This is a genomic window from Synechococcus sp. YX-04-1 (assembly GCF_030546365.1).
GTDB lineage: Bacteria > Cyanobacteriota > Cyanobacteriia > PCC-6307 > Cyanobiaceae > Parasynechococcus.
Genome location: NZ_JAUONZ010000004.1, coordinates 110,643 through 220,236, shown reverse-complemented (window position 1 = coordinate 220,236; position 109,594 = coordinate 110,643). Strand labels below are relative to the sequence as shown.

The window sequence follows — 109,594 nt, the reverse complement described above, 5'->3', positions numbered from 1 at the left end:
GTGGTGAATACAGTTCGTTGTGAGTATTCAGAGAATGCTCAGCAGTTGTCTGAACGGAAAGCAAAGATGAGTGCAAACGGGCTGACGTTTCAGGCGCAGCCCCGATACAAGTATTTTCAGGCGCCAGATGCGATGGCTCAAGCCATTCACCAAGAGCTGTATGCAGCTTGGGAGAGGAACCTTTCGCTTCTTGAGCCCGCCGCTTTATTCACCACGCAGGTGTCTGAATCCGGGGATCTTTTGCTCAACGGTTCGCTGCTTGTTGCGGGGTGGAGCAAGCGTTTTCAGCGAATCTCGTATTGAAGCCACCGGCAATCGATGCCGCCGTTGCTTACAGGAATCCGCCGTGATGCTTTGAGCCGAAGCGCCCCGGTGAGTTTGGGATTGCCACTGAGCAGCCACAGCTGCCAACCGGAGGCTTCCTGGCGTACGAATTGCCCCAGGGCGCTGTAGAGCGCATCGAGTTCCTGTTCGTCGCCGATGCGCTGGCCGTAGGGCGGGTTGCAGACCAACACCCCTGGGCCTTCAGGTAGGGCTTCGGCTTCAAATGAGCCGGTGCAGATGCGGATGACTCCACTCAGTCCGGCGGCTTCCACATTGGCGCGGGCCTGATCGGCAATGCTGGGATCCGCTTCGATCCCCAGCAGTAGGGGAAGGCTGAGGTCTCCCCTGCGCCGTTGCCGGGCGCGATCCACTTCCTTGTCCCAGAGGTCGGGTTGGAAATCGGCCCAGCCTTCGAGGGCAAAGCGGCGCTCCAATCCTGGGGCCTGCTGCAAGGCGGCCAAGGCCGCTTCGATCAACAGCACTCCGGATCCGCAGCAAGGGTCCACGAGGGGCTGGCTTCCATCCCAGCCCGTCAGGCGGATCAGACCAGCGGCCAGATTTTCCTTCAACGGTGCAGCTCCCATGGCTGCCCTGTAGCCACGGCGGTGCAGGCTGCCGCCACTGCCATCGAGGCTCAGTTGTGCTTCCCCACGGCCGAGGTGGAGATGCAGGGAGAGGTCGGGGTCATCGAGATCGATGGAGGAACGCTCCCCCCAGAGATCCCGTTGGGCATCCACAAGGGCGTTTTTGACCTGCAACGCCGTGAAATGGCTGTGGTTCAGCCCCGGTGCCGTTCCGGTCACATCCACCCGGAAGGTCATCGATGGATGCAGCCAGCGTTCCCAGTCGAGCGCTTGGCGGATGCCGTCGTAGAGGTCGTCTCGGCCTTGGCAGGGGAAGCGCGCCACCTGCCGCAAAAGACGGAAGGGCAGTCGAGCTTGAAGGTGCAGCCGGTACAGGCAGGCCATGTCCGCTTCGAAGCTGACGGCACGCCTGCCAGGCTTCACGTCATGGGCCCCAAGGCCGCTGAGTTCTTCGCCGCCAGCTGCCTCCAGGCCTTGGGGCACAACGGCAACAGCGGATAGCCGGTTTGTTCGACCCAAGGGCGTTGTGCTCCAGGCCACCACTCCTGTCAGAATGACAGGGTCCGGCTTCGTCGGACTAGGTGATCCACACCAGTGTTTCGGACAGCGGTTCGATTCCGCTCAGCTCCATTCCCCCTTCCGGGGCTGCAATGGTTTCGACGGGGCATGAGGAGGGTGACTGAAGCCTGCTCGGTGAGAGCAAACCCGTAACTGCGAACAACATCGTTCGTTTCTCCCGTCAAGCAGCCCCTGTTGCTGCCTGACCCTTAGGGGAGATGGGGTGAAGTCAGCCTTATCACCCAAATGACTCATGGGGGCTGGAAGGCCCCCTCAACTATTCCAAGACAAGGGTTCTCGCTGACCTGGAATTGTGCTGACTGCTAATCAGGACAAATTTATGGGTACTTTGGCCGCGGCGAAAGGGTCTGAGATCAGTGTTTTGGATTCCGCGATCCGGAGGCTGGATCAGAAGGATTTCCGTGTTCGCTTGAGGTCAGCCCTTGATGAGGTGGATCTGGATTCACGCAGCTCTAAAGCTCTCAAGCGTGCCCTTCTTCGTCGGGGGCTTCTCTGATGCCGAAGAGGATCGAAGTTGTTGATCGAGTTCAAGTCGCTCACTCCAAGCTCTTGGAGGGCTTTAGCTGTACTGCGGTCGTGGCGTACCTGGCGGAGACCAAGGGGGTTAGCCGCAGAACAGCACAACGAACTGTTCAACAGGCTTATGCCCTGATCAGGGAGGACATCGATAAGGCGAACGTCCAACGCAGTGACCTTGTGGCCCAGGCAATTCACTTACTTATGGAGAGTGCACGTCTCGGCTTGGCACAGAACAACCCTGGTGCGGTTGTCGGTGCAGTGGCTCAACTCGACAAGCTCTGCGGGCTGTCACTTGCTCGCCAATAAGCCCATAACCAGGCGCCAGGCACCATCCACCATGAGATTTGGCATGTGCATGTGGTCGCAGATGTCATCGCCTGCAGCCGAGATAGAGCTGAATCTGGCTTCCGTACTCTCTTTAAATGAACAAAAGATCTCAATTGCAATGTTTTTGCTTTTGAGCTATCTATACGTATTGTTGCATCTTATGCCTTGAGACGTTTTAACAAAAGAATCGCTATTTGGGTTACGGAGAAGGTGGGAACGATGTGGTGTGCTTATGCATTTTGCTTGTTAGCTTTGATCTCACTACCTGAAGCGCTGGCTTCAGAAGATCCTTTGAAGATAGTGGCGTGGACAGCACAGACGTTTCTTCAGCTTGTACTGCTGCCGATTATTATCGTTGGTCAAAACATTCAAAGTGAGATTGCTGAACGGCAGGCGGATACGGACAGCAACACATTGATCGCGATCAGGCAACTTGCAGAAGAAATCCACGAAGTGACTTACAAATCAAAGGGGTTTTAGCTTTTGCGCACCTACAGCTGGGTGCCACCACGCCAGTGCCTCAAACCCGTAGGCGAATGCTTCGCTACAACGCTATTGAGGCGTGGGACAAGATGCTCAGAACAGGCTGGAGGCGGTGCTCACCACCCGTGCGTTGACCCCATCTGGGGGTAGTTGATGAAGGACATGCAGCCGTTTAGTAGCTGGGCAGAGGGCTGATTTGGAAGCAGCTCTCAGCTCTGTCGACTGGTCTGGGAGTGAAGCCGCTTCCAGATTTTTTGTTGCGTAAGGAGAGGCATAAAAAAGCCCGGTCATCACACCCGGCCCATGCGCAGATGAACCTGTCTATCGGCTGACGTTTCCTGCGCAAGGGGGCAGCAATATCCATCCCTCAACTGGGGCCGACCAGCCAGCAAATATACCTCGATTTAGTGATGCGGTGAGGCTGCCTCCCCAGCGACCGTGAATGCAGAGAGAACAAGACCACTACGCGTTATCGCTGTTTCGCCGCTATCTGGACGCCACTAACCGTGGCCGCCTGCAAATGGATTGCTGACGCCTGATGACCGTTCACCAGTTTCTGGACCTAATCGCCAAGGCTTCGATCATCACTGTGAATGTGGGTGGGCCGCTGAAGGACATCGCTTATAAGGCTAGGCAGCCAGCTGATCCTCAAGATCAGAAAGCTCGATTTCTAACTGCTTGATTTTGCTCAAAAGGTTTTCATTGTGCAGGCAGGTTCTGTCTCCTGAAGGAAGGCACTCCACTCGATAAAGCATGAGTCGATTGATATCGATCTCTTCTTTTAGAAAATCACGGTAAGAGCCCACAACATATAAGGCTAGGTCCCGAGATTGTGGCAAGTTCATTTGGTATTTGCATCATCAAAATCGTTAAATGTTCGGGATTCAGCATCAGCAAGCTTCTTATCCAATGCCTCTACTTTTCTTACAAGGGGCCCATAAAGCTCTTTGGCGCTTGGGCCTGTGGGAAGAAACACCTCCCGATATAGCATCAGTTGAATTATCTCGTTCTCGGCTGATCTGGAGTCATTCATGGCACATAAAAGCGTAGAGGGAAAACAAGGATGCGTGAATTTCAGTCGTACTGGGCGTAATCTCGTGATGGTCTGCGAAGCTCGCGTTCCTCTTTTTCATGCTGAATTCTCTGCAAGCGGAGATATGCAGTTGCGCAAAGATAGCATTCACAGGGAATGCCACAATCTTCAAGCTGCCGTAATGCAACTTGAGCCTGATAATGCTCAGACCAAGAATATGAAGTCACCGCGATTGGGGCGGAGGACATTTTGACTTTGCACGAATTTCAAAAAACCTTTTGTGCTAGTCGGACAATGTGCTGAACTCAACAACATAAACTGTGGCTGTAGTTACATGTCCTGAGCGGCGAAGCTGATCAAGTTGACGCCCTACAGGGTGGCTACGACGGTAACCGCTATGAGCTATCAGGCGAGTATTGGCGGATTTTTAAATGACCTCTGGGCGTGGTCCCCATGCCGGATCGTCTTCACCACTGATGTACGGAACTTTCGTCAGAGAGGTGGTGTGCGTGACATGGGAAATCACCAACTCCTTGGAAGATGTGAGGGGACTCCGCTGGGGACCTGAATAATCACGCCACCGAATCAATCGAGCGCCAGCTACCTACCCTGAATTTGTGGCCGCGACGCACGGTTGGTGTCTTGGCCCACGAGAATAGACATGGATACCAGTACCAGTCCTGATGGCACCCACCAAAAAAGAGATCCTCGCGGCATCCGCAGGCTGGGTAGCCGTCACCTTGAACGTGGTTCCGGGGCTAGGTGCTGGGTACTTGTACCAGCGCCGCTGGAAGGCTTATTGGATTACATCTGTTCTGGCAACAACCTGGTTCGTACTTGGTGCAGTGCTTGGACAAGAAGCAGATGGTGCTGAGGAAATCCAAAACCAGTTGATTGGCTTGCTAGGGCTAGTCGCTCTCGCGGCTGGAACAGCGGTTGAAGCCGGGCTTGCGGCGAAGAAATCTCGCGAACAGAGTTGAGATGTGTAGAGGCAAGAAAACTCTCAACGGAACCTCAGAACAAAAACGAATAACGCTCTTATGAATGGAGGGTCCAAAGCAACGAGGGACCCAGGCGACGCTCACGCCTGGGTTTTTTCTTGCCTGCCAACAGCAGGGAACACTCAAGGCAGTCACGTCGGACCGATGCCTCAAGACACCCGCATTGCTCTGTTCCTGATGGGGGAGCTGGTGGCAGCACTACGTGCCAATGACCCTGATGCCTTCAAGTGCTGGCTGTCTGGAGGGGGCCAAGACCTAGGGGAGCCAGTGGTGGAGGAGTTGCTGCTGGATTGACACTTGGGAGCAAGCCTGTCGCTCCTTGATGCAACCCACTCGAAGCTTGAGCAGCCTTGCTCGATGGAATTGAAAATATCTAATTTTACAGCTTTGAATCGATAATTATTCTTTAAAAAGATGGTACGGATATAGCGCTTTTGCTGCAAGCATCAAGACAACTGCTTACCGTGAAAATGGTTAATAAATAGCAACGATGAATTCCAAATCAATCGCATCTCTTCTCTTGGTGAGTTCGCTTGGTTTTTTCTCCGCAAGCTGCAGTGGCAATAATGGTGATTTTTCAAACTCAGTAAACAAAGAAGCCAGCATTGTCAATGCCAGCCAGGAGAAAGAGCGGGCTGAAAAACCATCTCCAATAGTTGTTACAGAAGAAAATTTTCCACAGGCATATACAAATATGCGCTTTGACGCAATCATTAGGCAAGCCGGGGGGATCAATAAATTCAAAGAAATGGGCAAAGCGCCAAGCGACCCGTCTAAGCAATTTGTTGTACGCATGAATCGAGACACCCATTACTCAACGGGCGTTTTTGACATGGAAGGGGGTGTATACCTGACAATACCTGAAACAGATAAATATATCTCAATACAAATCGTGGATGAGAATCATGAAACCCAGCCAATGATATACGGCCCTGGCAAGCATAAGCTAACAGCCAAGACGAAATATGCTTTTATTGCCGTAAGATCCTTGGATGACGAAGCGCGTAAGAACCTTGAAGCCGAAGCAAATAGTTCAGATGATTTCAATGTTAAAGAGTGGGATGAGAAGTCCTTCAGCGAGGTGGCAGCCGCCGGAAATAAAATTTTTACCGATGGGTATGATCAATCAAAGGCATTCAGCAACAAAGAAAGCGGGCAAACCCCTTACTGGAACTTCGTAGGCGCTGCCGGAGGATGGGGAGGCGCAATGGTTGTGGACAACATTTATCAGACAAGTAAATACATGAGTAATGAAGGGTGTTATGAGATGAATTTTGTAGACCCACAGGCGAGAGATTTTTGGTCTGCCACTGTCTACAATGGTGACGGCTACATGTTTAATGATGTTGCCAATATATCGAGCGAAATGAATCCCGAGATGAACCCTGATGGAACCTATACTCTTAGGTTTGGTTGCGATGGCCAGCCCAATAATATTCCTATTCGCGAAGGAAATGAAACAGGTAAATTCAATGTGCTAATGAGGCATTATGGGCCTAGCGATATGGTAAGCAATAAGCAGAAAGGCTACAATCCAGTAGAGGGTATTGAGAAGATTAAGTGAGATGATTTGACTCGCCTTGATTGTGCATTGGCTGGTCTTCCCTCAATAAAACATTCACCCCGCCAGCAATGGCGGGGTTTTTATTGCTTGAACAGAGCGGGGAACACTCAAGCCAGGCATATCTGGCCCCATGACTCTCGACATCAGCACTGCCACACGATGGTGGGCTGCAACCCTAAGCACAAGCGGCCCAGCAGGGCCAGTATCTGAAGAAGCGCCGCAAGCTCTGGGGCCGATGTGCCAGAAGAACGTGAGCTAGTGGCTTCTCAGCTCTTTCCGCATAGACTCAGTTGTCTGGCATAAGTCAATTGAATTCTGGAACCATACGGCGGCTCATTATTACTCTTGCTACTGGGTATCTAACTGTATTTGGCGTAAGACAGATCCCTTATGAATTTGCCAATGAATGGCTTGTGCTTGTGCCAGCATTGATTCTTGTCTATGCGTTAACTGTCTGGGTAGAGGGCAAGATATTCAAGGACGAATCATTCGTGGTTCCTGTGAGTAAACCTGTCAAAAAGAAAGCCGAACCCTCAATCAAAGGATTTAAGTAAAGAGCTAGTCCGCAGGCCAGTGTTTCCTCTCGGCTGATCTGGAGTCATTCACAGCAAATAACAGCGTAGATGGCAAAAGAAGGATGCATTAATTTCAGTCATACTGGACGTAATCTCGGGAAGGTCTACGAAGCTCACGTTCCTCCTTTTCATGCTGAATTCTCTGCAAGCGGAGATACGCATTGGCGCAAAGAGGGCATTCACATGGAATGCCAAAATCTTCAAGCTGCCTCAGTGCAGCTTGGGCCTGATAATGCTCAGGCCAAGAGTATGAAGTCACCGCAATTGGGGCGGAGTACAAGATGACTTTGCATGAATTTCAAAAAACCTTCTGTGCCAGCAGGTCAATGTTGGGAACTCAACAACACAAGCTGTGCATGTAGTTACATCTCAAGAGCGGCGAAGCGGAACAAGTTGCCGCCACCGTACTGGTGACTGCTGTTTCTGCATGTGCTGTTGATGCTTGTTCAGTGACGCGGCGAGCCCATCGACTGGCTTCTCCCAAGTAAATAAAGGAATTTCCAATTGACACGACTGGTGGTGACCGCTCGTATGGCCATGTGGGGCCCACTATCAAACGTCTGTTTCCACCCTCATCGCTGCCGGCACGCCCATGCGACTCAAGCAATTCGGCGAGGAGTTGATGTTTTTACCCTTTCAGCGACGCTCGGCCGCAGTTCGACGGGAACCATATCTCCCTACGTTCTTGCTCAGCCTGGTGAGAGTTCATCTCTCGAATTGGGTTGACGGCCCGTTCTGATAAAAATCCATTTACGCCGCCATCCGGTGTTCCATGGGTGTGAAGTCCCATCCGATTGGTGTCTGATTCTGATTCAGTGTGCTGTGCTCTTCGAATAGATCTTCAATTTCTTTGCAGGCTGCACTGTATGCACTCCAACCCATCATTCTGCGTGGATTTGCACGACCACGCTTGTCAATTGCCTGATCAACCGTGACTCCTTCTGTTTCTGCCTGTTCAAAGGCGCTCAGCAGTGGAATTTGTGCAGCTAGAACCTTGATATCGAATCCTTGAAGTAATTCTGTGGCTTGTTCAGCTGCAGCCTCTTTGCGTGCATCCACTTTGACAAGCAGTGCCGCATAGGGAACTTTGTATTGCCTCAGCATTTGTGACATCTCGACTGTCAATTCGATTGATCTGCTCTGCGTGGTCGTGGGTAGCAGAATGAAATCAGCCCCCTCCACTAAGTTTTTTATTTCTTCTTCGTTGCTGCTGGCCTGCCCATCTGTGATCACAATCTCTGCTGATCGAGTCGCTTTGGCTGCCGCTTCAATGGGTACAACGGTACAAGGCAAGAGCCCTCTGGCGCCATAAGCAGTCGCTGAGCGGTTGCGGTCGGCATCAACCAGGACCACGCGTTTTTGCTGTTGGCTCCAGCATGCTGCTATGTGAACGCTGCTACATGTTTTGGCGACGCCACCCTTCTGGCCAAAAACAGTGATGAACATCAGGCAACGGCTAAAGGCTTCTTTTCAGGATCGCGTTCTTTCCCGGTAAGGCAATACGTGGTTTGTCGTATTCATGGCGATGACAGCGTTGGTTGGCTGCAGTTCTCTCACCCATCTCCGGGCAGAGTGATCCACCGTGCATGAAAAGCAGATCACTCGAGCCAAGTCCACCACCTCTCTGGGGACGAGTCTCTGCTTATGTCATAGCTCTCATGGCATTGGCTTTTCCATACCCGATGGGAGTTCAGTCAACGATTTCAGTGTCTTTGCGGACAAGCCAGTCGTTTTCATCCGCGAACTTCTTATCGATTCGGCGCCGAGTCTCGATGAGGTGGCGGCGTTGTGCCCACAACTCACCAACGAACTTGGCGAGTCGTTCCCTGTGATCTCCAGTCTGCATGGGCACCAAGGGATTCTGCTCCGTGATTTCTGGATTTCCAGAGGTCATCTAAATCAGGATGCTTGAACTCAACCCTTAGCCAGATCTTTTGTCGTGGACCATTTCCTAAAAAGAAACCCCGGAGGTGTCTCCGAGGCCTTTCATCCATTCGGTTGATCCCCATCACCCGGCCGGACTGGACAAAACTAGCCTCGTTGGACTCAAAAGTGCCAGCAAATGCGTAATCCGCACATAGTGCGGTGAAGTTCTGTGCCGATCCTTAAGACACCAGATGTGGGGCTAGGCAGCCGCTATGAGCTAAGCCATATTGATATTTCCCCCATCACCCGGCCCGATGTGCATGTCACAGCGGGTTTTTTTATGCCTTGAAGCACTAGCAGTAGTGCTTTTGAGGGTTTTGAAGCTTGTCGTTGCGTGTGGCGCACTTGATCTGTGGACAACGCGAGCCAAAAAGAACCCCCGCTGTATTTCATCTGCCATGGCGGTGCACTGGTGCCTTCATCCTTCGCGCATGCGAGGGGATGGCTGAGGGGCTTACCCCTTTTTTGTTGCATTAGCTGCTGGGGCATAAAAAAGCCGGGTCGTCACACCCGGCTCTATGCGCAGATAAGCCTGTCTATCGGCTGACCGACCACAGGCAAGAGGGCGGCAATCCCAATCGCTCCAGGAAGCCAGCTCACCAGTCGTAGAGCTTGGGTTGATTGGCCGGAGAGAGCTGCGCGACCTCAATGAACAAGAAGAGGACAGAAATCAGCGCACGTAGCGGGCATAGCTGGGGAGTCTTTTTAATCGAATCTGAGTGGAGTAACCCGTCGGCGTGATGATGTTGACCACCTCAGGAGCAGGGCAATTCAGCATGTAACCGCTTTTGGTCAGCTTGTCCCAAGATTGTTTGAGTAATTCAGTGTCCATAAATCCTCGATAACACAAGTTGTCAGGATTTCGCCAGTGCTTCCTGACCATTTCTAGTGGTTGTCAATATGTGCCACTTGATGCAATTTGGGACTTACGGAGTTATTAGCTTGTTGGTCATGCCTGATTGATAGTTATGGCTTTTGACGAACTTGACCGGACGACGCGGTATATCAGGGATGCCAAGTCTCGTGCCCTAGAGGTACTCAATCAAAGCTCTCCAAAACTCACAGCACTTGAGAAGGCGATGTGGGTGAAGTTGAAGCGGGGTGAACGCCCCTGCAAGAGCAGCAATGGCTAGTGGGGCTTGTCCCAATTGGGGAATCAGGCTTGTTCAAGAGCATGATCATGCCCAGTGACATGGGCTCAGCGTTGATTTGATCCAGGGGAAGAAGTACTGGCGGCTCTGAAGTGCACCCGCCAGTGGCTTCTCTGCAGCTTGTTCCTTGGACCTACCGTTATCGAGCTTGTCGATCGCTGCTGTCTGTCAGTGCCTCTAGGCGAGCTGGAGCTTGTTAATACACCAAGGATTGCAGTTGTTTTTTAGACCGTCTGCATGCCAAACAATTCCTCAGCTTTCACGAAGCGCCAGCAATGCCCGGGCTTCAGCCGCCCTTGCAATACCTGACCCTTTCCGGAGACAACGGGGGGTCCCAGCCAGGCCTAGGGGCCATCACGCAGACCGCTGTAGGGATGGTCTGAATCAACAAGCAGAACGCGATGACCAGGAGCGCGAAGCCTGTGCCCGGGGCGTGGATGTTGGCTTGGAACCAGGGTTTGTTTGCCATGCCATCAGTTTGGCGTTGAGCGTTTTGACAAACAAACCTTTCGGCTTAGTTGTTGATTTTGCTTAGACAGGCGGACCCAGCAGTTGCCGCTGACATGGGTCCGCGTCCCGGCCGGAGCCCTCCAGAGCGGGACACATCTTGAATAAGACAGTGACTTCAACCGATTCAGCCTAAATCGATACCGGTCTGGGGTTTTTGTCACAAGCAGAAAGAAGACGGTCTGGCGTTCATTTCACCAGCCCATGTCTGATCGTCCTCAGCAGCACTTGAACTGATTCGGTTTGCAAGGTTGGTCTCGCCATGATTTGCCATCTGTCACGGGTTGTCCTTTGGGCTTCATTCGAGCATTCACTCAACATTGGTGAGATGGGGAGCGAACATCAGCTGAGCTTGGCTTCTTGCTGAAAGCTCGGTTTATTGGGGCAGCAGCTGAAGCAACGTGGTCCGCACTCTGAAAGATCAATGGTTCGCTTTGGCGGTCGGAGCCACGGCACTTGCCGCATTGTGCTGGCTTGAGTTGATTGCCTACTGATCAGGATTCTTTAGATCAGATGTCGAGATCTGTTTCCGCGGCTTCGTTGATTGCTGTTGGACTCCTGTTTGCTTGTTCTCCAGTTGCTCGGTCTGACGAATGGGTGACGTGCAAGCGTGATGCCTCCACTGGCCAGCTTCTTTGGCTGCGCGGTAAGTCAACTGAGCCTCTGAAGAACGCTGAATACCGGCCTGGGGCAAGCAACCCGGATCTGGGCACTTGCTTGGTTGGCAATGACCAGCTTCGTCAAGCTCACGGTTTGAGGTTTTGATCACCGCATAGGTGATCAGGCAGGGCAGAAGCGCTTTCCCTCCACGGCAAATGACCTCAGGGCAACTGGCCATCCCGATGCGGCTTAGACGCAGCTTGAAGAGCACAGCACTTTTGAAGCGCCTGCAGGCCTGCAGGCCGAACCGCGCGGAAGCGTAGGCTCGGCCTGCGTCTGACGAGTCTCGCTTTTGGTCATTCGTCTGATGCTCGCTCTCGCCTTGTTGGCTTCCTGGGCGTCCCCAGCCCGAGCGATTTCGCTTTCAGCACGCACGGATCGGTTGATCGACCGGCTTCAGCAGCTTGGTGTTGTGATAGACCGTCTCGAGCGTTGTGGCCCCGGGGCCGAACGAGCCGCTTACAACATGGGCGTGAACCGTCTCTGCTTGTCGCAGGGGCTTCGCGATGAGCCAGGGCTTCAGCTGGATGTTTTGACCCATGAGGCCATCCATGTGGTTCAAGACTGTCTGGATGGTTTGGAGACGCCGTCGTCGTCCACGATCAGCTTGATGCTGCAGGCGCAGGGTGGCTTCAGTCCCTCCCAGGTTGATCGGTTTTTGGCTCACCATCTCGACCATTCAACAGCGGGCCACGTACTGAGGGTGACCCAGGCGCTCGGGCCGCTGCAGCGCCAGCGCGAAGTCGAGGCCTATGCGCTGCAGAGCCAGATCGGCATGGTCGAATCCTTGTTGGCTCGACATTGCTGAAGTCGCTTGAGGGATGAGGCTCGCCTTGAGATCTTGATCTGCTTGACATCGCTAGCCTTGATTGATTCGTAGGAACAATCTCGGGTGAAGAACCAGTGGATTGCGATGCTTTTGTGGGCTCCAGTGGTGTTGCTGCAGGCGCCCTCATCATTTGCGCAATCCTTGTTTGATCGTCCCCCAACTCGGGTGATGATTCACAACCCTGAATCAACCGAAGGCCTGCGCAATCGCACCACGATCACTGTTGTGGTTCCTCCGGATGCTGGTAATGCCTTGGGCGCGATTGTTCTGCGGCAGTTGCCCAATCTTGATCAGTGGGACTGGGGCCGCCTGGAGCCTCGTGTCTATCTCGGTGATTATTCCCTTCGCGGCAAAGGAACAAGCGGATTGGCTTCTGCTGATGTCTCAGAGTCCGAAGAGGTTTTGACTATCCAGCTCAATCCAGCGGTTCAGCCGGGGCAAACCGTGAATGTTGTATTCCGTGGTTTTAATCCTCAGTCCAGTATTTATCAATGGTCAACGGAACTTATGGCGGATGGAGAGGATCCCGTCCGTTATCTCGGTCCCACGCTGCGTTTGAACGTTTACGAGCAGGATCCTTACCGGTAGCTGTTGGTTCCTAAAGCAGATTTGGGTAGGCATTGAAGAGTCCCCAGATCACCAGTGCGGTAATCGATGCAAATATCACGGCAGTCCATGCCGCAAGATCAGCGTTGTTGCTGGACCCCTGCAGAAGCTGAAGAAGGCGTGCCATCAGAAGGAATGCAAGCCCTTCGGTTCTGGCTCAAGTTGCCGGCAAATTCCAGCCTTGTTTGCGAGTCCTCATACACCGAAAAACGTACTCAGATTTAAATCGTTTCGCTTCAGCAGCACGAAGGTTGTTCCTGCATTGCCGCGGCAGATCCGTAGCTGTTCATCCAGCACGGTGATGTCGAGCCATGCCGGCGTGCTCTGCTGAACTTTTCGCATCCAACTCAACTGTTGGCGGTTCGGTAGGGAGGGGCCGACCCAGCCTCCCTGGCGAAAGCACACCATGACCCGCTTGCTGTCGGCGACCTGCAGCTCGGCCTGCACACGGATACCCCCAAGAGCACTCAAGGGGCCGCGCAAGCGCAGCAGATTGCATCCACGTCCGTGATCTGGATCCAGGATCTGAAGGTTCTCCAGCCTGGCGTTCGGTTTTAACCATGGTTGCTGGGAACTGCTCCAGTTCAACTCCCAGACCCCACGCAGCAAGCCTGCTGAGTTGGTGAGGTCGGCGGGCTGCTCCTGTTCCACCTGTTCGATCAGCGTCTGCAGGCCTGCATCGTTTGGCTTCTGCCGCAGCAGTTTCACCAGTTGGTCGCGGTGATGCCCCAAGGGTCTAGTGGTATTCGCCGGGGTGCTGAATCTTGGTGACGCTCACGCCTGAAGAACTCTTGCCGGAGAAGCGCAGCAGTTCATCGCCGGAGACTTCGTAACCCAACTTCTGGGCAATCAGGGCCGCAGCATCGGCACTCACGGCCTTCAGCACCTGCTCTCGAAGAGAAGGGTCTCTGGAGATGTGAGCAAAAAATTGCCGGAGTTGGTCCGTGCTCATGTCGCTGGAGATGACGTGCCGATTCTGACCCGTCTGCTCTTGCCTCTTGCCTGTTGACTGGTTCATAGATCAAGTCCGATGGGATGACGCAACTGGCGGTGTCTGGCGCCTCCGGCAAAACCGGATGGCGCGTGGTGGTGGAGGCGCTCAAGCGTGGTCAATCAGTTCGAGCCATCGTTCGACCTGCGTCAGTGCTCCCCCCTGCCCTGGCCCAGGCCGAGCAGGATGGGCGCTTGGACGTCTGTCGCCTGGAGCTGGACACGGCGGAAGCGTTGCTCCATGCGCTTCAGGGCTGCACCGCCTTGGTGATCGCCACGGGTGCTCGACCTTCGATCAACCTTGCGGGTCCCTTGCAGGTGGATGCCTGGGGAGTTCAGGCGCAGGTGCAGGCCTGCCGCTCTTTGGGGCTGCAGCGTGTTCTGCTGGTGAGTTCCCTCTGCGCAGGCCGTTGGCTGCATCCCCTCAACCTGTTTGGCCTGATCCTGGTCTGGAAGCGGGTGGGTGAACGCTGTCTCGAGCGAAGCGGGCTGGATTGGACCGTGATCCGGCCTGGAGGTCTCAGTGAAGACGACAACCGCAGCACCACCGAGGGCGTACTGGTGACCGACGCTGATCAACAGCAGAGCAACAGCATTCCGCGGCGTCTTGTGGCGCAGGTTTGCCTGGATGCTCTTGAGCAGCCGAGGGCCTGTGGTCGCATTCTTGAAATCACCAGCTCCCCTGGGCAGCCCCAGCAGCCGCTTGCCCAGTGGTTGGATCAGAACGCTTGATCTTGGATGGATTCAATCCCAGGCCCATGTGTTGATGGGCCGGCCTGTGCTGGTGAGGAAGCGTTCGCTGTCGGGGCGAATTAAATCAATCGTTTTCTGTTTGAGTTCGTCGCTCCAGTTGGGTGCCGCCACGTTTTTTCGTCCTTTCGACCCCGCTGGATTCATCAGCGGCAGTTGTCCCTTCTCCAGCAACTGGGAGCAATCCGGCGTGGCGCCGATGAAGCTCAGGATCCGCCGCAGGCTTGATTGCGGCTGCGTGCTGAGTTCTTCGGTGGTGATGCTCAGGATCAACTCCTGCGGAAACCAGCTCCGATAGCGCTGCCATTGCTTGTGATACATCGAGGCGTCCACCACGCGTTGTCTCAAGCGAGGTGAGTGCAGCAGCTGATCAAACGGCGGGCAGTCCTTGATGCGGCCCTGCCAGTGACGCCAGTGGGATTCAATCCGTCGCAGCGGATGGCGCACCAGATAGATCAATGGAATGGGGCCGAGGTGGTGGTGGATCAGCTCCGGGGTTCTGGCGTAGGAGCCATAGGACGACGAGTACATCGTGCTGGCTTCCCCCCGCAGGGGCCGCCGCGGATCGGCTTCAAACTGATTCGCGTACCACTCCCAACCACGCAGATAGTGCCGGCCGAAAAATTTCGGCTCCATCGACTGGCTGATCTGGATCTCTGGATGGCGCCGTAAAGCCGTGGCAAGGCTTGTTGTGGCCGACTTGGCGGCTCCGATGATGATGAATGTGGGCAGCTGGGTGCGGTAGATCGCTGCGATCTGGTCGTGCTGCCCCTGCAGGCTTCGGTTGATCTGCTGCCGGCAACGCCAGGCTCTCAGCCAGCTCGAACGTTCAGCGCCCGAAGCCATGGGACCGTAGCCAGTTCGACAGCTTCAAGCCTGTGCTGTGGAGTGGATTGATTGCCGGGAGGGGCGCGTTCTGGATCAAGTGGTCGACAGAGACATCGTTATAGAAAAGGCGCACATCGTCGCCATAGATTTGCATTGTTTTATTGATCAGAGCTTCGTTGTTGAAGTAACTCTGCAGGCCGCCACGGTCACTTCGCCGTACGTTTTTCTGCGGTAAAGACTCCATCACATTGATGCCGCGTCTGGCGAGAATGTCGCGCAATTCAGCCCAGTGTTCGTTGATCTGTTCAACGCGTCCTACGAACTTCGGCACGATCTGATTGCCGATGCAAAGCAATTGGCTCTGGGGGAGAACGTGAACGTCGTAGTGTTTGAACGGTGTCTCGATCAAGACATCGAGAAAGGCCTCAAAAGACATGCCGTGGGTGACGCCCATGTTCTGCATCGGCAGAGGTGGAGTCTCGATCTCGATCACTTTGTTGTTGTACGCCGCGATCAATCGGTCGAAAGGGTTGCGCACGAAACTGAAACTGAAATGACTTCGCCGGTATTTGCGTGCCCGACGCAGGGTGATCAGCTCCGTTTCCTGATTGGTTTCATGTTGCCAAAACTTATCGGATGTTGTTTTTGTGCCTTTGGGGGGCATTTCGCTGAGCAGCCGGCACAGGGCTGCTTTGATTGAGGAATTCGCCGCCTTGGGAACCCGCCCATAGAGCAGGTTGTGGCGTTTCATCCGGATGAAGTGATGCGGTTGGGCCATGGATTACGGGCTTTTGGCGAAATTTTTTTCGAGGAATTTGCGAAACAGCTTCCACTCGCTGCGTTTAAAAAGGGGTCGCGCCTGGATCGCCAGTTCAAGCCCGCGTTCATTCAGGCCCGGATTGGTGGTTTTGTTCAGGTTGGGGTTGTCGGTGTTGGCTTCCATCTGCTGCCTGAGCCTGTCAGCTTGCTTGGGCAGGGCATGCTTCAGCACGTTCCATAAAAAGGTGCTGGGAGCTTCGGGGTCGCTGGCTTGTTCATAGTCAACGCATACCACCTTCAGATCGCGTTTGCTGGCCAGCTCCAAGAGGGATTGTTCCAGTGATTGGGGATCGGTACGGGAGAAATCGGCCGTTTGCCGGAACGTGTCGTAGTGGCTGGTTTCAGGCGTGTGACGCCCTTCCTTGAGCAGCTGGGTGTGGCAAGAGCGCACGAAGGCCTCATGGCTTCTGCTGGCAAAGAGGATGGTCCAAGTGATCGAACGGTGCTCGAGGCTGTCTTCCAGACCAGTGATCAAGCGTTTGGTGCGTGACTTGGCGTAGCGATACAAGCCTGTCTTGCGTTCCTTGTTTGGTGTTTTTCGGCGGGGTGGATCCGCAAGGCCGCTGCGCAGCGTTCCGAAGATGGCTTCGAACGACAGAACGATGGTGTGGATGGTTTCCGGATGCTCCCCCGCCAGTTCCATCAGGGTGGTTCTGGTTTCTGATGTCAGGCGTTGGGGCGTTTTGCGATCCAATCGGCCCCACTGCAGGTGACGCCACAACTCTCCGCAACGCTTTTTGAAGGTGTTCGGCCCGAGGTACAACACACCCTGTTTCAGCAGTAGCTCGCGGTTGGTCTGCAGGTTTCGCTGGATATAAGTGCTGCCTGTTTTGTGCAGCCCGCAATGCAAAACGATCCTGCTCGGTTTGAGCTGACTCACGCGACCTGCTTTTTCGGGCTGGATTCGACACAGCTTTCAAGGCGTTCAAGCGCTAGCCAGGCGCCTTCCCCGTTGTTCTTGTGGCCCTGCCAGATTTCGGGGATGAAGCTTGCCTTGGGGGAGAGCTGCTCCATCAGGGCAAACAGCTGCACCCAGTCGATCTCACCATCGTGGATCTGCAGGCCTTCGCCATCAACGCCTTTGGCATCGGCCAGATGCAGGTGTGCCGTGAAGGGAAGGATCGCCTTGAGGAAGCCGCTGAAGGAGGCGTTGAGGTGCGTGCAGGCGAGCTTGGAATGGGACGCATCCAGGCAGACGCGCATGCCGGTTTCCTCGCAGAATTCCTGGATGAAGGCGGTGTCGACAAACAGATTGTGATAGCGCTGACCGCCGAAATGCCAGGGGAAGGGGGGCATGGTCTGGGGAATGATCTCCACCTCGCCTGCGGTGTTGATCTGCTCAAGGCTGTTGATCAGGCGTTGACGCAGCGGTTGCAACTCCGGACGCTCGAGATGATGGTGCTCGGAGAATCCTCCGACGTTCGTCACCAGCAGTACGGGATCGGGGCAGTCGAAACGTCGGCGCAGGTCACGCGAGATGTCGACCACGCGCTGGAGTTCCTCAATCGAATGGAGCCGGTAGTGGTCATCAGCGCTGCAGAGATCGAGGGTGTGATCGCCGGCAAAGAGTTCGGGGGCATGCACCACCAGGCCGAGCTGCTGTTTTCTCGGCAGTACTTGATCGAGGTCGACCTCTAGATCCTTGTAGCTGAGATGGATTTCAACGAGGTCGAGATTGCTGGTGACGGCAAAGCTCTCAATGTCGTGATAGCGGACCGGCAGCCCAAAACGATGGAGGAACCGATAGTTGCGCGGGGTGGCAGCCGGGGTCTCGAGGTCTGAGGGGAAGAAAAAGTCGCCGGCGGCTTTGCTCACCGGCAGGGTCTTGCCGATGAGGTCGTCCAGACGGTTGGGCTGCAGTCCTTGCCCCGGGCTCTGGATGCCAACCATCGCCGCGGTGATCTCCGTACCGGCGGGGACGTCGCAGGTGGCGACGAGGCTTTTGGCCAGCACTTCGCGGTTCATCATTTCGCCCTGGCTGATGCTGCGTTCGCCGCTGCTGCCCATCGACTCCTCAACACGGCGAATGCCGTGGATCATCTGGGCAAATTCATCGGGCAGCAGGCTCACCTTGTGGTCGTTGCCCTCCATGGAGCGATCGAGGGTGATGTGTTTCTCGATCACCACGGCGCCCAGGGCGGCGGCGGCAATGGGCACTTCGATTCCCCGTTCATGGCCGGAATAGCCCACGGGCGCCTCGGCCAGGTCGCGCAGCCGCTCGAGGTAGCGCAGGTTGACGTCCTTGAAAGGGGTGGGATAGGTGGAATTGCAGTGGAGCAGCACGTAGCCGGCCCCTTCGTTCTGGAGATGGCGAATGCCGGAGCGGATCTCCACTTCCGAGGCCATGCCGGTGGAGCAGATCAGGGGTTTGCCGGTGGCGGCCAGGCTGGAGAGCAGGGCGTGGTTGGTGAAATCGGCCGATGCCACCTTGAAGCCTTCCATCCCCCAGCGGTTGAGCTTGTCGAGGCTGGCTTCATCCCAAGGGGTGCAGAGCGGCACCAGACCTTTACTGGCCGCATGGTCAAAGCAGCGGAACAACTCGTCGTCGCTGAGCTGAAAGCGCTCGAGCAGATCGAGGGTGTATTGGGTGCCCAGATCGGAGGCCATGTCATTGCTGTCGCCCGCATTGCGGTACAGCCGGCTCATGTCCCGCATCTGGAACTTGGCGCAGTCCGCCCCTGCGGCGTGGGCCGCATCGATCAGGTGGAGAGCGGTGTTGAGATCGCCGTTGTGGTTGTTGCCGATCTCGGCGATCAGGAAGCACGGGGCGTCATCGCCGATGCGGTGGGAGCCGATTTGGAGCCCGTCGGTCGCACGACGGGCCACAGCGACGATGCGGCCATGGCTGTCCAGCAGTGGCAGCGCAATGATCCGTGAATTGAGCAGGGCGCTCAGGTCACTGGCGCTGGTGCCTTCGGCAGCCGAGCGGCAGTTGGCATTCATGGCGGCGGTGACCGGCCGATTCAGGTCGATCTCGCCGCAACCGGCAATCCAGCGGCGGAAGTCGCCGTCGGTGAGAACGCCCTGGAGGATGCCGCTTTCCGAGACAACGAAGATCAGGCGCGACTGGTTGGCCGTGATCTTGCTGAGCGCCGAAAGGATGCTGTCTTCCGCGAAGACAACGAACTGGGTGAAATTTCGCTCAATCAGGATGCCTCTCACCGTTCTGTTCGGCCGCCTGGGTTGAGTCCGTCGTTGAACCTACTTCAGATCTCTGTAGGACATCAGCAGTGCGATCTGCCGTAGCAGAGGGTTTGCCTGGCGGACGGCCCAATATCGGCGGGCGACGCCGCGGTGGAGCGGGCGCATTAGGGCCGCCTGGCAGAGCAGCTCTCGGGCACTTCTCCAATCGCCACTGGCAATGGCGGCTTCTGCTCCCAAGCGGAGTTGGTTGAAGCTGGACTGGGCATTGCCCGGATAGCCGATGCTGCTGGGGAGTGGCTGCGGCTTCTGGTGTTTTTGTTCATTCAGGGCTTTGAGAAGGGCGGCAGGGCTGAACCGTTCCCCGTAGCCCATCCACTCCAGCCAGCCTGGATCTGGGGATAGTCTCTCGGCATCAAGGGCATCCAGGTTGGGGATGTCCTCGAGGGAGCGCCACACGCCGCTGCCGGCATAAACATGACCTCCATAGTTCGGCTGTAGGCCCAGATCGCTGATGGCAATCGCCCGGCAGCCGAAGTCGAGGGCGTCGAAGAAGGCGGTTGAGGAAAGGGTTGCCAGCAGCCGGGCCTGCTTCAACAGCACCGGCAAGGGGCGATAGTCCAGACGCAGATTGGCTGGAGGCACCCCCAGGGTCTGCTTCAGCGTTGTGCTGATGTGCGTGTCGACGTCATGAAACGTGGCATCGCCGGGCGCGATGCGGGGTTTGATCAGCACCTCCCAGTTGGGAGAGCGGTTGGCCAGATCGCTGAGCAGGCGCACGAGCCGGGCCCGTTCGCTGGTCGTTGCAGGCATGATCACTTGCTCGGCAAACACCAGGCGTCGTGGGCGTTCATTCACGGGAAGCACATTCGTGTCGGGAGCGTTGCGCCGCAAACCAGTAAGCACGGTGCGCTGTTGTGCAAAAGGGGTTCCAGCCACCAGCTGCTCCAGGGCGTCCTGATCGCGCGGGCCGCTGAGGCAGATCAGGTCGTAGCCCAGCCGCCAGCTCACCCCCTCGATGAAGTGCTCCAGCACCACGCCATTGAAACCACAGAACAGCAGGGGGCGCTGCAGATCCCGTTGCAGGGCCAGACGGATGTCATTGAGCTTGCTGCCCGTCAGGAACACGCCGATGGCGTCAAAGCTCCGCAGCTGCCGATCGCGGAGCAGCCGAGCCAGGCTCTGGTGGCGCAGGGTGGCCCGCTGGGCCAGGCGTTGCAGCAATGCCTGGGGTGTTCCATCCCGTGGAATCACGTTGATGCTCCACTCCACGTTCAGCGCAGTTGGGGCGCTGCAGAGGGCTTCACAGGCCAGCAGTTGGCTGTCACTGTCGGCGATCAACAGCAGCTTCAGCGTGGGTCTGGTCGGAGTCGCTGTCATCGCTCCCCCTGGCGGGTCTTCGCATGCAGGGCTTCGATCAGGCGCTCCGGCCCGTCGGCGATGTCAGCCCCGATGCCATTAAGCCAGGCCTGGTTCACCTTGGGCAGTTCAGTGATGGCATCGAGATGGGGGATGCTGCGCAGGCGATGCATGGCACCACAGCCGAAGAACCCCGTTGTGCTCTGTTCATCGTGGATGCCGTAGTCGCCCACGACGATCGGGATGCGTCCCCAGGCCATTGCTGCCAGGCTCCAGGGCGAGCTCACCGTCAGGCAGGCGGTACAGGATCCCAGCAGCGGCAGCAGCTGTCCTGGGGCTGCTTCCACAAGGTTGTCCGCTGGGGGGACGTCGCTGGGCATCAGCGCCGTCGAGCTCCAGCCGTGATCGCGTTGCAGCATCACGGTCCAGTTCGGTCGCTGCCGCGCCCAGTTGTAGAGAACGCGGAGTAGTTGATCACGGGCTCCGATGTGGGTGGGGATCCGCTCCTGGATCAAGGCCAGGAGCAGGGGCTGCTTGGCGGGGGTACAGGGCGCGGCCTGGGGGAACCAGAAGCCGGTGCTGATCACGGTCGGCACTGCGAGGCTGGCGGGCCAGTTGAAGGTGAGGGATTGAAGCTGCCTGAGCTGGTGTTCGCCGCTCACCAGCAGCACATCACAGTCCAGGCGCAGACTGAGATCACGAATCAGGGCATCCCCCACCAGTGGCACCAGGGGACCGCTGAATAGTGTCGCTGCGGGCAGACCGCGGGCGCTGCAAAGCCCTCGATATCTCTCGATGAAGTACCGAACCTGTTCTGGGTTCTGCAGGAACAGGCCGATTGCTGACACCTGGTCCAACAGGGGGTGTACAGCCAGTTGTTCAAGGTCGATGCTCAGCTGTGGTGCCGGTGTGGCAAGGGGCTGGTGTCCCTGGAGTGGTGGCCCCGCGGTGATGCAGCGCTGACCATGCTGTTCCAGCGCATCGGCCATCAGCAAGCAGGCGGAACGCTCCAGGCCTCCGTCGCTGAACAGCAGCAGGGTCATCGTTCCCGCAACAGTTTTGAAAGCCAGCCGAATCCCACCACGCCATCGCGCATGCTGCGCAGCATGCGGCGGGTGCGGTGACGTTTGCGCTGGCTGGATCGGGCTCCACCACTGCTCAACATCCGCCGCCCCCCGTTGCTCAGCGCGGCTTTCTGCCAGGCACTGCTGCCCCAGCTCAGGGGGCCATGGTTGGCGGCACCGAGAGGTGCGGCTGGGTTGTTCAGTCGGTCCACCAACGCCGTGATGAAGCGATCCTCACCGTCGCGCTGCAAACCTTGCTGCTCGAGCCAATGAGCGTCATGGACCACCTCGAAGGGGTTGGCCTTGATCGCTGCGAAGTTGGCGATGGCTCCTGAACTGGCGAAAAAGTGGTTGCCGAGGGTTTCGGTGACCCCCAGATCGCCCACAATTCGGGTGCTGATGCCCATCGCCATGGATTCCATGGCGGCCGTTGACGAGACGGTGATGGCGCAACCGCACTGGCGCAGCAGTCGGGTGGCGGGCTTGAAACTCAGCCGGAGATTTGGCTGGTCGCGGGTCATCTTGTCGATCACGCTTGCCATCTCCCCATGGCGCCGATGCAGGGTGCTCTCGATGCTCGACGTTCGCGGTTTGAAGATCACGGGGTGATCGGGCCAGGCCTCCGCCAGCTCTTTGATCTGATCACAGAGGAACCTGCGCTGCAGTGGATGCACCGGAATTGAAGGTTGTTCGAAGAACACGATTGAGGGGTTCTCCGGAGCTGACGAGCGCGGTTTGGTCTGCCAAAGAATCGGCAGACCCGTCACCATTGCATTGCTGCTATCGAGGCCTAAGGCTTTGCGGCCACGGCCATACAGCGCCAGATCATCAGCACTGTTGAGGCAGAGCAGGTCGGCGCCCGATCGATCCATCATTCCTTCGAGGCCGAAGCGAAACAGGATCCCCGGGTAAGCGCTGATCAGGCGTGGGCGTTGGTCTTGATCGGCCCAAATGGTTTTCAGCTGCAGCAGCGCATCACGGCTGCGTTGGCCATCCAGACCCAGAATCAGGGCGTCGACATTCCCCACCATGGCGCCACAGAGCTGGCGCAGATCGTTCCAGTTGTGCTTTTCGATGCGGGTCTTGGGGTCGATCCGCCGAATTTCCAGGCGCTGCCGCCGGGAGAGGGCCCGGTTGTTCAGCTCCAGCAGCAGCAGTGTGGTCTCCGCGCCTTCCCGCCGGCAGGCCGCCAGCATGGTCATCGCCAGCTTGCCGAAGGAGTCGAAGCAGGCGACTGCGCTGACCCTGCGGCCGATGAGGCGCTTGGATTCTGCGGGCGCCATCGACTCCGAAACCTTGCTGGGCAAAATTACTCGCCTTTCTGGGCCGCGATGCTGCGGCAGAGGGCCAGATCCTCCGGCGTGTCGATTTCTGGCCCTACGTCGTGCAGCACCACTGGGCTGGTTGGCGGGCAGAAGCGGCTGCCACAGCTCCTGAAGGCCGTGACGCCCATGGCGTAGATCGCGCCGGTTTCCAGAAAAGCCGGTTCCAGGTCCTGACGGCGTTGGCGTGGCAACTCAGGGTTGTGGTTAATGCCTCGCCCATCGGCCCGCCAGAGGAAGCCGTGCCAGGGGCTGACAGAGAAGCTGCTGTTGCAGCCTTTTTGCTTCAGTGCGGCCAGCACCGTATCGATCTGGACCCCGGTGGTGAAGGGGGAGGTGCATTGCAAGAACACCAGCTCAGCTTCGAGGGGGCCCTGCTCTTCCAGCATGTCGAGGGCATGCAGCAGCGCCGATTCCGAACTGGCCTTGTCGTCGGCGATGGCTGCTGGGCGACGAATCACGATGGCGCCTTCGGCTTCGGCGGCGGCCGCGATGGCGTCATCGTCAGTGCTCACCACCACTCGGCCCACGCCGTTGCTGGCTTGAGCGGCACGGATGCTGCGGCAGACCAGGGGCACATTGCCCACTGTTTGCAGGTTTTTGCCTGGAATGCCTTTTGAGCCACCGCGGGCGGGGATCAGGGCCAGCGCGCCACGGGGGACTGCCATCGGTGAGGATTCAGTGCGACCTGTCTTACCCGATGACCAGGCCTGCTGCTCTGAGGCTCGGGGTTCCGACCCGGGGGATGCTGACGCACCGCACACTGGCGCAGCTGCTGGCACCGGACCGTTTGGTGCCGGGTCGCCGCCGCGATGTGGACGTGCTGTTGGCGTGGGGGAGGCGACCCAGTGCGCTGCGGGTGGAGCGCCTAGCTCAACGGTGGGATCTGCCGGTGTGGCATCTCGAGGACGGTCTGCTGCGCTCGTTGGTTAAGGGCAGGGAGCATCCACCGCTTGCTTTGTTGGTGGATGAGCTGGGGGTGCATTTCGATGCAACGGTCCCCAGCCGGATGGAGCAGCTGATCGCAGCGCCGATCACAGCGGCTCAGGCCAACAGGGCTCGCGCGTTGCAAAGGCTCTGGTGCGATCAGCGGCTTAGCAAAGTGAACCCCCCGCTGGAGGCGGAGGCACCGCAGGAGCCCTACGTGCTGGTGGTGGATCAATCCGCTGGGGATCGATCGATCGCGCTTGGCTTGGCCGATGCCAGCTGTTTTCAGCGGATGCTTCAGGCTGCCTTGGAAGACCATCCCGAGTGCACGGTGGTGCTGAAGGTGCATCCGGATGTGATCTCTGGCCGGGCCAGGGGCCATTTCAGCGCGAAAAACCTGGATCACCCCCGCGTTCGCTTCAGTGCGGACGGCTGCCATCCGGCTCGGCTGCTTGAGCGGGCCCGGGCGGTGTATGTGGTCACGTCCCAGATGGGTTTTGAAGCTTTGCTTTGGGGCCGCCCGGTGCACTGTTTCGGGATGCCGTTCTATGGCGGCTGGGGGCTGACCCACGACCAATGCGAGGCCCCGATTCGGCGACGCCAGGGCGCCAGCCTCGAGGCTTTGGTGCATGCCGCCCTTGTCGGGGCCTGCCGCTGCATCGACCCCCACCGGCATCAGGCCTGCAGCATTGAAGTCTTGATGGATGCGATCGGCTTGCAGCGGCGCCTTCAGGCGCAACAGCCCCGGAGGTGTGTGGCCTTCGGCTTTACCCCCTGGAAACAGCGCAATCTGCGCCGCTTTTTAGCGGGCAGTCAGCTGCGGTTTCGCGCCCCATGGCAGTGGATTCCGCGAGGTGCTGATGCTGTGGTGGTTTGGGGGCGCCGCGCCAAACCGCGTCTGATTGAGGCCGCGGCGCGCCGGCAACTGCCGGTGCTGCAGGTGGAGGACGGTTTCCTGCGTTCGGTCGGACTCGGGGCTGATCTGGTGGATCCGGTGTCCTGGGTGGTGGATCAGCAGGGCGTCTATTACGACGCCACCAGGCCCAGCGATCTGGAAACGCTCCTGGGGACGCAGCAGTGGACGTCGGCTCAATGCCAGAGGGCAGCGGCGTTGCGTCAGCGGTTGGTGCAAGAGGCGATCACCAAATACAACCTCCAGGCGGAAGCTTGGATTCGTCCTGCTGGACAGCGCCGGGTGGTGATGGTGATCGGTCAGGTGGAAAGCGATGCCTCGATCCGCTATGGCGCCCCTGGCCTGCGAACCAACAGGGCATTGTTGGAAGCGGTGCGGGCGGCGGAGCCTGAGGCCTACCTGGTGTACAAACCGCATCCTGATGTTGTGGCAGGTCTCTGCCGTGCCGGCGCCGGCGAGGACGCCGCCGCTCAGCTCTGCGATGAAGTGCTGCCGCAAGGGTCGATCCAGCAGCTGTTTACCCAGATCGATGCCCTGCACGTGCTCACATCCCTGGCAGGGTTTGAGGCGTTGTTGCGTGGCATTGAGGTGCATTGCTGGGGCCTGCCGTTCTATGCCGGCTGGGGCCTGACCCACGACCGCGAGCGTTGCGACCGTCGTCAGCGGCAGCTGTCGCTGGATGAGCTGGTCCATGCCGCCCTGATCGACTATCCCCGTTACGTCAGCCGCGATAGCGGCTGGTTCATCACCGCTGAGCAGGCCATCGACGAGCTGGTGGCTTGGCGTGCCGCTCCTCCACAGCGCCGCACGCTTGTGCAGGCCCTGTTCCGCCACTGGGGACGGCTTCGCCGCCGTTGAGCCGTGCCAGGATTTTGTTCATTCATGGGCGGATCGCAGTTTGGGCAGGGGACGGGCGCCAGCTCTCGTACAGGTACGAATCGAGGGGCCGGTGCTGCTTTTGATGGGCCCCATCGGTCTGTTCTTCGCTCGTTTCAGCCGCTACCTGCAGGGTTGTGGCATCCCGGTCACCAAGGTGGCGTTCCCCCTGCGGGAATTTGGCTTCCCTGCCGAAGTTTGTGTGCCGTACAGCAAGGGGATGGACTCCTGGCGTCCCTTCCTTCGTCGGCTGATTGAGGAACGGGGGATTCGCCACATCTTTATGTATGGCGACTTCATCATTCCCCACCGAATCGCCATTGAAGAAGCTCGCAACTTCGGGGTTGAGGCCTGGGTGTTTGAGCTGGGTTATCTGCGCCCGAACTATGTGACTCTTGAGCGGGATCGGGTCAATGCCCGCTCCAACCTCAACAAGCCAGCGGCTTTTTATCAGGAACTGCCCCCCTGCGACCAGCTGCCCCAGAACATCGTGCTGGATCCAGGTTGGCGATGGCGCAAGGCCTGGAAGGCACCGACCTTCATTCAGCACGCCTTCACCCGCTACCCGATCATCGAGGGTGAGCACAAACTTCAGCCCTCGCCAGGGTTTCTCTGGTGCCAAGTGCGTGGCACCTGGCGCTACTGGCTCTACCGCTGGCAGGAAAAAGCGGTGAAGCAGCGGTTGCTCGAACACTGCTCGTTCTTTTTGGCGGTTCTGCAGGTTTCCAGTGATTCCCAGATTCAGATGGGGTCGCCTTACCGGGGCATGCACGACTTCATCGAAGACGTGATTCGATCCTTCGCTGGCCATGCTCACGCCTCCGACCATCTGGCTTTCAAACACCATCCACGGGATCGGGGCTACAACAACTACGCCTCGTTGATCCTGCTGCTCGCCAAGCAATACGGCGTCACTGGCCGGGTGCATTACTTCCACGACGGCCCCCTCAGCCGCTATCTGCGCACCTGCCGTGGGGTGATCACTGTGAACAGCACCGTCGGGCTGCAGGCCTTGTTCCATGCGGTTCCCACTAAGACGATGGGGGACACCTTCTACAACCTGGCAGGACTGACGGACCAAAAACCCCTCGACGGGTTTTGGTGCGATCCCCAGCCCAGCGATCGAGCCCTCTTCTATCGCTTCTACAACCATCTGGTGCTCACCACGCAGGTGAATGGCAATTTCGATGGGGATTTCCCTTTTCGCACCACCTTCCCGATCGGTCCGGAAGCCCGTCAGCTCCCCCCCAGCCCCAGGCTGCCGATAAAGCCATCCGGCAGGCTTCGCAATCCCGTGCTGCTGTTGGGGCGGCTGATGGCCCGGTTGGGCTGGGCCGGTCTGGGTTTCACCCTGTACGGCCTGCAGCTGCCCGCGATCTTGCTTCAGCGACCTGATTGGGCCGCCGCCTTGATGACCATGGCTTCCTCCGTGGCTTTGCGGGCCCTGGGCATTCAGGTGGTGGTGGATGACAGCCAACCCTCGGAACCGGCTGGCATGCCGCTGGTTCACATCTTTAATCACCGAAGCCCCTGTGATGGTCTGGTGATCCAGGGAGTTTTGCGCATGCCTGGGCTGACCACGGCGCAATTGCACCTGCGTTGGGTGCTGCCGGGTTACGCCGCCGCCGCGCGCAATGCCGGCTCCGCGGTGCTGGATCACCGTCAGCCCCAGTCCCGCCTGGCCGGAATGATGAGTGCCTCCACCCTTCTGCGTGACCACGGCGAAATCATGATTGCCCCCAACGGTTCGCTGGTGACACCAATCGAGGAGCGGGTGTCTCCGAGTGCCTGGATGTTGGCCCAGCACTATGGCGGCCGTGTGGTGCCGTGGTTCTTCAGTTACGACGGATTGGAGGGGGCTGTCGGTGCGCGCTATAAACCTCTACCGCTGTTGTTGGGTCGTTTGACGGCACCATTGGGCACGATTCACTGCCGCCGGGGTCGTGCGGACGACCTCCACCTTCCCGTTGATCCCCGAGACCGTGAGGGATTCAGCGCTGCTGTTCAGCGGTACTACCGGATGCAGAGAGCACCAGGCTGATGTTGTGACCGCCGAAGCCGAAGGCGTTCTTGAGCATCAACCGTTCGGAGCCTGAGGTCGATAGTGCGACGGGTCCCTGGTTGGTCACGGCGAGCTCCACCTCGGGGTCGAGGGGGTCGGAATTGATGCTGTGGGGCAGCGCTCCATGCCGCAAGGCCTGCACCCCAAGAATCGCCTCTACAGCTCCAGCGGCTCCCAGTAGATGGCCGAGCTGGCCCTTGGGGGCGAAGACGGGGATGTGATCGGCGGCAGCACCCAAACTGCGGCGCAATGCCCTTGCTTCGGCAAGGTCGCCCAGGCTGGTGCCGGTGGCGTGAGCCTGAACGGCGCAGAGATCACCAGGTTCCACCCCGGCCCGTCGCAGGGCATCCTCGATTGCCAGGCTGGCCTGGGTGCCCTGGGGTTCCGGGGCAACGATGTGATGTCCGTCGCTGCTGCTGCCGCAGGAGAGTTGCCAGCCCAGGGCGGCACCGCTGGGGGTGTCTTCCTCCCGCATCATCGCCAGAACTCCGGCTCCCTCCGAGAGCACGAACCCGTCCCGGTCTTTGCCGTACGGCCGGGAAGCCTGCTCAGGGGCATCGTTGCGGCAGGAGAGGGCTCGCATGGCAGAGAAGCCCACGAGGCCCAACCGGTTCACCGGCGCTTCGGTTCCGCCGGCCAAGACAAGATCGACACGCCCATCATTGAGCAGCATTTGGGCCAGCATCATGGCTTCGGCTCCTGATGCGCAGGCCGAGACAGGGGTGTGTGCACCCCCATGCAGTCCCAGATCGATGGCAACTTGGCCAGCGGCCGCGTCGGGGATCAGCATCGGCACGGTAAGGGGGTTGACCCGCGTTGGTCCTCCGGCGGTCAGCTGGTTGTGCTGTTCATGCATCGTGTGGAGTCCGCCGATGCCGGTGCCGAGTACCACGGCCACCCGGGCTGGATTAATGCCGCCCGTGACCGCGGAGGCCATGGCCCAGGCTTCCCGGGCGGCCAGTACCCCGAGTTGAGCGCAGCGATCGGAGCGCCGCAGCAGTAGAGGTTCTAGGGATGAGATGGCGGCATCGGGAACACAACCCGCAATGCGCACCGATAGATCTTCGCTCCAGGCTGACCTGAGGGCGCTGATGCCGGAACGGCCCGATAGCACCCCTTCCCAGGTGGAGGAGGCGTTAGAGCCAAGAGGGGATATGGAGCCCCAGCCCACGATTGAAACCCGCTGGGCGCAACGTTGCCGAACAGCCACGGTTAAGCGGTTTTGGAACTGGGCAGATCGATGTCAAGTGATTCCAGATGGCTCTGGATGTCACCCACAGTCTTGAACTGCAGCAGCTGCTCCTCCTGGATGCGAATGCCAAAGCAGGTGTCGGCTTCGATCAGAATTTCGTAGAACCCGAGAGAATCGATTCCGATGTCTTCCATCAGGCGGGCGTCGGGGGTGATCGTCGCAGGATCGGCGCCGGAAATGCGATGCAGGATTTCGACAAGGCGCTCCTCCAGCTGTTGCTTATTGGGAGTTCCCTCGGCCAACACCTACATCCTTTTAATCCAGCTAAAGTACCAGTGATACCTCGTTTACTTCTCGCCCCGGTACCAGCTGAACTGCTGGTAGACGGGTTGGTGGTCAACGTCGATAAAGAAGGCGAGACGATCCTTCGGCAGCCGTGAGAGGTCAGCGGCCATCAGAATTTCTGTGATCTGATTGAAATCCCGCGCCAGGGAGAGGTCGCAGACTTTGGCTTCCATCAGGTTGAAGTACTGGCGCAACAGCACAGGCAGACGGAAGTCGTCGTTGTGCTCCTGTCGAATCGCCACCTCAAGGGCCTGAACGTTGCCGATCGGGTGGGTGTTGTCGTCCGGCTGGATGTTGTTGATCGGGTGACGCGGGGACGGCAAGGCGGGGCTCGTTCTGCGGTAAGGAGGCCGCATCAATGCACTGAGGAAGGCCCTGTTGACGGCATCGCTATAGGCGAAGTGGTTGTAAGAGACCAATCCGTGCAAGATGCTGAATCCCGAGCGAGCCGCGATCAGGAGTCCTCCGCGGAACAGGGCCATCAAGGAGTGCGGTTGACGCTGAAAGCGTGGGGCCAGGGCGACCCGACCAATTTCCACGTGTGGGGTTTGCTCCGCCAGCATCGCTTTAATGCCGGGATAGACGTGCTCCAGGTAGGACTGCTGGCTGCCGGGGAGATCCTCGGCTGAAGTGAACTGGGGAATGAATTGCAACCGTGCGGATCCGGCCAGTGCACCACTGCTGGGTTCCAGAAGAATCAGATGGTCGTAAGCCTCGTCGCGGCCGTCTAGGTCGCGGGTGTTGCCCGAGCCGGAGAGCTGTTGACGGTAGGTGGATTCCCGTAGGGTTCCAACCGCATCAGCCACCTCCTCAAATCTTGAGCCGGGGATCAGATGCAGCTCAAGACCGTCGAGGCGGAACAACAGGCTGCCAGCTCTGTTGGCTTCACTCCATCCGTGAGGAAGCAGAACGTCATGCTGCGCTGTTGGTCCGGTCTGCGTCATGGGCCATATGCCTGGACCGCATTATGCGGGAAGATTGGCGTCCATTTGGCTGCTGTCTCAGTTCCATCCATGGTTGTGCCCTCAAGGACCGGTCTTTCCGCAGCTGTTGCTGCAGCGGTGGTGCTCTCGGCTCCTGTGTTGTCGGCCGGTGGTCTGAAAGCTGAAGAGCGGATCAACTGGCTGAAGACGCCTGCGGCGGCGGCATCCACCACGCCTCTGCAAGCGCCGCCGCCGTTGCCATCCCCGCCCAGCCTGCCGCCGCAGACCTACCGCTACCGCCTGGCGCCCGGGGACCGGCTCGTCACTTCGGTGTTCAAGATTGAGGGTTACGAGGCTCAGGTTCAGGTGCTGAGTGATGGCACCGTCAACTTGCCGCGGCTTGGCACGATCCAAGTGTGGGGCTTGACCCTTGACGAGGCCCGTCAGCGCATCACCGACGGCTACAGCCGCTTCCTGCGTCGGCCCCTCGTCTATGTCGACCTTGTTGAGCAGCGCCCGGTCCGGGTCACGGTGACAGGAGAGGTCCTGCGCCCCGGTGTTTTCACTCTGCCGGTCAACAGTCAAGGGTCAATTGGTAGTTCTGGCGATGCGACAGGCGTCGGCGCAGATGGTGGCGGTTGGCCGACCATGATTGATGTGATTCAGAAAGCTGGTGGAATTTCCGCAGCAGGGGATCTGGCCCGCCTGGAACTGCTGAGGTCGTCCCCCACCCCTGGTGGGCCCACCCAGAGCTACGTCTTCGACTACCTCACCGTGCTTAAAGACGGAGGTTTTGCACCCAATCCGTTGATCTATGACGGCGACAGCATCCGGGTGCACAAGGCAACATCGCCCGTCAATGTGGACCTGTTGACGACTGCAGCCTCCAACTTCGCTCCAACGGCCATCAATGTGCAGGTTGTTGGAGAAGTCTTCTCCCCAGGAGTGGTTCAGATTGGATCTAATGATCCGTTGTCCCGCGCGATCCTGGCGTCTGGAGGCGTTACCCGCCGCGGCAGCGTGAAGCGGGTTGATTTGATCCGTATGGACCGCCAGGGGCGCACCACGGTGAAGCAGCTGCGTTACGACCCCAATGCTGTGCTTAGCAGTGCCAACAACCCGCCGCTGCGCAACGGTGATGTGGTGGTTGTGGACCGCAACACCTTTACGAAGGTCACCGACACGATGAGCGATGCCATGTTGCCGCTCGAGCCGATCGTCGATGCGGCATCGGTTTACCGGTTGTTGGGTCTACCGATGCCGTCGAATGGTGGTCGCTGATTAAATTCCCAACCGGTCCCAGATCACGCCCAGGTTCTCTTGGTGCACCGCGGTGCTGAAGCAGTCGGCCAGCTCCGCTGCGGAGAGCCGGCTGGTGACATCACCATCGGCTTCGAGATTGGCGCGGAAGTCACCGCCGGCGGTGTTCCAGGCTGTGTGGGCATTGCGCTGCACGACCCGGTAGGCCTCTTCTCGGCTCATGCCGGTGCCCACTAGGGCGAGCAGCACCCGCTGGCTGAACACCACGCCGCCATACACATTCATGTTGCGGCGCATGTTCTCGGGGTAGATCCCAAGACCCTTCACGACGCTGGTCATCTCCCGCAGCATGAAGTGCAGGGTCACCGAGCAATCGGGAAGCATCATTCGCTCAGTGGAGCTGTGGCTGATGTCGCGCTCATGCCAGAGGGCCACGTTCTCAAGAGCAGCAATGGTGTAGCTGCGCAGCACCCGGGCCAGACCGCTGATCCGCTCGCTGCGGATCGGGTTGCGTTTGTGGGGCATGGCAGAGCTGCCCTTCTGGCCCTTGGCAAAGTTCTCCTCCACTTCCAATACATCGGTGCGTTGGAGATTGCGGATCTCCGTGGAGAAGCGCTCCAGGGAAGCGCCCACCAGGGCGAGGGTCTGCACGTAGTCGGCATGGCGATCGCGGGAGATCACCTGGGTACTGGCGGTGTCGGGGGTGAGCCCGAGGATCTCGCAGGCGATGGCCTCCACCTGGGGATCGGTGTTGGCATAGGTGCCCATGGCGCCGCTTACCTGGCCCACGGCCACATCCTGCTCAAGCCGTTCAAGGCGGATGCGGTTGCGCTCGGTTTCCGCCAGCCAGCCGGCCACCTTGAACCCGAAGGTGATCGGTTCGCCGTGGATGGCATGGGAGCGGCCGATCATTTCGGTGCCCTTGTGGGCTCGGGCCAGTTCGCGCAGAGCGTCTGCTAAGGCATCGAGTTCGGTGCGCAGCAGGGCCACAGAGCGTTTCAGCTGCAGGGCCACGCCCGTGTCCAGCACGTCGCTGCTGGTCATGCCCACATGGATGTGGCGCCCGGCATCACCAACGTGCTCATTCACGTTGGTGAGGAAGGCGATCACGTCGTGGCGCACCTCGGCTTCAATTTCCAGGATGCGCTCCACCTCGAAGCTGGCCTTCGCCTTGATGGTGTCGAGGGCCTCTTGGGGCACACGACCGAGCCGGCAGTTGGCTTCGGTGGCGGCGATTTCCACATCAAGCCAGCTCTGGAATTTCGCCTGCTCACTCCAGACGGCTCCCATCTCAGGAAGGGTGTAACGCTCAATCACCGGCGCGCTCGGTTGAACAACCAAACAAATCTATGGGGCGGCCTCCGCGCGACTGAGTGAGCCTCCGTGCCGTCGTGCCATCTCCGGGTCGCCGCCATCCTTGGGCGATGACCCCAACGCTTTACCTGCACTGGACGGCCACGCCCTACGACTGGATCCGCTCAGGCTTGGAAAACGCCGCGGCGGATAGGGCTGTTCTGGTGTTCCGAGCTCAGAGGGCCGTGCTGTCGCGGTCGCCGGTGCGGATGCGCACCACCGATTCCACAGGGCTGATGAAGATCTTGCCGTCACCGATTTCACCGGTGCGGGCGGCATCAGCGATCGACTTGACCACCTCTTCGACCCGGTCGTCCTCGACGACCACTTCAATCTTCAGTTTCTGCAGAAATTCAACGGTGAATTCCGAGCCGCGGTAGCGCTCCACCTGACCTTTCTGGCGGCCGAAGCCCCTCACTTCGCTCACGGTCATGCCGATGATGCCGGCTTCCACCAGCGCCACCTTGACGTCTTCCAGCTTGAAAGGACGAATGATTGCTTCGACCTTTTTCATGGGGGGAGTACTGATCTTGTTTTAAGGATGCCGCGGTTCTCAGAGCCGTGCGTGGCCGCTGTTACAGAACGCTGCCGAAGCTTGACTTCCTAGGGTCGCTGATCAGAACTGGCCCCTTCAGCCCTTTGACCCAAACCCCCCTCTACGGCGAACGCGCCATCGCCGAAGCCGAGCTGATCTGCTTCGACAATCCCCGGCCCGGGCGCCCTTATGAGGTGTCGATCGAGCTGCCGGAATTCACTTGCAAATGCCCCTTCTCCGGCTATCCCGATTTCGCGGTGCTGCGCCTGATCTACCAACCCGGGCCACGGGTGGTGGAGCTGAAGGCAATCAAGCTTTATGTGAACAGCTACCGCGACCAGTCGATCTCCCATGAGGAGGTAACCAATCGCATCCTCGATGATCTGGTGGCGGCCACCGACCCGGTGTGGATGCAGCTGGAAGCCGATTTCAACCCGCGCGGGAATGTGCACACCGTGGTGCGGGTGAGTCACGGCATCCGTCAGCCCTGCTGATCGGCAACCCCCTGCTCCAATAGCTGAGGCAATTCAGTGGCGAAGGCCGCGAGGTTGCGGTTACAGAGGCCGCCCACGCTGAGGGTTCCATCGGCGGCGATAGCCCACAGCTGCCGGGTGGCCACCAGGCTCAATCCACCGCCCACCAGCAGCACTGCGAAGCCCAAGTACACCAGCGGTACCCCAGGATCCCGTTTGAGCAAAAGTCCGCTGGCCGGCAGCACCGCATCCACTCGCATCGGCAAGCCTTTCACTTCTGATGGGGGTCCACCCGGTCGCAGCCGGGCGAGCTGCTGGCCGTCCGCATCAAACACCGTGGCTGGACCCTGTTCGCTCTCCAGGCTCAGAAATACTGGTTCGGTGCCATCCGGGCGGGTTGGCAGCACCAAGCCCCAGATCTGATCACCCAGCTCTGGATAGGTCTGCAACGGCAGCTCCAGCACGGGGCTGCGCCCGATCTGCAGGCTGATCGTTGCGAGCGACCAATCTGCCTGATAGATGGTGATGCCACGGTGCCGCAGCGGGTGATTGACGCTGATCTCGGCATCCAAGCTTTGGTTGGGTCCCTGCAGCTTCAGAGCTGAGCGGAACTGTTCCGTTCGGCCGGCCGAGTCCCGATCAATGGCGAAGCGGTCCAGGGTGATCGTCAGCTGACTGGTGCCATCGCGATCCAGAAGATCGAGGCTGCGGCCGGGGGCCAGGAAGCGCTCAAGGCGGTTTCCCGCCAGGCCCCCCCAGGCCGCGCCAATCATCAGCAGCACCAGGCCGGTGTGAACGAGTAGGGGCCCCACCCTGCCGATGGCGCCGCGCCGGGCCGCCAGCCGTTGTGGCTTGCGTTGCACCTCCCATCCGCTGGCCCGCAGCGCCGTCTCAAGCTGCGTCAGCCCCTGGCTGGGGTCTGGGCAGGGCTGGCTTTCGGCGATGGCCAATTTGCTCAGCTGGCGTGTGGTGCGGTAGTCGATCCAGCGCCGGGCCGCCATTAGGGCTGGCCACTGACGGCGCCAACTGCAGAGGATCAGGGAGAGCCCCAGCCAGGCCAGCAGGGCCAGAAACCAGCCGCTGGAATACACATGATCGAGCTGCAGTTGCAGCACCTGTTCGCCGTTAAGCAACCCCAGCCAGGGGGTGTCGGCATAGGCATCGATGTAGTTGGAAGGCGGATCCCCCTGGGGGATGCCCGTGCCCACGGCACTTGCCAGGGCAATCATCAGCAGCAACACGATGGCCAGCCGTAGATCGCTGAGCCAGGCGGCCATGCGTTTTAGTGGCGCCATCCCCATCAGCTCCAGCGGGCCAGCAGGGTCAGCAGGCCGCTGGTGAGCAGCACCACACCACTGGCTGGCGGCACCCAGCGGCTGATGCCCCGCAGGGCTAGCAGTTTGGGAATGGCTGCTGCAAAGGTGCCCGCCAGCAGCAGGGGCAGAACTTGGCCGATGCCGAAGCTGCTGAGCAGGGCCACTCCCGCTAGAGGGCGACCGCTCTGGGCAATCCAGCCCAGCAGCACCGCCAAGACGGGGGTGGTGCAGGGTGAGGCCGCCAGCCCGAAGGCCAGTCCTGCCGCAACCGGCGCCAGCGGGGCCGGTACCTTCTGACGCCACTCCTCTGGATCCGGACCACTTGGCAGTGGAATCCGCAGCACTCCCAGCAGGTTGAGCCCCATCGCAATAGCCAGGATCGCCACCAATGTGGGGATCAGTGACGGCACTTGGCCGTAGATCCGGCCCAGCAGTCCGCTGATGCTTCCCAGCACCACCAGGGCGCCGACGATGCCGCCGCAGAAGGCGAGGCTGCGCTGCCACGCTGGTTGGCCATCCTCGAAGCCTGCTAGGTAGGCCAGTGTCACCGGTAGCAATGACAGGGAACACGGCCCCAGGCTGGTGAGGGCGCCGCCACCAAACACCAGCGCCAGCGTCAGTGGACCTGGATCCGCCAGGGCGCGCTGCAGCAGCACCTCGCTGCTCTGGGCCAAATCGGAGAGCAGCAGCAGGTCCACAGGTGCCCTTGAATGCGTAAAGCCTATCCAGGCAAGCCGATCGTCAGACCAGGTTCAGCGTTGGCGCACGGACCGTTGTCGCTTGTTGGATCGCCCCCCGATTAAGCCGGTGGATTCCAGCGAACAGCGGATCAGCAGCCCCAGGATCACCAGGCTCGACATCAGCGAGTTGCCGCCGTAGCTGATCAAGGGCAGCGGTAGACCGGTGGTGGGCATCGCCCCAGAGGCCACCGCAATGTTCAGGATCGACTGGCCCACCAGGATCGTGGTGCAGCCGATGGCCACGAGCCGTGCCTGGTTGCTGCGGCAGCGCAGGGCCACCCGCAGTCCCACCCAGGCCACCAGCATCAGGAACAGCAGCAGCAGCACCGAGCCCACAAATCCAAATTCCTCGGCGAACACCGCATAGATGAAGTCGGTGCTCTGGATTGGCAGATATTGGAGTTTCTGGGTGGAGAGGCCATAGCCCTGCCCCATCCAACCGCCCGATCCGATCGCCAGCAGGCTCTGCACGAGCTGATAGCCATCTCCCATCGGGTCGTTCCAGGGATCCAGAAACGACACCACCCGGATCCGCTGGTATTCATTGATCAGGATGCTGGCGGTGCCCAGCAGTGATCCCGCCATGGCGGTGCCCAGAAGGCTGCGCCAGCGCAGGCCGGCGGCCAGGGCCACCATCCAGAGGGTGAGTCCCATTAGGGCTGCAGTGGAGAGGTTGGGCTGCTTGAGGATCAGCAGCAGCAGCCCGCCGAAGCTGCCAAGCCATAGCAGCTTCTGGTCGAGGCTCATTCGGTTCCATGGGGCGAACAGGTTGGCGGCCTGCAGCACCACAAAGGGTTTCACCAGCTCCGAGGGCTGCATCTGCAGTGGCCCCAGCACCAGCCAGCGGCTGGCGCCGTTCACTGTGGTGCCCATCACCAAGGTGGCGGCGATCAGAAGGCAGCCCATCCACAGCCCCGGGCCTGACCAGCGCAGCCAGCGCCGCAAGCTTGTGGAGATTGTGATGGCCAGCAGACTCCAGCTGGCCATCAGCCAGATCGCCTGCCGTTTGAGGTAAAAGCCGCCGTCGCCCATTTCCCTTAGGGCTACCCACCAACTGGCTGACGCCAGCACCACCAGCCCTGCCACACTCCAGAACCCGGCAAGCCCCATGAGCAGTCGAGCTTCTGCTGGCCAGAGCTGCCACGGTAAGGGGAGCAGCCGCTGGACCAGAGCCGACTTCTGAGTCTCTGGTCTACCCCGTCGTCTCGAAGTTCTTTGTAGGGCTGTCGCTTGACCCAAACGTTTGCTCAAACAGCGTCAATGCTCCATTGAGCCGTGAAATAGTTGCCTTGCCAAGACACTGATTAAACAGAATTGTTGTCTGGGAGTCTTTGCAGGACTTGGTGAGCAGCAGCTTCGCTCAAGCAATGTTCAACCGCTCATGCTCAACTTCCCACTGAACATGGGATCCCCAGGATTGCTGGCGAACCCAGCAACGTCCCCCGCGGCAGTGAAGCACCTGGAAGGGCGGTAGGTCGGAGGGCTGGTTATCAAGCCGCACAAAGCTGCCCGGCCGCAGCAACGGCACCACCTTGGCGGGTTGGGGTCGGTGGCTGGACACGTCCCTCGACGCGAATTGGCAAAATCCTCTAGGCAGAACACGCTGCAGCCGCTGGATCGCCGGTTTTCTTCGGGATCGGTCTGCTTTTATGTCGCAATGGCGTCCAAACAGCGTCTTGATCTTGAACTCCTGACCCGTGGATTGGTCAGTTCACGCCAACAGGCGCAGCAATTGATTCGTGCTGGCAAGGTTCGTGATGGTGCCGGGACCCTATTGGATAAGCCCGGAACGGAGGTGACGCCGGAGCGAGAACTGCGAGTAGAGCAGCCCCCTCGCTTTGTCTCTCGAGGGGGCGAAAAACTGCTGGCGGGCTTGAAGGCCTTCCCTGTGCGGGTGGAGGGGCGCGTCTGCCTGGATGGCGGCATCTCCACCGGGGGCTTTACCGATTGTCTGCTGCAGCATGGCGCCACTTGTGTTTATGGCGTTGATGTGGGCTACGGCCAGACGGCCTGGAGCCTGCGAACTGACGAACGGGTGGTGCTGCGGGAACGCACCAACCTGCGCCATCTGCAGCCCGACGATCTCTACGGGGCCTACGACCCCTGGCCCAGTTTGGCTGTCACCGATGTGTCGTTCATTTCACTGCGGCTGATTCTTCCTGCGTTGCGCCGGTTGTTGCGGGGGCCTGACACCGATGCACTTGTGCTGGTGAAGCCGCAGTTTGAGGTGGGCAAGAGCCGCGTCGGCAAGGGGGGCGTGGTGCGTGACCCTGCGGCCCACCGGGATGCCATTAAATCTGTGATTGCAGCGGCGGCAGAGTCGGGTTGGCAGCCCCAGGGTTTGGTGGCTTCGCCGATCACCGGGCCTGCCGGCAACCATGAGTACGTGCTCTGGTTGGGGGAGGGGAATGCCGCTGTTCTTCCGGATCTCGATGCTTTTGTGGCGCAGACCCTCCAAGGTTGATGGCCAATAAAAAAGCCCGGTGTTGAACCGGGCTTGTAATTCACTTTGGGGCGGAGTTCAGTTGCCGACGTTGACCTGCTGACCCCCGGTGCAGAGCTCCACCTTGATGATGCGACCGCCCTGCTTTTGAATCCGCTGTTGTTCAGCGAACCAGCTCTCGTAGGGCACCCACTTGGTGAAGAAGGTGTTCTGCAATTCGCGCTGCGTCCGAACCTTTTCAGGGCTGGGGATGCAGGCGGTGACTTTGAACAACCGCATGGGGCTCAGTTGCCGAGGCCGGAGCAGATGTAGTCGAAGTAGACACCCATTTCCTTGCCAGCGTCAGGGCCGACCAGTCCGGCGGTGACTTCCTTCATGGCTTGGATGGCCTGAACGGTGGCGCCGATGGGAACGCCCAGGGAGTTGTAGGTCTCCTTAAGGCCGTTCAGGACACGCTCGTCGAGGATCGAGGTGTCTCCAGCCAGCATGGCGTAGGTGGAATACCGCAGGTAGTAGTCCAGGTCGCGGATGCAGGCGGCATAGCGGCGGGTGGTGTACATGTTGCCGCCGGGACGGGTGATGTCCGAGTACAGCAGGGCCTTGGCAACGGCATCACGGATGATGGCCGAAGCATTGGCGCTGATGGTGGCAGCAGCGCGAACGCGCAGTTCACCACTGGCGAAATACGACTCGAGGTTGCTCATCGAAGCCGTGTCCAGGTAGAGGCCCTGGACGTCCGACTTGTTGATGACGTTGGTGATGGCGTCTTGCATGGATCCGTGAGGAGACGAGAGGGGAGTTCAGCGAGCGGTTCAGGCGAGGGCGCCAACCACGTAATCGAAGTAGGTGCCGGCTTCCTCTGCGTCGGCTCCAGTGAGAAGGCCCATGGCGACGATCTTCATCTCGCGCACGGCTTCTGCCATGGCTTCCAGGGGAGTGCCCAGGGAGCGGTAGAGCTCTTTCGCGCCGATCACACCGATCTCTTCGATCGGAGTCACGTCACCGGCAACGATGCCGTAAGTGACAAGGCGGAGGTAGTAGTCCATGTCGCGCAGACATGTGGCAGTCATCTCTTCGCCGTAGGCATTGCCGCCGGGAGAGATGACGTCGGGACGCTTTTGGAACAGCTGACCACCAGCCTGCTTGACGATGCGCTCGCGGCTCTCGCACAGGACCTGGGCCACGCGCAGACGGCGTTGACCGCCGGTTACGAAGGCTTTGATCTGGTCGAGTTCGCCAGGGCTGAGGTAGCGGGCTTCGGCGTCCGCGTTGATGATCGAGTTGGAGACGATGCTCATGCAGTTCTGCCTCGAAACAAGCGGCCGCCCGTAGGAGACCGGTATCCGGTGAATAAGGGGTGATCCCGAAGGATCGGGTCTCAGACTAAAGGCTGAGACAGGGGGTCGAAGCGTCGGGAGTGAGACTTGTTCACAACGATCAACAGGGATCGTTGTGGCCTCGCTCCGTTGGAATCGGCTGAGGCATTCTGCGCTGGCGATGGCCTGGGTCTTTTGCCCGGGTAACAGTTCTTCACGGCCTGAGTCGTGCCAGGAAAGCCGTTGCCATGACTGCGATTTGCGTTGTCAAATTGGAGGGTTCCAAGACGCAAGAAACGATCCCGATGAAGCGGTACTTCACCGGGATCCAATGACAAACAACCGCTGTGAATTGGGGCGGTTGTTTGTCAGGAAAATGGCCGTTTGGCTCAGATCGCGTCGCCCGTTGGGGGATTCAGGCCGGCATTGCCGCGGTAGAGCGAAGCCGTGCGCTGGATGGTGGCTTGACTGACCCCTGAAGCAGTCGTCATGCCCTCGATGCGCGGCACTGTTGAGCTGATCCGTTCCGCCAACAGTTCGGTGACGGCTGCACCCTGACCTGCTTGTGCGCGGGTGATCAGGAAGCGGCTGGTTTCCGCTGGGGTAGTGGCCCGGCCTAGTAGCGCCATGCCTGCCGCGGATGCGGCCCGAAGCGGAGCCATGGAGGCGATCCGGCTTTGGAAGGCCTCGCTCATGGCCACTTCAGCAATGAAATCGGGTAGGTCGATGTCCTGATTGCGCAGCCGTGACTCGGCGGAGACCAGGCGCTCGCTTTCCGTTGGAACACGGTTCAGCAGCTGACGGTATGTCGCATCGAGAACGGTACGAAGTTCAGATTCACTGCAGGGCTGTTTCAGCTCAAGCATCGCCGGGAGCCCAGCCCGCAGCTGGAATCCAGACGCATCGGCGTTTGCCAATGCTTGCCCCATGGTTGAAAGGGCCTGGGTCTTCCCGGCTGCGGCGGAGCGGCTCTTGACAGTCCAGGTGGGGCCATCGAGTTTGCTTGGCTCGGAACTGCTGGCCCGACGCATCGGGAAACCGGTTTTCTTCGAGGCCAGGCTTTGCTGGCGCACCACCGACAACCAACGGGTGTCGGCGCCGCTGGCTCCACTGGTGGGCGTCCAGGTTCCTTGCGAGGCCTGCTGCGTGTCGACCAAGTTGCGCGGTGTGATGGTGCCACTGCTGCGGAAACCTTCCGCTGGCCGCGCTTCTGGGCGGCTGCTCTGGGTGAGATCAGCAACGGCGGCAAGGTTGAGCGGACGAGCCCAGCCGGGAGCACGACGTGCGTTCACATCGCCTGGGGTGATGAATCGCTCGAAGGGGACTGTGTCGGATCCGAAGGCTTCGCTGTATTCGCGGCTGTCGATCAGTGCGTCAACCACGCCATAGAAGCCCTGGCGGGCAGCTGTGTCGAACAGGGCATCAATTTCCCAGCGGCCGAAAGTGGGCCGTCCCAGCAGACGGCGGTGCATCACTTCGATCGCCTTCACGATGTAGAGGCCAGTCCAGTAGCGGCGACGGAAGGCATCAGAGCGGGCTACCGCTCTCACGAAATCCTTCAGGGAAATGTCGCCGTTTTCGAGACGGGCTTCCGCAGAACCCATGCGCTCTCCCTCATAGCCGCCGTTGCCCAGCACCTGCACGTACACCGCCTTGATCACGGCTTGGGTGCTGGCTTCGGTGGTGCGAACGCTGGGGTTCCCGCCGCGACGGGGATTGACGGTTCCTCCGGTCGCGATCTGCTGCAGTCGAACCACCCGTGGCCCCACCTTGCGGGGGCGGCTTCCACGGAAGCTGGCGCTGTTCTGCTGTCCGGGGCTGTTGAGACCGTTACTCACAAGTAGGCGACGGCTGTCATAGCCGTAGGGCGCCGGCCGTGTGGCCAACGAGGCTGTTCCGCTCGGGAAGATGGCGCCGTACTGGTTCGCCACCGGATCATTGCCGCCGCCGTAGACGTGCTGATCAGCAAAGGGCTGGCGGTAGGAGGCGTAAAGGGTGACGTACTGCGGTGCGCCATCGAAGGGGGCGCTGAACTTGAACAGCTTGCGGTTGGAGCCCCAACCGGCGCTTTCCTGGGCTTCAGTGCCGAGATCCCGGAGGTAGGGAACGGTCTCCTCACCGAAGGCCTGGGCGTATTCCGAGGAATTCACCAGCACATCAACCAGGCCATTAAGGCCCTGGTCGCTAAGGATCGCGAACGACTTACGGAATTCCTCGAGGGAGCTGATGCCCCGGCCGAGGAAGTGGCGGTAAGCCAGTTCCACCACGCGGCTGTTGACGAAACCGTCGTGGAACTGCTGGCGATATTCCTTGCTGCGGCCGAGGGCGCGAACGAATTCGCGCATTGAAATCTGCCCCTGGGCGACGGCACTGGCTTTGTCCGCGCAGGGGGTCTGGGAGTAGCCCTTGGCGATGTCGCGCTCAAACACCTGGCGGTAGGCGGCACGAATGATTTCTGCTTTCTCGGCTCCGGAGAGACCCGGCCGCATCTCAAACAGCTGGCGTCCCTCTGAGGCCAGGGCGTAGATCGCTGGCAGCTGCAGGCCTTGTTGCACCGCACTTCCCTGACGCTGCTTGGTGCTGGGGGTGGGGATGGCCAGCTCCTGCAACAGCACGTTGAAGCAGTCGATGGTCATCTGACGGGCTTCAGGACGATCCCGCAGCAGTTCTGCTGAGGCTGCCCGCATCTCCTGAAGGGCCACGTTGGTGGCCGCCAGGGAGCAATTCTCCAGAAGGATGTCTCGCAGGCCGCGGGTGTTTACCGCAAGGATGCTGGGGTCTCCAGCCACCAGTGCGTAGCCCACGTAGCGGAGGAACCAACCCATGTCGCGCACCGACTTGCGCATGAAGGCCGGGCCGTATTTGGCCACGCTTATGGCGTTGAAGCCGGTGGGGAGCACAACCCGTACGTCGGCATCGCCACCGGCTCCTTCTAGAAGGCGGCTAAGGAAGTTTCCACGCTTGGTGCTGTCGCTGTCGCCGGTGAAGGTACGCACCGACTGCTCAAAAGCGGCTTGGTCCGCCGCTAGCGGCGTGCCTTCACCACCAGTTCGGCGTCCGCTTTCGCCCGTTGTGAGTGGCGCTTCAAGGAAGGAGAGGGGCGTTCCTCCCACAAAAATTCTGTTGGCGGCGCGGGCCACGATGGCCTCGGCGTTGGCCGCAATGATCCGGGACGCTTCGATCCGGTCCTGACCGGTTCGGAAGAAGGTCACAAGACTGTCGAGTTCCCCGTTGTCTGGGAAACGGTCCTGCTGCTCCGCCTGACGGACGCTGGAGAGCGGCAGCGTGTCGAACAGTTGGGGAGACACGCGCGGGCTGCCGCTGCTGGCGGTCACTGTCATCGACGAAAGCAAGCCGGATCGCGACACGTTACGGCTGCCGGGATGGCGCTCCGCGGCCCCATGAACAAATGTTTGCAGGCTTTGTGGAGCCGTAGTGGATTGATGGGTCTGGCGTGAAAAGCTCGCAGGCGCCGAATCTTCGCTGCATGACCCACCCCAAGCCCAGTGATGCTGCGACTCCTGTGGTGAGTGCGTTCTATGACCGCTTCCCCTTTCCGGGGGATCCGCTGCAGGACGGACCACCTCCGGGATACAACTGGCGTTGGTGTCACCGCAGTGTGCTGGCAGCAGTGCATGGGCGTATTCCCTCTGGAACGGAGCAGCCGCGGATCCTCGATGCCGGCTGCGGCACCGGGGTCAGCACCGATTACCTCTGTCATCTCAACCCGGGTGCGGATGTGCTCGGGGTGGATATCAGTGATGGGGCCCTGGCGGTGGCACGGGAACGCTGTGAGCGCTCTGGAGCGGCTCAGAAGGTGAACGCGTTGCGTCAGGAGCAACGCAGCCTTTTGGATCTCGGCGACGAAGGATCTTTCGATTACATCAACTCGGTGGGGGTGTTGCATCACCTGGATCAGCCAGAAGCGGGGCTGCGCTCCCTGGCGGATCGCTTGGCACCGTCTGGTCTTCTGCACCTCTTCCTTTATGCCGATGCGGGTCGCTGGGAGATCCACAGGACGCAGAAAGCTCTGAATCTTCTGAACGCCGGTACAGGGCAAGAGGGCCTGCGTCTTGGCCGGGAGCTGTTCGAGACCCTGCCCGAGAGCAATCGCCTTGCGCGTCATCACCGTGAACGCTGGGCCGTTGATTGCGCTCCTGATGCCAATTTTGCGGACATGTACCTGCACCCGCAGGAGACCAGTTACAACCTCGAGCGTCTCTTCGCGTTCATCGAAACGGCGGGTCTGCATTTCGCCGGCTTTTCCAATCCGGAGGTCTGGGATCCGGCCCGCCTTCTTCAAGGTGAGCTGCTGGAGCGAGCCCAGGCCTTGCAACCACGTCAGCAGTGGGAGCTTGTGGAACAGCTGGATCCCGACATCAGCCACTTCGAGTTCTTTCTTTCTGCTGCACCGGTGGAGCGAGCCCGTTGGAGTGATGAGGCCCTCGGATTGGCCAGGGGTTTGGTTCAGCCCTGTCTCTGGGGGGAACCCGATCCAATTCTTGGTCGCAACATGGAGCCGATTCAGCTCACTGATGCCGACCGAACCCTGCTGAGGACTGTCGCTGAGCAGCCTGAACAGGCATTGGGGGGCCTTGCGTCTCCTGATCAGATCCGCAATCTTGTGGATCGACAGCTGCTTCTGTTGCAGGAATAACAGCAGCGAACGCGTGATAGATTCCGCGCGCCATTTCAGGCAGCGCTTGGAAGATTTTTACCGTCTTCAACGTCGCCTGCTGTTGGCCACCGTTCTGGTGTCCCTCGTCACGGTTCCGATCGTGGCCCTCACCATGAATCTCTCGGTGGCCGGCAGTGTTCTTGTGGGCTCATGCGCCGGACTTTTGTACGTGCGTTTGCTGGCTCGCAGCGTGGCCCGGCTCAGTGACCAGTCCCGTGGACTGGGACGTTTTCAGCTCATCGTTCCAACCCTGCTTGTGGTTGGTTCGGCCAAGCTGCCTCAACTCGATCTGTTGCCGGCCTTCCTGGGATTCCTTCTCTACAAGCCCGCCCTGATTCTTCAGCACGTCTTCGACGACCGCTGAGTCTGAGCACTTTTATCTGCACCCATGGCTTTGTTGCCCTTACCACTCCCGTTCGCTGAACTGGAAGTGGGTCACCACCTGTACTGGCAGATCGGCGATCTGTATCTGCACGGCCAGGTGTTCCTGAGCTCCTGGATCCTGATCGGCATCCTCCTCGCTGTGGTGCTTGCTGGCACCCGCGGGATGAAGCGTGACCCGATCGGTCTGCAGAACCTGCTCGAATTCCTCTGGAATTTCATCCGCGACATCGCCCGCGACAACATCGGCGAGAAGTACTACCGCGACTGGCTGCCGTTCATCGGCACCCTGTTTCTATTCATCTTCGTGAGCAACTGGGGCGGAGCCCTTATCCCTTGGAAGATCTTCGAACTTCCCGAGGGTGAGCTTGGTGCTCCCACTGCAGACATCAACACCACTGTGGCGATGGCTCTGCTTGTGTCACTGGCGTACTTCTATGCCGGTTTGAGCCGTAAGGGTCTGCGCTTCTTCGAGCTGTACGTGGAGCCGACCCCGATCATGCTCCCGTTCAAGATCATCGAGGAATTCACCAAGCCTCTCTCCCTCTCCTTCCGTCTGTTCGGAAACATCCTTGCCGACGAATTGGCTGTTGGGGTGCTGGTGTATCTGGTGCCGCTGATCGTGCCTCTGCCCGTGATGCTGCTGGGTCTTTTCACCAGTGCCATCCAGGCTCTGATCTTTGCGACCCTGGCCTCCTTCTACATCGGTGAAGGCCTTCACGAGGCTCACTAAAACCTCTCCCCTCTATCGCCTGAGAACGGCGATCTGCTAAACACATCCGCGCGCAGGTCCGGCATTGCACCCGGGCCCGTTCCTTCGGGAATGTCCCTGCGCGGGGGGAACCGATCCCCAAGTCCATTCCGTACAGCGCTTCCCAGCGCTTCCCCTTACACCACCCAACATGGATTCCATCACCTCCGCCGCTTCCGTTGTGGCTGCTGGCCTGGCAGTCGGCCTCGCCGCCATCGGCCCTGGTATCGGTCAGGGCACCGCGTCCGGCGGCGCTGTTGAGGGCATCGCCCGTCAGCCCGAAGCCGAAGGCAAGATCCGCGGCACCCTGCTGCTGTCCCTGGCGTTCATGGAATCGCTGACCATCTACGGCCTGGTGGTGGCTCTGGTGCTCCTGTTCGCCAACCCCTTCGCCGGCTGATCAGTGCAGGGGGATCGCTGATCCCCCTTCTGAACTCCTTGTTTCGATTCCTTCCCAGCGCACCTTTCCATGACCTGGCTTCTGCTCGCTGAAGCAGGTGTTCCGGAGGGAGGTCTTTTTGACCTCGATGCCACCCTTCCGCTGATGGCGGTTCAGGTGGTTCTCCTCACCTTCCTGCTCAATGTTCTCTTCTTCCGTCCGGTCGGCAAGGTCGTGGAAGATCGTGAGGGCTATATCTCCACCAGTCGTGCTGACGCCAAACAGAAGCTCGCCCAGGTTGAACGCCTGGAAGCTGATCTGGCTGAACAGCTGAAAGGTGCCCGCCAGGCCGCTCAGGCCGTGATTGTTGAGGCGGAACAAGAAGTTGATCGGCTGTACCGCGAGGCGCTGGCCCAGGCGGAAGCTGAAGCCAACCGCACCAAAGAGGAAAGCCGTCGTGCCATCGAGGCCGAGCGTGAGTCCGCCCGCACCCAGCTCAAGGGTCAGGTGGATCAGCTGAGCACCACGATCATCAACCGTTTGCTGGCTGCGTGATGACACTCAATCTCAATCCGCTCGAGACCAATCTGGTCAACCTGGTCATCGTGATCGGGCTCCTGTTTTGGTTCCTGCGTGGGTTCCTTGGAGGAATCCTGGAACGCCGCCGCGCCGCCATTCTTCAGGAGTTGCAGGACGCTGAGTCCCGCCTGAAAACCGCCACCGAAAACCTCAGCCAGGCCCAGTCCGAATTGGCTGCTGCTCAGCAGAAAGCCGAAAAGATTCGTGCCGATGGTCAGGCCCGCGCTGAAGGCATTCGTGCCGAAGGCGAGAAGCGCACCATTTCTGTGATGGCAGCCATCAAGGCTGGTGCTGATGCCGATGCTGAAGCCGACGCTGCTCGAATCAAGGACAGCCTGCGTCGTGAGGCCGCTCTGGCGGCAATCGACAAGGCCCTTGCCGAACTTCCTGGTCGTCTTGATGCCAGTGCTCAGGCCAAGTTGATCGATTCCACCATCAAAAATCTGGAGAACGCCTGATGCCTCTCCTCAATTCTCTCGCCACCCCTTACGCCGAAGCACTGCTTCAGGTCACTGAGGCCCGGGGTGAGTCTGAAACCGTTGCCGATCAATGCAAGCAATTGCTTGAGATCTGGAACGACTCCGAAGACTTCCGCGACGCCATGGTGTCCCCGGTTCTTGAGCCGGACGCCAAGAAGAAAGCCCTCAAGGCGCTTGTGGGTGAGGATGTCACTCCTTCAGTTTTCAACCTGCTGAAGGTGCTGGCTGACCGCCAACGACTCATCGCTTTTGATGCAGTGATGCTTCGCTATCTCGAGCTTTATCGGGAACAGCAGGGCATCACGCTGGCCCAGGTCCGCTCTGCTCAAAGCCTCACTGAGGATCAACAGGCGGCACTGTCCAAAAAGGTGCAGGCCATGGCCGGCACCAACAAGGTCGACATCGACCTCAGTGTGGATCCGTCCTTAATCGGCGGTTTCGTCGTGAGTCTCGGATCTCAGGTGATCGACGCCAGCCTGTCTGGCCAGGTTCGTCGCCTTGGTCTGGCACTCGCCAAGGCGAGCTGACCTCACTCTTTCCTCCACCGCTCCTTCCTCCCCAACTCCCAGCTGGGATCACACGCCATGGTTTCCATCCGTCCTGACGAGATCAGCGCCATCCTCAAGAAGCAGATTGAGGACTACGACAAGTCGGTTTCCGTCAGCAATGTCGGCACCGTTCTGACCGTGGGCGACGGCATCGCCCGTGTCTACGGCCTGCAGCAAGCCATGGCCGGCGAACTCATTGAATTTGAGGACGGCACCGAAGGCATCGCCCTGAACCTCGAAGACGACAACGTCGGCGCGGTGCTGATGGGTGAGGGATATGGCATTCAGGAAGGCAGCACGGTGAAGGCCACCGGCAAGATCGCTGCTGTCCCCGTTGGTGAAGCCATGCTGGGCCGGGTGGTGAACTCCCTGGGCCGCGCCATCGATGGCAAAGGCGAAATCGCCACCAGCGAAACGCGCCTGATTGAATCCATGGCGCCTGGCATCATTCAGCGCAAGTCGGTTCACGAGCCGATGCAGACCGGCATCACCGCCATCGACGCGATGATCCCTGTCGGCCGTGGCCAGCGCGAGCTGATCATTGGTGACCGCCAGACCGGCAAGACCGCCATCGCGATCGACACGATCCTGAACCAGGCGGATCAGGACATGATCTGCGTCTACGTCGCCGTGGGTCAGAAGGCTGCTTCCGTGGCCAACGTTGTTGAGGTTCTGCGCGAGCGCGGCGCCCTCGATTACACCGTGATCGTGGCCGCCAACGCTTCCGAGCCCGCTGCATTGCAGTACTTGGCCCCGTACACCGGCGCCACCATTGCCGAGTACTTCATGTACAAGGGCAAGGCCACCCTGGTGATCTACGACGATCTCTCCAAGCAGGCTGCCGCCTACCGCCAGATGTCGCTCCTGCTGCGTCGTCCGCCCGGTCGTGAGGCATATCCCGGTGACGTCTTCTATTGCCACAGCCGTCTCCTCGAGCGTGCAGCCAAGTTGTCTGACGCCATGGGCAAGGGTTCCATGACCGCCCTGCCGATCATCGAAACCCAAGCCGGTGACGTTTCGGCTTACATCCCTACCAACGTGATTTCGATCACGGACGGTCAGATCTTCCTCAGCTCCGACCTCTTCAACTCCGGTCTGCGTCCTGCGATCAACGTGGGTATCTCTGTGAGCCGGGTGGGCGGTGCTGCCCAAACCAAGGCCATCAAGAAGATCGCCGGCACCCTGAAGTTGGAGCTGGCCCAGTTCGACGAGCTGGCCGCCTTCTCTCAGTTCGCTTCTGACCTGGATGCATCCACTCAGCAGCAGCTGGAGCGCGGCAAGCGTCTGCGTGAACTGCTCAAGCAGCCTCAGTTCAGCCCCCTGATCCTGGCTGAACAGGTCGCCATCGTTTACGCCGGTGTGAAGGGCCTCATCGACGACGTCCCCGTCGACAAGGTCGTCGACTTCTCCCGTGAACTGCGTGAGTACCTCAAGTCGAACAAGGCTGAGTTCATCACCGAAATCCAGGAGAAGAAAGTGATGAGTCCTGAGGCTGAGGCGATCCTTAAGGACGCCATCACCGAAGTCGTGTCCACCATGGTCGCTTCCGCGGCCTGAAGGAGCTGCCGACATGGCGAATCTCAAAGAAATCCGAGACCGAATTAAGTCGGTCAAAAACACCCGCAAGATCACCGAGGCCATGCGTCTCGTGGCTGCGGCCAAGGTGCGCCGCGCCCAGGAGCAAGTGCTCCGCAGTCGTCCCTTCGCGGATCGGCTGGCGCGGATTCTGGAAAACCTCCAGTCCCGCATGCGTTTCGAAGATGCGGCCTCTCCTCTGATGCAGCAACGTGATGTGGAGACCATCACTCTGGTTGCGGTCACTGGTGATCGCGGCCTGTGTGGTGGCTACAACGCCAACATCATCAAGCGCACCGAACAGCGTTTTGCTGAGCTGAAGGGCAAGGGCTTCGATGTGAAGCTGCTGCTGATTGGCACCAAAGCCATCGGCTATTTCACCCGTCGTGATTACCCGATTCAGGCCACCTTCTCCGGCCTGGAACAGGTTCCTACCGCCGATGAGGCCAACTCGATCTCCACGGATCTGCTGGCTGAATTCCTGGCTGAAAGCACCGATCGCGTCGAGCTGATCTTCACCAAGTTCCTCAACCTGGTGAGCTGCAAGCCCGTGGTTCAGACCCTGCTGCCCTTGGATCCCCAGGACATCGCTGATCCTGAGGATGAGATTTTCCGTCTCACCACTAAGGACGGCCTTCTGACAGTGGAGCCCGGTGCAGGCCCTGCCAACACGGAGCCGAAGATCCCTTCGGACATCGTGTTTGAGCAGACCCCCGAACAGTTGCTCAATGCGCTGCTCCCCCTGTATCTGCAGAACCAGATGCTGCGTTCTCTGCAGGAATCGGCAGCTTCTGAGCTGGCCAGCCGGATGACGGCCATGAACAACGCCAGCGATAACGCCAAGGAGTTGGCCAAGACCCTCACCCTTGACTACAACAAGGCCCGTCAGGCTGCGATTACCCAGGAGATCCTGGAAGTTGCAGGCGGTGCCGCAGCGGTCGGCTGATCATCTCGATCGAGTCTTGGAAAGCCGGTCCCTCGGGGCCGGTTTTTTGGTGCCGTGCTTACGGTTAAGCGGAGGGGTTTGAGGGTGTCGGCGTGCTTCAGCTTCATCAGCTCTTCCCCACCGTGGTGGCAACCACTCAAATTCCCCTCGATCCCCTGCAGCAGGCGTCCTGCATGCAGGCCCTGCTGAGGCTTCGCGGCGAGGCCGAGGGCAACCCCAGCGAAGGGTGCGCCTGGACGGGTGACCTGCATGGGGTGTGGCAGATCCATCAACAGGAGCCCTTTCAGGCTCTGGCCCAGCGGGTGGTGGATCAGGCCTGGAGCTACCTCGATGCGTTGGGCTTCACTCGCAACCAAGTGGCCCTGCATCTGCAGCGTTGCTGGCCTGTGATCAGCGATTGGGATCAAGCGGTTGGACGGCACCATCACCCCAATGCCCATCTCAGCGCTGTTCTTTACCTCTCGGGCACGGGCTCCGGTGAGGAGGGCGTGTTGCGCCTGCATGCGTCCCATCAACCCAATGAGTTAGTGGCGGGTTTGGCGGTGGGTTATGGCGGTCCGATTGCTGAAGGCCATCCGTTGAATCAGTCCCACTGGGATCTGGCCCCACGCCCGGGTTTGCTTGTGCTGTTTCCGTCGAGCCTGCATCACAGCGTTCTGCCTAACGACGACCCAGACGAGCTGCGCTGTTCCATCAGTTTTGATTTCGTGCTGACTGCTCCGGAGCAGGGTGGCTCTCCGGAGTATCTGGCGCCCCACCCACGCTATTGGGGGGCGCTGGACAGGCCCATTGCCTGAGAGAATGCGGCCTCTTCCTTGTTGAACCCGGCATGTCCGACGTGGCCACTTACACCGTCCGCGCCGAGTTCGAAGGCGAAATTCACAGCTTTCCCTGCCGTGCCGACCAAACGGTTCTGAATGCAGCTGAGGCTGCTGGCATCACCCTTCCCAGCTCCTGCTGCTCTGGGGTCTGCACAACCTGTGCTGCGCTGGTCAGCGAGGGCAGTGTTGAGCAGCCCGACGCCATGGGTGTGAAAGGTGAGCTTCAGCAGCAGGGCTACAGCCTGCTGTGTGTGGCTTTCCCGCGGGCCGACCTCACCCTCAAGACGGGGCAAGAGGATGCGCTCTACGAAGCCCAGTTCGGTCAATATCAGAAGTGAGGCTCATCAGCCTGCAACTCCATTTTCTCTGGCCCGCTGATGTGCCGCTGGTGGAGCTGCGCAGCTGGATTCGCCAGCAGTTGGCTGAAGAGGGTGATGTGCTGCGTTGGGCCCTCACCGGGGTGGACTCCAGCGTCGATGCTGTTCGAACTCTTCAAGTGGAGGCAGTGATCAGCGCATGAGCGCGGCACCGATGCCAACGCTGATGCTGGTGCCGACGGGCATCGGTTGTGCCATCGGTGGCTATGCCGGTGATGCCCTGCCGTCAGCACGGTTGCTGGCTGCAGCAAGCGGCTGCCTGATCACCCACCCCAATGTGATGAATGGCGCTTCGCTCTATTGGAGCGATTCCCGTGTGCACTACGTGGAGGGCTATGGCCTCGATCGTTTTGCTGTGGGTGAGTGGGCCCTGCGGCCGGTGCGGCGGCAGCGTATTGGGCTGTTGTTGGATGCCGGCATCGAGTCCGAGCTGGCCCAGCGCCAGATTCAGGTGGCCGAGGGCTGCCGCGCCAGCTTGGGTTTGGACATCGGCCCGGTGATTTCAACGGATGCACCGCTTGATGTGACGCTCGAACGCGGTGCCAGTGGCGCCAGTTGGGGGCGACTGGGGGGGGGCGATGCCTTGTTGCGGGCTGGTGAACGCTTGAAGCAGGCCGGTGCGACGGCGATTGCGGTGGTGGCCCGCTTTCCGGAGGATCCGGAGAGTGAGGAGTTAGCGGCCTATCGCCAGGGGAGTGGCGTGGATGCTCTGGCCGGCGCTGAAGCGGTGATCAGCCACCTGCTGGTGAAGCACCTGCAGATCCCCTGTGCCCACGCGCCCGCTTTGGACCCGTTGCCCTTGGATCCGCAGCTTGATCCGAGGGCGGCGGGTGAGGAGCTCGGCTACACCTTCCTGGCTTGCGTCCTGGTGGGGCTGAGCCGAGCACCGGATCTGGTGACCGGCGACCGGCAACCCGGCGACCTTGATGCGGCGCGATTGGGGGCGGTTGTTGTTCCCGATGGAGCTCTCGGGGGGGAGGCGGTGCTGGCCTGCGTGGAGCGCAATTTGCCGGTGGTCTGCGTGGCTAATCCATCGGTGCTGTCGGTCTCTGCCGAAGCCCTTGGCTTGAGCCAGGGCGTTCTTCATGCCAGCAGTTACAGCGAGGCAGCAGGTTTGGTGCTGGCGCTGCGGGAAGGATTGAGTCCAGCATCCCTGGGCCGGCCATTGCCAGCGTTGCAACGGTTGGATTGATGCCTGACGGTTTTGGTGGAGCCCCTGATCAGAGCCCTTGCCCCTGTGGGGGCGGTGCTTATGGCAGCTGCTGTGGGCCCTTGCATCGCGGCGATCAGCAAGCTGAAACGGCTGAACAGTTGATGCGCTCCAGGTATTCAGCCTTTGCACGCGGCGAGATCGACTATCTGCTGGCCACCCATCCCGAGCCGGATGTTCCTGCACAGCAGCGGCGCCGTTCCCTGAAGCAGAGTTGCCGGCAGACCCGTTGGCTCGGATTGACCGTGCTTTCTGTCAGTGAAGGCGGCCCGCGAGATCTAGAAGGAACGGTGAAGTTTGAAGCTCGTTATCGGGGAGGGGTGCTGAAGGAAACCTCCCTATTTCAGCGTCGCGGTGGCGCGGAGGATGGCCCTTGGCTCTACATGAGTGCACTCCAATTGGAGGGCTAACGCAGGCAGGCCATCGGATGCCGCGGTGGCACCCCCAGGGCTTTGGCTACGCCGGGATGGCACACCGATCCCTGCACCGTGTTCAGCCCGGAGAGCAGCTCGGGCCGTTCCGTCACCGCTTCCTCCAAACCTCGCCCGGCGATGCCCAGGATGTAGGGGAGAGTCACGCTCACCAGGGCTTCGGTTGAGGTGAACGGCACCGCTCCAGGCATGTTGCCCACGGCATAGTGCTGCACGCCGTGGATGGTCACAGTGGGATCGCGGTGGGTTGTTTCCTGGCTGGTGGCGATGCAGCCCCCCTGGTCGATCGCTACATCCACGATCACCGAGCCCGGGCGCATTTGCTGCACCATTCCCTCGTCCACAAGGGTGGGGGCCCGACCCCCAGGGGTGAGCACGGCTCCGATCACTAGATCCGCTGTCGGCACCAACCGTTCCAGCAGCCCGCGGCTGCTCACCACACTCATCAACCGACCGCGACGGTCGGCCTCGAGGCTGCGCAAACGCTGGGGTGAGCGGTCGAGCAGCAACACCTCAGCATCCATTGCGGCTGCCGTACGTGCGGCATTCCAGCCCACGGTGCCGGCGCCAAGCACCACCACCCGGGCCGGTTGCACGCCGGTGCAGCCCCCCATCAACACGCCTCGGCCACCATGGGGTTTCTCCAGCAGGTGAGCTCCCACCTGGGCCGCCAATCGCCCCGCGATTTCGCTCATGGGTGCCAGTAACGGCAGGCTGCCGTTCTCCAGCTGCACGGTTTCATAGGCGATGGCGGCGGTGCCCGCCTCAAGCAGGGCCTCGCCAACGCTGGGATAAGCCGCCAGATGTAGATAGGTGAACAGCACCATGTCTTTCCGCAGGTAGGCAAATTCCTCCGCCTGCGGTTCTTTCACCTTCACCACCAAATGGGCGCCCCAGGCCTCGTCGCGGTTCACTAGCTGAGCACCTGCGGAGGCGAAGGCCTCATCACCGATTCCCGCTCCAGCTCCGGCTCCGGTTTCGATGCGCACCTCCAAACCCTGGCTCACCAGCTCCCGCACCGCGTCGGGGGTCAGCGCCACACGCTGCTCATCGAGCTTGATCTCCTTCGGCACACCGATGCTGGCCATCGGGGCCGAGAGGACGGAGGCGGCCATGGCGGCGTCAAGGGGGTACCTTCAATCTGGCTCCGCTGCGCGTAACCCGCCACATCTCAACGGTGGTACTGCTTTAAGCCGCTGCAATTGGTAACCGCCAACCGCTGCCGAAGGCCTGGGGGCTCACCTTGAGCAAGGGTGCCGCTTGGCGTCGCTTGAACTCGGCCCGTTTCATCATCCGTTCCACCCGCTCCACCAGAGCGGGATCGTGGCCGGCGGCCACTAGGGTTGTTCCGGACTGGCGCTCTTGGATCAGAGCTTTGAGCAGGGCATCCAGGGCGTTGTAGTCGGGCAGGGAGTCGCTGTCTTTCTGGTTGGGTCTCAGCTCAGCGCTGGGGGGTTTCCGTCGAATCGCTTCACCCACCAGCTCCCCTTGCGCCGGTAGCCCCAGTGCTTGGCGGCAGTTCCGGGCTGCGTCGCTGTCGAGCCAGTCGCAAAGGGAAAACACGCTGGTTTTGTAGAGATCGCCAATCACCGCCAGCCCGCCGTTCATGTCGCCGTAGAGGGTGCAGTAACCCACGGCCAGCTCGGATTTGTTTCCGGTGGTGAGCAGCAGTTGGCCCTGCTGGTTGGCCACGGCCATCAGCAGGGTGCCGCGAATTCGCGATTGAAGATTTTCCGCCGTCACGCCCTGTGGTGTTTCCCCAAGCGGTGCGGTGAGGGCCCGGTCGTAGCCGTCCATCAGGCCGGCGATGGGCACTGTGTTGGTCTGCAGCCCCAACCGTTCGGCCAAGGCCAAGGCATCGTCAATGGATCCTGAGGAGCTCCAAGGGGAAGGCATCAACAGCGCTGAGACCGCCTCGTTCCCCAGAGCTGCGGTCGCGATCACGGCCACCAGCGCTGAGTCGATGCCGCCGCTCAACCCGAGCAATGCCTGTTTGAACCCGCATTTTTGGGCGTAGTCACGCACCCCAAGCACCAGGGCTCGGAACAGCCGCTCCAGGGGATCCATCGGCTGGATCTGGCCCTGGGACTGCACAGTGGCGGGTTGGTCGCTGTCCCAGACCGCGAGGTGCTCCTCACAAACGGGAAGCTCCAGCTGTAATGCGCCATCGGCTCCCACCACAAAACTTGCCCCGTCGAACACCAGCTCGTCGTTGCCCCCCACTTGATTGATGTAGATCAGTGGGCAGTTGAGGCGTCGCGCCGCCGTCGCCGCCAACTGTTGGCGCAAGGCCGGCTTGGCGGCATCGAAGGGGGAGGCCGCCAGATTGATCACCAGATCAGGCTGTTCGGGGATCAGTTGATCGATGGGATCCGGTCCGTCCAGGCGCTCGCGCTGCAGGCCGTCATCCACCCAGAGGTCTTCGCAGATGGTGAGTCCCAGTCGCTGTCCGTTGGGCAGGGTGAGCAGGCAGGGGCCATCGCCGGGGCGGAAGTAGCGCCGCTCATCGAAGACGTCGTAACTGGGCAGCAGCTGTTTCTGAGCAATCGGCCGCCAGCCCAGGCGATTCACCAGCACCACACCATTGAGCAGCCGTGGGCTGCGGGCATCTGCGGCCGGCAGCGCAGCACCCACCAACAGGGTGACGCTGCTGTTGAGTTGGTTCACCAGCCACTGCAGCGCCGTGTCCTGCTGCTGGATGCGGCTCGGCTCGAGCAACTGGTCCCGGGGGGGATAGCCCCAGAGGGAGAGCTCCGGGGTCAGCACCAGTTCTGCCCCTTGCTCCTCCGCCCTGCGCACCGCTTCCAGGATCCGGGCGGCATTCCCCTTGAAGTCGCCGACAACGGGGTTGAGTTGGGCCAGGGCGATGCGCATCAGCAGGGGCTCCCTGAAAGGCCATAAAGATTGTGCTGGAGCAAAAGCGGCCACACCGCTTCAGGGATCTGAGCTTCATTGGGTTGCTGCCGCAGTTGCGAACTGGCGGTGGCAGGAACCTCCAGATCCAGCAGTTCCACCCGTCCACCCAGATCGCGGAGGGCCTGCAGCGTGGCTTCTTCGAGGGGCCAACCCTTGCGCGGGGCGATCGCTAAACGGCACTGCGGTAGCCAGCAATCGCTCTGTTTCCAGCGGGGAATCTGGCCGGCGAGATCGCTACCGACCACAAACACCAGGTCCCTCTCAGGCCAATGCTTGGCGGCCCGCTGCAAGGTGATCAAGGTGTACGGGCTGCTCAGATGCTGGGCCAGCTCCAGCCGTTCATCCTGCAGTTGCTGCACCAGCTGGCCGAGCAGCATCGCCCGCAACGCCAGGGGAGCATCGTGCTGTTTCAGGGGGTTGTCGCTGGCCCAGGTCGCCACCTGGCCATAGCGGTTCAGAAGCCCCTCCAGCAGCACCTGATGGCCGCGGGTGGGTGGATCGGCGCTGGTGCCCAGCAATGCGATGGCAGCAGCGATCATCTCAGGGCAGCAGCGGTTGTAGATCCTGCTCCAGGGCTTTGGGCCAGCGCAACAGCCAGTGGTGCACCACGGGATCCCGTTCGGCCAGGCGGCGCAGCAGGGCCCCCGGTTGACCGCCGCGTCGTCGTAGCAATTGCTGGGCGACCAGACGCCCCGTTCGCCGGCTGGCATGCACCGCCAGGGCGGCCTGGGCCAGGGCCACTGGGGCTGCCGGGGCCAAGCTGCCGCCGCCGCTCACCGGCACCAGCAGCAGCAGTGCTTGCTTCAGGGCTGCCAGCCCCAGCTGAACGCCGCCCAGCAGGGCGTTGTGGCTGGAGAGTCGGGTGAGCAGCAGTCGTGCCGCTGCTGGTGTCATCGGCAGGTTGTAAAGACGGCTGAGCTGCAGCACCAGGGCGGTGTCGCAGGCCATGCCTCCTGCCATATCCAACGCCATCACAGGGTTGACGGCCACGCCAGTGGCCTTGGCGGCTGCATAACGACCGATCAGGCTTTGGGCCTTGTGGCGGTGCTGTTGCAGGCGCAGTTCTTGGCAGGCCCTCTGGAAGCGGTCGGCCTGGCGCAGCGACTGAATCGCCAGCAGCAGGGTGCCTTCGTTCTCCAGCTGCTGGCAGAGCTGCTTCCGCAGATCCTGCACCTCCGGCGTCGTGATCGTGCTGCGCACCCGTCCATCAGCCTGGATCTGGGGCCTGCGGGGCGCTGCCGCTGCCGCGGTGATCGGCAGATCCACCGGCAGTCGGGCGCCGATGCTGCGCAGCAGCGCGGCGCGTTCCTGCTTCGGCCAGCGGTCGCTGCGGTTCAGCACAAGCTGCAGGGGCTTGCCGCTCTCCAGCAGCGTGCTTAAGGCCTCCAGGTCAGCTCGGGTCAGATCGCTGTCCACCACCAGCAGCACCAGGTCGGCACCCATGGCCACGCGAGAGGCCAAGCGAGCCCGCCCGGCGGCATCGATTTCATCAATGCCGGGGGTGTCCACCAATTCCACCCTGGTCAGCCCGGCAATCTCCACGGGCCAGTCCACCGCCTGTTGACGTCGGGTGCTGCCGTGGGCGACATCCGTCTCCAGCAGCGGCCGGCGGATCAAGGCATTGATCAGGCTGGATTTGCCGACCCCAACCCGACCAAATAGGGCAATCCGCAGGCGCCGTTGCTGCAGCCGTTGCAGCTGGCGATCCAACAGCTGCAATTCACCCCCCAGCAGTCCCCGCTCCCGGGCGCTCAGCTGCAGCTGGCTGCGCCAGCGCTCCAGCAGCAGCTGGCAGCGTTCAACGGTGTGGGGCGGGGTGGGTTGCATCCCGTTCATGCTGCCGGCTTGCGCCACCAGCCCGCCAGCACTGCCAGCACGGATTCGGCCCCGATCACGCCGACGAAGCCACCGAATTCATCCACCACCACGCGCACGCCGCTGCTGTCGCGCCGGAAGCCTGTCAACAGCCGATCGGCTCGGATCATCTCCGGCACATATTCCACTGGTTCGCAGAGGTCAACGGGCGTGAGCAGCCCACGGTTCTCCAACAAGGCGGTGAGCACCCGTTCGCGGCTGGCCACGCCAAGCACCTTGTCCACCTGATCGCCTAGCACCACCCACCATGGGTCGTTGGTGCTCATCAGCTTGGCCCGCTGAGCTTCGATGCTCAGGCTGCCGTCCAGGGTGGGCGCCGCCACCCGCGGCGTCATCAGGTCGCGGGCGGTGAGATCGTTCAGTTGAAACACCTTGCCGATCATCGCGGCTTCATCAGCTTCGATTTCTCCTTTCTGGGAGCCCAGGCGGGCCAGCAGACGGATCTCCTCTTCATTGGTGCTGAGTTCCGCTTCGGCAGTGATGGCTGGCAGCATCCGCTCAAGCAGCAGCACCAGCGGCCGCAGCGCTAGGCCGAGCCAATGCAGTAAGGGGGCGCTGGCCAGGGCCACCGGCAAGGCCAGGCGGCTGCCGAGGGCTTTGGGCAGGATTTCCCCCAGCAGGATCACCAGGATGGTGAGGCCTACAGAGAACACAGGTAGAGCGGCACCGCTGATGTTGCGTTGCTCGAACACCCAGGCGGCATAACCACCCAACATCAGGCTGCCGAAAATGTTGAAACCGTTGTTCGCGATCACCAGCGCCGACAAGGTTCGCCCCAGCCGTTGACGCAACTGCGCCAGCCGCCGGGCCCCGGCCACGGGGCGCTCTCGGGCCGCCAGCTCGTGCACCCGAATCGGACTCACCGTGAGTAGGGCGGCTTCCACGCCGGAACAGAGGGCCGAGCCCAGGAGCACCACCAACACCAGCAGCAACAGCACCAGGAGATCGGAGCTCATTGCCGTCTGAAACTCCTTTCATCGTAGAGGCCCTGGCCAGTTCGGCCTTGCCAACTGCCATCCTGTTCTCCTGAACGCACTGTTGCTGTGAACGGCTTCGACTCCGGCATCCACGCGCGTCGTCGCGCCCTGTTCATGGAGCAACTCGGCGCCGCCTCCGCGGTGATCCCGGCCGCGGCACTGGCGACCCATCACGCCGACTGCGAGTGGCCCTTCCGGCAGGACAGCGATTTCTTCTACCTCACTGGTTTTGATGAACCGGACGCGGTGGCCCTGCTGCTGCCGCATCGACCGGAGGGCGAGCGCTTTGTGCTGTTCGTGCAGCCCAAGGACCCGGCAGCTGAGGTGTGGACTGGCTTCCGCTGGGGTACAGAGGGAGCGGTGGAGCGCTACGGCGCTGATGTGGCCCATCCGCTGGATCAGCTGGGCGAAAAACTGCCGGAGTACCTCGCCGGTGCTGAAGCCATCGCCTTCCGGGTGGGCCGCCACACATCGGTGGAGTCGATGGTGCTCTCGGCCTGGGGGCGGCAACTTGATACCTATGCCCGAACGGGTACTGCGGCTCTGGGACTGGTGGCGCCAACGCCAATCCTGCATCGCCTGCGCCTGCGCAAGGAGCCCCATGAGCTGGAGCGTTTGCGTGAGGCCTGTCGCATCTCCTCAGAGGCCCACGAGCTGGCCCGCTTGATCACCCGCCCGGGCATGAACGAGGCTGAGGTGCAGGCGGCGATGGAAGCTCACTTCCGGAGCAATGGGGCCCGTGGACCGGCCTACGGCTCCATCGTTGCTGGTGGTGATAACGCCTGCGTGCTGCATTACACCGCCAATACGGCCCAGCTTCAGGACGGTGACCTGCTGCTGATCGATGCCGGTTGTTCCCTGGAGGACTACTACAACGGCGACATCACCCGCACCTTCCCGGTGAATGGTCGTTTCACGGCGGAGCAGCGGGATCTCTACAGCCTGGTGTTGGCGTCCCAGGAGGCTGCGGTTGCCGTTGTGGCTCCCGGCGGTACCGCTGAGGCGGTGCACGACACAGCCCTGCGAATTCTGGTTGAGGGCCTGGTGGACCTAGGCCTGCTAATCGGAGATGTGGACGGCATCATCGAGCGAGGCGACTATCGACATCTGTACATGCACCGAACCGGCCATTGGCTGGGTCTTGATGTGCATGACGTGGGGGCGTATCGGCTCGGTGAGCAACCTGCGCCGCTGGAGCGAGGCATGGTCCTCACCGTTGAGCCCGGCTTATATGTCAGCGATCGCCTCAGCGTGCCGGAAGGACAGCCTGAAATTGACAATCGCTGGAAAGGCATCGGCATCCGCATCGAAGACGACGTTGCCGTGACCGAGACCGGCCATGAGGTGCTCACGGCGGGTGCCCTCAAGAGCGTTGCTGCGATGGAGCGCTGAATCAGATCGTGATTAGCTCACCAGCTGCAGGGCCACCCAGACCACGCCCACGGTGAGAAGCATTAGGCCATCAATTTCACTGACGCGGCCGCTGATCGGCCGCACCAGGATCAGCGTGAGCACCAACAGCACTGACTCAAGTGGATCCAGCCCAAGGATCACATCTGTGCCTGTTAATTCGCCGATTGCCAGTACCGCGGGCACCGTCAGGCAAAGGGTCGACAGGGATGAGCCATAAAGGGTGTTGAGCGAACGCTGTAGCTCCCCCTTCCCTGCGGCCTGCAGGGCATTGAGAGCTTCCGGTGCCACCACCAGTAAGCCCACCAGAAGTCCGCCGAGGGAGCTGGGCAATCCAAGGTCGTTGATACCAGTTTCGATCAGGCTCCCCATCGATTCCGCGATCAGCACCAGCACCAAAAGGCCTGCCGCCATTAGGACGCCGCTCGAAAGGATTGAAGTCTGGGAGTCGTCAGCAGAGCTGTTTCCCATGGACAAGGTCCCGGAGCCCAGGGGCTGATTGCTTTCAATGAAAAGGTTGCGGTAGCGGCCCACCTGGCCGCGCAGAAAAATCCCGTAGAGGCTGATCGACACAAACGTCAGCAGCCAGTTGATCGGCAGGGAGTAGTTGGCTTCGAAGCTGTCCTGGCTGAAGTTGGGCAGCACCAGTGCCAGAACACTGATGGTGGTGATCAGATTGATGTAGGCACTCGAACCGCTCTGATTCACAGCCGCCAGCTCCTCCGGCTGCATCGGCTGGGTGCGCCCCTGTCGCTGCACCCTCGCCGCCACGATCAAGGTCATGCCCTTGACCCCCGTGAGCACGATCATCAGCACCGAGAACATCGAGTCGCGGGCCAGGGTCGGGTTGCTCTCACCCGTCAGCATCGTGGAGGCGATCAGGGCCAGTTCAATCACGATCACGGACCCTGTCAGCACCAAGGTTCCCAGCGGTTCCTCGAGGCGCTCTGCCAGTTGATCGGCATGGTGCGCCACCCCCCGCGCCATCAGAAGCACCAGCAGACTGAGCAGGGCAAGGCCCGTCAGCACGGGCAGGGCGGGCTGCAGCAGCAGCCAGTCGAGCAGGTTGGTGGTCGCGAGGCCGACCAGGGTCAGCAGTCCGATCAGCAGCGGAGTTTCGCGGAGAACAGCTGCCCTCACGCCGTGGCTCCCTCCCAGGACAGCAAGGCTTTGGTGCCCGTAAGCACTTGATCAGCGCCGGCCTCCCGCAGCCGTTGTTCATAGGTTTCGCGCGCCGCAGCCTGCTCTGCGGTTTGCAGGTGAGGCGGCGCCACCGCAAGACTTACAAAGTGTTGTTCCGGCCAGCGTTTGCGGGCTTGGATCACCGTATGGACATCGGCCACGGTGTCGCCGAGATAGGCCACCTGCGCTACCTCGCTATCCGCTCCGAGGGCTTTGGCCAGGCGGATCAAGCCTGTGGGGTCCGGTTTGTCGGGGGCATCGCCCATCGCGATCAGGGGCGGGTTCTGGAGCCCCAGGCGCTGCTGCAGAACGAAGCGGGCTGAGGGCGGCTCAGCCCCGCTCACAAATCCCCAGCGCAGCTTGCGCTCCGACAGCGTGGCGAAAAAACTGGCGTCCACCAGAAGAGGCTCATCGCCGATGAAGCCCGTCCATTGGCTGGGGTCCCCTTCCGGATCACCCCCGAAGTAAAAGCCGCTGAAGACATCGATCAGCGCGGCGCGATCCGGCAGCTCAGCACCATGGCGCCGCAGCAGTTCAAGGCTGGCGTCCCAGTCGTTGTTCCAGGCTCCTTCGGCCTTCAATGCATCGATGGCATCAGCGCTGGGCTGCCAACCGCAGTAGTGCTGCACGGTGCATTGGAGGGCCCGTCGGTAGCTGCCTGCTACATCGCGGATTACACCATCGATGTCGAACAGCAGGATGGTTGGGGATCCCAGAACGTCTGACGGGGAGCGGCTGGTAGGTTAGTTGTTTGTAGTTCTGTCTTGAGCGCTGACACCATGACGGTCACCGAAGGCGCTGCCCCTACCGACCAGGAGGTCGCGACTCCGTCCGCCGACGCGGCTGAAGGCGCCACCCAGGCAGCTGAAACCACTGAAAAGCCTGCAGCCACCGAGGGCGAAGGTCGGCCTGTGCTGAAGGGCGCCGCCGCGGCTCTGGCTACGGCCACCATCGATGCCGATGGTGTTCCTTCCGGTTACACCCCCAAGGCCGATGAGGGCCGCTTCCTGCTGAAGATCCTCTGGCTTCCTGACAACGTGGCCCTCGCGGTTGATCAGATCGTTGGCGGTGGCCCCAGCCCCCTCACCTCCTACTTTTTCTGGCCCCGTGAGGATGCCTGGGAAAGCCTGAAGACCGAGCTGGAAGGCAAGAGCTGGATCACCGACAACGAGCGGGTTGAAGTGCTCAACCAGGCCACTGAGGTGATCAACTACTGGCAGGAAGAGGGCAAAGGCAAGAGCCTCGACGAGGCCAAGGCCAAGTTCCCCGACGTCACCTTCTGCGGTACCGCCTGATTCCGCTCCGCTTTTTGGCTTGTCCACAGAAACCTGCTTTCGGGCAGGTTTTTTTGTGCCTGCCACCTAGCGCTCTGATTAAAGACCCAAAAACCACCATTAAAAAAGCCAGGGGCGGAAACCCCTGGCGCGTTGAATGTCATCCCTGGAACAGGTGGATGAATCAGTCGGCTGTTTTGCTGGCCTGAAGACGAGCGCGAGCTTCATTCAGCTGTTGCTGGGCTTTGAGCTTTTCCGGAGAAGCCGGTTGGCCTTCCATGCCAGCCACCACGGTGGTGGCTTTCTGGAAAGCGGTCTCGGCGGCAGCGCCATCGATGGCGCTGCCCAGTTCGGCCTTGTTCACCAGAACGGTGACTTCATCAGCATCCACTTCGGCGAAACCACCCATCAGGGCGATGGAGTTCCAAGCACCGTTGGCACGCACCCGAAGCACGCCAATGTCGATGGCGGTGAGCAGGGAGATGTGGCCAGGCAGGATGCCGAGTTGACCGGTGGTACTGGGCAGGATCACCTCGTCGGCGCTGCCATCAAAGACGTTCTGGTCTGTTGCCAGCACGCGGAGGGTGAGGGACATGAACCTTGGTTCGAAAAGAGAACGGACTGTCGAGAACGTGATCGGGGGTGTGATTCACACCCCCGCAGTGATCACTTGGTTTCGGCGGCGATCTTCTCGGCTTTGGCTTTCACTTCCTCGATGTTGCCCACCAGGTAGAAGGCGGCTTCGGGAAGGCTGTCCAGCTCACCGGCAAGGATCTGGTTGAAACCAGCGATGGTTTCCTCCAGCTTCACGTACTTGCCGGGCATGCCGGTGAAGATCTCGGCCACGAAGAAAGGCTGGGAGAGGAATTTCTCAACCTTGCGGGCACGATCCACGGTGCGACGGTCGTCTTCCGACAGTTCGTCGAGACCCAGAATCGCGATGATGTCCTGCAGTTCCTTGTAGCGCTGCAGGGTGGACTGCACGGCGCGGGCTGTGCGGTAGTGCTCGTCACCCACCACAGCTGGCTGCAGCATGGTGCTGGTGGAATCCAGAGGATCCACGGCGGGATAGATGCCCTTGGAGGCCAGGGCACGGTTCAGCACCGTGGTGGCGTCAAGGTGAGCAAAGGTGGTGGCCGGAGCGGGGTCGGTCAGGTCGTCAGCAGGAACGTAAACGGCCTGGATCGAGGTGATCGAACCTTCAACGGTCGAAGCAACGCGCTCCTGCAGTGCACCCACGTCGGTGCCGAGGGTGGGCTGGTAGCCCACAGCAGAAGGCATGCGGCCCAGCAGTGCAGAGACCTCGGAACCGGCCTGCACGAAGCGGAAGATGTTGTCAACAAACAGCAGCACGTCCTGCTTGTTCACGTCGCGGAAGTGCTCCGCCATGGTCAGAGCGGAGAGACCCACGCGCATACGAGCGCCGGGGGGCTCGTTCATCTGGCCGTAGCAGAGGGCCACCTTCGACTTGGAAAGGTCGTCAGCGTTGATAACGCCGGATTCCTTGAATTCCTCGTAGAGGTCGTTGCCCTCACGGGTGCGTTCACCCACACCACCGAACACAGACACACCGCCGTGCTCCTTGGCGATGTTGTTGATCAGCTCCTGAATCAACACGGTCTTGCCCACACCGGCGCCGCCGAACAGTCCGACCTTGCCGCCCTGGCGATAGGGAGCCAGGAGGTCGATCACCTTGATGCCGGTCTCGAACACCTTGGGCTTTGTCTCAAGCTCAGTGATGTTGGGGGCATCCCGGTGGATGGGAGCGGTGGTTGTGGTGTTGACGGGGCCCTGCTCGTCGACGGGCTCACCCAACACATTGAAGATGCGGCCGAGGGTGCATTCGCCCACGGGCACGGAAATCGGTGCACCGGTGTCGACGGCTTCCATGCCGCGCACCAGACCGTCGGTGCCACTCATGGCAACGGCACGAACCCGGTGATCACCCAGAAGCTGTTGAACCTCAGCGGTCAGGGCGACGTCATCGCCTGCGGGGTTTTTCCCGACAATGCGCAGAGCGTTATAGATCTTGGGCAGTTTCCCGGCGGGAAATTCCACGTCCAGAACCGGGCCGATCACCTGACGGATCACACCCTTGGTGCCAGCAGATGCAGGAGCAGAAGCGACCATAGGAAGGAGAGTTGCGGGAACAGGCGCTACGCGCTCGGACCCATTCAGAGCGGCGCAACCTTACCACTGCTGTGGTTGCTCCCTATTGGTTCGGTCACCCGCACAGCTGGAGGTCTGGCCTGAGGGCTGGTCGGTTGAATACGTTGGCACTCATCGGCATCGAGTGCCAACTCGCGTCGATGCTTGGCGCATTGCGCCCTGTCCCTGCTCCTGCAAATACCCATGGCTGCTGTTTCTCTCAGCGTCTCGACCGTCAAACCCCTCGGCGATCGCGTGTTCGTCAAGGTCTCTGAATCCGAAGAGAAGACCGCCGGCGGCATCCTTCTGCCTGACACCGCCAAAGAAAAGCCCCAGGTGGGTGAAGTGGTTCAGGTGGGCCCCGGCAAGTGCAACGACGACGGCAGCCGTCAGGCTCCCGAAGTTGGTGTGGGCGACAAGGTCCTCTACAGCAAGTACGCCGGCACCGACATCAAGCTCGGCAGCGATGAATACGTACTGCTGTCCGAGAAGGACATCCTGGCTGTCGTCAACTGAGATCAGCCCCGCTGAAATTGCGGCTTGAGTCTCAACTCAGCCTTTCTTACCCATTCTCTTCATTAGGAAACGCCTTCCATGGCAAAGCGCATCATCTACAACGAGAACGCCCGTCGCGCTCTCGAAAAAGGCATTGACATCCTCTGTGAAGCCGTCGCCGTGACCCTGGGTCCCAAGGGTCGCAACGTGGTGTTGGAGAAGAAGTTCGGTGCACCTCAGATCATTAATGACGGTGTCACCATCGCCAAGGAGATCGAGCTCGAAGACCACATCGAGAACACCGGTGTTGCTCTGATCCGTCAGGCCGCCTCCAAAACCAATGACGCCGCCGGTGACGGCACCACCACCGCCACCGTTTTGGCCCATGCCATGGTCAAGGCGGGTCTGCGCAATGTGGCTGCCGGTGCCAATGCCATCACCCTGAAGAAGGGAATCGACAAGGCTTCCGATTTCCTGGTCAGCAAGATCAAGGAAATGGCCAAGCCCATCTCTGACAGCAACGCCATTGCCCAGGTCGGCACCATCTCCGCTGGCAACGACGAAGAAGTCGGCAAGATGATCGCCGATGCCATGGACAAGGTTGGCAAGGAAGGTGTGATCTCTCTCGAAGAGGGCAAGTCCATGGAGACCGAGCTCGAGGTCACCGAGGGCATGCGCTTCGATAAGGGCTACATCTCCCCTTACTTCGCCACCGACACCGAGCGGATGGAAGCCGTCCTCGACGAGCCCTACATCCTGCTTACCGATAAAAAGATCGGTCTGGTGCAGGATCTGGTGCCCGTGCTGGAGCAAATCGCCCGCACCGGCAAGCCTCTGCTGATCATTGCTGAGGACATCGAGAAGGAAGCTCTCGCCACCCTGGTGGTGAACCGTCTGCGGGGCGTGCTGAACGTGGCTGCCGTGAAGGCTCCTGGTTTCGGTGATCGCCGCAAGGCCATGTTGGAAGACATGGCTGTGCTTACCAACGGTCAGCTGATCACCGAGGACGCTGGTCTCAAGCTGGAGAACGCCAAGCTCGAGATGCTGGGCACCGCCCGTCGCATCACGATCAACAAGGACACCACCACCATCGTTGCCGAAGGCAATGAGGCGGCTGTCGGCGCCCGCTGCGAACAGATCAAGAAGCAGATGGACGAGACCGACTCCACGTACGACAAGGAGAAGCTGCAGGAGCGTCTGGCCAAGCTGGCCGGTGGCGTGGCTGTGGTGAAGGTGGGTGCGGCCACCGAAACCGAGATGAAGGACAAGAAACTCCGTCTCGAGGACGCCATCAACGCCACCAAGGCGGCTGTTGAGGAAGGCATCGTTCCTGGCGGCGGCACCACCCTGGCTCACCTGGCTCCTGCCCTCGAGCAGTGGGCTGCCTCCAGCCTGTCCGGCGAGGAGCTGATCGGCGCCAACATCGTGGCTGCTGCTCTCACCGCTCCGTTGATGCGTATCGCTGAAAACGCAGGTGCGAACGGCGCTGTTGTGGCTGAGAACGTCAAGGCTCGCGCTGGCGCCGAAGGCTTCAACGCTGCTTCCGGCGAGTACGTCGACATGCTGGCTGCCGGCATCGTCGACCCCGCCAAGGTGACCCGCTCTGGTCTGCAAAATGCCGCGTCCATCGCTGGCATGGTGCTGACCACCGAGTGCATCGTGGCTGATCTTCCCGAGAAGAAGGAAGCAGCTCCTGCTGGTGGCATGGGCGGCGGCGACTTCGACTACTGATGTAGTGCGGGTGGTCGAGCGACCACCCGATCACGCCAACTCAAGTCATGCCAAGAGGTCCTGTGGGGCCTCTTTTTTATGCTCGGAAGCTGTCTTGTAAGGCCTAGGTTGTACAAGACATGTGGCTTGTGGGGGGGCGGTGTCAGTTGCAGGCCATGAAGGTTGTGAGGTGCATCTCTGCACCGGTTAACGTCTTGCTACGTATGGTTGTGTCGGGACAAATGCCCCAGCGCCCCGGTGCCTTTGCCGCCCAGTTTGCTCCTGAGACGCTGCAGCGTTTCAAAGACCTCTGCCGACAGCAAGACAAGGCCTACTCCAAGGTGTTGGAGCGTCTTGCACTGTTGTACGTCGAAACCAACGGTGCAGTTCTGGCCGATCGTTCTGCTCCAGTTGGTGCAGCCCCAGGCGTTCAGAAGCGTCAGGTGCAGGTGGAAACTTTGCAGAACAAACTGCTTGAAGACTTGCTGAAGAGGGTCGAGATTTTGGAAAAGAAGGACGTCAAAATGTTGTACGAGCTTGATCGGGTCTATAAAGAGTTGGCTTTTCTCAAATCAGGGTTACAAAGTCCTGGCTGACTTAATTTCTATCGCTTGATATCAAGTTCAATGGGGTTTGCCTGAATTGAGAAACGATTTCGTTATTCCTTTTGATAGGCCACGCTTTTCAGTAAAGGGGATAGAAGGCTTGTGTTAAAAGTAAGATGAAAAAGTGGTGTGAATTCTGGAGGCAAGAATGACTATAAGAAGTAGGTCCTTATTCCAATAGTGCTTGGTATTTGCTGCAGTTCTTTTGATACTGATCTATGAATTGTCTGAAGTTGGCTGTGTAGATTTAACTCTTTTGTGTTGCCTGTGTTGCGAGTAGGGCGGCGCATTTCGCGATTGAATTAATAACATCGCGAGGATTTGAAATTGGATCAGAGAACTTTAGCGATTCTTCTGCAAAAGAGGGGCCTAGTAGTTTGTTCATTTCTTCCTTGAGTTGCTTGTATTGCTCTTTTATTAATTGGAATTCAACTTCAGTAAGTAAAAATCGGTCTCCCTGAAGCCTATCAAGGCCTTGCCGCAAAAGCTTGAAATTATTTTTACTGCACCGTTTTCGACTTTGCTCTGCATGAAACTCTTTATTGATGAGATTCATGGCACGCACTTGTGGGTTATTAAGAGACTCATTGCTACGAAAGCTGGAGTCATGGCGTATTGATTCCCAACTCACAGGAATGCCGAGTTGCTCAAGACAGAAAGCCGCAGGCCCATCGGGGTGAGCCAGGGCTGTTGAAAAAGGCTGGAAATTAATATTTTCCCTAAATACTTTTTGAAGAGTTTCGATTTCTCCAGAGCGACTTGGCAATAGCCTCGTGATGGCCCGCTTGCGATGGGGCTGATCCAGCCCAACCAAGGGATTGAATTTCCCGGATTTGATGTTCTCCTGCATTGCAGAGCATGCATAGGAGTAAGGAGGCCTCACTAAGGCTAAAACCTTCACTTTGAAGCCAAAGGTTTTGAGGTCTTCAAGGAGACGTAGGTAATTCTCCTGTGGCCATGCACAAAGTGCTTCACCACTGTAGAGAAGATCATGCTCTTGCTGTAAAGCCTTGATCTGAATCTCTTGGTTGATTTGTCTTAATTCGCTTCGGCCTGTTTGCTTGGATTTTTTCCCCGTACTTTTCGCTATGCCCCGCTTGTAAATCACCGACAATGGACTTGAATGATTACAGCGATTTTCTTTTTCAGGTGAATAGACAAATTGTGGGTAAAAAACACCTGCTTTCTTGAGTTCATCACGATTGCCCCCACATATTTGTTGGAATGTTGTCGTTGCGGTTTTATGAAAACCAATATGTAAGTAGCAGGTTTTCATTTGCTTCCAAGTGAATTTAATATAATTCTATCAAAGCGACGATCTATGCATTGCCTAGTTTTATTCGTTGTGTAATTATCTATTTTTAGCAATTTTCTCTCGGCTGGCCTTGGGTGGTGCTTTGAAAAGATTGTAGTTTCGGCGGCTATGCCTCTGCTTTTTTTCTGATTCTTGTTTAGAGCAGATGGGCATCGTGGCGCTCACCCTATTCATTCAACTTCAACATTTCTATAATCATGTTGATTACAATTTCAATACTGATGCTGTAACTGATTAATCCCGTTCCTGATCGCTCGGCTCTCTTGCCTTTGGCAAATAAATTACCGACATCCTTGACAAGTGATTTGTCGACTAATTGCACACTTGTGTTGTTAATGCCCATGGGGAAAACACAATGCTTCTCATTTGAATGAAGGATGCCTGGCTTTTTGCAGAACCGATGCGGAACGAGCTGGCCAGCGCCAGCATTGGCAATGAAAAAATCAGCAGATTCACATCGTTGAATTTTTTTTCGATAGGTTTGGCCTACCAGGCAGATAACAGAAGCATTTGAAAAAGATGACAGTTTCTTTTGAATTGAATCGACTACTTCAAGATCTTGGTTGACGGGCGTCTCCTTGCTTCCTTGTATCGGAACATATGCATTGTCTTCATATTGCGTAAATCCATCAATCAAAAATACAAACGAATCGAACCAAGGGCTCAGTCGCTCAACAAGAGTTGGAAGAAAATCTTCTTGTTCGACCCAGATTCTTTTCTGGCCTGAAATTCCAAACCAAAGTGTAAGAGTTTTCTTTTTGCCCGATATTTTCTTGATTTGTTTGATAAATTGTTTCCATCGATAATTTATTATGCCACCGCGCAAGCTTTTCAGGCTGTCTTGGTAGACAACGTTCTCCATTGTCTCGGTGTATTCGTCAAGCTTCATCCCCATTTGATTGGATCCTATGACCAAGGGGAATATTGAGAATTCAGGTTTATTTTTCCTGTTGCCAGTAGCATTTCTGCTCAAGTATTTAGGGCTGAAAAAAGAATTTTTACTGACGACTGGTTTTTTCGTCTCTAAATGCACCATCCATTTGAGTTGGTCGTAAAAGTGATGGTATGGTCTTGTTTGATCAAGCAAGTACCCAGAAAAGATTGCCTTTTTATTTTCATGCTGTTTCGAATTCTTCCTGGTTTCTTTTTTGAGAACTCTCTTGACTGAGTTGAGAATTGTCTTGTCGCTGATGGATGACTGATGTTTTCCAGAGTATGTCGTCGAAAAAAGAGCATCAATGAATGATGTGCATTGGCATAAGATCCATTGGTTCTTATTTTGTGAATCACTAAAAAAGATAAAGTTGCACATTCCTTGTCGTACGCTTTTGACTGGGAATGTATCTACGGCGTCCATGAAGGGATGAGGTAAGCAGGGTGACCCCTTGTCCTTGTCGATTGCTTGGATGATCTCGAGGATTGGTTGAACTTCTTTATTCTCAATGGAATGAATAATCTTTTTCCATAGTGGGTTGCAGACTTCTTGGGACAGTGTGTTGGGTAATTTTTTGGTTGGGATAATGAATTGATGCTTAGCTGATTGCTTCCTGCCAATATTTTTTTTCATTGCCTTGTTCTACTGCTTTCAGTGATTATACATCCTTATTGCTCATGTTATACCTGTCTTCGATCTATTTTATGGGCTATGGCGCTTTGGCATATGTGGTTACTTGTTCGGATGAATTAATCTCGTTAACTCTGAAAATATAAAATGAAGGATTTCCGTTTCAAGTTTTGCTGCCTCGAGGATTACGGTTTTGCGAGTTCTTTGCGTGCTCGCTCCAGCAGCTGTGCAAGTTTTTGGCCTTGTGGTCGATTCTCTTTGGCGACTTCCAAGAGTTCAACTTCCGTGGTTTTGGATACTTGCCCCGACTGGCTTAAAGCGATGATTGCATCGACAGTGTCGTTGGAGAGTTTTCGCTTTGACTCATTGGTTAATGTTTGGAGCAGTGTATCTCCCATAAGACTTACGGAAATGGCCTCTTCTTCGCGTATTTTCTGGGCTTGTTCTGGTGAATCCACCTGAGCTATTTCTTGGTTGAGATTTGCAAGTGATTTCAACTGTTCCTTTGAGTCTAGGAATGCATTAATGGTCTGTAGGTAAGGATCGTTTGTCTCATAGACTTTTTGGAGCTGCTGCTTTGCGATTTTGCATTGCTGTGCTTCAAGTTTTGGTTGATTTTTAATTAATGCATCTGAAATTCTTGCGCTAATCCAGGGGAACCTGCTGAAGTAAAGAGCATTAATCGTGATCAGAATCTCAAGCTCTTTGCGGCTCAGGCTCCTATTGATGATGGCTCCGGCCATCTGGCTTGTGGGATAGAGGTCTTCTGCGCCGATGAGTTTGAAAATCAATTGGGAAATATCGCGTTTGTGCTCTGAGTAATTGATGATCGTATTTGTGATGTTTGACTGAGCTATTAATTCAATGACTTCAGCTGCTTTTGCATGATGTGATGAAACAAAATGCCTGGCTCTCACAAATTGTTCCAGTGGCATTGCATCACCATGCCGCTTAACGCGTTGTTGGTATTCCGAAGACAGCATCTCTTCGATCTCTCGGACCGCCAAGATGATGTGTAGGTCGATATGAGTTTCCCAAGTGCTCTTGTTTTGAATCAATTCTGGAACTAGCCAGAATAGTGATTCTGAGCTCAAGATTATTTTTGAATTTTTGTAGTTGTTTTTTGCTATTTCGAGTAATTGATTGGTCAAGCTTACTTCGGACGTGGGCTCCCAATTACCGGATGTGATTTCAAGCCTAGATGCTCGGTCTCGAAGAGATTGCTGGATGGGGTAATTGATACCTCGCTTGGCTAAATCTTCCGAAGCGATTGCTAGTGCGGACTGGATTGCGGAGGTTCCAGTTTTTCCGTGGCCGATGTGCAGGAAAAGTTTTGTTTTTTTCACTGCACTCCTTGATATCCCTCTTACTTTAGCATCGTCTCTGATGTGGTTGTTTACAGGGTGTCGTGAAACTTTTGGGCATTGCGTTTAGCCACTATTTTGCTCTAATCTTTTCTGAAATAGGGGTTTCGAGGTCTTAGATGGCGCGAAGGCTGGTCATTCATGTTGGGGCTCAGAAGTGTGCGTCCTCTTCGCTGCAAGCCTCTCTTCGTTTGGTGGCTCAGGCGTCGAAGGGTGCTCTGGGATTTTGCTTTTTGAATCCTGCTCAACTTCGCAATGCTGACCAAGCTCTACAGCGGAATCGTGACACCGCTTTTGACTATATTGATCGCGTTCTATCTGCCGAGTCAGGCTCGCAGGTTGTTGTGAGCCATGAAATGCTTGGCAATCGCCCAGCATTGGTGTGTTCGATTGCAGAGCGTGCTTTGGATCAGCATGATTTTGATCATGTTGTGATCTCTGGATACTCAAGATTGCAATCTAGTTATCATATATCTGCTTATTCTCAGTGGTTTTTTCGCGACAGGAAGAAACTTAACGAGGACCTAAAGATCTTGGCTGGTTATAATCTGGATTGGAGAAAATTTACGGCGTTAGAGCGAAGTCTTCTTGCGCTGTCTCTGGTTGGCCAGGATCGCAATTGGTTTGGTAACTATCAACGTTTTTGTGGCGGTGTTAAGAGGCTTGGTGGTTCAGTCAGTGTCGTGAGTTCACACATCCCAACACGATCTCTCCCTTATTCCCTGCTTGCACACTTCCTGTCTTCGACAGGGCTGTCTTTGGAGCTTGATGATCTCAGCTCATTCGATGTGCGAAAGAATCTTTCCTTCAATCAGGCATTGATTCATGCCATGTCTGCCCATCTCAGTGCTCTTCGACCATGCCAGCAGTCGTTTTTCCCAGGACCCCATGAAGGAAATCGCTGGCTCTTCCGTGTGTGCAGTCGACTCTCAGTTGCAGATCAATTGATGGCTGAATTTGATGCCTTGTTTTCGCCTTGTCTCCAACAGTCGCTTGTTGGGCACCTTGACAGCAGAGCATCCTCAAGTAACCAGCAGTATTGCGAATTGATGTCTGTCGACTTCAACTATTTCAAGCCATCTGATCAGGCCTCGCTACTATCGGAAAACGAATTGATTGCTCTGGCTGGTGATATCGCGCAGAGTCGGAATTCGGAAGATATTGAGCAATTTAACGGCCAGGTTGAAAATGCCTGCATGCAGAGCATGCGTGCTGAAATTGTGAGTTCCTAAGCGGGTTGATTCAGTTCAGCCAACCTGCACTCAGGATCACGGCCAAAGACAAAAACAATGCCAGGCATATCCATGTCAACCGGTTCAGCGTTGCCTCCGCACTGCTGGCGCTACTGAACATGGAGCTGCCGCTCGCCGCCAACCCACCCATGCCATCACCTTTGGGGCTATGCAGCAGTACCAAGACGATCAACAGAAGGCCGGTACCGATCCAGCTCCAGGACAAAATTGAGGTCAACATCAGACGGAAATAGGAAGGCGAGCGGTCTTGGGGGTGGGATCCATGTGGGACATGGGTGCAATCAGGCTTTGGCCGGTCATGGCCGCCGGTTGAGGTAGATCGAGAATCTGCAGCAACGTCGGAGCGATATCGGCAAGGCCTCCGTTATCGCGGAGTGTGATCGCGTTGCCATGGCCAGGAAGTTTGCGCCGTTCTCCCTCGATCAGGATCGCTGGTACGGGATTGGTGGTGTGGGCGGTCCAGGCTTGTCCATCCGGCCCTTGCATCAATTCAGCATTGCCGTGATCAGCCGTGATCAGCATGGTTCCGCCCTGACGTCCCACCGCATCCAACAATCGGCCAATGCAGCCGTCCACGGTTTGGATGGCCTCCTTAGCGGCATCCATCACACCGGTGTGCCCCACCATGTCGGGGTTGGCGTAGTTGATCACAACCAGCGAATAGTCCGCCTTCTCAATGGCTGCAATACAGCTGTCGGTGAGTTGCTCGGCCGACATTGCCGGTGAAAGGTCGTAGGTGGCGACCCTCGGCGAGGGCACCAAGTGACGCTCTTCTCCTGAGAGTGGCTGTTCGATGCCACCGTTCATGAAATATGTGACGTGGGGATACTTCTCCGTTTCGGCAGTGCGGTACTGCTTCAGCCCGGCGTCGGCCACCACCTGACCCAACAGTTGGTCGAGCGGCTCCGGAGGGAAGACGACTTGAACGGGCAGGTCTTGTTCCACCTGAGTGAAGGTCACCACGTCTAAATCCGGAGTGTGGCTGCGCTCGAAGCCCTCGAAGTTGCGCAGGCAAAGCGCCTGCACGATCTGGCGGGCGCGATCGGGTCTGAAGTTGAACACCAGAACACTGTCACCGTCCTTGATGACGCTGTTCTGAAGCCGCACCGGTTCGAGGAATTCATCGGTGATTTCCTCGGCATAACTGTTTGCCAGCACCTGGTCTGCAGTGCGGCTGTCAACAGCGATATTTGGATCGGTGTAGAGGTTGTAAGCCTTTTCGATTCGCTCCCAGCGCTTGTCCCGGTCCATGGCCCAGTACCGGCCACAGAGGCTGGCGAGTTGGCCTACGCCGCTTCGGCTCAAGGCTGCTTCTACCTGGCTGATGTATCCCGGTGCGCTTTGGGTGGGTGTGTCGCGACCATCGGTGATGGCATGCACGGCGAGATTGGAGATGCCGCTGTCGGCGGCCCACTGGATCAGACCGCAGAGATGGTCCACATGGCTGTGGACGCCGCCATCGGAGCAGAGGCCAAGCAGGTGCAGGGTCCCGCCCCGCTTTTTAGTGCGTTCGGCCAGTTCCGTCAGCGCTTGGGTGTCGCCCAGTTGATTGCTGCGCACCGTGTCGCTGATTCGCACCAACTCCTGGCGAATGATGCGGCCTGCACCGATGGTGAGGTGGCCAACTTCAGAGTTGCCCATTTGTTGATCGGGAAGTCCCACATGGGACCCACTGGCCTCAATCAAGGTGTGTGGATAGGCATGCCACAGGGCATCCATCACAGGAGTGCCGCTTTGCTGGATCGCGTTGTGCTCGCTTGCGCTCCTGTAACCCCAGCCATCAAGAATGGCCAGAACGACCGGTGCAACTGTCCCGGAGCGTCCTGAACCGTTGGTAGTGCTTTTCCCCACGTTCACCCGCGACCGACGGTTCTTAAGGACTCTTGCAGAATCAACTTAACGCCACGCCAGCCCTCAAGCTGCAGTTTCACCCAATCCCCACACCCCTGCACCGCTCAACCCTCCATGGCCGACCCAGACAGGATCGAAATTCTCTCGGAGCGTGAGCTTGGTTTAACCCTGGCGCGTTTGGCGTCGCAGGTGCTGGAGAGTGCCGAAGACAGCCGTCGATTGATGCTGTTGGGGATCCCCACCCGTGGCGTTCAGTTGTCCAGGGTTTTGGCGCGGGAATTGGAGCGGTTGACGGGCCATGCCATCTCCCAGGGCGCCATTGATCCCACGTTCCATCGCGATGATCTGGAGCGCATCGGCACCCGTCTGCCCCAGCTCACGACACTGCCCACCAGCATTGAGGACCGCCAGGTGATCCTGGTGGACGATGTGGTCTTCACAGGGCGGACGGTGCGTGCCGCGTTGGAGGCCATGCAGAGCTGGGGGCGGCCACAACGGGTGATGCTGCTGGCCATGGTGGATCGAGGCCATCGAGAGCTCCCGATTCAGCCTGATTTCTGTGGCCGCGTTGTTCCAACACGACGCAGCGAAACCATCGAGCTGCGCCTCAGGGACGTTGATGGTGAGGAGGGGGTGTTCCTCAGCCGTGTCAGCCGGCAGGCTTGAGTTCGTCGGCGCGGAAATGAGCCTTGTAGCGGCCGAAGGCAACGATCACGGGAAGTGTTGGGCTGATCACCCGACCTTTCCAATCATCGAGAACGTTCGCCACCTCACCGGTCTGGCCTTTCATGTCAAAGGCCTGGCCCCGATGTTCGGGATGGTTGAAAACAACGACGGATGCCTCCACCGTCACCCTGTCGCCCGCCTGCATCGCACCTGAGTCATCCAAGGGCTCATTTTGTCACGGGCTCGGGGACGATCGTCGACAGAAACTTTCCGGTCCGTCCTCTTCGACGCGACCACCAAGGTGGCTGCAGCCCATGGAAAAGGCCGTCCAGGGGTCCAATCCTTGGAGCAACTGGTCCTCGACGGCGGCATCAAGCCTGTCACCGCTGATCACGTCGGCATGCACCGCTGGATGTTGTTGGTGTTGCTGGGCCTCGTCGAGGGCCTGAATGGCGCTCTCCACCTGTTGACGGGTGGCGCTTGCCTGCTTCTGCCACCACGGATGGTCGAGTTTGTTGAGGCTGTCCAAGGCCTCCCACCAGCGTTCTTGCCCCACCAGTTGGACCAACCGACGCTCTTCCAACTGGTTGCGGTTCCAAATCTCTACCAGTGATGCACTGAGTTGGCCGATCGAACTGCGTGCAGGGGCTTTCAGGGGATCCAGCAACTCGAGTGCCTGCTGCAGGTCTCCCTCACGAAATAGAGCAATCGCCTGATCCATCAGGGCCTGGCGCCAGCGTTCGAGGGTTTTGCGATGGAGGTCTAGATCGCCATGGCCAGAGGCGACCAGTTGCTGCTGCAGCGTGAGGGCAGCGATCGAATCGCCTTGGTCCCAGAGATCTTCGGCGTGCTTCTGGCGGCAGAGGGCCTGCTCTTCCGGTGCTCCTTCGCCCAACCAGCGCAGGGATGCGAGTTGCTCACTGGTGCGGATGCAGGCCTCGTAGTCATTCGCGTCGAGGGCGCTCTGGAGCCGCTCCGGCAGTTGTTGTTCCCACAAGTAGGCACCTGTCGCAATAGCAAGCACCAGTCCCAGGGTTCCAACACCCCAGAGCCGCAGCAGCAGTTGGCGCGGTGCCGCCACGAAGGGTGGAGCTGAACGTTGGTTCTGTTCTATGGAGTGACAGCTCCCGTTCCAAGGGCCTGTGGACGGACGTCTTATCGGACTGCCCCCAGCGTTGGGTGGGACCACGTCCGTCCGGAGCGCAAATCGTTGATTTCCAGCTGAAGCTGCGCTTCCTTGCCGATGCTCCAGCGCAGCCGCAGGCAGTCTTCGCCCTGTTCTGCGGCGGGTTCCAGGGGCAGCACCAGCTCGCCGCCCGGCCAGGGCTGGTGGGCGACCTCTCCGGCGGTCTGCTCCTGCAGGGTCGGTAAACCATCGACAAAGATCACACTGTGGCTCCCTTGGGGGATGGGTTCCCCCAGCACCAGCTCCAAGCTGCGTTGGCCGGTCCGGCTGGCGGCCAGAACGAGCTCCAGGGGGGCTGGGCTTGGCCAGGGTTGACCGGCCACGAAGAGGGGATGCCAGCGGTGGCTGTTGCTGCGCTGATCCCAGAAGCGGAGGGAAACGCCGTGTTGCAGCACATCCCGAATGGAAACCCCTGGCGTGAGTTGAAGCGCACCCAGGGCCACGGCTTCAACCGGTGGCGGTGTGAGTAAGGGGGCTGGCGCTGTGTGCTCGGTGAGCCATTGGCGCAGGAGGGGCAGCTGGGCACCGCCTCCGACGGCCACAACGCCCTCCAGATCCTCAAGGCTGCAGTTGTTGCGGCGACCGCCGGCGAGACAGGTCTCCAGCAGGTGTTCGAGCGCGTCTCCGAAGCCGCGCTCCATCAGCAGAGTGTTGAGTTCGCTGCGCGACAGCCGGAGAACATGCTCCTGCTCATCCACCGCCAATTCCATCAGTGGCTCGCGTTCGGCCAAGGCGGTGTCACTCAGCCGGCATTTGAGTCGTTCGGCGGCATTGAGCAGGGGGGCGCTGGCGGGTTGTCCCGGGCAACAGCGGTCCACAATCCACCGATCGATGTCACGGCCCCCGAGGCGCAGCCCCGCCTTGCCTAGGACCTTGGCTGTGCGAAGCATCTGGCGGCTGTTGTCCCCCAGGCTGCGTCCCCCCAGCCGTAGCAATTGTGCGATCGGTGCGGCACGACCTTCCCCTCCTTCCAGAGCTACCAGGGCCAGATCCAGGGTGCTTCCGCCCAGGTCCACCACCAGCAGGGTGGAACCAGCTGGAAGGCCGGCACCCATGGCTGCTGCTGTGGGTTCATCCACCAGGGCGATCTCGGCCACCGGCAGCGTGGTGCAGGCCTGCAGCAACCAGCTGCGATAAGCCCGGTAGCACTCAACCGGGGCGGTCAGCACCAGCCGCTCGATCTCGAGATCGCTGGGGAGCCGGCTCCAGATTTGCTGAAGCAGCTGTTCTCCAGCCCAGCGGGCTGCTTGCTGCTCTGGGGCATCCGCTTGACCGATGCGGCCCTTGAAGTCGCGATGCAGACGGATGTCCACGGAGTCATTGAGTCCTGACTCGAGCACCTGCCGGCCAATCAGGGGCCGTTGCGTCGCCTCCCAAACCAGGCTTGGAATTTCACCGGCCCGGCTACAAATGGCGGGCAGGTTCAGCAGATCGGCTGTTGTGGATGTGGCCCCTTGATAGGCCACCACCGTGGTGGTGCTGCCCAAATCGATGGCGAGTGTTCCGCCCCGTTGGTCTGAATGCTGAAGCTTTTCTTCGCCCACGCGATCTCTGACCGTGCTCAGGGCACGGTGAAGTCAGGATGAGACTAGGGGGACTGGCGGCGATGGATCGATTGCAACAGCTGATCTTCTCCTTCTACAGGGAAGATCCTGAACTGCAGGACAGGCTGGAGCCGCTGCGGAGCTGTCGCATGCGTCGCAGCTGGGGCAGCATCCGCATCGAGTGCATCGACGATGCTCATCTCGAGGAATTGAGTGGTTTGGTCGCTGATCTGCGCTTGCCCTTGGCGGCCTTGGGGATGGGACGCCAGATCGTTTTGCGGGTTCAAGGGTCCCGTCAGCGGGCTTACCCCATGCACGTGCCGTTTCACACCGATCAGTTGGCCTGAGACGGCCACCACTTAATCTGAAGTTGTTTGATAAAGAAGCCTGTGCTTTCGGCCGGAGTTGATTCCACAGATCTCGCCAAGCGTGGCGAAAGCTTGATTCGACAATCAAGCAACCGTTATTTGACGACGGTGCGGATTGCCTTCCGGGCCAAACAGCGCCGCTTTGACGACTTTGATGGCCTGCTGGAAGAGTCCAGCGTCAAGCCGGTGCAGCGGGCCATCGTTGAATTAAGCGACGAGCAAGATCAGCCCGATCTGCTTCCTGGTTGATCAATCGGCTGTGATTCAGCAGGAGGGGGACGGTTGGCGGGTGTCGCGTGATCCCTCCCGCGGCAAATATTGCTTTCTTGTAGGAGGAGAACGCTGGGCGTTTGAGTTGACCGAACCGGAGTGGCGAGATCTGTTGGATCTCGTGGTGACCCTGGAGCAGCAGCACAGGGGTCTGGTTGACCAACTGATGCCAGAGGAATCGATTGAGCTTGAGCTGGATCGAGGCGTCTGGTGGGGGTGCTTGAGCGGTGATCGCAGCCAATGGGGGCTGCGCATTCTGCTCACTCCGCTGGAGGGGCGTGCTGCGGAGGGGGAATGGCCGGCCCCAGTGGCGGCGGCGGTCGTTGCGGCGTTGAGAACGTTGTGGGACTCACAGCATTGATTAATCCAGCTAATCGTTTTTCAATCATTGATTTCTCCCGACCTTTCCCTGCTGCTCTGCACAGCTTTTCCACAGGCCATGGGGCATGAGCGCCGTTGTGGTGGGCTGCTGTGGAAATCTCTGGGTTGTTGTTGATTTCGCTTGACGCTGGCGGCAGGCTGCGCGGATCCACCTAGGTCGGTGGTTGAGCCAGTGCAGGAGCGTCTTCCTGGCTGAAATCTCGCCTGGAGATTGATGAGAATGCCCCCGTTAGGGTGGTCCTTGACGGTGGGGCTGTGGTGTGGAGAACTAGTGTTCGTTTCGAAAAGAAAAAATGCCGGAAGGCCTTGAGCAAGCCGCGGCTGATTCCAGTGTTGTGAGTTTCCAATCGGAAGTACCGCAGCCCCTTCAGCAGGCCATGACCCAGTTCATCGAGGGGCACCCGAACTGGGATCAATACCGTTTGGTTCAGGCGGCTCTTGCCGGCTTTCTGGTGCAGAACGGGCAGGCATCCCGGGAGATCACCCGGGTTTACGTCGGAAACATGTTCCGCCGGGAATCGCTGACCAATGGGGTTTGAGGCCGGCAGCAGGCCATCAGCACCAGGGCGCTGAAGGGGAGGCTGAGCAGCAGCCCCAGGGTCGCCCCGATTAGCCCCAGAAGATTGAGACCGAGCAGCATTCCCAGCAGCGCCAGCACCTTGAGCCCGTTGCGGTGCACCAGTTGCCGGCTGTGGTCCATCGCCTGAAGTGCTCGGCAGCGCTCGTGCACGAGTAGGGGCAATGCCAGGGTTTGGCTAAACAGCCAGCTCAGCAGCACCAATCCCCCAAGCAGCACGCTGAGGCCTGCCAGGGCTGTGCTCCAGCGTCCGAGCATCCAGCTCAACGACTGAATCAATCCGACGCCTCCCAGCACGAGAACCAGCTCAAGCAGTACCAGGGTGAAGGCCTGCCGCAGCAGCTGTCTCCAGCTCTGCTGTGGGCGATCGTCGCCTCGATCGGGGAGTAGGCCATCCGTGAGCCTTAGCAGGGCCAGGAGGGGCACGAGGGGAAGCACCAGGCTGATCAACACTGATAGGTCCCCTAGTCGGTTCAACCATGGGGATCCCGCCAGGCGCAGGTCGTGACCGATCACTGCAGGGCCACTGGCGCTGATCAACACCAGTGCTGCGCAGCCAACACAACGCCAGGGCCCTCGGCTGAAGCCGATCCAGGCCCTTGGCAGCAGGGTGACCAGTGGGATCTCAGTGGAGCTGGCCAAGCCGTGAAAGGAGGTCGTTGGCGGTATCGGTGGGAACCGGAAGGATCGAGAGCCGGTTGCCGCGTTTGATCACGGGCAGCTGCTCTTCGCTGTAAAGCTCCCGCAGCTGGTCGAGACTGAGCAGAGCGTCGAATTCTCCGAGAAATCGCAGGCGTGCGCAGTCCCAGCGTGGTTTCTCAGGGGTTGATTTGGGGTCGTAATACTTGGCCGTGGGATCAAACTGAGTGGGGTCCACCAGGCCGGTCTCCATCACTTCCATCAGCCCGATGATCCCGGGCGGTTTGCAATTGGAGTGGTAAAAAAACGCCCGGTCGCCCGCCTCCATGCTTCGCATGAAATTGCGAGCCTGGTAATTGCGAATGCCATCCCAAAGTGTGCTGCCCTCGCGACGCAGGTCATCGATCCCGTACGCGTCGGGCTCGCTTTTCATCAACCAGAAGGCCACGTCACAAGGCTTGTCTCACCTCATCATCGGACCGTCAGGCCCAGGTGCATCTAATTGCGTTCGTTTGGTCTCAGGCGACGTCCAGCAGGGGTTGGATCAGGGAGCGGAAGTGCTCCCCTCTGGCCTCAAAATCCGGGTACTGATCAAAGCTTGCGCAGGCCGGTGACAGCAGCAGCGACGAGGCCTGATGCCGCTGCACGGCCGTTGCAGCCAGGCTGACGGCGCTTTCGAGCTCCAGGCACTGCAGCAGTTCTCCTGGGTATCCAGCAGCTTTGGCGAGGCTGGCCAGCTCGTTGGCCCCCGCACCGAACAGGATCAGGCAGCAGGCCTTGGTGTGCAGCTGCTTCAGCCATCCACTGGCATCGCCCTGTTTGGTCTGCCCCCCGGCTAGCGCCACGACGGGCTCCTGCACGGCCCGCAAGCCAACCTCAGCTGCGTCGTAATTGGTGGCTTTGCTGTCGTTGAACACTCTTGCTCCCGCCAAAGTGCCCAGGTGTTCAAGGCGGTGCGGCACGCCCGGAAACGTGCGCAACGCGTTGGCGATCTGCTGGGGGGAGAGGCCGACCTCCAAGGCAGCAGCGGTCACCAGCAAGAGGTTTTGGCGGTTGTGGCGGCCCGGCATCGCCAGGGCATCAGCCGCAAACAATCTGGTGGCGTTGTTGCGCACCATGCCCTCTTCATCAATCCAGAGGTCGGCGGGCTGGCCATCCGGACGAGCTCCCTCACTGCTCACCCAGGTGCCGCGGTCCCAGCTGCTGCGTTGCTGGCGTAGGTCTGGATCATCGGCATTGAAGAGAGCGCACTCCGAGCGTTCGAGCAGCCCACGTTTAATGGCCCGATAGGCCTCCAGGCTGCCGTGGCGCTCGAGATGGTCTGGGGTCAGCGTGGTCCAGATGCCGATCTTGGGGGCCACAGCGGGCGCCGCCTCAATCTGGTAGCTGCTCAGTTCCATGACGAGCCAATCCGGCCGGGGAACGGCACCTGAGGCGATCTGGTAGGCCAGTTCAGCCGCGGAAAGGCCCATGTTCCCCCCCATCGGTGCCATGAGGCCTGAGGCCTCCAACACGTGGCTGAGCAGATGCGTGACCGTGGTTTTGCCGTTGGTTCCTGTGATCCCGATCCAGGGGATCTGCTGAAGGGCATCCCAGGCCAGATCCATCTCGCCGCGCACGTGGATGCCTTCGGATCGCAGTTGGATCAGGGTTGGGTGATCCCAAGGAATTCCAGGGCCGATCACCACAGCGCCCAGGTTGTCTCGCCAGGCGTCAAAGCTCTCCAGGGTCAGGGGCTGCCCCAGGACCACCTGAATGCCCTCTTCGGTGAGTGTTTTCGACGTGTGTTGGAGGGTTTCATTGTCGCCCCGTTCAAAAACAACAACATCGCGATTTAGCTGCTTGAGCAAACGAGCAGCCCCTAATCCTGAGCGACCCATGCCAACGACAATCGTGCGTGTCATCGCAAGGTCTGAAGTCCGAGAACGCAGTCCCAACTGGGAAAGTGGGCGATACTGGATTTGAACCAGTGACTCCTACAATGTCAATGTAGTGCTCTACCCCTGAGCTAATCGCCCGACTATCGATCAAGTTGAAATCTTGTGATTTCACCGACCGAGGCTGAACAGTAGCAGCCGGCGGGGGGCTCAACTCAACTGCGGCGCAGTTCAACGCGCCAGCGCTCACGTTTGGTGCGGGTGAGCGAGAGCACCTCCACAGAGCCGCGATCCTGCAGCTGCAGCCGGTCGCCAACCACGAGTTCACGGCTGGCTTGACGCACGTTGCCCCAATTGAGCCGTAGACGCCCTGCTTTGACGTGGGTCACGATCTTGGCTCGGGACAGGCCGAATCCTGCCGATGCAATCGCATCCAGGCGACAGGAGGCCTCTACCGTTTTCAGGGTGCGAATGCTGCGTTGCACAGGGTGCTGCAACTGCTCCAAAGGACGGGATTCGCAGCGAATCTCCACCTCGCGCACGGCACCCAGGCGGCCATGCAGGGCTTCGGCAGCGCTGGGGGTGCAGATACCTTGCCCGCCGCGATCGCCCCGCACCCAGAGATCGCCGATGCTGTCTGCTTCGACCCCCATGGCCTGCAACGCTTCGCGCAGGTCGTCAGGGGAGAGAGGGTCGAAGAGGAAATTACCTTCGATCAGCAGGCCTTGAACGGGGGGCTCTGAATCGGGGCTGTCATCCCGACGGTGGCACAGCAGCCGGTGGCGTTCGGCGCCTGGATAGCCGCCATCACTCATCCAGGTCAATTCACTGAGGCTGCCCAGTCGAGCCAAGGCTTCCTCCCGCAGTGGCGCGCTGAGGAAGGGACTCCAGGCCGGTTGCCATGTGCGCAGAACCTGCTCCGCCAGATCGAGCAGCACCGTCAGGCCTTCCCGGTTCTGGGCCCCTGCTAGCAGATCCTCCCGAGGGAGCATCACAGGTCGTCGAGGCGAACCACTTGCTGTGGCCGCGACTTTTGAATCACCTGCCAGGGGGCTTCGATCCCATTGGGGGTTTCCAGCAGCACCAGCCAGCGTCCTTCGTCGCGGCGGTTGCGCAGGATCCGCACGCCTGCATCGTTGTCTGAATCCACGCTGGCGGCTGCGGCGTAGCTCCCCATCAGGCCGGAGCCCATGCCCAGCAGGCCGCCGATCAGAGTTTCACCCCAGGGGCCAAAGCTGGCGAAGGTGGTGAGGGTGGTGATCTTGGTGAAGGTGACCCCAGCGAGGAAACCAAACGGCATCAGCCAGCGGGCCATGCCCCGCTGCCGCTGTTGGCGGGTCAGGTTGGGGTTCAGCAGTGCGACTTTGTCGATGGCATCCCCATCCGGGGGGATCGTCAGGCACTTCAGCAACGGCAGATCGGTGTCCCGGAGCCGCTGGGTTAGGCCTTCCGCCGCAGGGGCGTCGGCCATCACCATCACACAGACGGGCATGGGGCATTCAGATCCAATGCGTTGAATTCTGAACCCTGTGCTTCGAACTGGAGGGGGTGGTGGATGTCGATCTCTACAGTTCACCGCGGCAGTTCTGCGCCTTTCGATGACGAAAGTTCTTGTCTCCGATCCGATCGACCAGGCCGGGATCGACCTCCTTGGCCAAGTGGCGCAGGTGGATCAGCGCACCGGCCTCTCGGAGGAGGAGCTGATCGGGATTATCGGTGAGTACGACGGATTGATGATCCGTTCCGGTACCCAGGTGACCGCAGCGGTGATCGCGGCGGCGAGCCGGCTCAAGATTATTGGCCGTGCGGGCGTCGGCGTCGACAATGTTGACGTCCCTGCTGCAACCCAGCGGGGTGTGCTGGTGGTGAATTCTCCCGAGGGCAACACCATTGCTGCAGCGGAGCACGCTCTGGCCATGATGCTGACCCTCTCTCGGCACATTCCCCAGGCCCATGGCGGTATGCGGGCCGGCAAGTGGGACCGCAAGAAGTACGTCGGCAACGAGCTCTACAAGAAGACACTGGGGGTGGTTGGTCTCGGCAAGATCGGTTCCCATGTCGCCCGTGTCGCCCAGGCCATGGGCATGGAGGTGATCGCCTATGACCCGTTCATCGCAACTGATCGCGCCCAACAGATGCAGGTGAAGCTTCTGGAGCTGGATGAGCTGTTCCGCACCGCCGACTACGTCACCCTGCATATCCCGCGCACCAAGGACACCGAGAACCTGGTGAATGCCGAGCTGTTGCGCACGATGAAGCCCACGGCGCGGATCGTGAACTGCGCCCGTGGCGGCGTGGTGGATGAGGCCGCGATCGCTGAAGCCATCGATAACGGTGTCATCGCTGGGGCGGGCCTTGATGTGTACGCAAGTGAGCCTCTGGCGGAAGACTCCCCCCTGCGGGCGGTGGATCGTGGTCTGGTGCTGACGCCCCACCTCGGGGCATCAACGGAAGAGGCCCAGGAGAATGTGGCGATCGATGTGGCGGAGCAGATTCGTGACGTGCTGCTGGGTCTGCCGGCCCGCAGTGCGGTCAACATCCCCGGTCTCAGCGCCGAGATCATGGAGCGGCTCAAGCCCCATCTCCAGCTCGCCGAGACCGTGGGTTTGCTGGTCAGTCAGCTGGCCGGCGGTCATGTGAAGGAGATGGAACTGCGGTTGCAGGGTGAATTCGCCAGCCATCCCTCCCAGCCTCTGGTGATCGCAGCTCTGAAGGGGCTGCTGAGTGCTGGCCTCGGCGACAGCATCAACTTTGTGAATGCCTCTTTGGAGGCCAAGGCCCGCGGCATTCAGGTGCTGGAGGTGAAAGATGAGAGCAGCCGTGACTTCGCCGGCGGCTCGCTTCAAATCACCACCCGCGGCGATCAGGGCAGCCGCAGTGTGACCGGAGCTGTCTTTGCCGATGGCGATCTGCGCATCACCAGCATTGATGCCTTCCCGGTCAATGTGACGCCCAGTAGCCACATGCTGTTCACCAGACACCGGGACATGCCTGGCATCATTGGCCACCTGGGTTCTCTGCTGGGCGAACACAACGTCAACATCGCCTCCATGCAGGTGGGCCGCAAGATCGTGCGCGGTGATGCGGTGATGGTGCTCAGCATCGATGATCCGATCCCAGCAGATCTGCTGCAGACGATCACGGCCATTGAGGGCATCCAGGAAGCACACCCGGTCACGCTCTGATGTGGTGTCGTCTCACACTCCCGTGTCCTCCAGAGCTGGAGGAATCGCTGGTGTGGAAGCTGACCGATCTAGGGCTGCATCGCCATGCGGTGCAGCATGCGCCTGAAACGCCAGACCGCAAGACGCTGTTGGTCTGGCTCCCGAAGCCGGAGTGGCCGGAGCCGCAGCGGCGGGAGCTGATTGCCAGTCTGCAGCCGCTGGCGGAGCCCTTTGGTCTCAGCCTGCCCGATGGGCATTGGGACGATGTGGCCGATGAGGATTGGAGCCTGAGCTGGAAGCAGCACTGGCAGGCCGATCCTGTCGGTGCTGGGCTGTTGATCCTGCCGGCCTGGCTGGAGGTTCCGCCAGAACATGCCGATCGGCTGGTGATCAAGATGGACCCGGGTAGTGCATTTGGCACAGGAAGCCACCCCACCACCCGGCTCTGCCTGGAAGCTTTGGAGCAGTCGCCTCCGGTGGCGTCGCTCGTGGCCGATCTGGGGTGCGGCAGCGGGGTGCTGGGCCTTGCTGCGCTGGGCTTGGGGGCGGAGGCAGTGGTGGCCGCTGACACCGATTCCCTGGCGGTGCGTGCCACGACCGACAACCGCGGCCTCAACGACCGATCGGAGGCTGAGCTGCAGGTGGCTCTTGGCTCTGTGGAGACACTGAGTGAGCTGCTCGCCCCCCGCCGCGCTGATCTACTCCTCTGCAACATCCTTGCTCCGGTGATTGAAGCCCTCTCCCCGGGTTTCGAGGGGCTGCTTCAGCCCGATGGGCGCGCTCTGCTCAGCGGGCTTCTGGTAGATCAGGCTCCGCGCCTGAAGCAGGTCCTGGGGGGATTGGGCTGGATGGTCACCGCTGAAGCGGAACAGGGCCGCTGGGGGCTGCTGGAGATCCGCCGCCGACAGGCCTAACTCCATAAGCCAGGCTTATCAGAGTGGGGTCTCCGATTGGTCCTCCTCCCCTGTGGCCCAGGAATCGTCAGGTTGAGCACCTATTTGCAGTAAAAATGTGGCGTTCTGCAGGACCGGATTGTCCGGAACCCTGTACGCATTCATCAATCATGGCTTCCTACAAGGTCACCCTGGTCTCCGAGAGCGAAGGTCTGAACAAGACCATCGAAGTACCCGACGACCAGTACATCCTCGACGCTGCTGAAGAGCAGGGCATCGACCTCCCCTACTCCTGCCGTGCTGGCGCTTGCTCCACCTGTGCCGGCAAGATCACCGCTGGCACCGTCGATCAGTCCGACCAGAGCTTCCTGGACGACGACCAGATCGAAGCTGGTTTCGTGCTGACCTGCGTCGCCTATCCCACCAGCGACTGCACCATCAAGACCCACGCCGAAGAAGAGCTCTATTGAGCCTCTGTCCTTCAACTGGACGTGTCCTCAGCCACCCCTTCGGGGGTGGTTTTTTTTGGTCTGGTCGTCTTCCATGCGTGTCCCTTGTCCTCTCCTGCCGTGAGCCGCCCCGAAGTCGACGATCTTCTGGAGCCCGGCAGCATTCACACCAGCCCCGGTGGTCAGTACAGCTTTCGTGTCATCGGTCCCTGTTGCCGGTTGTTTGATCGCGAAGAACTGCCCTGGCCCTGCTGTCGCCTGGCCTGGCGCAGCAAAGAGCCGAGCTGGCGACGGATCGGACGGCGGTTTGTGCCTGATCTGGCGGCCCGGCGCTGCCCCTCCTACGCGGTGGAACTGCTGCAGCCGGGTGGACGACCCACGCCCACGGTGCTGACCCTGTTCTCGGTTCGCTTCAGCCGGGATCTGCAGGAGTGGTGGTACAGCCGCCATCCCAACTCCATGGCACCTGAGCAGGTCAGTCCCCAACAAAAAGCCCCGACGACCTGAGGCCGCCGGGGACAAACAATTTCGATCAGTTGAGGATTGATCAGCAGGAGCTGATCAGAAGTAGATCTTGCCGCCACCCCAGGCACTGCCCTGAACTTTGGGCGACACCAGGATGTAGCCGGCCATCAGGCGCAGATCCTCATCATCGAGGTCGCGCATGGCGGGGTAGAGCTCAGCGTCGCGCATGCTCGGGTGCAGGTCAGCAATGCTGTACTCACCGTCATAGGAGGTGGGGTCTTTCATGTAATCGACCAGGGCCTCGACGTTGTCGCGGGCCGGGGTGGCCAAGGCCAGGGTCTCAGGATCCAACCCCACGTTTTGGTTGGTCTTGGTGATGCCACCGGCGTGGCAGGTGCCGCAGCTGGTGTTGAACACCTTGCGGCCAGCATCGATTTCGCGATCGCTGAAGGTCACCTCTGTGCCGGAGGGATCTGCCGGAACCGTCAGGGTCTCAGCGTCCCACTGGGCCGCCTGTGCCGGAGAGGTAACGGCCAAACCGATCAGCACCGGGATGAGGACCAGAAGGCCCTTCAGGGACCGTCGCAAGGAAGAGAACACAGAGGCCATGAAGGTAAGGGGGTGTGACGCATTCACCGCACCAAGCTCTTGTATCACGGGGAAGTGACCCTCTGAGGCCGGATCACGAACTGTTGCAGCGTGGTTTGACGTCAATGCTGAGGAAGTCCTTGGCCAGCAGCGTGTTTGGGAAGATCGCCTTGGCCTCGTCCAATAGGTCTTGGGGCGTTACTGGGTTGCCTGGCACGTAGCGCGGGCTGAGGTGGGTCAGCACCAGTTGCCCCACACCGGCTTCGGCGGCCGTCTGGGCAGCCATGGTGCTGGTGGAGTGCTGTTTCTGGAACGCCATCTCCGCCTCTCCATGGGCAAAGGTGGATTCATGGATCAGCAGGTCCGCCCCACGGGCAAGTTCCACGGCCGCCTCGCAGAACACGGTGTCGGTGCAATAGACGACGCTCACACCCGGCCGTTCCTCGCCGCAGAGGCTGGTGCCGTCGATGCTGCGACCGTCCTCAAGGGTCACCGTTTCACCCCGCTTCAACTGGGCGTAGATAGGCCCGGGCGGGATGTTCAGTTCCCGTGCTTTCTCAATGTCGAAGCGACCGGCCAGGGGCTTCTGTTCGATGCGATAGGCGTAGGCCGGCACACGGTGGGTGAGTGGGGTGCAGCGCACCGTGAAGTCGTCGTCCTCGAACAGCAGCGTGCCCTGCTCAGCTGCATCCCTGACCCGGTGGACGGTGAGGGGATAGCCGATGCGGGTGGAGCTTGTACGCAGCACACCGCTGAGGTAGCTCTCCAGCGGGTCCGGCCCGTAGAGATCCACCCCTGCGGGGCTGCTGCCGGCGAGTCCGAGGCTGGCGAGGAGTCCTGGCAGGCCGAACACATGGTCGCCATGCATGTGGGTGATGAACACACGGCGCAGCTGCGACAGCCGCAGATCACTGCGCAAAAACTGATGTTGGGTGCCCTCGCCGCAGTCGAACAGCCACATCTCCGAGCGCTGCGGCAAGCGCAGAGCCACGGCTGAAACGTTGCGGGCCCGGGTGGGTACCCCAGAACTCGTGCCGAGAAAAGTGACCTGCAAGGCCGATGCTCCTCAGGGCTCATGCTGCCATCTGGCTGAACCCAGGAACAGGCGGCACACTGGGACGCCCTTCGATCTCCAGCGTGCGCCGCGCCTTCGTTGCCGTCGGGCTGGTGCTCGTCGCTGTGATCGCTCCATCGCCGATGGCGCTGGCCCGCGGCCGCGAGCCGCAGATGCGCGTATTGCTGCTGGAGAACAACCAGGTCAGCCTGCGCTCCGATGGAGCACAGCCGCTGCGGGTGCAGGGACTCCCTGGCGGCGTGCGACGGCCGCAGCGGCTGCAGCTCAGCCTCCGTGGAACCCGCCTGAGCGCCAGTGTGGATGGCCGATCGATGCTGCTGGCCCCCAGCACCCTGGTGACGGTGCAAAACGACGACCCACGGGGCATCTGGCTCGGGTCCCGTCGCTACCGCGGTGTGCTGCGCATCAGTGGCCGAGGCGGGAGTTTGCGGGTGGTCAACAGCCTGGGCGTCGAGACCTATCTGGCCAGTGTTGTCGGCAGCGAAATGCCCCACCGCTGGCCCCTGGCCGCCCTGCAGGCTCAGGCGGTGGCGGCCCGCACGTATGCCCTGAAACAACGCAGCCGCGGTGGTGCCTGGGATGTGAAGGCCTCGGTGGCGAGTCAGGTATACCGCGGCGTGGAGTCGGAAACCCCGAGCACCCGGAAGGCGGTGGCCAGCACCCGTTCGCTGGTGCTCGTGCACGGTGGTCGCTTGATCGATGCTGTCTTTCACAGCAGTTCTGGTGGGGTGACCGAGGCGAGCGGGATGGTCTGGCGCCGTCAGTATCCCTATCTGGTCAGCGTCCCCGACCATGACCAGCACAGCCCGGTGCACCGCTGGGAACAATGGTTTGATCCGGCTGGGCTACGTCAGCGGCTGCCCGAAACCGGTGGGCTCCAGGCCGTTGAGGTGCTGAGTCGTTCAGGCAGCGGTCGCGTCCGCCAGGCCCGCGTGCGCGGCCCTGGCGGGTCACTGGTGCTCAGCGGCAGCGAGCTGCGCAAGCGGTTGGGTCTCAAAAGCACTCTGGTTAACTTTGAAATGGTGACGGGGAGGCAGCGCTCCCCTGTGGAGCGTCATGTGCGGCGGGTGAACGCAGCCGCCAGTGGTGGCTCCCGCATCGATCGGATCACGGCATCGGTGGCCCGCCAGAGGGGAGGACGACCGCCCCTGTTGGCGGCCCCTCCGCCGTTGCTGGTCAGTAAGACCTCGGTGCGTCGTTGGTCCGCGGGCGGCCTTCAGCTGTTGGTGAAGGGCCAGGGCTATGGCCATGGCGTTGGCATGAGTCAGTGGGGAGCCCACGGTCTGGCGGAGCAGGGTGCCGACTTCCGCTCGATTCTTCAGCACTACTACCGCGGGGCTGAGGTCATTCCCTACCGGCCGCACCACGACCCATCCCTGGCGCTGAAGCCCCCAACGGAGCCACTCTGGAGAGACATGCCGATTTCGCCTTTTGGCACGGTTTCCCTGTCATCTGCAACGCCATTCCAGTGACACGGATCTCTGCGCTGTGCTGGCGGCTCATCTGGAGCGACATCTGCGCAGTTGGCAGGGGCCGGATCCCTTGAAGCCCTTGGGTCTGGCTACCGGCCGCACGATGGAGCCGCTGTATCGCACCCTGGTCGAACGGCTGCTGTCCTGGTCTGCCGATGAGCTGGAGGCCCTGCGCGGCCGATGGTGCAGTTTCAACCTGGACGAATACCTCGGACTCTCGGCGGAAGATCCCCGGGGCTACCGGGCCTACATGACCCACCACCTGGCTGCACCGTTGGGCTTGCCCGCCTCAGCGGTGCATCTTCCCGACAGCACTGCCGCTGACGGAGCGGCTGCTGCGCGGCGTTACGGCGAGCAGCTCAGCGGTTGTGGGGGCATCGGCCTGCAGCTTCTGGGGCTCGGCAGCAATGGTCATGTGGGTTTCAATGAGCCGCCTTGCCCTCCTGATCAGCACTGCCATGAGGTGGAGCTGACCTCTGCGACCCGGCAGCAGAACGCGGTGCTCTTCGATGGTCGCGTTGAGGCTGTTCCCCAGCGGGCCATCACCCTGGGCCTCTGGGAGATCCTCGAGGCCGCTGAAATTCATCTTGTGGTGACCGGCGCTGCCAAGGCCGGCATCCTCAAGCGGCTGCTGGCTTTAAGCGAGCCGGATCCTGCGCTGCCCGCCAGCTGGCTGCTGACCCATCCAAATGTCTGGCTCTGGTGCGATGCAGCGGCTTTAGCTTGAACGGCCTAGAGCAGTGGCGATGAGCATCGACCCCGTGGAACGGCGCCTTGAGCAGAGTTTTGAGGCGGAACGCTGGACGCGCTTCATTCAGGACTGCCAGGACCTGGAGCAGTTGCGCGAGATGGCCTTGGCTTTGGTACAGCAGTTGGCCCAGCAGAAGGCAGCCAGTGCCTGGATGGCAACCCGTGCCTCGGAATCGGAGAACGCCAAGTTGGAGATGCTGGCCCGGCTGATTCGTCAGCAACCCGATGGAACGGGGGAGGAGGCGGCCGGGCCCCCCTGAGGAATCCCGCCGCCGGTTGTGTCGGGTCTTCAGTGTTCCTTTTGCCAGCGGCTCAGGTGTGATGGGGAGAACTTGTGGCCGTGTTTGGCGCCGACCTTGACCACGCAGGAGTTGTCCTTGCCGCAGCGCTGCACCTCATCGCGTAGGGAGTCGTTGCTCTGCACCCGCGACATGAACGTCTCCAGCTGTTTCATGGACATGGCGATCCTCAAGAAGGGATGCCTTCGGCCTAGCGCTGGCATTGCCCTGGGCTCAGGGGCACAAGCTTTGGTGCGGATTTGCTGACGACAAACTTCAAGGAGGCTCAGTCGAGCTCCATCCCGTCGGCTAGATCGAGGTTGGCGCTGACGCTGCGCACATCGTCGAGCCCATCAAGTGCATCAAGCAGCTTCAGACAGCTCCGGGCGATGTCGGGATCACTTACCGAAACGCTGGTTTGGGCGGACCAGTGATGGCCCCACTCCCGCACATCCCAGTCGGCACAGCGCAGGCCGTCCTGAAGGCTCTCCAAGGCCTCGAACGGACCATGCACCAATACAGCCCCGTCCAAGAGCTCATAGCCATCGGCGTCCAGCTCCAGGAGGCTTTCCAGCAGCCGTTCCTCGTCCTCGGGACCGGCGTTGAGGATCACCTCGCTGCGGTGCTCAAACAGATAGGCCACGCAGCCGTTTTCCCCAAGATTTCCCCCGTTCTTGCTGAAGGCCAGTCGTAGATCTGCAGCGGTGCGGTTGCGATTGTCGGTGAGCGCCTCCACCAGCACTGCCATTCCGTTGGGGCCATAGCCCTCGTAGCGCACCTCCTCCAGTTGAGCTCCATCACCCGCCTGACCTGAACCTTTGGCGATGGCGCGATCGATGTTGGAAGCGGGAACTCCAGCGGCGCGGGCTTTGCTGATGGCCGTCCGCAACTGAAAATTCCCGGCGGGATCGGCTCCGGCACGGGCCGCCACCATGATTTCTCGCCCCAGCCGGGTGAACACCGCACCTCGTTTGGCGTCGACGACGGCCTTGGTGCGTTTGATCTGGGACCATTTGCTGTGGCCAGCCATCGCGTCAGGGCAGGGCGGGATGCGCTCGGAGAGTACTGACCGACAGGGTGATTTCAGCCTGCTGCATCGAACACCACCTTGGGTCGCAACAGACCTTCGCTCTCGCGGTGGCCGATGCCGGCCATGCTCCCATCCGCGTTGCACACCACCACCGCCTCTCCAGCACCGGGATCCATCGCGATGCGACGGCCGCAGCGCCAGTCGTTCTGTTCGGCTTCGCTGAGATCACGCCGGGGCAGGGCCCCCAGGGCCACAAGCGGGGACAGGGGATCGGGCGGCGCAGCATCTCGTTCCGGCAGCGGATGGGCCTGGTGTGCATGGAACCCCAGGGCCTGGGTGCGGCGCAGCGAGGCCAGACAGCCTCCACAGCCGATGCTGGCCCCCAGATCCCGGGCAATCGAGCGGATGTAGGTGCCAGCGGAGCAGTGCACCTCGAGGCTCAGCTGCCCCTGGGCCGCATCCCAGTGCAATAACTCCAGCCGGTGCACGGTGACGGCCCGCGGTGGAAGGTCCATGGCTTCACCGCGCCGGGCCCTGGCATGGGCCCGTTCGCCATCCACATGGACGGCGGAGACCTGTGGCGGACGCTGCTCAATCGCGCCACGGAACGCGTCCAGGCTGCTGTTGACCTCGGCCTCATTGAGGGAAGGCCAGTCCTGCTGCTCCAGCAGCTCTCCTTCTTGGTCGTCAGTGCTGGTGCGCCTGCCCAGTTGGATCACACCGGTGTAGGTCTTCTCCCCGGGGAGGTAGGGCAGCAATCGGGTGGCCGGCCCTAGGGCGATGGGGAGAACCCCGGTGACGGCAGGGTCGAGGGTGCCGCCATGGCCCACGCGCTTGAGGCCGTAGCTGCGGCGCAGGCGGCTGACGCAGGCATGGGAGGTGAGGCCTGCGGGCTTGTCGATCACCACGAAGCCGAAGGGGCCGTTCACCGGAGCTGGAGCGGGATGCCCTGACTGTTGCATTCCGGCGGCTGCGTAGGTTGGCCGCGCCCTGAAGCCCATCCATGCCCCAGCTCCGCAGCAGCACGGATGTGGACGTCTCTGCTTTCCTGGCGGATGGTTTGGGCATCAAGCAACACCTCAGCCGTTATCTCGACCTGACGCTGGAACAGCTCGAGCAGCGTCTGCCCAGCAGCACCGACGACCTGGCGGACTTGCACCCGGGTGCGTTCCGGCCGGAGGACGCCACCGCCTTCTATGAGGACACGGTGGGAACGGGGCACCTGCTGGAGCTGGCGGCCTGGCATCTCTCCAGTGCGGACTACATCGCGGACACGCTGCGGCTTCAGGGCATGGCGGTGCAGGGCCAGGTGCTGGATTTCGGTGGTGGCATCGGCACCCATGCCCTCTCGGCTGCGGCGCTGCCGGGGGTCGATCACGTCTGGTTTGTTGATCTCAATCCCCACAACCAGGCTTTTGTTCAGCAACGGGCGCAAAGCCTGGGGCTGGCGGACAAGCTCTCGGTCCATCGCGACCTCAGCAGCACGGGCGATGTGCGTTTCGATGCGGTGGTCTGCCTCGATGTGCTGGAACACCTGCCGGATCCCTCGGCGCAGTTGCTGGAGTTTCACCAGCGGATGGCCCCCGGGGCCATCGCTCTTCTGAACTGGTACTTCTTCAAAGGGCATCAGGGCGAGTACCCCTTCCATTTCGATGATCCGGCCCTGGTGGATGGGTTTTTCCGCACCCTGCAGGTCCAGTTCCTGGAGGTGTTTCACCCCCTGTTGATCACGGCCCGGCTGTACCGGCGTTCCTGAGGCTGCGACAACAAAAGCTGCCAACAAAAAAGCCCCGGTGCCAGCTGGCATCGGGGCTTTGGATTGGTGTTGGCCTCGAAACTCAGACCGCTGCAGTGATGTTGATGCGCTTGCGGTTGCGCAGGCCGCGGCGGATCGATTCGAACTTCACGATCCCATCGGTCAGAGCAAACAGGGTGTCGTCCTTGCCTTTGCCGACATTGACGCCGGGCAGAACGGAGGTGCCGCGCTGGCGGATCAGGATGGATCCGGCGGTGACGGTTTCGCCGCCGTAGGCCTTCACGCCCAGGCGTTTGGCGTTCGAGTCGCGGCCGTTACGGGTTGAGCCTGTGCCTTTTTTATGTGCCATGAGAAGAGATGCTGGTGGGGCGGTTGATGGAGCGAGGGGGGGAGGTCAGCTGATGGCCTTGCCGCCCACGGAGATGGACTCAACCATCACCCGGGTGAGTTCCTGCCGGTGACCATTCTTGCGGCGGGTTTTCTTTTTGGGGCGCATCTTGTAAACGATCACCTTGGGGCCGCGGCGATGGGCCATCACCTTGAGCGACACGGTGGCGTCTTTGACATAGGGCTGGCCGAGGGTGGTGCCCTTGCCGTCCTTCACCAGGAGAACGTTCTCAAGCTTGATGGTGTCGTCCACCTCGGCCTGAAGCCGATCGATGTCGTAATAGCGGTTGGGCTGCAGCCAGATCTGGGTGCCCGACGCCTCAACGATGGCGTAGGTCCCGCTCTGTTCCGCGGCTGGTTTGGTGTCGGCCATAAGGTGAAAAGACGCGTTCAGGCTCGGCGAACCGATTTAGGCCTGACCCGCAATCGAAAGACAAACAAAGATCTTCGTCTCTGACGCGCCCCATCGTCAAGATTCAGATGTTTCGACGTTGCGGATGTACGGATGGCCAGGCCGGCCCTCACTGTTGCTCTCGTGCTGGCCAGCCCAGCTTTGGTGGAGGCCTGCCGCCCATGGCTGCCGGCCAACCGCTACGAGTCTGTTGTCCTGACTGTCGATCCTGGGGAGACCCTGGCGTCTGTTCTCGGCCCCAGGCAGGAGGATTTTGACGCTGTGGTGCTCGAGCAGAGCCTGCTTGATGCTGAGGCCAAGGAGCAATTACTGGCGGCGGGTCTGCTCTTCCCCGCCGTGATCGTTGGGGATCTGAAGGGGCAGGTGGACTACCACCCTGAGGAGTTGCATCTGCCCGACGACCAGCTGGCCCAGCTGGGATACAACGTGGACGCGGCGATTTCTCGCTTTCTGCGCCAAGGCCGCGCCGATGGACGTCAGGACGACAGCAGCTCTTCATCCCGCGCCGTCAGCAACCTCTCCCAACGCCTTCAGGAACGGCTTGGCTATCTAGGGGTCTTTTACAAGCGAGATCCATCCCGCTTCCTGGGCAGCTTGCCCCCCGAGGAACGCCGGGATCTGCTGCTGTCCCTCCAACGCACCTATCGGGACCTGCTGGCGAGTTATTTCAGCGATCCGGCCGCTGCCAATCAGGCCTTGGAAAGCTTTGTGAACACCGCTTTTTTCAGTGATCTGCCGATCACCCGCACCGTTGAGATCCACGTGGATCTGATCGATGAATTCTGGAAACAACTGAGTTTGGAGGGCCACAAACATGACTTTCTTCAGGATTACCGCCTTGCGCTTCTCGACGTAATGGCCCATCTGTGTGAGATGTACCGGCGTTCCATTCCGCCGGACTTTCCTCTATCGGGCACGGCCTCCAGCCGTGTACGTCGCCCGATGGATCAGCTCGATGCCTCGGAGGAGTCGTCATGAGTCCCCGCAAGACCTACATCCTCAAGCTCTACGTGGCGGGCAACACGCCCAACTCGATGCGGGCGCTGAAAACCTTGCGCAACATCCTTGAAACCGAATTTCGGGGCGTCTATGCCCTGAAGGTGATTGATGTGTTGAAAAATCCCCAATTGGCGGAGGAGGACAAAATTTTGGCAACGCCAACGTTGTCCAAGATTCTTCCCCCGCCGGTGCGCCGCATCATTGGTGATCTCTCGGATCGGGAACGGGTTTTGATCGGTCTCGATCTTCTCTACGACGAGCTGTCCGACACGGCCCTCAACTCGAGTGTCATCGACGCTGTCGATGAGGAGACCGACACGACGATCACGTCGGATCCTTAAGCGACATGGTGCTCTCAAGCATGGTTTGTTTCCTGCTCTCTACCGTCAAGTCATAGGTCTTTGCTATGCAGTTCCCTCCGACCAGCGGTCAGCCTCAGATGCAGGTGCAAAAGCTCCCGACGGGGATCGAGGGCTTTGATGATGTGTGCCAGGGCGGCCTACCGATCGGCCGCAGCACGCTGATCAGCGGCACGTCCGGCACCGGAAAGACGGTGTTCTCGCTGCACTTCCTCCACAACGGCATCAAGGATTTCGACGAACCCGGCATCTTCGTCACCTTCGAGGAATCGCCCCTCGACATCCTGCGCAACTCCGCCAGTTTCGGCTGGAACCTGCAGGAGATGGTTGAGCAGGACAAGCTATTCATCCTTGATGCCTCGCCAGATCCCGACGGCCAGGACGTGGCTGGCAGCTTTGATCTCTCGGGTCTGATCGAGCGGATTAACTACGCCATCCGCAAGTACAAGGCCAAGCGCGTCGCCATTGATTCGATCACGGCGGTGTTCCAGCAATACGACGCAGTCTTTGTGGTGCGTCGTGAGATTTTTCGCTTGATCGCCCGGCTCAAGGAAATTGGCGTCACCACGGTGATGACCACCGAGCGCATCGACGAGTACGGCCCGATTGCCCGTTACGGCGTTGAAGAATTTGTTTCCGACAACGTGGTGATCCTTCGCAACGTGCTCGAGGGAGAGCGGCGTCGGCGCACTGTTGAAATCCTCAAGCTGCGGGGCACCACCCACATGAAGGGCGAGTTCCCTTTCACCATGGGGACCCACGGCATCAGCATCTTCCCGCTGGGGGCCATGCGCCTCACTCAGCGGTCGTCCAACGTGAGGGTGAGCTCTGGTGTGCCCCGTCTGGACGACATGTGTGGTGGTGGTTTCTTCAAGGATTCGATCATCCTCGCCACCGGAGCCACAGGAACGGGCAAGACGATGCTCGTCTCCAAATTCATCGAAGATGCCTGCCGCAACAAGGAACGAGCGATCCTGTTTGCCTATGAGGAATCGCGAGCCCAGCTACTGCGGAACGGCACCAGCTGGGGCATCGACTTCGAGCAGATGGAGCAGGACGGTCTGCTCAAGATCATCTGCGCTTACCCCGAATCAACGGGCCTTGAAGATCACCTGCAGATCATCAAGACGGAGATCAGCCAATTCAAGCCCTCGCGGATGGCGATCGACTCCCTCTCTGCCCTGGCTCGTGGTGTGAGCCACAACGCCTTCCGACAGTTCGTGATCGGTGTGACCGGTTACGCCAAGCAGGAGGAGATCGCTGGTTTCTTCACGAACACTTCCGAGGAGTTCATGGGCAGCCACTCGATCACCGACTCCCATATCTCCACCATCACCGACACGATCCTGCTGCTGCAGTACGTGGAGATCCGCGGGGAGATGGCCCGAGCCTTGAACGTGTTCAAGATGCGTGGCTCCTGGCACGACAAGGGCATCCGCGAATTTGTGATCACGGGCAATGGTCCGCAGATCAAGGATTCCTTCTCCAACTTTGAGCGGATCATTTCCGGTGTGCCCCATCGGGTGACCACCGATGAGCGCAGCGAGTTGTCGCGAATTGCCCGCGGTGTTTCCACCGAGGACTGACCTAGAGCTCGGCGGACTCTGCGATGGCATTGCGGCTGCGTCGTTCCGCCTGCAGTTGCAGCTCATCCTTGTCGGCTTCTGCAAGCGGAAGCTCAAACCAGAAAGTGGTGCCGATCTCGGGTTCGCTCACCATTTGCACTTGTGCACCGTGCTTCTCGAGGATGCCCCGCACGATCGAGAGCCCCAGTCCGGTGCCCACTTCCGTGTGAACGGCATTTTCCACTCGGAAGAAACGATCGAAGATACGTTCCTGATCGGAGTTACTGATCCCGCAGCCCGTGTCGGCGATCTCCACCCTCAACTTGGGCAGCGGTGAGGTGAGGGCGCAGGTGGGTCCGTCACTTCCAGTGATCGCTGTCCCCTCCACCGAACATGTGTCGGGCCAGGGATAGGCCCGCAGCGCCAGGGGACCACCGGGTCGGCTGAACTTGAGGGCATTGCCCATCAGGTTGTCGAGCACTTGGAGCAGCAGGTCCCAGTTGCCCAACACGTCAGGCAGATCTTCGGGCGCATCGAGAACCAGTTCCACCTGGCGATCTTCCGCATTCAGCCGGTAAGTGCGCAGGGTCTGTTCCATCGCTGGTCGCATGCTGATCGGTTCGAACTGCAGGGTTCGACCCGACTCCAGCCTGGAGAGATCCAGCACATCGTTCACCAGCCGGGTGAGCCGATCGGTTTCATCGTTGGCAACTCCAAGAAACTCTTTCTGCTCATCGGGGCTGAGCTGGTCGCCGAGGTCATGCAGGGTTTCGACGTAGCTCTTGATGTTGAACAGCGGCGTGCGCAGTTCATGGGAGACGTTGCTGATGAAACGGCTCTGGGCTGCATTCAGCTCCACCTCCCGTGTGAGGTCCTGGATGGTGACGGCGATGCCTTTGAGGGTTTCACCACTGGCATCACGCACGGCCTGCAGAACAATGCGCAGTGTGCGGGCTGGTTCCCCCACGCTGCAGCGAAGGTCTTCACTATCTGAGCCGCCACCGAGCAGGGCATCGAGGGGGCTGTGCAGCTCGATCGCCAACAGTTCAGGCAGTTCCCCCACCAGTTCCTGGCCTTCCAAGCTGCGCCCTTCCCAGCGGAACAGGCGCCGCGCCGTTGGATTGGCCAGCACGATGCGGCCGTCGGCGTCGAGCAGCATGGCGCCATCGGCCATGGTGGCGATCAACGACTGCTGCTTCACTTGCGCGGCCGTGAGCTCCTCGATGTTGGCTTCGTCATAGGCCTCGAGCTGGGAGGCCATGGCGTTGAATCCGGTGAGCAATTCCCCCAGTTCTCCGCCCACCGGCAGGTCAACCCGGGCACCGAAGTTGCCGGAGGCGACGGAGCGTACCCCCCGCAGCAGTTCCTTCACCGGTCGGGTGATGGTTAGGGCGTTGAACACCGCGCCCAGGATCACCAATACCCAAATTGAGATGAACACCGCCACGGTCACCTCCCGGGTGAGGGCGGCACTGGCCAGGGCGGTTTCATTCGGGTTCACCCCGAGGCCGAGAACGCCGTAGTACTGCCCCCCCCGGATCAGTGGGACGAACACATCGGTGACAGCACCCTGGGGCGTGAGATGTTGCCGCACCAGGGGGTTCTGGGGGCGTCGACGCAGCTCATCGGGCAGTTCCAGCCGTCGGTTGAGTCGGAGCTCGCCATCGCCACTGCTGGGGGTGGCGCTGATGGGGATTCCCAGATAGACGACGCCTTCGGGATCGGCAAAGAAGATGTAGCGGACGCTGCGGCTGGAGCGCCAGAACTTTTCGGCGACGTTGGCCAGTTCACGGTCCTGCCCCTGCGCCACCAGCTCGGTGACGTTGCCGGCTAGCAGCAAGCCCAGATCCCTGGCGTAGCGGGTGTCGTTCATCACGGCATCGCGCTGGATTCCGTTCAGCGCGAAGAAGGTGATGCCCGTCATCATCAGGCTCACCACAAGTGTGGCAATCGCCAGCAGCTTGGTCTGAAGGGTGAATTCCGCCCACCAGGCGGTGATGCGGTCCCAGAGGTTCTGGTCTTCCCCCGGCGGTTTGCCATTGGGGGGAAGTGCCCAATCAGCGATCGCTGCTCCGCTGCCGCTGCTCATCCTCCCGAGCGCACCTGGTGGCCGATGTCTCGACGGTAGGTGATTCCGGCGTAATCCAGCTGATTGAGGCAGTTGTAGGCCCCGGAAAAGGCTGCATCGAAGTCATCGCCTTGGGCGACGACGGCCAGCACCCGGCCCCCTGCGGTGAGCAGTTCGCCGGAGCTGTTGCGGCGGGTGCCGGCATGAAACAGCTGATGGTCTGGGCTGGGGGCAAGGGCGATGCGAATCGCATCACCCTTGCGAGGAGCCTCCGGGTAGCCCTCTGCAGCCGCCACAACGCAGGCACTGCAGCGTTCGGCAATGCTCAGTTGCGGGGCCAGATCGAGGCGGCCCATTGCACAGGCCTGCAGCACGGCGCCGATCTCAGGGCCGAGCAGAGGCATCAACGTCTGGCATTCGGGATCGCCGAAGCGACAGTTGAACTCGATCACCTGAGGGCCATCGGCCGTGATCATCAGGCCGGCATAGATCACGCCGCGGTAATCAATGCCGCGTTGGCGCAGGGCCTTGAGGGTGGGCTCGAGCACGATGCGGCGCACCTCCTCTAGACCCTCGGCATCCAGAAGTGGGGCGGGGGCATAGGCGCCCATGCCGCCGGTGTTGGGACCGCGATCGCCGTCTTTAAGTCGTTTGTGGTCCTGCGCCGGTGGTAACAGCACCATCCGCTCCCCATCGCAGAGAGCGAACACCGACACTTCAGGCCCCTCCATCCGCTCCTCCAGCACCAGCTGGGAGCCCGCAGCACCGAAACGCCCTTCAAAGGCTTCGCGGATGGCGGTTTCCGATTCCTCCACGGTGTCCGCCACCGTGACGCCCTTGCCGGCGGCCAAGCCATCGGCTTTGACCACTAGAGGACGTTGGACTTCCCGCAACACCGCCAGAGCTTCGGCTTCATTGGTCACCGCCCAGTGGCCAGCCGTGGGGACCCCCGCCTCTTGCATCAGTTGCTTGGCCCAGGCTTTGCTCGCCTCCAATTGGGCACCCTCTGCTCCAGGGCCGAACACGGCAAAGCCCGCATCACGCAGGGCATCGGCGACGCCAGCGGCCAGAGGAGCTTCCGGACCTACAACCACCAGGTCGACGGCGTTCTGCTGGCAAAGCGCAATCAACCCAGCGCTATCGGTTTCGCCCACCGCCAGGGTGCTGCCTTCAGCGCCACCATTGCCAGGGGTGATCCAAACCGTGTCCAGGCCCGGACAACGGCCCAGGGCCCAGGCCAGGGCCTGTTCCCTGCCGCCGCCACCGACGACGAGGGCACGTTGGAGGGCGGGCAGCGTGTTGGGACGGGTGGACGACATGGCCATGGTTGTGGGAGGAACGGTTTGGGCCTCGTAGGTTTTCCTTTGTAGACCGCAGCCCGCCATGGGGACCCCCCTTTTCCCCTTCGCCCTCACCCTTCTGGCTGCTGTCACGGCAGCCCCTGATCCCCAGGTGATGCGCGAGGAACCCTTTCAGACCGCGCTGGCCTCCATGGATGTGGCCGCGGCGGAGCAGGCCTGTCTCGACCCCCGCATCGCCAACTCCGATGGCCGTCGCCAGGCCTTGCGCGATCGGCTTCTAGCGCTGCATCCGGTCATCGATTCGTTGGAGCTGGTGCTGGCGAACGCCGATGCTCTGATGAGCTGCGGAGCCCCCGAAGCCGCGGCGGTGGTGCTGAATCGCTATGTCCCGCTGGTTGGCGATGAACGGAGGCAGTGGTTGGTGTTGCGCTGGCGGGCTGCCGCCGCCGCCCTGGATCACCGCCAGGCGGCTTTGGCGCTGCGCCGTTTGGTGGATGGCAACCTGATCGCCCTTGACGCGCCTCTATTTTCTGATCAGCCGTTGCCGGATCAGGGAAATGGGCTGGATCAGTTGGCTTTGCATGAAGCGGCCTTGGGCCGCAACGCTGTGGCTGTGGAGGTGCAGCTGCTGGGGGACCTGAAGGGTCTGCAGGGGGCGAAACGACTGGCGCGGGCGGCGCAATGGCTGGATGCGGATCAGTTCGAGCAGGCGGATCAACTGCTGGAAACCGCTTTGGATCAAGCGGCGGCAGCGGAGGCCTGGGGACTGGCCATGGACCTGCTCCATCAACAGCTCCAGCTGCAGCTAGCGGCTGGTGGCGATGGCGAGCGGCCGCGGCAGCGGATGCAGCGGCTCGCCAGTGTTCTGAATGACCGCTATGCGCTTCAGCAACTGAATCCTGAGGCCGAGCCCGATCCCCTGCTGCGTTCTCCCCGGGATCCTGGAGGCCATGCTGATGTAAGACCGTCAGCCGTTGCACCGTCGCCATGACGCCCGATCACGGAGAGCTGCTCTACGAAGGCAAGGCCAAGCGGGTGTTCGCCAGCACGGATCCCGACCGGGTGTTGGTGGAGTTCAAGAACGACGCCACCGCCTTCAATGCCCAGAAGAAAGCCCAGCTGGACGACAAAGGTCGGCTGAATTGCCAGATCTCAGCGCGGTTGTTCGAGCTGCTTGAGCGTGAGGGGGTGCCGACCCATTACTGCGGTCTGGCCGGGGAGACCTGGATGCTGGTACGTCGGGTGGAGATCATTCCCCTGGAGGTGGTTCTCAGGAACACCGCCACCGGATCGCTGTGCCGGCAGACGCCGATCGCGGAGGGCATAGCCATCGAACCCGCCCTGTTGGATCTCTATTACAAGGACGATTCACTTGGCGATCCGCTGCTGACTGAGGCGCGCGTGCAGCTGCTGGGGGTGGCGGACCCTGCTCGACTGTCAGCGATTGAACAACTGGCCCGCCGGGTGAATGCGGTGCTGCTGCCGTTCTTTGAGGGACTTGATCTGCAACTGGTGGATTTCAAGCTGGAGTTGGGGCTTGCATCGGATGGAACACTCCTGCTCGCCGATGAGATCAGCCCTGACACCTGCAGGCTCTGGGATCGCCGCAGTAGCAACGTTGAGGACCGGATTTTGGATAAGGACCGCTTCCGTAAGGATCTCGGTGGGGTGATGGAGGCCTACGGGGAGGTCCTTAAACGGGTCCAAGGCAGCTGCCCCAATCCCAGCAACTGCCTGTAAGGTCAGCGCACGTTTTTGTGGCTTCGGCCCAGCCTGCGTCTAGATGACCCGCCGTTCGTCCCGCCGCTCCTCGGTCGCTGTTCGTCACACGGTTCTGGGTCTGATGCTCGGGATCCCCCTGGTGGCTCCGCCCGTGGTGGCTCAGGAGGCCGCGCCTGCGAACCAATCCGTAGAGGCGGAAGAGGTCGTGGTGGAAGACACCGTGGTGGAACAGCCTCGGGTGCTGATCTCCGAGGTGTTGATTGAGGGCATCGATGGGCACCCGGAAGAAGAACGTCTTCAGATCTCCACTTACGACGCCATGCAGGTGCGTCCGGGGATGCGTGTCACCCGCGAGGAGCTCCAGAACGATCTGAATGGCATTCAGGCCACGGGTTGGTTCTCTGATGTGCGGATCGTTCCCCAGAACGGACCGCTCGGGGTTCAAGTGGTTGTTCAAGTGGAGCCCTTCCCTCCGCTGAGTGCTGTGGAGATCAGCGGCGACGATGAGGATCTCCTTTCGGATGAGGTGATTGAGGAGACGTTTGCCTCCGATTACGGCCGCACGCTGAACCTCAACGATCTGCAGCAGCGGATGAAGGCCCTGCAATCCTCAGTGGCCGATCAGGGCTATTCCCTGGCTCGGGTGTCCGGTCCAGAACGGGTCAGCCCTGAGGGTGTGGTCACGCTGAAATTGCTCCAGGGCAGCGTGTCTGGTGTTGAGGTCAAATTCCTCACCAAAGAGGGTGACGACACCGATGAGAACGGCAATCCCATCCGTGGCAAAACCAGGGAGTGGGTGATCACCCGGGAGGTTTCGATTCAGCCCGGCGATCCGTTCAACCGCAACCAGTTGGAGCGTGATATCAAGCGGCTGTACGGCACCCAGCTGTTCAGTGATGTGAAGGTCACTCTGCGGCCTGTGCCAGAAATGCCCGGCGATGTGGTGATCGTGCTGGGCATCGTTGAGCAGTCCACCGGTCAGCTCTCTGGCGGTCTCGGCTACAGCCAAAGCCAGGGTGTGTTTGGCCAGGTGCAGCTGCAGGAAAGCAATCTTTTTGGTCGAGCTTGGAATCTGGGCACCAACATCACCTATGGCCAATACGGCGGATTGGCCAACCTCAACTTCACGGATCCCTGGATCTACGGCGACAAGCACCGCACCAGCTTCCGCACTTCGGTCTTCTTGAGCCAGCAGGTGCCCCAGGTCTTCCAAAGCGAAGACAACGGCAACATCCGCACGGCGAAGGACTATGCCGACAACGGCTCCAACAAGGCTTACGAGACCGGCCGCAGTTACGGGTTCACCGATGGAGATAAGGCTCCGGGTGAGGTGAACAAGGCCGACAGCGAGTACCCCAACCGCAGTTGGTTCGACTACGAGGGCGACACGGTGGTGCTGCGCAAGATCGGCGGCAACTTCTCCTTCTCCCGGCCCCTGAACGGTGGTGATCCGTACAAGGACAGCAAGTGGAATGTGCTGGCCGGTATGTCGTTCGCTGAAGTGCGGCCGATCAACTTTGCTGGTGATACGAGGCCCTATGGCGTGTCCAACAACAAATTGCGCAAGGGCAAGGTCAACAACGACGACGTCATTTGCGTGTCGTACAACTGCGCCGACACCAACAACCTGGTGGGGGTGCGTTTCGCCACCACTTACAACAACTTCAATAACCCCCGTAATCCCACCAGCGGCAACTTCTTCACCGCCGGAACCGAGCAGTTCCTCGGCATCAACAACGACTCTCCCACCTTCAACCGGCTGAGGGCGAGCTACACCCAGTTCTTCCCCGTGGATTGGCTGAAGATCCACAAGGGCTGCCGTCCCAAGCCCGGTGAGCAGGCCGATTGCCCCCAGGCCATCGGTGTGCAGATCAAGGGTGGCGTGATCATGGGCGAAGCGCCCCCGTACGAGGCGTTCTGCATGGGTGGATCCAACTCGATTCGGGGTTGGTACGACTGCGATCTTGCAGTGTCCAAGGCCTTCAGCGAACTCACGATCGAGTACCGCTTCCCGCTGATCAGCATCTTCTCTGGCGAGGTGTTCATGGACGCTGGCACCGATTTCGGTACCCAAAAGGATGTGCCCGGTAAGCCTGGTTTGCTCTTGGGTAAGGACGGCTCCGGTGTTTCTCTCGGTACCGGCGTGATCGTGACCACGCCGGTTGGTCCAATCCGCGTCGAGGTGGCCACCAAAGACTTCACATCCGATTACCGCTTCAACCTGGGCGTGGGCTGGAAGTTCTAGTGAACAGCTGGCCTCAGGACTACTCCGCTGCCTGGACACTGGCGGCGGAAACATCACGCTCTGGCGTCGGCCTCCACAGTGGAGCTGAGTCCACGGTGGAGCTGCGGCCGACCGATCATCCGGGGTTTCACATGCGTTTGCCGGGGATGGAGCAGCCGATCCAGCTACGGCCGGATCAGGTGCGAGACAGCCCGTTATGCACAACCTTGGATCTGGGCTCCAGCACGGTGGCCACCGTTGAACATCTGCTAGCGGCCCTGGCTGGTTGTGGGCTCAGCCATGTGGAGATCGGTCTCAGCGGCCATGAAGTTCCTTTGCTGGATGGTTCAGCCCTGGGCTGGGTTGAGGCCATCTCCGCAGCTGGTTTGGCCCCTGCAGCGACACCAAGGCCGGCTCCTCCGCGGTTGGAGGAACCCCTGCTGCGCACCCGCGGCAACAGTGTGATCACCGCCACCCCGTCGGATCGCTTTGGTGTTGTGGGCATCATCGATTTTCCGCAGGCGGCCATCGGCCGTCAGCAGTTCGCCTTGGAGCTCACGCCCCAACGCTTCGTCGATGAGATCGCTCCGGCACGCACCTTTGGTTTCCGGGAACAGGTGGAGCAGCTGCGTGCTGCCGGTTTGATCCAGGGCGGAGCCCTGGACAATGCCCTGGTCTGTGACGGTGATCAGTGGATGAATCCACCGCTGCGGTTCGAGGATGAACCGGTGCGCCATAAGCTCTTGGACCTAATCGGCGACCTGGCACTCGTCGGTTTTCCCCAGGCACAAGTTCTTGTGTACAAGGGATCCCATGGTCTTCACACCGATCTCGCAGCCGCTTTGTGACTGAATCCACCACCCCAGATGTCGTGCTCACCAGCGAGCAGATCGCCGGTTTGCTCCCGCACCGTTACCCCTTCGCTCTGGTGGATCGGGTCATCGCCCATGAGCCCGGGGTTTCGGCCACGGCAATCAAGAACGTGACCATGAACGAGCCCCAGTTCCAGGGGCATTTCCCCGAGCGTCCGCTGATGCCAGGGGTGCTGATTGTCGAGGCGATGGCGCAGGTGGGTGGTCTGATCGTGACCCAGATGCCCGATCTGCCGAAGGGACTGTTCGTTTTTGCTGGCATTGACGGGGTACGCTTCCGGCGCCCTGTGGTTCCTGGAGATCAGCTGGTGATCCGCTGTGAACTGCTCAGCCTCAAGCGCAAACGCTTCGGCAAGGTCAAGGCTGAGGCCACAGTGGACGGCGATTTGGCCTGTTCCGGTGAATTGATGTTCTCCCTGGTGGACTGAGCGGGATGTCGCAGCAAACGGCGTCACAGCAGATTCACCCCATGGCGGTGGTGGACCCAAAGGCCGAGCTGGCTGCCGGCGTGGTGATCGGCCCTGGTGCGGTGGTCGGCCCCGAGGTGGTGATCGGAGAGAACACCTGGATCGGTCCCCATGCCGTTTTGGACGGACGGCTGACTCTTGGTCGTGACAACAAGGTGTTCCCGGGTGCTTGCCTGGGTCTTCCGCCGCAGGATCTCAAGTACCGCGGTGCCAACACCGAGGTGTTGATCGGTGATGGAAACACGCTGCGGGAATGCGTGACGATCAACCGTGCCACCGAAGAGGGTGAGGTGACCCGCATCGGCAACGGCAACCTGCTGATGGCCTATTGCCATCTGGGGCACAACTGCGATTTGGGCAACAACATCGTGATGTCCAATGCCATTCAGGTGGCGGGCCACGTGGTGATCGAAGACCGTGCGGTGATTGGTGGCTGTTTGGGAATTCACCAGTTCGTTCACATCGGCGGGATGGCGATGGTGGGCGGCATGACCCGCGTCGACCGAGATGTTCCCCCCTATTGCCTGGTGGAAGGCCATCCGGGCCGGGTGCGGGGTCTGAACCGTGTGGGGCTGCGGCGCAGTGGCCTGTCTGCCAATCACGATGGCGCTGAACTCAAGCAACTTCAGGAGGTCTGGACCCTGATGTATCGCTCTGACCTGGTGATTGCCGACGCGCTTCAGCGGGCCCGCAGCCAGCCGTTGCTGCCGGCGGCTGAACACTTTTGCCGGTTCCTTGAAGCCTCCACTGCGCAGGACCGACGTGGGCCGATGCCTGTGCAGGGGCGCTGATGGTTCGGCTGCTGATCAGCACTGGAGAGGTCTCCGGTGATCTGCAGGGCAGCCTGTTGATTCGCGCCCTGCGGTTGGAGGCGGACCGACGGGGGCTGGAGCTTGAGGTGCTGGCCCTGGGAGGCCCGCGCATGGAGGCGGCGGGTGCGGTGTTGATCGCCGACACCGCTCCGATGGGGGCGATTGGCCTGTGGGAGGCCGTCCCATTGATTCTTCCCACGCTGCGGCTGCAGGCCCGGGTGGATGCGCTGCTGAAGGCCCGGCCCCTTGATGGGGTCGTGTTGATTGACTACGTCGGGGCCAATGTGCGTCTGGGCACACGGCTGCGGAGACAGCGGCCCGATCTGCCGATCACTTACTACATCGCCCCCCAAGAGTGGGCCTGGCGCTTTGGCGATGGCAGCACCACCCGTCTTCTTGGGTTCACCGACAAGATCCTGGCGATCTTCCCGGCGGAGGCCGAGTTCTATGCCGCCCGTGGTGCGGATGTGAGCTGGGTGGGCCATCCCCTGTTGGACAGCTTCCAGAACCTGCCCGATCGCGCCAGCGCCCGCCGCCAACTGGGTCTGGATCCTGAGGCGCCGGTGCTGCTGCTGTTGCCAGCCTCGCGGCCCCAGGAGTTGCGCTACCTGATGCCACCGTTGGCCCAGGCGGCGGCCCTCTTGCAGCAAAGCCACCCTGATCTTCAGGTGCTTCTGCCCGCTGGGCTTGCGCAGTTCGAAGCGCCCTTGGCTGCAGCGCTGCAGGAGGCCGGCGTGCGCCAGAGCCGGGTGATTCCCGCCGCTGAAGCCGATGGGCTGAAGACCACCTTCTGTGCGGCGGCGGATCTCGCTTTGGGTAAATCCGGCACGGTGAATCTGGAACTGGCCCTGCAGGGGGTGCCCCAGGTGGTGGGGTACCGCGTGAGCCGACTCACGGCCTGGGTTGCCCGCCACGTGCTGCGCTTCCAGGTTGATCACATCTCGCCGGTGAATCTGTTGCTCAAGCAGCGGTTGGTGCCGGAGCTGCTGCAGGACGAACTCACCGCCGAAGCCCTGGTGGAGAGGGCTCTTCCTCTGTTGACCGCCACCCCTGAGCGCCACGCCATGCTGGAAGGCTATGAGCGGCTGCGGGCCACCCTTGGTGCTCCTGGAGTAACCGAGCGGGCGGCCAGGGCCATCTTTGATCAGGTGCTCGGATGAAACGAACGCTGCTGCTGCTGTTCACCTGCCTGATGCTGCTTAGCTGGCCCCAACAGGCCATGGCTGAGTTGCAGACGGCGGTATTTGCCGGTGGCTGTTTCTGGTGTCTGGAGCACGACCTGGAGGATCTGCCGGGGGTGCGGGAGGCCGTGAGCGGCTACAGCGGCGGGCAGCTGGAGCGCCCCACGTACCGGCAGGTGAGCAGTGAGACCACAGGTCACCAGGAAGCGGTGCAGGTGCGTTTTGACTCGGATCTGATCAGCTATGCGGAGCTGTTGCGTAGCTACTGGCGCAATGTGGATCCCCTGGACGGCGGCGGTCAGTTCTGTGACCGCGGCGATTCCTATCGGCCGGTGATTTTCACGGCCGATCCCGTCCAGGCTCAGGCCGCTGAGGCCAGTGCTGAGGCGGTGGCCCGCGAGCTCGGGCAATCCCGGTCTGCTTTGAAGGTGGAGCTCAGGCCGGCGGCTCGCTTCTGGCCCGCCGAGGGTTACCACCAGAACTACGCGGAGAACAACGCCGTCAAATACAACTTTTACCGGTTCAGCTGCGGTCGTGATCGCAGGCTCGACACCGTCTGGGGGGACAACGCTCGTTCCGGTAACGCCTGGGGGAATTAGAGCTCAGTTCCGGTGGCCTTAAGGCCTCAGCCTTCCGACGCCATAGCCGAGCAACAGGCCAACAGCTCCTCCAACGGAACCAGCTGTCAGTTGCATGCGTTGAGTCGAGCTGAGCCGGTCTGCGAACACCAGTACGGCTGAGACAACGAACAGCAACAGCGCCGTGACCAGCACGGCATCCAGCGATCTGTTGCCTGACTTCCCTGTCTGTCCTCCACCACCCTGACCACCGCCTCGCTTCACAGGTGGTTCCCCTCCAGGTTGGTTGTTCGCATCCAGCTCACGTTCAATGCGGTTGAGCTCTTTTTCGGCAGGAGATCGGTCCATGCCTAAAGGATGGCAGCCTCAATCCTCGGCAGAGCGCCCCCGGGTGCGAGCACGGTCGCTCAGCCAGATGATCACCCGTGTGATCGCCCACGCGAGCGCGATACCCAGCAGGATCGAGAGCAGTGACTCCACAGCACAGCACTTGAGGACACCGGCAAGTGC

119 protein-coding genes and 1 tRNA gene (1 of these 120 running past the window's edge) are annotated in these 109,594 nt (G+C 60.2%); 59 read left to right on the top strand and 61 right to left on the bottom strand.

All coding sequences use genetic code 11. The features are described 5' to 3' along the window. On the top strand, positions 1 to 303 hold the 3' portion of the coding sequence (locus Q3Y53_RS09015) for a hypothetical protein (RefSeq protein ID WP_226425109.1). 564 nt of this gene lie to the left of the window's left edge; 303 of the gene's 867 nt are visible here — the last part of the coding sequence; its start codon lies off the left edge, out of view; it ends in the stop codon at positions 301 to 303. On the opposite strand, the gene Q3Y53_RS09010 is transcribed toward Q3Y53_RS09015, so the two are convergent. Then, a complete protein-coding gene (locus Q3Y53_RS09010) occupies positions 285 to 1,427 on the bottom strand; it encodes a class I SAM-dependent RNA methyltransferase (protein ID WP_303535219.1) in 1,143 nt (380 codons plus the stop codon). The genes Q3Y53_RS09015 and Q3Y53_RS09010 overlap by 19 nt on opposite strands. Positions 1,428 to 2,552: 1,125 nt before the next feature. On the opposite strand from Q3Y53_RS09010, the gene Q3Y53_RS09005 reads away from it, so the two are divergent. Further along, on the top strand, positions 2,553 to 2,813 hold the full coding sequence (locus Q3Y53_RS09005; RefSeq protein WP_303535347.1) for a hypothetical protein: 261 nt from the start codon (positions 2,553 to 2,555) through the stop codon (positions 2,811 to 2,813). A gap of 56 nt (positions 2,814 to 2,869) precedes the next feature. Continuing rightward, positions 2,870 to 2,950 carry a DUF1651 domain-containing protein gene (locus tag Q3Y53_RS13125; protein ID WP_368506441.1) on the top strand — a complete coding sequence of 27 codons (81 nt, stop codon included), beginning with the start codon at positions 2,870 to 2,872 and terminating at the stop codon, positions 2,948 to 2,950. A 495-nt stretch (positions 2,951 to 3,445) separates the two neighbouring features. Here the strand turns inward: Q3Y53_RS13125 and Q3Y53_RS09000 are convergent, their stop codons facing one another. After that, on the bottom strand, positions 3,446 to 3,622 hold the full coding sequence (locus Q3Y53_RS09000) for a hypothetical protein (RefSeq protein ID WP_303535217.1): 177 nt from the start codon (positions 3,620 to 3,622) through the stop codon (positions 3,446 to 3,448). A gap of 910 nt (positions 3,623 to 4,532) precedes the next feature. Here Q3Y53_RS09000 and Q3Y53_RS08995 point away from each other — a divergent pair. The 4 genes from Q3Y53_RS08995 (at position 4,533) to Q3Y53_RS08980 (ending at position 6,968) form a co-directional block, all read left to right on the top strand. Next, complete coding sequence (locus Q3Y53_RS08995; RefSeq protein WP_303535215.1) at positions 4,533 to 4,829, top strand: hypothetical protein; 297 nt, start codon at positions 4,533 to 4,535, stop codon at positions 4,827 to 4,829. 165 nt (positions 4,830 to 4,994) lie between these two features. After that, the gene (locus Q3Y53_RS08990; RefSeq protein ID WP_226425112.1) at positions 4,995 to 5,144 is read left to right on the top strand and encodes a hypothetical protein; all 150 of its coding nucleotides are present in this window, start codon (positions 4,995 to 4,997) and stop codon (positions 5,142 to 5,144) included. Positions 5,145 to 5,340: 196 nt separating this feature from the next. Next, a complete protein-coding gene (locus tag Q3Y53_RS08985; RefSeq protein WP_303535214.1) occupies positions 5,341 to 6,414 on the top strand; it encodes a DUF1214 domain-containing protein in 1,074 nt (357 codons plus the stop codon). Positions 6,415 to 6,722: 308 nt separating this feature from the next. Continuing rightward, positions 6,723 to 6,968, top strand: coding sequence for a hypothetical protein (locus tag Q3Y53_RS08980; RefSeq protein WP_303535212.1), 246 nt, complete (start codon positions 6,723 to 6,725; stop codon positions 6,966 to 6,968). Between the two features lie 771 nt (positions 6,969 to 7,739). Here the strand turns inward: Q3Y53_RS08980 and Q3Y53_RS08975 are convergent. Both Q3Y53_RS08975 and Q3Y53_RS08970 read right to left on the bottom strand, forming a co-directional pair. Then, entirely contained in the window at positions 7,740 to 8,435 is a 696-nt protein-coding gene (locus Q3Y53_RS08975) for a ParA family protein (protein WP_226425115.1), read from the bottom strand. A gap of 1,150 nt (positions 8,436 to 9,585) precedes the next feature. Beyond that, positions 9,586 to 9,747: a hypothetical protein gene (locus Q3Y53_RS08970; protein WP_226425116.1), complete on the bottom strand. Its 162-nt coding sequence runs from the start codon at positions 9,745 to 9,747 to the stop codon at positions 9,586 to 9,588. A gap of 1,793 nt (positions 9,748 to 11,540) precedes the next feature. On the opposite strand from Q3Y53_RS08970, the gene Q3Y53_RS08965 reads away from it, so the two are divergent. Both Q3Y53_RS08965 and Q3Y53_RS08960 read left to right on the top strand, forming a co-directional pair. After that, the gene (locus Q3Y53_RS08965; protein ID WP_303535210.1) at positions 11,541 to 12,041 is read left to right on the top strand and encodes a hypothetical protein; all 501 of its coding nucleotides are present in this window, start codon (positions 11,541 to 11,543) and stop codon (positions 12,039 to 12,041) included. A 162-nt stretch (positions 12,042 to 12,203) separates the two neighbouring features. After that, on the top strand, positions 12,204 to 12,650 hold the full coding sequence (locus Q3Y53_RS08960; protein ID WP_303535209.1) for a DUF2808 domain-containing protein: 447 nt from the start codon (positions 12,204 to 12,206) through the stop codon (positions 12,648 to 12,650). Positions 12,651 to 12,660: 10 nt separating this feature from the next. Here the strand turns inward: Q3Y53_RS08960 and Q3Y53_RS08955 are convergent, their stop codons facing one another. The 3 genes from Q3Y53_RS08955 to Q3Y53_RS08945 form a co-directional block, all read right to left on the bottom strand. Beyond that, a complete protein-coding gene (locus Q3Y53_RS08955) occupies positions 12,661 to 12,795 on the bottom strand; it encodes a hypothetical protein (protein ID WP_255599769.1) in 135 nt (44 codons plus the stop codon). 68 nt (positions 12,796 to 12,863) lie between these two features. After that, positions 12,864 to 13,376, bottom strand: coding sequence for a PAP/fibrillin family protein (locus tag Q3Y53_RS08950; protein WP_368506440.1), 513 nt, complete (start codon positions 13,374 to 13,376; stop codon positions 12,864 to 12,866). 28 nt (positions 13,377 to 13,404) lie between these two features. Then, complete coding sequence (locus Q3Y53_RS08945; protein ID WP_303535206.1) at positions 13,405 to 13,620, bottom strand: Nif11-like leader peptide family natural product precursor; 216 nt, start codon at positions 13,618 to 13,620, stop codon at positions 13,405 to 13,407. Between the two features lie 83 nt (positions 13,621 to 13,703). On the opposite strand from Q3Y53_RS08945, the gene Q3Y53_RS08940 reads away from it, so the two are divergent. Continuing rightward, positions 13,704 to 14,390: an SDR family oxidoreductase gene (locus Q3Y53_RS08940; protein WP_303535204.1), complete on the top strand. Its 687-nt coding sequence runs from the start codon at positions 13,704 to 13,706 to the stop codon at positions 14,388 to 14,390. A 12-nt stretch (positions 14,391 to 14,402) separates the two neighbouring features. Here Q3Y53_RS08940 and Q3Y53_RS08935 read toward each other — a convergent pair whose 3' ends face one another. The 8 genes from Q3Y53_RS08935 to Q3Y53_RS08900 are packed head-to-tail and all read right to left on the bottom strand — an operon-like array spanning position 14,403 to position 23,609. Continuing rightward, entirely contained in the window at positions 14,403 to 15,254 is an 852-nt protein-coding gene (locus Q3Y53_RS08935; protein ID WP_303535202.1) for a sulfotransferase, read from the bottom strand. Beyond that, positions 15,238 to 16,014 carry a sulfotransferase family protein gene (locus Q3Y53_RS08930; protein WP_226425123.1) on the bottom strand — a complete coding sequence of 259 codons (777 nt, stop codon included), beginning with the start codon at positions 16,012 to 16,014 and terminating at the stop codon, positions 15,238 to 15,240. The genes Q3Y53_RS08935 and Q3Y53_RS08930 overlap by 17 nt, the downstream gene beginning before the upstream one ends. Positions 16,015 to 16,017: 3 nt before the next feature. Then, positions 16,018 to 16,935, bottom strand: coding sequence for a hypothetical protein (locus Q3Y53_RS08925; protein WP_226425124.1), 918 nt, complete (start codon positions 16,933 to 16,935; stop codon positions 16,018 to 16,020). Next, positions 16,932 to 19,217 carry an N-acetylneuraminate synthase family protein gene (locus Q3Y53_RS08920; protein ID WP_303535200.1) on the bottom strand — a complete coding sequence of 762 codons (2,286 nt, stop codon included), beginning with the start codon at positions 19,215 to 19,217 and terminating at the stop codon, positions 16,932 to 16,934. Before Q3Y53_RS08920 ends, Q3Y53_RS08925 begins: the two co-directional genes overlap by 4 nt. Before the next feature lie 39 nt (positions 19,218 to 19,256). After that, positions 19,257 to 20,576, bottom strand: coding sequence for a DUF6716 putative glycosyltransferase (locus Q3Y53_RS08915; RefSeq protein WP_303535199.1), 1,320 nt, complete (start codon positions 20,574 to 20,576; stop codon positions 19,257 to 19,259). Continuing rightward, positions 20,573 to 21,598: a DUF6716 putative glycosyltransferase gene (locus Q3Y53_RS08910; RefSeq protein ID WP_303535198.1), complete on the bottom strand. Its 1,026-nt coding sequence runs from the start codon at positions 21,596 to 21,598 to the stop codon at positions 20,573 to 20,575. The genes Q3Y53_RS08915 and Q3Y53_RS08910 overlap by 4 nt, the downstream gene beginning before the upstream one ends. Next, positions 21,595 to 22,926: a DUF6716 putative glycosyltransferase gene (locus tag Q3Y53_RS08905; RefSeq protein ID WP_303535197.1), complete on the bottom strand. Its 1,332-nt coding sequence runs from the start codon at positions 22,924 to 22,926 to the stop codon at positions 21,595 to 21,597. Before Q3Y53_RS08905 ends, Q3Y53_RS08910 begins: the two co-directional genes overlap by 4 nt. Positions 22,927 to 22,928: 2 nt before the next feature. Further along, entirely contained in the window at positions 22,929 to 23,609 is a 681-nt protein-coding gene (locus Q3Y53_RS08900; protein ID WP_303535195.1) for an NTP transferase domain-containing protein, read from the bottom strand. Between the two features lie 32 nt (positions 23,610 to 23,641). Here Q3Y53_RS08900 and Q3Y53_RS08895 point away from each other — a divergent pair, with 32 nt between their 5' ends. Continuing rightward, a complete protein-coding gene (locus tag Q3Y53_RS08895; RefSeq protein ID WP_303535193.1) occupies positions 23,642 to 25,639 on the top strand; it encodes a capsular polysaccharide biosynthesis protein in 1,998 nt (665 codons plus the stop codon). Positions 25,640 to 25,742: 103 nt separating this feature from the next. Beyond that, positions 25,743 to 27,698, top strand: a complete 1,956-nt coding sequence (locus tag Q3Y53_RS08890) for a capsular biosynthesis protein (RefSeq protein ID WP_303535191.1) — start codon at positions 25,743 to 25,745, stop codon at positions 27,696 to 27,698. On the opposite strand, the gene Q3Y53_RS08885 is transcribed toward Q3Y53_RS08890, so the two are convergent. From Q3Y53_RS08885 to Q3Y53_RS08875, 3 genes are read right to left on the bottom strand one after another with little or no spacing between them, the layout of a single operon-like run. Further along, on the bottom strand, positions 27,649 to 28,929 hold the full coding sequence (locus Q3Y53_RS08885; RefSeq protein ID WP_226425132.1) for a beta-ketoacyl-[acyl-carrier-protein] synthase family protein: 1,281 nt from the start codon (positions 28,927 to 28,929) through the stop codon (positions 27,649 to 27,651). The genes Q3Y53_RS08890 and Q3Y53_RS08885 overlap by 50 nt on opposite strands. A 2-nt stretch (positions 28,930 to 28,931) precedes the next feature. Then, on the bottom strand, positions 28,932 to 29,216 hold the full coding sequence (locus tag Q3Y53_RS08880; RefSeq protein WP_226425133.1) for an acyl carrier protein: 285 nt from the start codon (positions 29,214 to 29,216) through the stop codon (positions 28,932 to 28,934). 42 nt (positions 29,217 to 29,258) lie between these two features. Continuing rightward, positions 29,259 to 30,200, bottom strand: a complete 942-nt coding sequence (locus Q3Y53_RS08875; RefSeq protein WP_303535189.1) for a GNAT family N-acyltransferase — start codon at positions 30,198 to 30,200, stop codon at positions 29,259 to 29,261. A 69-nt stretch (positions 30,201 to 30,269) separates the two neighbouring features. Between Q3Y53_RS08875 and Q3Y53_RS08870 the strand changes: the two genes are divergently transcribed. Beyond that, the gene (locus Q3Y53_RS08870; RefSeq protein ID WP_303535186.1) at positions 30,270 to 31,460 is read left to right on the top strand and encodes a polysaccharide biosynthesis/export family protein; all 1,191 of its coding nucleotides are present in this window, start codon (positions 30,270 to 30,272) and stop codon (positions 31,458 to 31,460) included. On the opposite strand, the gene purB is transcribed toward Q3Y53_RS08870, so the two are convergent. Beyond that, positions 31,461 to 32,756: an adenylosuccinate lyase gene (gene purB, locus Q3Y53_RS08865; protein WP_303535184.1), complete on the bottom strand. Its 1,296-nt coding sequence runs from the start codon at positions 32,754 to 32,756 to the stop codon at positions 31,461 to 31,463. Positions 32,757 to 32,967: 211 nt separating this feature from the next. Further along, positions 32,968 to 33,306: a P-II family nitrogen regulator gene (locus tag Q3Y53_RS08860; protein WP_006851285.1), complete on the bottom strand. Its 339-nt coding sequence runs from the start codon at positions 33,304 to 33,306 to the stop codon at positions 32,968 to 32,970. 125 nt (positions 33,307 to 33,431) lie between these two features. Here Q3Y53_RS08860 and queF point away from each other — a divergent pair, with 125 nt between their 5' ends. Further along, positions 33,432 to 33,821 carry a preQ(1) synthase gene (gene queF, locus Q3Y53_RS08855; RefSeq protein WP_226425137.1) on the top strand — a complete coding sequence of 130 codons (390 nt, stop codon included), beginning with the start codon at positions 33,432 to 33,434 and terminating at the stop codon, positions 33,819 to 33,821. Here queF and Q3Y53_RS08850 read toward each other — a convergent pair. From Q3Y53_RS08850 to Q3Y53_RS08835, 4 genes are all read right to left on the bottom strand, one after another. Then, positions 33,809 to 35,095, bottom strand: coding sequence for a cytochrome c biogenesis protein ResB (locus tag Q3Y53_RS08850; RefSeq protein WP_303535181.1), 1,287 nt, complete (start codon positions 35,093 to 35,095; stop codon positions 33,809 to 33,811). The two genes, queF and Q3Y53_RS08850, sit on opposite strands and share 13 nt — an antisense overlap. 5 nt (positions 35,096 to 35,100) lie before the next feature. After that, positions 35,101 to 35,814, bottom strand: a complete 714-nt coding sequence (locus Q3Y53_RS08845; RefSeq protein ID WP_303535178.1) for a cytochrome c biogenesis CcdA family protein — start codon at positions 35,812 to 35,814, stop codon at positions 35,101 to 35,103. Between the two features lie 54 nt (positions 35,815 to 35,868). After that, entirely contained in the window at positions 35,869 to 37,095 is a 1,227-nt protein-coding gene (locus Q3Y53_RS08840; protein ID WP_303535176.1) for an FtsW/RodA/SpoVE family cell cycle protein, read from the bottom strand. A gap of 121 nt (positions 37,096 to 37,216) precedes the next feature. Next, complete coding sequence (locus Q3Y53_RS08835; protein ID WP_226425140.1) at positions 37,217 to 37,417, bottom strand: hypothetical protein; 201 nt, start codon at positions 37,415 to 37,417, stop codon at positions 37,217 to 37,219. Positions 37,418 to 37,513: 96 nt separating this feature from the next. On the opposite strand from Q3Y53_RS08835, the gene Q3Y53_RS08830 reads away from it, so the two are divergent. Then, the gene (locus tag Q3Y53_RS08830) at positions 37,514 to 38,320 is read left to right on the top strand and encodes a TlyA family RNA methyltransferase (protein WP_303535173.1); all 807 of its coding nucleotides are present in this window, start codon (positions 37,514 to 37,516) and stop codon (positions 38,318 to 38,320) included. A 57-nt stretch (positions 38,321 to 38,377) separates the two neighbouring features. Here Q3Y53_RS08830 and Q3Y53_RS08825 read toward each other — a convergent pair whose 3' ends face one another. The 4 genes from Q3Y53_RS08825 to Q3Y53_RS08810 form a co-directional block, all read right to left on the bottom strand. Then, positions 38,378 to 38,578, bottom strand: a complete 201-nt coding sequence (locus Q3Y53_RS08825) for a phycobilisome linker polypeptide (protein ID WP_226425142.1) — start codon at positions 38,576 to 38,578, stop codon at positions 38,378 to 38,380. A 5-nt stretch (positions 38,579 to 38,583) separates the two neighbouring features. Then, positions 38,584 to 39,072 carry an allophycocyanin subunit beta gene (apcB, locus tag Q3Y53_RS08820; RefSeq protein WP_028952778.1) on the bottom strand — a complete coding sequence of 163 codons (489 nt, stop codon included), beginning with the start codon at positions 39,070 to 39,072 and terminating at the stop codon, positions 38,584 to 38,586. Between the two features lie 39 nt (positions 39,073 to 39,111). Beyond that, positions 39,112 to 39,597, bottom strand: a complete 486-nt coding sequence (locus tag Q3Y53_RS08815; protein ID WP_114989510.1) for an allophycocyanin — start codon at positions 39,595 to 39,597, stop codon at positions 39,112 to 39,114. A gap of 407 nt (positions 39,598 to 40,004) precedes the next feature. Then, complete coding sequence (locus tag Q3Y53_RS08810; RefSeq protein WP_303535169.1) at positions 40,005 to 42,956, bottom strand: phycobilisome rod-core linker polypeptide; 2,952 nt, start codon at positions 42,954 to 42,956, stop codon at positions 40,005 to 40,007. Between the two features lie 146 nt (positions 42,957 to 43,102). Between Q3Y53_RS08810 and Q3Y53_RS08805 the strand changes: the two genes are divergently transcribed. The 14 genes from Q3Y53_RS08805 to Q3Y53_RS08740 all read left to right on the top strand — a co-directional run bounded on the left by Q3Y53_RS08805 (position 43,103) and on the right by Q3Y53_RS08740 (position 52,749). Continuing rightward, a complete protein-coding gene (locus Q3Y53_RS08805; protein WP_303535343.1) occupies positions 43,103 to 44,272 on the top strand; it encodes a class I SAM-dependent methyltransferase in 1,170 nt (389 codons plus the stop codon). A 46-nt stretch (positions 44,273 to 44,318) separates the two neighbouring features. After that, positions 44,319 to 44,657, top strand: coding sequence for a hypothetical protein (locus tag Q3Y53_RS08800; RefSeq protein WP_114989508.1), 339 nt, complete (start codon positions 44,319 to 44,321; stop codon positions 44,655 to 44,657). Between the two features lie 24 nt (positions 44,658 to 44,681). Next, a complete protein-coding gene (gene atpB, locus Q3Y53_RS08795; protein WP_226425145.1) occupies positions 44,682 to 45,407 on the top strand; it encodes a F0F1 ATP synthase subunit A in 726 nt (241 codons plus the stop codon). A 169-nt stretch (positions 45,408 to 45,576) separates the two neighbouring features. Further along, positions 45,577 to 45,825: an ATP synthase F0 subunit C gene (gene atpE, locus Q3Y53_RS08790; protein ID WP_006851467.1), complete on the top strand. Its 249-nt coding sequence runs from the start codon at positions 45,577 to 45,579 to the stop codon at positions 45,823 to 45,825. A 69-nt stretch (positions 45,826 to 45,894) separates the two neighbouring features. Then, positions 45,895 to 46,359 carry a F0F1 ATP synthase subunit B' gene (locus Q3Y53_RS08785; RefSeq protein ID WP_006851720.1) on the top strand — a complete coding sequence of 155 codons (465 nt, stop codon included), beginning with the start codon at positions 45,895 to 45,897 and terminating at the stop codon, positions 46,357 to 46,359. Continuing rightward, entirely contained in the window at positions 46,359 to 46,841 is a 483-nt protein-coding gene (locus Q3Y53_RS08780; protein WP_226425146.1) for a F0F1 ATP synthase subunit B, read from the top strand. Before Q3Y53_RS08785 ends, Q3Y53_RS08780 begins: the two co-directional genes overlap by 1 nt. After that, complete coding sequence (gene atpH, locus Q3Y53_RS08775) at positions 46,841 to 47,389, top strand: ATP synthase F1 subunit delta (RefSeq protein ID WP_115093156.1); 549 nt, start codon at positions 46,841 to 46,843, stop codon at positions 47,387 to 47,389. Before Q3Y53_RS08780 ends, atpH begins: the two co-directional genes overlap by 1 nt. Positions 47,390 to 47,446: 57 nt before the next feature. Then, positions 47,447 to 48,967, top strand: coding sequence for a F0F1 ATP synthase subunit alpha (gene atpA / locus Q3Y53_RS08770; protein WP_011365131.1), 1,521 nt, complete (start codon positions 47,447 to 47,449; stop codon positions 48,965 to 48,967). 13 nt (positions 48,968 to 48,980) lie between these two features. Then, on the top strand, positions 48,981 to 49,931 hold the full coding sequence (locus Q3Y53_RS08765) for a F0F1 ATP synthase subunit gamma (RefSeq protein ID WP_226413563.1): 951 nt from the start codon (positions 48,981 to 48,983) through the stop codon (positions 49,929 to 49,931). A gap of 125 nt (positions 49,932 to 50,056) precedes the next feature. Then, positions 50,057 to 50,728, top strand: a complete 672-nt coding sequence (locus Q3Y53_RS08760; RefSeq protein ID WP_303535143.1) for a putative 2OG-Fe(II) oxygenase — start codon at positions 50,057 to 50,059, stop codon at positions 50,726 to 50,728. Between the two features lie 32 nt (positions 50,729 to 50,760). Beyond that, entirely contained in the window at positions 50,761 to 51,090 is a 330-nt protein-coding gene (locus Q3Y53_RS08755; protein ID WP_226425148.1) for a 2Fe-2S iron-sulfur cluster-binding protein, read from the top strand. Further along, the gene (locus Q3Y53_RS08750) at positions 51,087 to 51,272 is read left to right on the top strand and encodes a hypothetical protein (RefSeq protein ID WP_226425149.1); all 186 of its coding nucleotides are present in this window, start codon (positions 51,087 to 51,089) and stop codon (positions 51,270 to 51,272) included. Before Q3Y53_RS08755 ends, Q3Y53_RS08750 begins: the two co-directional genes overlap by 4 nt. Further along, a complete protein-coding gene (locus tag Q3Y53_RS08745; RefSeq protein ID WP_226425150.1) occupies positions 51,269 to 52,321 on the top strand; it encodes a DUF3326 domain-containing protein in 1,053 nt (350 codons plus the stop codon). Before Q3Y53_RS08750 ends, Q3Y53_RS08745 begins: the two co-directional genes overlap by 4 nt. Beyond that, positions 52,321 to 52,749, top strand: a complete 429-nt coding sequence (locus Q3Y53_RS08740; RefSeq protein WP_303535139.1) for a YchJ family protein — start codon at positions 52,321 to 52,323, stop codon at positions 52,747 to 52,749. Before Q3Y53_RS08745 ends, Q3Y53_RS08740 begins: the two co-directional genes overlap by 1 nt. Here Q3Y53_RS08740 and ald read toward each other — a convergent pair. The 5 genes from ald to Q3Y53_RS08715 form a co-directional block, all read right to left on the bottom strand. Continuing rightward, a complete protein-coding gene (gene ald, locus Q3Y53_RS08735; protein WP_226425152.1) occupies positions 52,746 to 53,885 on the bottom strand; it encodes an alanine dehydrogenase in 1,140 nt (379 codons plus the stop codon). The genes Q3Y53_RS08740 and ald overlap by 4 nt on opposite strands. Positions 53,886 to 53,958: 73 nt before the next feature. Further along, entirely contained in the window at positions 53,959 to 55,644 is a 1,686-nt protein-coding gene (locus tag Q3Y53_RS08730; RefSeq protein ID WP_303535136.1) for an NAD+ synthase, read from the bottom strand. Beyond that, a complete protein-coding gene (locus Q3Y53_RS08725; RefSeq protein ID WP_303535134.1) occupies positions 55,644 to 56,225 on the bottom strand; it encodes a nicotinate-nucleotide adenylyltransferase in 582 nt (193 codons plus the stop codon). Before Q3Y53_RS08725 ends, Q3Y53_RS08730 begins: the two co-directional genes overlap by 1 nt. Before the next feature lies 1 nt (position 56,226). Then, positions 56,227 to 57,522: a GTP-binding protein gene (locus Q3Y53_RS08720; RefSeq protein WP_303535340.1), complete on the bottom strand. Its 1,296-nt coding sequence runs from the start codon at positions 57,520 to 57,522 to the stop codon at positions 56,227 to 56,229. Further along, positions 57,519 to 58,517 (bottom strand): CNNM domain-containing protein, encoded by a 999-nt coding sequence (locus tag Q3Y53_RS08715; protein ID WP_303535132.1) that lies wholly within the window; start codon positions 58,515 to 58,517, stop codon positions 57,519 to 57,521. Before Q3Y53_RS08715 ends, Q3Y53_RS08720 begins: the two co-directional genes overlap by 4 nt. Positions 58,518 to 58,604: 87 nt before the next feature. Between Q3Y53_RS08715 and Q3Y53_RS08710 the strand changes: the two genes are divergently transcribed. Further along, positions 58,605 to 59,930: an aminopeptidase P N-terminal domain-containing protein gene (locus Q3Y53_RS08710; RefSeq protein ID WP_303535130.1), complete on the top strand. Its 1,326-nt coding sequence runs from the start codon at positions 58,605 to 58,607 to the stop codon at positions 59,928 to 59,930. Between the two features lie 12 nt (positions 59,931 to 59,942). On the opposite strand, the gene Q3Y53_RS08705 is transcribed toward Q3Y53_RS08710, so the two are convergent. Beyond that, positions 59,943 to 61,088: a calcium:proton antiporter gene (locus tag Q3Y53_RS08705; protein WP_303535128.1), complete on the bottom strand. Its 1,146-nt coding sequence runs from the start codon at positions 61,086 to 61,088 to the stop codon at positions 59,943 to 59,945. Beyond that, positions 61,085 to 61,846, bottom strand: coding sequence for a TIGR01548 family HAD-type hydrolase (locus Q3Y53_RS08700; RefSeq protein ID WP_303535338.1), 762 nt, complete (start codon positions 61,844 to 61,846; stop codon positions 61,085 to 61,087). Before Q3Y53_RS08700 ends, Q3Y53_RS08705 begins: the two co-directional genes overlap by 4 nt. Before the next feature lie 63 nt (positions 61,847 to 61,909). Between Q3Y53_RS08700 and Q3Y53_RS08695 the strand changes: the two genes are divergently transcribed. After that, positions 61,910 to 62,425, top strand: coding sequence for a 30S ribosomal protein PSRP-3 (locus Q3Y53_RS08695; protein ID WP_226401915.1), 516 nt, complete (start codon positions 61,910 to 61,912; stop codon positions 62,423 to 62,425). A gap of 163 nt (positions 62,426 to 62,588) precedes the next feature. Here the strand turns inward: Q3Y53_RS08695 and atpC are convergent, their stop codons facing one another. Then, positions 62,589 to 62,999, bottom strand: coding sequence for an ATP synthase F1 subunit epsilon (gene atpC / locus Q3Y53_RS08690; protein WP_303535126.1), 411 nt, complete (start codon positions 62,997 to 62,999; stop codon positions 62,589 to 62,591). Between the two features lie 71 nt (positions 63,000 to 63,070). Further along, on the bottom strand, positions 63,071 to 64,534 hold the full coding sequence (atpD, locus tag Q3Y53_RS08685) for a F0F1 ATP synthase subunit beta (protein WP_226425158.1): 1,464 nt from the start codon (positions 64,532 to 64,534) through the stop codon (positions 63,071 to 63,073). 222 nt (positions 64,535 to 64,756) lie between these two features. Between atpD and groES the strand changes: the two genes are divergently transcribed. The 3 genes from groES (at position 64,757) to Q3Y53_RS08670 (ending at position 67,353) form a co-directional block, all read left to right on the top strand. Next, positions 64,757 to 65,068: a co-chaperone GroES gene (gene groES, locus Q3Y53_RS08680; RefSeq protein WP_226401909.1), complete on the top strand. Its 312-nt coding sequence runs from the start codon at positions 64,757 to 64,759 to the stop codon at positions 65,066 to 65,068. A 78-nt stretch (positions 65,069 to 65,146) separates the two neighbouring features. Further along, entirely contained in the window at positions 65,147 to 66,778 is a 1,632-nt protein-coding gene (gene groL, locus Q3Y53_RS08675; RefSeq protein WP_303535122.1) for a chaperonin GroEL, read from the top strand. A 155-nt stretch (positions 66,779 to 66,933) separates the two neighbouring features. After that, positions 66,934 to 67,353 carry a hypothetical protein gene (locus tag Q3Y53_RS08670; RefSeq protein ID WP_303535336.1) on the top strand — a complete coding sequence of 140 codons (420 nt, stop codon included), beginning with the start codon at positions 66,934 to 66,936 and terminating at the stop codon, positions 67,351 to 67,353. 256 nt (positions 67,354 to 67,609) lie between these two features. On the opposite strand, the gene Q3Y53_RS08665 is transcribed toward Q3Y53_RS08670, so the two are convergent. From Q3Y53_RS08665 to Q3Y53_RS08655, 3 genes are all read right to left on the bottom strand, one after another. Beyond that, positions 67,610 to 68,638, bottom strand: a complete 1,029-nt coding sequence (locus tag Q3Y53_RS08665) for a hypothetical protein (RefSeq protein ID WP_303535120.1) — start codon at positions 68,636 to 68,638, stop codon at positions 67,610 to 67,612. 205 nt (positions 68,639 to 68,843) lie between these two features. After that, complete coding sequence (locus Q3Y53_RS08660) at positions 68,844 to 70,244, bottom strand: hypothetical protein (RefSeq protein WP_303535118.1); 1,401 nt, start codon at positions 70,242 to 70,244, stop codon at positions 68,844 to 68,846. A gap of 182 nt (positions 70,245 to 70,426) precedes the next feature. Next, a complete protein-coding gene (locus Q3Y53_RS08655) occupies positions 70,427 to 71,587 on the bottom strand; it encodes a hypothetical protein (protein ID WP_303535116.1) in 1,161 nt (386 codons plus the stop codon). A gap of 212 nt (positions 71,588 to 71,799) precedes the next feature. Here Q3Y53_RS08655 and Q3Y53_RS08650 point away from each other — a divergent pair, with 212 nt between their 5' ends. After that, on the top strand, positions 71,800 to 72,837 hold the full coding sequence (locus tag Q3Y53_RS08650) for a hypothetical protein (protein WP_303535114.1): 1,038 nt from the start codon (positions 71,800 to 71,802) through the stop codon (positions 72,835 to 72,837). Positions 72,838 to 72,847: 10 nt separating this feature from the next. On the opposite strand, the gene secG is transcribed toward Q3Y53_RS08650, so the two are convergent. Both secG and gpmI read right to left on the bottom strand, forming a co-directional pair. After that, positions 72,848 to 73,078 carry a preprotein translocase subunit SecG gene (gene secG, locus Q3Y53_RS08645; protein WP_303535112.1) on the bottom strand — a complete coding sequence of 77 codons (231 nt, stop codon included), beginning with the start codon at positions 73,076 to 73,078 and terminating at the stop codon, positions 72,848 to 72,850. After that, positions 73,078 to 74,715, bottom strand: a complete 1,638-nt coding sequence (gene gpmI / locus Q3Y53_RS08640) for a 2,3-bisphosphoglycerate-independent phosphoglycerate mutase (RefSeq protein WP_303535109.1) — start codon at positions 74,713 to 74,715, stop codon at positions 73,078 to 73,080. Before gpmI ends, secG begins: the two co-directional genes overlap by 1 nt. Before the next feature lie 108 nt (positions 74,716 to 74,823). On the opposite strand from gpmI, the gene pyrR reads away from it, so the two are divergent. Beyond that, on the top strand, positions 74,824 to 75,375 hold the full coding sequence (gene pyrR / locus Q3Y53_RS08635) for a bifunctional pyr operon transcriptional regulator/uracil phosphoribosyltransferase PyrR (RefSeq protein WP_303535107.1): 552 nt from the start codon (positions 74,824 to 74,826) through the stop codon (positions 75,373 to 75,375). Here pyrR and Q3Y53_RS08630 read toward each other — a convergent pair. From Q3Y53_RS08630 to Q3Y53_RS08620, 3 genes are all read right to left on the bottom strand, one after another. After that, positions 75,359 to 75,580, bottom strand: a complete 222-nt coding sequence (locus tag Q3Y53_RS08630; RefSeq protein ID WP_226425313.1) for a ferredoxin-thioredoxin reductase variable chain — start codon at positions 75,578 to 75,580, stop codon at positions 75,359 to 75,361. The genes pyrR and Q3Y53_RS08630 overlap by 17 nt on opposite strands. Positions 75,581 to 75,610: 30 nt before the next feature. Next, on the bottom strand, positions 75,611 to 76,456 hold the full coding sequence (locus Q3Y53_RS08625; protein ID WP_303535105.1) for a hypothetical protein: 846 nt from the start codon (positions 76,454 to 76,456) through the stop codon (positions 75,611 to 75,613). A 74-nt stretch (positions 76,457 to 76,530) separates the two neighbouring features. Continuing rightward, positions 76,531 to 78,105, bottom strand: a complete 1,575-nt coding sequence (locus Q3Y53_RS08620; RefSeq protein ID WP_303535103.1) for an Hsp70 family protein — start codon at positions 78,103 to 78,105, stop codon at positions 76,531 to 76,533. 62 nt (positions 78,106 to 78,167) lie between these two features. Between Q3Y53_RS08620 and Q3Y53_RS08615 the strand changes: the two genes are divergently transcribed. From Q3Y53_RS08615 to Q3Y53_RS08600, 4 genes are all read left to right on the top strand, one after another. Further along, entirely contained in the window at positions 78,168 to 78,452 is a 285-nt protein-coding gene (locus tag Q3Y53_RS08615) for a hypothetical protein (RefSeq protein WP_226401891.1), read from the top strand. Positions 78,453 to 78,494: 42 nt separating this feature from the next. Then, entirely contained in the window at positions 78,495 to 78,722 is a 228-nt protein-coding gene (locus tag Q3Y53_RS08610; protein ID WP_186570564.1) for a DNA-directed RNA polymerase subunit omega, read from the top strand. A gap of 10 nt (positions 78,723 to 78,732) precedes the next feature. Further along, positions 78,733 to 79,104, top strand: a complete 372-nt coding sequence (locus Q3Y53_RS08605) for a DUF1818 family protein (protein ID WP_303535096.1) — start codon at positions 78,733 to 78,735, stop codon at positions 79,102 to 79,104. A gap of 313 nt (positions 79,105 to 79,417) precedes the next feature. Beyond that, the gene (locus Q3Y53_RS08600; RefSeq protein WP_303535094.1) at positions 79,418 to 79,663 is read left to right on the top strand and encodes a DUF2811 domain-containing protein; all 246 of its coding nucleotides are present in this window, start codon (positions 79,418 to 79,420) and stop codon (positions 79,661 to 79,663) included. On the opposite strand, the gene Q3Y53_RS08595 is transcribed toward Q3Y53_RS08600, so the two are convergent. The 6 genes from Q3Y53_RS08595 to Q3Y53_RS08570 all read right to left on the bottom strand — a co-directional run bounded on the left by Q3Y53_RS08595 (position 79,615) and on the right by Q3Y53_RS08570 (position 83,709). After that, positions 79,615 to 80,343, bottom strand: coding sequence for a hypothetical protein (locus Q3Y53_RS08595; RefSeq protein WP_303535092.1), 729 nt, complete (start codon positions 80,341 to 80,343; stop codon positions 79,615 to 79,617). The genes Q3Y53_RS08600 and Q3Y53_RS08595 overlap by 49 nt on opposite strands. Further along, positions 80,327 to 80,773 carry an EVE domain-containing protein gene (locus Q3Y53_RS08590; RefSeq protein WP_303535090.1) on the bottom strand — a complete coding sequence of 149 codons (447 nt, stop codon included), beginning with the start codon at positions 80,771 to 80,773 and terminating at the stop codon, positions 80,327 to 80,329. Before Q3Y53_RS08590 ends, Q3Y53_RS08595 begins: the two co-directional genes overlap by 17 nt. A gap of 85 nt (positions 80,774 to 80,858) precedes the next feature. Next, entirely contained in the window at positions 80,859 to 82,244 is a 1,386-nt protein-coding gene (gene murD / locus Q3Y53_RS08585; RefSeq protein ID WP_303535087.1) for a UDP-N-acetylmuramoyl-L-alanine--D-glutamate ligase, read from the bottom strand. A 42-nt stretch (positions 82,245 to 82,286) separates the two neighbouring features. Next, positions 82,287 to 82,358 (bottom strand) — tRNA-Val (locus tag Q3Y53_RS08580). Between the two features lie 74 nt (positions 82,359 to 82,432). Beyond that, positions 82,433 to 83,209 carry a photosystem II S4 domain protein gene (locus tag Q3Y53_RS08575; protein ID WP_303535085.1) on the bottom strand — a complete coding sequence of 259 codons (777 nt, stop codon included), beginning with the start codon at positions 83,207 to 83,209 and terminating at the stop codon, positions 82,433 to 82,435. Beyond that, positions 83,209 to 83,709, bottom strand: coding sequence for a hypothetical protein (locus Q3Y53_RS08570; RefSeq protein WP_114989480.1), 501 nt, complete (start codon positions 83,707 to 83,709; stop codon positions 83,209 to 83,211). The genes Q3Y53_RS08575 and Q3Y53_RS08570 overlap by 1 nt, the downstream gene beginning before the upstream one ends. A 106-nt stretch (positions 83,710 to 83,815) precedes the next feature. Between Q3Y53_RS08570 and serA the strand changes: the two genes are divergently transcribed. The 4 genes from serA to Q3Y53_RS08550 all read left to right on the top strand — a co-directional run bounded on the left by serA (position 83,816) and on the right by Q3Y53_RS08550 (position 87,230). Further along, complete coding sequence (gene serA / locus Q3Y53_RS08565; protein WP_303535081.1) at positions 83,816 to 85,402, top strand: phosphoglycerate dehydrogenase; 1,587 nt, start codon at positions 83,816 to 83,818, stop codon at positions 85,400 to 85,402. After that, positions 85,402 to 86,295, top strand: coding sequence for a 50S ribosomal protein L11 methyltransferase (prmA, locus tag Q3Y53_RS08560; RefSeq protein ID WP_303535079.1), 894 nt, complete (start codon positions 85,402 to 85,404; stop codon positions 86,293 to 86,295). Before serA ends, prmA begins: the two co-directional genes overlap by 1 nt. 149 nt (positions 86,296 to 86,444) lie before the next feature. Beyond that, complete coding sequence (locus Q3Y53_RS08555) at positions 86,445 to 86,744, top strand: ferredoxin (protein ID WP_006043345.1); 300 nt, start codon at positions 86,445 to 86,447, stop codon at positions 86,742 to 86,744. Between the two features lie 99 nt (positions 86,745 to 86,843). Then, complete coding sequence (locus tag Q3Y53_RS08550; RefSeq protein ID WP_226401870.1) at positions 86,844 to 87,230, top strand: hypothetical protein; 387 nt, start codon at positions 86,844 to 86,846, stop codon at positions 87,228 to 87,230. A gap of 54 nt (positions 87,231 to 87,284) precedes the next feature. On the opposite strand, the gene psbV is transcribed toward Q3Y53_RS08550, so the two are convergent. Together psbV and rnz are read right to left on the bottom strand one after the other, a co-directional pair. Then, entirely contained in the window at positions 87,285 to 87,797 is a 513-nt protein-coding gene (psbV, locus tag Q3Y53_RS08545; RefSeq protein ID WP_303535056.1) for a photosystem II cytochrome c-550, read from the bottom strand. A 73-nt stretch (positions 87,798 to 87,870) separates the two neighbouring features. Continuing rightward, positions 87,871 to 88,830, bottom strand: coding sequence for a ribonuclease Z (gene rnz, locus Q3Y53_RS08540; RefSeq protein WP_226425177.1), 960 nt, complete (start codon positions 88,828 to 88,830; stop codon positions 87,871 to 87,873). Positions 88,831 to 88,835: 5 nt separating this feature from the next. Between rnz and Q3Y53_RS08535 the strand changes: the two genes are divergently transcribed. The 3 genes from Q3Y53_RS08535 to Q3Y53_RS08525 are packed head-to-tail and all read left to right on the top strand — an operon-like array spanning position 88,836 to position 91,333. Continuing rightward, complete coding sequence (locus Q3Y53_RS08535; protein WP_303535053.1) at positions 88,836 to 90,323, top strand: SpoIID/LytB domain-containing protein; 1,488 nt, start codon at positions 88,836 to 88,838, stop codon at positions 90,321 to 90,323. Beyond that, positions 90,283 to 91,050 carry a glucosamine-6-phosphate deaminase gene (locus Q3Y53_RS08530; RefSeq protein WP_226425179.1) on the top strand — a complete coding sequence of 256 codons (768 nt, stop codon included), beginning with the start codon at positions 90,283 to 90,285 and terminating at the stop codon, positions 91,048 to 91,050. The genes Q3Y53_RS08535 and Q3Y53_RS08530 overlap by 41 nt, the downstream gene beginning before the upstream one ends. A 19-nt stretch (positions 91,051 to 91,069) precedes the next feature. Continuing rightward, on the top strand, positions 91,070 to 91,333 hold the full coding sequence (locus Q3Y53_RS08525) for a hypothetical protein (protein WP_226425180.1): 264 nt from the start codon (positions 91,070 to 91,072) through the stop codon (positions 91,331 to 91,333). Between the two features lie 29 nt (positions 91,334 to 91,362). Here Q3Y53_RS08525 and Q3Y53_RS08520 read toward each other — a convergent pair whose 3' ends face one another. From Q3Y53_RS08520 to truB, 3 genes are all read right to left on the bottom strand, one after another. After that, positions 91,363 to 91,533 (bottom strand): Nif11 family protein, encoded by a 171-nt coding sequence (locus tag Q3Y53_RS08520; protein ID WP_186513834.1) that lies wholly within the window; start codon positions 91,531 to 91,533, stop codon positions 91,363 to 91,365. Between the two features lie 104 nt (positions 91,534 to 91,637). Beyond that, positions 91,638 to 92,381 (bottom strand): YebC/PmpR family DNA-binding transcriptional regulator, encoded by a 744-nt coding sequence (locus Q3Y53_RS08515; protein WP_303535050.1) that lies wholly within the window; start codon positions 92,379 to 92,381, stop codon positions 91,638 to 91,640. 53 nt (positions 92,382 to 92,434) lie between these two features. Beyond that, positions 92,435 to 93,343 (bottom strand): tRNA pseudouridine(55) synthase TruB, encoded by a 909-nt coding sequence (gene truB / locus Q3Y53_RS08510; RefSeq protein ID WP_303535048.1) that lies wholly within the window; start codon positions 93,341 to 93,343, stop codon positions 92,435 to 92,437. A 41-nt stretch (positions 93,344 to 93,384) separates the two neighbouring features. Between truB and Q3Y53_RS08505 the strand changes: the two genes are divergently transcribed. Beyond that, entirely contained in the window at positions 93,385 to 94,137 is a 753-nt protein-coding gene (locus Q3Y53_RS08505) for a cyclopropane-fatty-acyl-phospholipid synthase family protein (protein WP_226425183.1), read from the top strand. A gap of 82 nt (positions 94,138 to 94,219) precedes the next feature. Here the strand turns inward: Q3Y53_RS08505 and rpmA are convergent, their stop codons facing one another. Both rpmA and rplU read right to left on the bottom strand, forming a co-directional pair. Next, complete coding sequence (gene rpmA / locus Q3Y53_RS08500; protein ID WP_114989469.1) at positions 94,220 to 94,486, bottom strand: 50S ribosomal protein L27; 267 nt, start codon at positions 94,484 to 94,486, stop codon at positions 94,220 to 94,222. Between the two features lie 45 nt (positions 94,487 to 94,531). Next, positions 94,532 to 94,897, bottom strand: coding sequence for a 50S ribosomal protein L21 (rplU, locus tag Q3Y53_RS08495; RefSeq protein WP_011365073.1), 366 nt, complete (start codon positions 94,895 to 94,897; stop codon positions 94,532 to 94,534). A 132-nt stretch (positions 94,898 to 95,029) separates the two neighbouring features. On the opposite strand from rplU, the gene Q3Y53_RS08490 reads away from it, so the two are divergent. From Q3Y53_RS08490 to kaiC, 3 genes are all read left to right on the top strand, one after another. Then, entirely contained in the window at positions 95,030 to 95,914 is an 885-nt protein-coding gene (locus Q3Y53_RS08490) for a circadian clock protein KaiA (protein WP_226425185.1), read from the top strand. Further along, complete coding sequence (kaiB, locus tag Q3Y53_RS08485) at positions 95,911 to 96,276, top strand: circadian clock protein KaiB (protein WP_115022346.1); 366 nt, start codon at positions 95,911 to 95,913, stop codon at positions 96,274 to 96,276. The genes Q3Y53_RS08490 and kaiB overlap by 4 nt, the downstream gene beginning before the upstream one ends. A gap of 65 nt (positions 96,277 to 96,341) precedes the next feature. Beyond that, positions 96,342 to 97,880: a circadian clock protein KaiC gene (kaiC, locus tag Q3Y53_RS08480; protein WP_226425186.1), complete on the top strand. Its 1,539-nt coding sequence runs from the start codon at positions 96,342 to 96,344 to the stop codon at positions 97,878 to 97,880. Position 97,881: 1 nt separating this feature from the next. Here kaiC and Q3Y53_RS08475 read toward each other — a convergent pair whose 3' ends face one another. Together Q3Y53_RS08475 and purD are read right to left on the bottom strand one after the other, a co-directional pair. Continuing rightward, positions 97,882 to 99,948, bottom strand: coding sequence for an ATP-binding protein (locus Q3Y53_RS08475; protein WP_303535033.1), 2,067 nt, complete (start codon positions 99,946 to 99,948; stop codon positions 97,882 to 97,884). After that, the gene (gene purD, locus Q3Y53_RS08470; protein ID WP_303535031.1) at positions 99,945 to 101,252 is read right to left on the bottom strand and encodes a phosphoribosylamine--glycine ligase; all 1,308 of its coding nucleotides are present in this window, start codon (positions 101,250 to 101,252) and stop codon (positions 99,945 to 99,947) included. Before purD ends, Q3Y53_RS08475 begins: the two co-directional genes overlap by 4 nt. Before the next feature lie 58 nt (positions 101,253 to 101,310). Between purD and Q3Y53_RS08465 the strand changes: the two genes are divergently transcribed. From Q3Y53_RS08465 to msrA, 8 genes are read left to right on the top strand one after another with little or no spacing between them, the layout of a single operon-like run. Next, entirely contained in the window at positions 101,311 to 102,219 is a 909-nt protein-coding gene (locus Q3Y53_RS08465; protein ID WP_303535029.1) for a hypothetical protein, read from the top strand. Further along, positions 102,216 to 102,968, top strand: a complete 753-nt coding sequence (purC, locus tag Q3Y53_RS08460) for a phosphoribosylaminoimidazolesuccinocarboxamide synthase (protein ID WP_303535027.1) — start codon at positions 102,216 to 102,218, stop codon at positions 102,966 to 102,968. The genes Q3Y53_RS08465 and purC overlap by 4 nt, the downstream gene beginning before the upstream one ends. A gap of 43 nt (positions 102,969 to 103,011) precedes the next feature. Then, positions 103,012 to 105,195: a BamA/TamA family outer membrane protein gene (locus Q3Y53_RS08455; RefSeq protein WP_303535025.1), complete on the top strand. Its 2,184-nt coding sequence runs from the start codon at positions 103,012 to 103,014 to the stop codon at positions 105,193 to 105,195. Continuing rightward, positions 105,195 to 106,022: a UDP-3-O-acyl-N-acetylglucosamine deacetylase gene (lpxC, locus tag Q3Y53_RS08450; RefSeq protein ID WP_303535022.1), complete on the top strand. Its 828-nt coding sequence runs from the start codon at positions 105,195 to 105,197 to the stop codon at positions 106,020 to 106,022. Before Q3Y53_RS08455 ends, lpxC begins: the two co-directional genes overlap by 1 nt. Then, positions 106,019 to 106,474 (top strand): 3-hydroxyacyl-ACP dehydratase FabZ, encoded by a 456-nt coding sequence (gene fabZ / locus Q3Y53_RS08445; RefSeq protein ID WP_186513804.1) that lies wholly within the window; start codon positions 106,019 to 106,021, stop codon positions 106,472 to 106,474. The genes lpxC and fabZ overlap by 4 nt, the downstream gene beginning before the upstream one ends. A gap of 5 nt (positions 106,475 to 106,479) precedes the next feature. Beyond that, positions 106,480 to 107,304: an acyl-ACP--UDP-N-acetylglucosamine O-acyltransferase gene (gene lpxA, locus Q3Y53_RS08440; RefSeq protein WP_226425193.1), complete on the top strand. Its 825-nt coding sequence runs from the start codon at positions 106,480 to 106,482 to the stop codon at positions 107,302 to 107,304. Then, complete coding sequence (lpxB, locus tag Q3Y53_RS08435; RefSeq protein WP_303535016.1) at positions 107,304 to 108,485, top strand: lipid-A-disaccharide synthase; 1,182 nt, start codon at positions 107,304 to 107,306, stop codon at positions 108,483 to 108,485. Before lpxA ends, lpxB begins: the two co-directional genes overlap by 1 nt. Next, entirely contained in the window at positions 108,482 to 109,105 is a 624-nt protein-coding gene (msrA, locus tag Q3Y53_RS08430) for a peptide-methionine (S)-S-oxide reductase MsrA (protein ID WP_303535014.1), read from the top strand. Before lpxB ends, msrA begins: the two co-directional genes overlap by 4 nt. Positions 109,106 to 109,123: 18 nt before the next feature. Here the strand turns inward: msrA and Q3Y53_RS08425 are convergent, their stop codons facing one another. After that, complete coding sequence (locus tag Q3Y53_RS08425; protein ID WP_226425196.1) at positions 109,124 to 109,432, bottom strand: hypothetical protein; 309 nt, start codon at positions 109,430 to 109,432, stop codon at positions 109,124 to 109,126. Positions 109,433 to 109,594 lie beyond the last annotated feature (162 nt).

Coding starts and splice junctions, on each gene's coding strand:
- Q3Y53_RS09005 (WP_303535347.1), top strand. CDS start 2,553: ATGTGGTGTGCTTATGCATTTTGCTTGTTAGCTTTGATCTCACTACCT.
- Q3Y53_RS13125 (WP_368506441.1), top strand. CDS start 2,870: ATGCTTCGCTACAACGCTATTGAGGCGTGGGACAAGATGCTCAGAACA.
- Q3Y53_RS08995 (WP_303535215.1), top strand. CDS start 4,533: ATGGCACCCACCAAAAAAGAGATCCTCGCGGCATCCGCAGGCTGGGTA.
- Q3Y53_RS08990 (WP_226425112.1), top strand. CDS start 4,995: ATGCCTCAAGACACCCGCATTGCTCTGTTCCTGATGGGGGAGCTGGTG.
- Q3Y53_RS08985 (WP_303535214.1), top strand. CDS start 5,341: ATGAATTCCAAATCAATCGCATCTCTTCTCTTGGTGAGTTCGCTTGGT.
- Q3Y53_RS08975 (WP_226425115.1), bottom strand. CDS start 8,435: ATGTTCATCACTGTTTTTGGCCAGAAGGGTGGCGTCGCCAAAACATGT.
- Q3Y53_RS08970 (WP_226425116.1), bottom strand. CDS start 9,747: ATGGACACTGAATTACTCAAACAATCTTGGGACAAGCTGACCAAAAGC.
- Q3Y53_RS08965 (WP_303535210.1), top strand. CDS start 11,541: ATGCTCGCTCTCGCCTTGTTGGCTTCCTGGGCGTCCCCAGCCCGAGCG.
- Q3Y53_RS08955 (WP_255599769.1), bottom strand. CDS start 12,795: ATGGCACGCCTTCTTCAGCTTCTGCAGGGGTCCAGCAACAACGCTGAT.
- Q3Y53_RS08945 (WP_303535206.1), bottom strand. CDS start 13,620: ATGAGCACGGACCAACTCCGGCAATTTTTTGCTCACATCTCCAGAGAC.
- Q3Y53_RS08940 (WP_303535204.1), top strand. CDS start 13,704: ATGACGCAACTGGCGGTGTCTGGCGCCTCCGGCAAAACCGGATGGCGC.
- Q3Y53_RS08935 (WP_303535202.1), bottom strand. CDS start 15,254: ATGGCTTCGGGCGCTGAACGTTCGAGCTGGCTGAGAGCCTGGCGTTGC.
- Q3Y53_RS08930 (WP_226425123.1), bottom strand. CDS start 16,014: ATGGCCCAACCGCATCACTTCATCCGGATGAAACGCCACAACCTGCTC.
- Q3Y53_RS08915 (WP_303535199.1), bottom strand. CDS start 20,576: ATGACAGCGACTCCGACCAGACCCACGCTGAAGCTGCTGTTGATCGCC.
- Q3Y53_RS08910 (WP_303535198.1), bottom strand. CDS start 21,598: ATGACCCTGCTGCTGTTCAGCGACGGAGGCCTGGAGCGTTCCGCCTGC.
- Q3Y53_RS08900 (WP_303535195.1), bottom strand. CDS start 23,609: ATGGCAGTCCCCCGTGGCGCGCTGGCCCTGATCCCCGCCCGCGGTGGC.
- Q3Y53_RS08895 (WP_303535193.1), top strand. CDS start 23,642: ATGACCAGGCCTGCTGCTCTGAGGCTCGGGGTTCCGACCCGGGGGATG.
- Q3Y53_RS08890 (WP_303535191.1), top strand. CDS start 25,743: ATGGGCCCCATCGGTCTGTTCTTCGCTCGTTTCAGCCGCTACCTGCAG.
- Q3Y53_RS08875 (WP_303535189.1), bottom strand. CDS start 30,200: ATGACGCAGACCGGACCAACAGCGCAGCATGACGTTCTGCTTCCTCAC.
- Q3Y53_RS08870 (WP_303535186.1), top strand. CDS start 30,270: ATGGTTGTGCCCTCAAGGACCGGTCTTTCCGCAGCTGTTGCTGCAGCG.
- Q3Y53_RS08860 (WP_006851285.1), bottom strand. CDS start 33,306: ATGAAAAAGGTCGAAGCAATCATTCGTCCTTTCAAGCTGGAAGACGTC.
- Q3Y53_RS08850 (WP_303535181.1), bottom strand. CDS start 35,095: ATGGCGCCACTAAAACGCATGGCCGCCTGGCTCAGCGATCTACGGCTG.
- Q3Y53_RS08830 (WP_303535173.1), top strand. CDS start 37,514: ATGGCGTCCAAACAGCGTCTTGATCTTGAACTCCTGACCCGTGGATTG.
- Q3Y53_RS08825 (WP_226425142.1), bottom strand. CDS start 38,578: ATGCGGTTGTTCAAAGTCACCGCCTGCATCCCCAGCCCTGAAAAGGTT.
- apcB (WP_028952778.1), bottom strand. CDS start 39,072: ATGCAAGACGCCATCACCAACGTCATCAACAAGTCGGACGTCCAGGGC.
- Q3Y53_RS08815 (WP_114989510.1), bottom strand. CDS start 39,597: ATGAGCATCGTCTCCAACTCGATCATCAACGCGGACGCCGAAGCCCGC.
- Q3Y53_RS08810 (WP_303535169.1), bottom strand. CDS start 42,956: ATGACAGTGACCGCCAGCAGCGGCAGCCCGCGCGTGTCTCCCCAACTG.
- Q3Y53_RS08805 (WP_303535343.1), top strand. CDS start 43,103: ATGACCCACCCCAAGCCCAGTGATGCTGCGACTCCTGTGGTGAGTGCG.
- atpB (WP_226425145.1), top strand. CDS start 44,682: ATGGCTTTGTTGCCCTTACCACTCCCGTTCGCTGAACTGGAAGTGGGT.
- atpE (WP_006851467.1), top strand. CDS start 45,577: ATGGATTCCATCACCTCCGCCGCTTCCGTTGTGGCTGCTGGCCTGGCA.
- Q3Y53_RS08785 (WP_006851720.1), top strand. CDS start 45,895: ATGACCTGGCTTCTGCTCGCTGAAGCAGGTGTTCCGGAGGGAGGTCTT.
- Q3Y53_RS08780 (WP_226425146.1), top strand. CDS start 46,359: ATGACACTCAATCTCAATCCGCTCGAGACCAATCTGGTCAACCTGGTC.
- atpH (WP_115093156.1), top strand. CDS start 46,841: ATGCCTCTCCTCAATTCTCTCGCCACCCCTTACGCCGAAGCACTGCTT.
- atpA (WP_011365131.1), top strand. CDS start 47,447: ATGGTTTCCATCCGTCCTGACGAGATCAGCGCCATCCTCAAGAAGCAG.
- Q3Y53_RS08765 (WP_226413563.1), top strand. CDS start 48,981: ATGGCGAATCTCAAAGAAATCCGAGACCGAATTAAGTCGGTCAAAAAC.
- Q3Y53_RS08755 (WP_226425148.1), top strand. CDS start 50,761: ATGTCCGACGTGGCCACTTACACCGTCCGCGCCGAGTTCGAAGGCGAA.
- Q3Y53_RS08745 (WP_226425150.1), top strand. CDS start 51,269: ATGAGCGCGGCACCGATGCCAACGCTGATGCTGGTGCCGACGGGCATC.
- Q3Y53_RS08740 (WP_303535139.1), top strand. CDS start 52,321: ATGCCTGACGGTTTTGGTGGAGCCCCTGATCAGAGCCCTTGCCCCTGT.
- ald (WP_226425152.1), bottom strand. CDS start 53,885: ATGGCCGCCTCCGTCCTCTCGGCCCCGATGGCCAGCATCGGTGTGCCG.
- Q3Y53_RS08730 (WP_303535136.1), bottom strand. CDS start 55,644: ATGCGCATCGCCCTGGCCCAACTCAACCCCGTTGTCGGCGACTTCAAG.
- Q3Y53_RS08725 (WP_303535134.1), bottom strand. CDS start 56,225: ATGATCGCTGCTGCCATCGCATTGCTGGGCACCAGCGCCGATCCACCC.
- Q3Y53_RS08720 (WP_303535340.1), bottom strand. CDS start 57,522: ATGAACGGGATGCAACCCACCCCGCCCCACACCGTTGAACGCTGCCAG.
- Q3Y53_RS08715 (WP_303535132.1), bottom strand. CDS start 58,517: ATGAGCTCCGATCTCCTGGTGCTGTTGCTGCTGGTGTTGGTGGTGCTC.
- Q3Y53_RS08695 (WP_226401915.1), top strand. CDS start 61,910: ATGACGGTCACCGAAGGCGCTGCCCCTACCGACCAGGAGGTCGCGACT.
- atpC (WP_303535126.1), bottom strand. CDS start 62,999: ATGTCCCTCACCCTCCGCGTGCTGGCAACAGACCAGAACGTCTTTGAT.
- atpD (WP_226425158.1), bottom strand. CDS start 64,534: ATGGTCGCTTCTGCTCCTGCATCTGCTGGCACCAAGGGTGTGATCCGT.
- groES (WP_226401909.1), top strand. CDS start 64,757: ATGGCTGCTGTTTCTCTCAGCGTCTCGACCGTCAAACCCCTCGGCGAT.
- groL (WP_303535122.1), top strand. CDS start 65,147: ATGGCAAAGCGCATCATCTACAACGAGAACGCCCGTCGCGCTCTCGAA.
- Q3Y53_RS08670 (WP_303535336.1), top strand. CDS start 66,934: ATGAAGGTTGTGAGGTGCATCTCTGCACCGGTTAACGTCTTGCTACGT.
- Q3Y53_RS08665 (WP_303535120.1), bottom strand. CDS start 68,638: ATGAAAACCTGCTACTTACATATTGGTTTTCATAAAACCGCAACGACA.
- Q3Y53_RS08660 (WP_303535118.1), bottom strand. CDS start 70,244: ATGAAAAAAAATATTGGCAGGAAGCAATCAGCTAAGCATCAATTCATT.
- secG (WP_303535112.1), bottom strand. CDS start 73,078: ATGTTGACCTCAATTTTGTCCTGGAGCTGGATCGGTACCGGCCTTCTG.
- pyrR (WP_303535107.1), top strand. CDS start 74,824: ATGGCCGACCCAGACAGGATCGAAATTCTCTCGGAGCGTGAGCTTGGT.
- Q3Y53_RS08630 (WP_226425313.1), bottom strand. CDS start 75,580: ATGCAGGCGGGCGACAGGGTGACGGTGGAGGCATCCGTCGTTGTTTTC.
- Q3Y53_RS08615 (WP_226401891.1), top strand. CDS start 78,168: ATGGATCGATTGCAACAGCTGATCTTCTCCTTCTACAGGGAAGATCCT.
- Q3Y53_RS08600 (WP_303535094.1), top strand. CDS start 79,418: ATGCCGGAAGGCCTTGAGCAAGCCGCGGCTGATTCCAGTGTTGTGAGT.
- Q3Y53_RS08590 (WP_303535090.1), bottom strand. CDS start 80,773: ATGAAAAGCGAGCCCGACGCGTACGGGATCGATGACCTGCGTCGCGAG.
- murD (WP_303535087.1), bottom strand. CDS start 82,244: ATGACACGCACGATTGTCGTTGGCATGGGTCGCTCAGGATTAGGGGCT.
- Q3Y53_RS08575 (WP_303535085.1), bottom strand. CDS start 83,209: ATGCTCCCTCGGGAGGATCTGCTAGCAGGGGCCCAGAACCGGGAAGGC.
- Q3Y53_RS08570 (WP_114989480.1), bottom strand. CDS start 83,709: ATGCCCGTCTGTGTGATGGTGATGGCCGACGCCCCTGCGGCGGAAGGC.
- serA (WP_303535081.1), top strand. CDS start 83,816: ATGACGAAAGTTCTTGTCTCCGATCCGATCGACCAGGCCGGGATCGAC.
- prmA (WP_303535079.1), top strand. CDS start 85,402: ATGTGGTGTCGTCTCACACTCCCGTGTCCTCCAGAGCTGGAGGAATCG.
- Q3Y53_RS08555 (WP_006043345.1), top strand. CDS start 86,445: ATGGCTTCCTACAAGGTCACCCTGGTCTCCGAGAGCGAAGGTCTGAAC.
- psbV (WP_303535056.1), bottom strand. CDS start 87,797: ATGGCCTCTGTGTTCTCTTCCTTGCGACGGTCCCTGAAGGGCCTTCTG.
- Q3Y53_RS08535 (WP_303535053.1), top strand. CDS start 88,836: ATGCTCCTCAGGGCTCATGCTGCCATCTGGCTGAACCCAGGAACAGGC.
- Q3Y53_RS08525 (WP_226425180.1), top strand. CDS start 91,070: ATGAGCATCGACCCCGTGGAACGGCGCCTTGAGCAGAGTTTTGAGGCG.
- Q3Y53_RS08520 (WP_186513834.1), bottom strand. CDS start 91,533: ATGTCCATGAAACAGCTGGAGACGTTCATGTCGCGGGTGCAGAGCAAC.
- Q3Y53_RS08515 (WP_303535050.1), bottom strand. CDS start 92,381: ATGGCTGGCCACAGCAAATGGTCCCAGATCAAACGCACCAAGGCCGTC.
- truB (WP_303535048.1), bottom strand. CDS start 93,343: ATGCAACAGTCAGGGCATCCCGCTCCAGCTCCGGTGAACGGCCCCTTC.
- Q3Y53_RS08505 (WP_226425183.1), top strand. CDS start 93,385: ATGCCCCAGCTCCGCAGCAGCACGGATGTGGACGTCTCTGCTTTCCTG.
- rpmA (WP_114989469.1), bottom strand. CDS start 94,486: ATGGCACATAAAAAAGGCACAGGCTCAACCCGTAACGGCCGCGACTCG.
- rplU (WP_011365073.1), bottom strand. CDS start 94,897: ATGGCCGACACCAAACCAGCCGCGGAACAGAGCGGGACCTACGCCATC.
- Q3Y53_RS08490 (WP_226425185.1), top strand. CDS start 95,030: ATGGCCAGGCCGGCCCTCACTGTTGCTCTCGTGCTGGCCAGCCCAGCT.
- kaiB (WP_115022346.1), top strand. CDS start 95,911: ATGAGTCCCCGCAAGACCTACATCCTCAAGCTCTACGTGGCGGGCAAC.
- kaiC (WP_226425186.1), top strand. CDS start 96,342: ATGCAGTTCCCTCCGACCAGCGGTCAGCCTCAGATGCAGGTGCAAAAG.
- Q3Y53_RS08475 (WP_303535033.1), bottom strand. CDS start 99,948: ATGAGCAGCGGCAGCGGAGCAGCGATCGCTGATTGGGCACTTCCCCCC.
- purD (WP_303535031.1), bottom strand. CDS start 101,252: ATGGCCATGTCGTCCACCCGTCCCAACACGCTGCCCGCCCTCCAACGT.
- Q3Y53_RS08465 (WP_303535029.1), top strand. CDS start 101,311: ATGGGGACCCCCCTTTTCCCCTTCGCCCTCACCCTTCTGGCTGCTGTC.
- purC (WP_303535027.1), top strand. CDS start 102,216: ATGACGCCCGATCACGGAGAGCTGCTCTACGAAGGCAAGGCCAAGCGG.
- Q3Y53_RS08455 (WP_303535025.1), top strand. CDS start 103,012: ATGACCCGCCGTTCGTCCCGCCGCTCCTCGGTCGCTGTTCGTCACACG.
- lpxA (WP_226425193.1), top strand. CDS start 106,480: ATGTCGCAGCAAACGGCGTCACAGCAGATTCACCCCATGGCGGTGGTG.
- lpxB (WP_303535016.1), top strand. CDS start 107,304: ATGGTTCGGCTGCTGATCAGCACTGGAGAGGTCTCCGGTGATCTGCAG.
- msrA (WP_303535014.1), top strand. CDS start 108,482: ATGAAACGAACGCTGCTGCTGCTGTTCACCTGCCTGATGCTGCTTAGC.
- Q3Y53_RS08425 (WP_226425196.1), bottom strand. CDS start 109,432: ATGGACCGATCTCCTGCCGAAAAAGAGCTCAACCGCATTGAACGTGAG.